Source organism: Vibrio sp. 1CM23M (assembly GCF_023161755.1).
Lineage (GTDB): Bacteria > Pseudomonadota > Gammaproteobacteria > Enterobacterales > Vibrionaceae > Vibrio > Vibrio coralliirubri.
The window spans coordinates 403,700-519,042 of sequence record NZ_JALNTR010000001.1 but is presented as its reverse complement, the minus strand read 5'-3'; the positions used below and the strand labels follow the sequence as shown (position 1 = coordinate 519,042).

Annotated in this window: 98 protein-coding genes and 1 pseudogene (2 of these 99 running past the window's edge); 44 read left to right on the top strand and 55 right to left on the bottom strand. The window is 44.8% G+C overall.

Features of this window, described 5'->3' with window-relative positions; all coding sequences use genetic code 11:
• The 5 genes from MSG35_RS02165 to MSG35_RS02145 form a co-directional block, all read left to right on the top strand.
• A protein-coding gene (locus MSG35_RS02165; RefSeq protein WP_048609800.1) for a phosphate ABC transporter substrate-binding protein crosses the window boundary here: on the top strand, positions 1–781 show its 3' portion. Its footprint begins 41 nt before the window's first position; only the last 781 of its 822 coding nucleotides appear in the window; the start codon falls outside the window, past its left edge; the stop codon is at positions 779–781.
• 110 nt (positions 782–891) lie between these two features.
• Positions 892–1,821, top strand: a complete 930-nt coding sequence (gene pstC / locus MSG35_RS02160) for a phosphate ABC transporter permease subunit PstC (protein ID WP_122081231.1) — start codon at positions 892–894, stop codon at positions 1,819–1,821.
• A gap of 15 nt (positions 1,822–1,836) precedes the next feature.
• Positions 1,837–2,700, top strand: a complete 864-nt coding sequence (gene pstA / locus MSG35_RS02155; protein ID WP_017064256.1) for a phosphate ABC transporter permease PstA — start codon at positions 1,837–1,839, stop codon at positions 2,698–2,700.
• Between the two features lie 90 nt (positions 2,701–2,790).
• Positions 2,791–3,540 (top strand): phosphate ABC transporter ATP-binding protein PstB, encoded by a 750-nt coding sequence (pstB, locus tag MSG35_RS02150; protein ID WP_248382655.1) that lies wholly within the window; start codon positions 2,791–2,793, stop codon positions 3,538–3,540.
• A 336-nt stretch (positions 3,541–3,876) separates the two neighbouring features.
• Complete coding sequence (locus MSG35_RS02145) at positions 3,877–6,021, top strand: GGDEF domain-containing protein (protein ID WP_248382654.1); 2,145 nt, start codon at positions 3,877–3,879, stop codon at positions 6,019–6,021.
• Between the two features lie 103 nt (positions 6,022–6,124).
• Here the strand turns inward: MSG35_RS02145 and MSG35_RS02140 are convergent, their stop codons facing one another.
• Genes MSG35_RS02140 through MSG35_RS02115 form a run of 6 tightly spaced genes read right to left on the bottom strand, consistent with a single transcriptional unit; the run spans position 6,125 to position 13,097 of the window.
• The gene (locus tag MSG35_RS02140; protein WP_248382653.1) at positions 6,125–7,804 is read right to left on the bottom strand and encodes a BatD family protein; all 1,680 of its coding nucleotides are present in this window, start codon (positions 7,802–7,804) and stop codon (positions 6,125–6,127) included.
• A gap of 2 nt (positions 7,805–7,806) precedes the next feature.
• Complete coding sequence (locus MSG35_RS02135; RefSeq protein WP_248382652.1) at positions 7,807–9,729, bottom strand: VWA domain-containing protein; 1,923 nt, start codon at positions 9,727–9,729, stop codon at positions 7,807–7,809.
• On the bottom strand, positions 9,722–10,729 hold the full coding sequence (locus MSG35_RS02130; protein ID WP_248382651.1) for a VWA domain-containing protein: 1,008 nt from the start codon (positions 10,727–10,729) through the stop codon (positions 9,722–9,724). Before MSG35_RS02130 ends, MSG35_RS02135 begins: the two co-directional genes overlap by 8 nt.
• On the bottom strand, positions 10,722–11,207 hold the full coding sequence (locus MSG35_RS02125; RefSeq protein ID WP_248382650.1) for a DUF4381 domain-containing protein: 486 nt from the start codon (positions 11,205–11,207) through the stop codon (positions 10,722–10,724). Before MSG35_RS02125 ends, MSG35_RS02130 begins: the two co-directional genes overlap by 8 nt.
• Positions 11,204–12,130 carry a DUF58 domain-containing protein gene (locus tag MSG35_RS02120; protein WP_248382649.1) on the bottom strand — a complete coding sequence of 309 codons (927 nt, stop codon included), beginning with the start codon at positions 12,128–12,130 and terminating at the stop codon, positions 11,204–11,206. Before MSG35_RS02120 ends, MSG35_RS02125 begins: the two co-directional genes overlap by 4 nt.
• A gap of 10 nt (positions 12,131–12,140) precedes the next feature.
• Positions 12,141–13,097: a MoxR family ATPase gene (locus tag MSG35_RS02115; RefSeq protein WP_248336140.1), complete on the bottom strand. Its 957-nt coding sequence runs from the start codon at positions 13,095–13,097 to the stop codon at positions 12,141–12,143.
• 454 nt (positions 13,098–13,551) lie between these two features.
• Between MSG35_RS02115 and MSG35_RS02110 the strand changes: the two genes are divergently transcribed.
• A complete protein-coding gene (locus MSG35_RS02110; protein WP_248382648.1) occupies positions 13,552–15,468 on the top strand; it encodes a methyl-accepting chemotaxis protein in 1,917 nt (638 codons plus the stop codon).
• A gap of 208 nt (positions 15,469–15,676) precedes the next feature.
• Positions 15,677–15,877, top strand: coding sequence for a hypothetical protein (locus MSG35_RS02105; RefSeq protein ID WP_010431457.1), 201 nt, complete (start codon positions 15,677–15,679; stop codon positions 15,875–15,877).
• A 240-nt stretch (positions 15,878–16,117) separates the two neighbouring features.
• Here the strand turns inward: MSG35_RS02105 and malK are convergent, their stop codons facing one another.
• A complete protein-coding gene (gene malK / locus MSG35_RS02100; protein ID WP_248382647.1) occupies positions 16,118–17,230 on the bottom strand; it encodes a maltose/maltodextrin ABC transporter ATP-binding protein MalK in 1,113 nt (370 codons plus the stop codon).
• Between the two features lie 665 nt (positions 17,231–17,895).
• On the opposite strand from malK, the gene malE reads away from it, so the two are divergent.
• From malE to malG, 3 genes are all read left to right on the top strand, one after another.
• On the top strand, positions 17,896–19,080 hold the full coding sequence (gene malE, locus MSG35_RS02095) for a maltose/maltodextrin ABC transporter substrate-binding protein MalE (protein ID WP_048614635.1): 1,185 nt from the start codon (positions 17,896–17,898) through the stop codon (positions 19,078–19,080).
• Between the two features lie 78 nt (positions 19,081–19,158).
• A complete protein-coding gene (malF, locus tag MSG35_RS02090) occupies positions 19,159–20,730 on the top strand; it encodes a maltose ABC transporter permease MalF (protein ID WP_048614637.1) in 1,572 nt (523 codons plus the stop codon).
• 11 nt (positions 20,731–20,741) lie between these two features.
• On the top strand, positions 20,742–21,632 hold the full coding sequence (gene malG, locus MSG35_RS02085) for a maltose ABC transporter permease MalG (protein WP_048610621.1): 891 nt from the start codon (positions 20,742–20,744) through the stop codon (positions 21,630–21,632).
• A 562-nt stretch (positions 21,633–22,194) separates the two neighbouring features.
• On the opposite strand, the gene MSG35_RS02080 is transcribed toward malG, so the two are convergent.
• The 4 genes from MSG35_RS02080 to MSG35_RS02065 form a co-directional block, all read right to left on the bottom strand.
• Positions 22,195–22,467 carry a hypothetical protein gene (locus MSG35_RS02080; protein ID WP_019822928.1) on the bottom strand — a complete coding sequence of 91 codons (273 nt, stop codon included), beginning with the start codon at positions 22,465–22,467 and terminating at the stop codon, positions 22,195–22,197.
• Between the two features lie 237 nt (positions 22,468–22,704).
• The gene (locus tag MSG35_RS02075; protein ID WP_019822926.1) at positions 22,705–23,208 is read right to left on the bottom strand and encodes an acyl-CoA thioesterase; all 504 of its coding nucleotides are present in this window, start codon (positions 23,206–23,208) and stop codon (positions 22,705–22,707) included.
• A 409-nt stretch (positions 23,209–23,617) separates the two neighbouring features.
• The gene (locus MSG35_RS02070) at positions 23,618–25,240 is read right to left on the bottom strand and encodes a peptide ABC transporter substrate-binding protein (RefSeq protein ID WP_248382646.1); all 1,623 of its coding nucleotides are present in this window, start codon (positions 25,238–25,240) and stop codon (positions 23,618–23,620) included.
• Positions 25,241–25,433: 193 nt separating this feature from the next.
• A complete protein-coding gene (locus tag MSG35_RS02065; protein ID WP_004732002.1) occupies positions 25,434–26,327 on the bottom strand; it encodes a DMT family transporter in 894 nt (297 codons plus the stop codon).
• A gap of 98 nt (positions 26,328–26,425) precedes the next feature.
• Here MSG35_RS02065 and MSG35_RS02060 point away from each other — a divergent pair, with 98 nt between their 5' ends.
• Entirely contained in the window at positions 26,426–27,214 is a 789-nt protein-coding gene (locus MSG35_RS02060; RefSeq protein ID WP_012600208.1) for a helix-turn-helix transcriptional regulator, read from the top strand.
• A gap of 279 nt (positions 27,215–27,493) precedes the next feature.
• Here MSG35_RS02060 and MSG35_RS02055 read toward each other — a convergent pair whose 3' ends face one another.
• Together MSG35_RS02055 and MSG35_RS02050 are read right to left on the bottom strand one after the other, a co-directional pair.
• Entirely contained in the window at positions 27,494–27,703 is a 210-nt protein-coding gene (locus MSG35_RS02055; RefSeq protein ID WP_050632835.1) for a hypothetical protein, read from the bottom strand.
• A 205-nt stretch (positions 27,704–27,908) separates the two neighbouring features.
• The gene (locus MSG35_RS02050) at positions 27,909–29,747 is read right to left on the bottom strand and encodes an alkyl sulfatase dimerization domain-containing protein (RefSeq protein ID WP_248382645.1); all 1,839 of its coding nucleotides are present in this window, start codon (positions 29,745–29,747) and stop codon (positions 27,909–27,911) included.
• A gap of 408 nt (positions 29,748–30,155) precedes the next feature.
• Here MSG35_RS02050 and MSG35_RS02045 point away from each other — a divergent pair, with 408 nt between their 5' ends.
• Together MSG35_RS02045 and MSG35_RS02040 are read left to right on the top strand one after the other, a co-directional pair.
• A complete protein-coding gene (locus tag MSG35_RS02045) occupies positions 30,156–31,196 on the top strand; it encodes an alpha/beta hydrolase (RefSeq protein ID WP_050643345.1) in 1,041 nt (346 codons plus the stop codon).
• Between the two features lie 367 nt (positions 31,197–31,563).
• On the top strand, positions 31,564–33,225 hold the full coding sequence (locus tag MSG35_RS02040; RefSeq protein ID WP_248382644.1) for a mechanosensitive ion channel domain-containing protein: 1,662 nt from the start codon (positions 31,564–31,566) through the stop codon (positions 33,223–33,225).
• 135 nt (positions 33,226–33,360) lie between these two features.
• Here the strand turns inward: MSG35_RS02040 and MSG35_RS02035 are convergent, their stop codons facing one another.
• The 9 genes from MSG35_RS02035 to secD all read right to left on the bottom strand — a co-directional run bounded on the left by MSG35_RS02035 (position 33,361) and on the right by secD (position 43,163).
• Positions 33,361–34,293, bottom strand: a complete 933-nt coding sequence (locus MSG35_RS02035; protein ID WP_012600214.1) for a LysR family transcriptional regulator — start codon at positions 34,291–34,293, stop codon at positions 33,361–33,363.
• Positions 34,294–34,589: 296 nt separating this feature from the next.
• Positions 34,590–35,291 carry a hypothetical protein gene (locus MSG35_RS02030; protein ID WP_248382643.1) on the bottom strand — a complete coding sequence of 234 codons (702 nt, stop codon included), beginning with the start codon at positions 35,289–35,291 and terminating at the stop codon, positions 34,590–34,592.
• Between the two features lie 75 nt (positions 35,292–35,366).
• Positions 35,367–36,044: a hypothetical protein gene (locus MSG35_RS02025; RefSeq protein ID WP_012600216.1), complete on the bottom strand. Its 678-nt coding sequence runs from the start codon at positions 36,042–36,044 to the stop codon at positions 35,367–35,369.
• A gap of 187 nt (positions 36,045–36,231) precedes the next feature.
• Positions 36,232–36,882 (bottom strand): MarC family NAAT transporter, encoded by a 651-nt coding sequence (locus MSG35_RS02020; protein ID WP_017091757.1) that lies wholly within the window; start codon positions 36,880–36,882, stop codon positions 36,232–36,234.
• Between the two features lie 36 nt (positions 36,883–36,918).
• Positions 36,919–38,310 carry a magnesium transporter gene (locus MSG35_RS02015; protein ID WP_248382642.1) on the bottom strand — a complete coding sequence of 464 codons (1,392 nt, stop codon included), beginning with the start codon at positions 38,308–38,310 and terminating at the stop codon, positions 36,919–36,921.
• 45 nt (positions 38,311–38,355) lie between these two features.
• Positions 38,356–39,012, bottom strand: coding sequence for a DedA family protein (locus MSG35_RS02010; RefSeq protein WP_012600220.1), 657 nt, complete (start codon positions 39,010–39,012; stop codon positions 38,356–38,358).
• A 57-nt stretch (positions 39,013–39,069) separates the two neighbouring features.
• Positions 39,070–40,161, bottom strand: a complete 1,092-nt coding sequence (locus MSG35_RS02005; RefSeq protein ID WP_050620454.1) for a calcium:proton antiporter — start codon at positions 40,159–40,161, stop codon at positions 39,070–39,072.
• A 312-nt stretch (positions 40,162–40,473) separates the two neighbouring features.
• Positions 40,474–41,376 carry a protein translocase subunit SecF gene (gene secF / locus MSG35_RS02000; RefSeq protein ID WP_248382641.1) on the bottom strand — a complete coding sequence of 301 codons (903 nt, stop codon included), beginning with the start codon at positions 41,374–41,376 and terminating at the stop codon, positions 40,474–40,476.
• Positions 41,376–43,163: a protein translocase subunit SecD gene (secD, locus tag MSG35_RS01995; protein WP_248382640.1), complete on the bottom strand. Its 1,788-nt coding sequence runs from the start codon at positions 43,161–43,163 to the stop codon at positions 41,376–41,378. Before secD ends, secF begins: the two co-directional genes overlap by 1 nt.
• 385 nt (positions 43,164–43,548) lie before the next feature.
• On the opposite strand from secD, the gene MSG35_RS01990 reads away from it, so the two are divergent.
• A complete protein-coding gene (locus tag MSG35_RS01990; RefSeq protein ID WP_017091753.1) occupies positions 43,549–43,812 on the top strand; it encodes a hypothetical protein in 264 nt (87 codons plus the stop codon).
• 263 nt (positions 43,813–44,075) lie between these two features.
• Positions 44,076–44,870: an endonuclease gene (locus MSG35_RS01985; RefSeq protein WP_248382639.1), complete on the top strand. Its 795-nt coding sequence runs from the start codon at positions 44,076–44,078 to the stop codon at positions 44,868–44,870.
• 149 nt (positions 44,871–45,019) lie between these two features.
• Here the strand turns inward: MSG35_RS01985 and MSG35_RS01980 are convergent, their stop codons facing one another.
• Genes MSG35_RS01980 through MSG35_RS01970 form a run of 3 tightly spaced genes read right to left on the bottom strand, consistent with a single transcriptional unit; the run spans position 45,020 to position 49,400 of the window.
• The gene (locus tag MSG35_RS01980) at positions 45,020–46,159 is read right to left on the bottom strand and encodes a lipocalin-like domain-containing protein (protein ID WP_248382638.1); all 1,140 of its coding nucleotides are present in this window, start codon (positions 46,157–46,159) and stop codon (positions 45,020–45,022) included.
• Positions 46,159–48,693, bottom strand: coding sequence for an FtsX-like permease family protein (locus MSG35_RS01975; protein ID WP_248383237.1), 2,535 nt, complete (start codon positions 48,691–48,693; stop codon positions 46,159–46,161). Before MSG35_RS01975 ends, MSG35_RS01980 begins: the two co-directional genes overlap by 1 nt.
• Positions 48,694–48,701: 8 nt before the next feature.
• Positions 48,702–49,400: an ABC transporter ATP-binding protein gene (locus tag MSG35_RS01970; RefSeq protein WP_248382637.1), complete on the bottom strand. Its 699-nt coding sequence runs from the start codon at positions 49,398–49,400 to the stop codon at positions 48,702–48,704.
• Positions 49,401–50,019: 619 nt separating this feature from the next.
• Between MSG35_RS01970 and MSG35_RS01965 the strand changes: the two genes are divergently transcribed.
• Positions 50,020–50,625 carry a hypothetical protein gene (locus tag MSG35_RS01965; protein WP_193841842.1) on the top strand — a complete coding sequence of 202 codons (606 nt, stop codon included), beginning with the start codon at positions 50,020–50,022 and terminating at the stop codon, positions 50,623–50,625.
• Positions 50,626–50,893: 268 nt separating this feature from the next.
• Here the strand turns inward: MSG35_RS01965 and MSG35_RS01960 are convergent, their stop codons facing one another.
• The 3 genes from MSG35_RS01960 to MSG35_RS01950 all read right to left on the bottom strand — a co-directional run bounded on the left by MSG35_RS01960 (position 50,894) and on the right by MSG35_RS01950 (position 54,898).
• Positions 50,894–52,798, bottom strand: coding sequence for a 5'-nucleotidase C-terminal domain-containing protein (locus MSG35_RS01960; protein WP_248382636.1), 1,905 nt, complete (start codon positions 52,796–52,798; stop codon positions 50,894–50,896).
• A 301-nt stretch (positions 52,799–53,099) separates the two neighbouring features.
• Positions 53,100–54,089, bottom strand: a complete 990-nt coding sequence (locus MSG35_RS01955) for a zinc-dependent alcohol dehydrogenase family protein (protein ID WP_248382635.1) — start codon at positions 54,087–54,089, stop codon at positions 53,100–53,102.
• 20 nt (positions 54,090–54,109) lie between these two features.
• Positions 54,110–54,898, bottom strand: a complete 789-nt coding sequence (locus MSG35_RS01950; RefSeq protein WP_017059991.1) for a phytanoyl-CoA dioxygenase family protein — start codon at positions 54,896–54,898, stop codon at positions 54,110–54,112.
• Between the two features lie 303 nt (positions 54,899–55,201).
• On the opposite strand from MSG35_RS01950, the gene MSG35_RS01945 reads away from it, so the two are divergent.
• On the top strand, positions 55,202–56,389 hold the full coding sequence (locus MSG35_RS01945) for a GGDEF domain-containing protein (RefSeq protein ID WP_248382634.1): 1,188 nt from the start codon (positions 55,202–55,204) through the stop codon (positions 56,387–56,389).
• Between the two features lie 53 nt (positions 56,390–56,442).
• Here the strand turns inward: MSG35_RS01945 and MSG35_RS01940 are convergent, their stop codons facing one another.
• From MSG35_RS01940 to MSG35_RS01930, 3 genes are all read right to left on the bottom strand, one after another.
• Positions 56,443–56,688 (bottom strand): hypothetical protein, encoded by a 246-nt coding sequence (locus MSG35_RS01940; RefSeq protein ID WP_050632849.1) that lies wholly within the window; start codon positions 56,686–56,688, stop codon positions 56,443–56,445.
• Positions 56,689–56,863: 175 nt separating this feature from the next.
• The gene (locus MSG35_RS01935; RefSeq protein ID WP_248382633.1) at positions 56,864–57,745 is read right to left on the bottom strand and encodes a DMT family transporter; all 882 of its coding nucleotides are present in this window, start codon (positions 57,743–57,745) and stop codon (positions 56,864–56,866) included.
• 143 nt (positions 57,746–57,888) lie between these two features.
• Positions 57,889–59,220: an MFS transporter gene (locus tag MSG35_RS01930; RefSeq protein WP_248382632.1), complete on the bottom strand. Its 1,332-nt coding sequence runs from the start codon at positions 59,218–59,220 to the stop codon at positions 57,889–57,891.
• A 319-nt stretch (positions 59,221–59,539) separates the two neighbouring features.
• Here MSG35_RS01930 and kduD point away from each other — a divergent pair, with 319 nt between their 5' ends.
• On the top strand, positions 59,540–60,301 hold the full coding sequence (gene kduD, locus MSG35_RS01925) for a 2-dehydro-3-deoxy-D-gluconate 5-dehydrogenase KduD (protein WP_108092975.1): 762 nt from the start codon (positions 59,540–59,542) through the stop codon (positions 60,299–60,301).
• Positions 60,302–60,354: 53 nt separating this feature from the next.
• A complete protein-coding gene (locus MSG35_RS01920; protein WP_059017466.1) occupies positions 60,355–60,993 on the top strand; it encodes an RpiB/LacA/LacB family sugar-phosphate isomerase in 639 nt (212 codons plus the stop codon).
• A 111-nt stretch (positions 60,994–61,104) separates the two neighbouring features.
• On the opposite strand, the gene MSG35_RS01915 is transcribed toward MSG35_RS01920, so the two are convergent.
• Together MSG35_RS01915 and MSG35_RS01910 are read right to left on the bottom strand one after the other, a co-directional pair.
• A complete protein-coding gene (locus MSG35_RS01915; RefSeq protein WP_086968655.1) occupies positions 61,105–62,616 on the bottom strand; it encodes a DUF1214 domain-containing protein in 1,512 nt (503 codons plus the stop codon).
• A 96-nt stretch (positions 62,617–62,712) separates the two neighbouring features.
• Complete coding sequence (locus MSG35_RS01910) at positions 62,713–63,501, bottom strand: hypothetical protein (protein ID WP_248382631.1); 789 nt, start codon at positions 63,499–63,501, stop codon at positions 62,713–62,715.
• 129 nt (positions 63,502–63,630) lie between these two features.
• On the opposite strand from MSG35_RS01910, the gene MSG35_RS01905 reads away from it, so the two are divergent.
• Positions 63,631–64,557, top strand: a complete 927-nt coding sequence (locus MSG35_RS01905) for a LysR family transcriptional regulator (RefSeq protein WP_248382630.1) — start codon at positions 63,631–63,633, stop codon at positions 64,555–64,557.
• Between the two features lie 38 nt (positions 64,558–64,595).
• On the opposite strand, the gene MSG35_RS01900 is transcribed toward MSG35_RS01905, so the two are convergent.
• The gene (locus MSG35_RS01900) at positions 64,596–65,513 is read right to left on the bottom strand and encodes a LysR family transcriptional regulator (RefSeq protein ID WP_248382629.1); all 918 of its coding nucleotides are present in this window, start codon (positions 65,511–65,513) and stop codon (positions 64,596–64,598) included.
• 128 nt (positions 65,514–65,641) lie between these two features.
• On the opposite strand from MSG35_RS01900, the pseudogene MSG35_RS01895 reads away from it, so the two are divergent.
• Positions 65,642–65,983: pseudogene (locus MSG35_RS01895) on the top strand (DUF1254 domain-containing protein); the annotation flags it as partial.
• 435 nt (positions 65,984–66,418) lie between these two features.
• Positions 66,419–66,694, top strand: a complete 276-nt coding sequence (locus MSG35_RS01890; protein ID WP_050633040.1) for a hypothetical protein — start codon at positions 66,419–66,421, stop codon at positions 66,692–66,694.
• A 126-nt stretch (positions 66,695–66,820) separates the two neighbouring features.
• Here the strand turns inward: MSG35_RS01890 and MSG35_RS01885 are convergent, their stop codons facing one another.
• A complete protein-coding gene (locus MSG35_RS01885) occupies positions 66,821–69,430 on the bottom strand; it encodes a hybrid sensor histidine kinase/response regulator (protein WP_248382628.1) in 2,610 nt (869 codons plus the stop codon).
• Entirely contained in the window at positions 69,423–70,652 is a 1,230-nt protein-coding gene (locus MSG35_RS01880; protein WP_248382627.1) for an acyl-homoserine-lactone synthase, read from the bottom strand. The genes MSG35_RS01885 and MSG35_RS01880 overlap by 8 nt, the downstream gene beginning before the upstream one ends.
• 667 nt (positions 70,653–71,319) lie before the next feature.
• On the opposite strand from MSG35_RS01880, the gene MSG35_RS01875 reads away from it, so the two are divergent.
• On the top strand, positions 71,320–71,694 hold the full coding sequence (locus MSG35_RS01875; RefSeq protein WP_050632865.1) for a cystatin domain-containing protein: 375 nt from the start codon (positions 71,320–71,322) through the stop codon (positions 71,692–71,694).
• Positions 71,695–71,797: 103 nt separating this feature from the next.
• On the opposite strand, the gene MSG35_RS01870 is transcribed toward MSG35_RS01875, so the two are convergent.
• Together MSG35_RS01870 and MSG35_RS01865 are read right to left on the bottom strand one after the other, a co-directional pair.
• The gene (locus MSG35_RS01870) at positions 71,798–72,376 is read right to left on the bottom strand and encodes a hypothetical protein (protein ID WP_048609756.1); all 579 of its coding nucleotides are present in this window, start codon (positions 72,374–72,376) and stop codon (positions 71,798–71,800) included.
• 236 nt (positions 72,377–72,612) lie between these two features.
• Positions 72,613–74,211: an isocitrate lyase gene (locus tag MSG35_RS01865; protein ID WP_248382626.1), complete on the bottom strand. Its 1,599-nt coding sequence runs from the start codon at positions 74,209–74,211 to the stop codon at positions 72,613–72,615.
• 141 nt (positions 74,212–74,352) lie between these two features.
• Between MSG35_RS01865 and MSG35_RS01860 the strand changes: the two genes are divergently transcribed.
• Both MSG35_RS01860 and MSG35_RS01855 read left to right on the top strand, forming a co-directional pair.
• Positions 74,353–75,306 carry a LysR family transcriptional regulator gene (locus MSG35_RS01860; RefSeq protein ID WP_012600244.1) on the top strand — a complete coding sequence of 318 codons (954 nt, stop codon included), beginning with the start codon at positions 74,353–74,355 and terminating at the stop codon, positions 75,304–75,306.
• A 155-nt stretch (positions 75,307–75,461) separates the two neighbouring features.
• Positions 75,462–77,645, top strand: coding sequence for a malate synthase G (locus tag MSG35_RS01855; RefSeq protein WP_050632869.1), 2,184 nt, complete (start codon positions 75,462–75,464; stop codon positions 77,643–77,645).
• A 210-nt stretch (positions 77,646–77,855) separates the two neighbouring features.
• On the opposite strand, the gene MSG35_RS01850 is transcribed toward MSG35_RS01855, so the two are convergent.
• Positions 77,856–79,283: an NAD-dependent succinate-semialdehyde dehydrogenase gene (locus MSG35_RS01850; protein WP_248382625.1), complete on the bottom strand. Its 1,428-nt coding sequence runs from the start codon at positions 79,281–79,283 to the stop codon at positions 77,856–77,858.
• A gap of 216 nt (positions 79,284–79,499) precedes the next feature.
• On the bottom strand, positions 79,500–80,288 hold the full coding sequence (locus tag MSG35_RS01845) for an IclR family transcriptional regulator (protein ID WP_017065657.1): 789 nt from the start codon (positions 80,286–80,288) through the stop codon (positions 79,500–79,502).
• Positions 80,289–80,442: 154 nt separating this feature from the next.
• On the opposite strand from MSG35_RS01845, the gene pta reads away from it, so the two are divergent.
• Together pta and MSG35_RS01835 are read left to right on the top strand one after the other, a co-directional pair.
• Positions 80,443–81,516 carry a phosphate acetyltransferase gene (gene pta, locus MSG35_RS01840; RefSeq protein ID WP_248382624.1) on the top strand — a complete coding sequence of 358 codons (1,074 nt, stop codon included), beginning with the start codon at positions 80,443–80,445 and terminating at the stop codon, positions 81,514–81,516.
• 69 nt (positions 81,517–81,585) lie between these two features.
• Positions 81,586–82,353 (top strand): sulfite exporter TauE/SafE family protein, encoded by a 768-nt coding sequence (locus tag MSG35_RS01835; RefSeq protein WP_248382623.1) that lies wholly within the window; start codon positions 81,586–81,588, stop codon positions 82,351–82,353.
• A 100-nt stretch (positions 82,354–82,453) separates the two neighbouring features.
• On the opposite strand, the gene MSG35_RS01830 is transcribed toward MSG35_RS01835, so the two are convergent.
• Positions 82,454–84,172 (bottom strand): cobalamin biosynthesis protein CobT, encoded by a 1,719-nt coding sequence (locus MSG35_RS01830; protein ID WP_248382622.1) that lies wholly within the window; start codon positions 84,170–84,172, stop codon positions 82,454–82,456.
• A 3-nt stretch (positions 84,173–84,175) separates the two neighbouring features.
• Positions 84,176–85,156, bottom strand: a complete 981-nt coding sequence (locus tag MSG35_RS01825; protein ID WP_248382621.1) for an AAA family ATPase — start codon at positions 85,154–85,156, stop codon at positions 84,176–84,178.
• 250 nt (positions 85,157–85,406) lie between these two features.
• Between MSG35_RS01825 and xsc the strand changes: the two genes are divergently transcribed.
• From xsc to MSG35_RS01775, 10 genes are all read left to right on the top strand, one after another.
• Entirely contained in the window at positions 85,407–87,218 is a 1,812-nt protein-coding gene (gene xsc / locus MSG35_RS01820; RefSeq protein WP_017057935.1) for a sulfoacetaldehyde acetyltransferase, read from the top strand.
• 429 nt (positions 87,219–87,647) lie between these two features.
• Entirely contained in the window at positions 87,648–88,454 is an 807-nt protein-coding gene (locus tag MSG35_RS01815) for an FRG domain-containing protein (RefSeq protein WP_248382620.1), read from the top strand.
• A 262-nt stretch (positions 88,455–88,716) separates the two neighbouring features.
• Positions 88,717–89,154, top strand: coding sequence for a nuclear transport factor 2 family protein (locus MSG35_RS01810; protein WP_017633372.1), 438 nt, complete (start codon positions 88,717–88,719; stop codon positions 89,152–89,154).
• A 48-nt stretch (positions 89,155–89,202) separates the two neighbouring features.
• A complete protein-coding gene (locus MSG35_RS01805; RefSeq protein WP_248382619.1) occupies positions 89,203–90,669 on the top strand; it encodes an FAD-binding oxidoreductase in 1,467 nt (488 codons plus the stop codon).
• 120 nt (positions 90,670–90,789) lie between these two features.
• Positions 90,790–91,791, top strand: a complete 1,002-nt coding sequence (locus tag MSG35_RS01800; RefSeq protein WP_048610683.1) for a TRAP transporter substrate-binding protein — start codon at positions 90,790–90,792, stop codon at positions 91,789–91,791.
• Between the two features lie 164 nt (positions 91,792–91,955).
• Positions 91,956–92,498 (top strand): TRAP transporter small permease, encoded by a 543-nt coding sequence (locus tag MSG35_RS01795; RefSeq protein ID WP_017097758.1) that lies wholly within the window; start codon positions 91,956–91,958, stop codon positions 92,496–92,498.
• A 36-nt stretch (positions 92,499–92,534) separates the two neighbouring features.
• Positions 92,535–93,875 carry a TRAP transporter large permease gene (locus MSG35_RS01790; protein ID WP_017064290.1) on the top strand — a complete coding sequence of 447 codons (1,341 nt, stop codon included), beginning with the start codon at positions 92,535–92,537 and terminating at the stop codon, positions 93,873–93,875.
• Between the two features lie 11 nt (positions 93,876–93,886).
• Positions 93,887–94,807, top strand: a complete 921-nt coding sequence (locus MSG35_RS01785) for a cache domain-containing protein (RefSeq protein ID WP_248382618.1) — start codon at positions 93,887–93,889, stop codon at positions 94,805–94,807.
• A 247-nt stretch (positions 94,808–95,054) separates the two neighbouring features.
• On the top strand, positions 95,055–95,627 hold the full coding sequence (locus tag MSG35_RS01780) for a malate synthase (protein WP_060980547.1): 573 nt from the start codon (positions 95,055–95,057) through the stop codon (positions 95,625–95,627).
• 456 nt (positions 95,628–96,083) lie between these two features.
• Positions 96,084–97,691 carry a BCCT family transporter gene (locus MSG35_RS01775; RefSeq protein ID WP_248382617.1) on the top strand — a complete coding sequence of 536 codons (1,608 nt, stop codon included), beginning with the start codon at positions 96,084–96,086 and terminating at the stop codon, positions 97,689–97,691.
• Positions 97,692–97,892: 201 nt separating this feature from the next.
• On the opposite strand, the gene MSG35_RS01770 is transcribed toward MSG35_RS01775, so the two are convergent.
• A complete protein-coding gene (locus tag MSG35_RS01770) occupies positions 97,893–98,819 on the bottom strand; it encodes a M14 family metallocarboxypeptidase (RefSeq protein WP_248382616.1) in 927 nt (308 codons plus the stop codon).
• A 174-nt stretch (positions 98,820–98,993) separates the two neighbouring features.
• Here MSG35_RS01770 and MSG35_RS01765 point away from each other — a divergent pair, with 174 nt between their 5' ends.
• Positions 98,994–99,899, top strand: a complete 906-nt coding sequence (locus MSG35_RS01765) for a DUF808 domain-containing protein (protein WP_248382615.1) — start codon at positions 98,994–98,996, stop codon at positions 99,897–99,899.
• A 153-nt stretch (positions 99,900–100,052) separates the two neighbouring features.
• Here MSG35_RS01765 and pyrC read toward each other — a convergent pair whose 3' ends face one another.
• Both pyrC and MSG35_RS01755 read right to left on the bottom strand, forming a co-directional pair.
• Complete coding sequence (pyrC, locus tag MSG35_RS01760) at positions 100,053–101,081, bottom strand: dihydroorotase (RefSeq protein WP_248382614.1); 1,029 nt, start codon at positions 101,079–101,081, stop codon at positions 100,053–100,055.
• Positions 101,082–101,273: 192 nt separating this feature from the next.
• Positions 101,274–101,432 carry a YqaE/Pmp3 family membrane protein gene (locus MSG35_RS01755; protein WP_008215717.1) on the bottom strand — a complete coding sequence of 53 codons (159 nt, stop codon included), beginning with the start codon at positions 101,430–101,432 and terminating at the stop codon, positions 101,274–101,276.
• 218 nt (positions 101,433–101,650) lie between these two features.
• Here MSG35_RS01755 and MSG35_RS01750 point away from each other — a divergent pair, with 218 nt between their 5' ends.
• Positions 101,651–103,507 (top strand): hybrid-cluster NAD(P)-dependent oxidoreductase, encoded by a 1,857-nt coding sequence (locus MSG35_RS01750; RefSeq protein ID WP_248382613.1) that lies wholly within the window; start codon positions 101,651–101,653, stop codon positions 103,505–103,507.
• 100 nt (positions 103,508–103,607) lie between these two features.
• Here the strand turns inward: MSG35_RS01750 and nadE are convergent, their stop codons facing one another.
• A complete protein-coding gene (nadE, locus tag MSG35_RS01745) occupies positions 103,608–104,438 on the bottom strand; it encodes an ammonia-dependent NAD(+) synthetase (protein WP_248382612.1) in 831 nt (276 codons plus the stop codon).
• Positions 104,439–104,547: 109 nt separating this feature from the next.
• Between nadE and MSG35_RS01740 the strand changes: the two genes are divergently transcribed.
• Both MSG35_RS01740 and MSG35_RS01735 read left to right on the top strand, forming a co-directional pair.
• A complete protein-coding gene (locus MSG35_RS01740; protein ID WP_248382611.1) occupies positions 104,548–105,069 on the top strand; it encodes a nicotinate-nicotinamide nucleotide adenylyltransferase in 522 nt (173 codons plus the stop codon).
• 27 nt (positions 105,070–105,096) lie between these two features.
• Positions 105,097–105,579, top strand: a complete 483-nt coding sequence (locus MSG35_RS01735; RefSeq protein ID WP_248382610.1) for a hypothetical protein — start codon at positions 105,097–105,099, stop codon at positions 105,577–105,579.
• Between the two features lie 133 nt (positions 105,580–105,712).
• Here the strand turns inward: MSG35_RS01735 and MSG35_RS01730 are convergent, their stop codons facing one another.
• Positions 105,713–106,339, bottom strand: a complete 627-nt coding sequence (locus tag MSG35_RS01730; RefSeq protein WP_048661092.1) for a hypothetical protein — start codon at positions 106,337–106,339, stop codon at positions 105,713–105,715.
• A 175-nt stretch (positions 106,340–106,514) separates the two neighbouring features.
• Between MSG35_RS01730 and MSG35_RS01725 the strand changes: the two genes are divergently transcribed.
• On the top strand, positions 106,515–107,621 hold the full coding sequence (locus MSG35_RS01725; protein WP_052878796.1) for a 1-acyl-sn-glycerol-3-phosphate acyltransferase: 1,107 nt from the start codon (positions 106,515–106,517) through the stop codon (positions 107,619–107,621).
• Positions 107,622–107,723: 102 nt separating this feature from the next.
• On the opposite strand, the gene MSG35_RS01720 is transcribed toward MSG35_RS01725, so the two are convergent.
• On the bottom strand, positions 107,724–108,323 hold the full coding sequence (locus MSG35_RS01720; RefSeq protein ID WP_052878734.1) for a hypothetical protein: 600 nt from the start codon (positions 108,321–108,323) through the stop codon (positions 107,724–107,726).
• A gap of 103 nt (positions 108,324–108,426) precedes the next feature.
• Here MSG35_RS01720 and MSG35_RS01715 point away from each other — a divergent pair, with 103 nt between their 5' ends.
• Positions 108,427–108,723 (top strand): YnjH family protein, encoded by a 297-nt coding sequence (locus tag MSG35_RS01715; protein ID WP_052878733.1) that lies wholly within the window; start codon positions 108,427–108,429, stop codon positions 108,721–108,723.
• Positions 108,724–108,759: 36 nt separating this feature from the next.
• Here MSG35_RS01715 and MSG35_RS01710 read toward each other — a convergent pair whose 3' ends face one another.
• On the bottom strand, positions 108,760–109,059 hold the full coding sequence (locus MSG35_RS01710; protein ID WP_017062761.1) for a YfcZ/YiiS family protein: 300 nt from the start codon (positions 109,057–109,059) through the stop codon (positions 108,760–108,762).
• A gap of 532 nt (positions 109,060–109,591) precedes the next feature.
• Between MSG35_RS01710 and MSG35_RS01705 the strand changes: the two genes are divergently transcribed.
• Complete coding sequence (locus tag MSG35_RS01705) at positions 109,592–110,053, top strand: TetR/AcrR family transcriptional regulator (RefSeq protein ID WP_004731875.1); 462 nt, start codon at positions 109,592–109,594, stop codon at positions 110,051–110,053.
• 401 nt (positions 110,054–110,454) lie between these two features.
• On the opposite strand, the gene MSG35_RS01700 is transcribed toward MSG35_RS01705, so the two are convergent.
• From MSG35_RS01700 to MSG35_RS01675, 6 genes are all read right to left on the bottom strand, one after another.
• Positions 110,455–111,237 carry a heme ABC transporter ATP-binding protein gene (locus MSG35_RS01700; RefSeq protein ID WP_017067953.1) on the bottom strand — a complete coding sequence of 261 codons (783 nt, stop codon included), beginning with the start codon at positions 111,235–111,237 and terminating at the stop codon, positions 110,455–110,457.
• Positions 111,237–112,274, bottom strand: a complete 1,038-nt coding sequence (locus MSG35_RS01695) for an iron ABC transporter permease (RefSeq protein WP_048609731.1) — start codon at positions 112,272–112,274, stop codon at positions 111,237–111,239. Before MSG35_RS01695 ends, MSG35_RS01700 begins: the two co-directional genes overlap by 1 nt.
• Before the next feature lie 125 nt (positions 112,275–112,399).
• On the bottom strand, positions 112,400–113,287 hold the full coding sequence (locus tag MSG35_RS01690) for an ABC transporter substrate-binding protein (RefSeq protein ID WP_248382609.1): 888 nt from the start codon (positions 113,285–113,287) through the stop codon (positions 112,400–112,402).
• Between the two features lie 165 nt (positions 113,288–113,452).
• Positions 113,453–113,866, bottom strand: coding sequence for a biopolymer transporter ExbD (locus tag MSG35_RS01685; protein WP_017062756.1), 414 nt, complete (start codon positions 113,864–113,866; stop codon positions 113,453–113,455).
• Positions 113,863–114,564 carry a MotA/TolQ/ExbB proton channel family protein gene (locus MSG35_RS01680; protein WP_048610699.1) on the bottom strand — a complete coding sequence of 234 codons (702 nt, stop codon included), beginning with the start codon at positions 114,562–114,564 and terminating at the stop codon, positions 113,863–113,865. Before MSG35_RS01680 ends, MSG35_RS01685 begins: the two co-directional genes overlap by 4 nt.
• Positions 114,565–114,566: 2 nt before the next feature.
• Positions 114,567–115,343, bottom strand: the 3' portion of a protein-coding gene (locus MSG35_RS01675) for an energy transducer TonB (protein ID WP_248336090.1). 27 nt of this gene lie beyond the right edge of the window; only the last 777 of its 804 coding nucleotides appear in the window; its start codon lies off the right edge, out of view; it ends in the stop codon at positions 114,567–114,569.

Here is a 115,343-nt window from a genome sequence, read left to right as displayed (position 1 = left end):
TCTAACAGTGAATACAGCTTCAGCTAAAGAAACTATCTCTGTAGTTGGCTCTAACAGTGCTTCTCCACTGGTTGAAGTTTTTGCAGAAACCTACATGAATAAAGGCGAACCAGTGTTCATCGAAATTCAAGCACCAGGTTCTTCTGCAGGCATCAAAGCAGCCAAAAATGGAAGTGCTGACCTTGGTATCTCTTCTCGTGACCTAAAAGAAGAAGAGAAAACAGCTGACCTGAAAGAGCTAGTTATCGCTCGTGACGGTATCGCAGTTGTTGTTAACCCGAACAACGAAGTATCTGCTCTGACTGCTGAGCAAATCACTTCAATCTACAAAGGCGACATCACTAACTGGAAAGATGTTGGCGGTGCTGACAAGCCAATCGTAGCAATCACTCGTGATACTGCATCTGGTACACGTGGTGCATTCGAAGACATCATGAAGCTTAAGAAGAAGATTGGCGATAAGAAAGTATCGGCTATCTCTCAACGTGCACAAGTTGCAAACGGTAACGGCGCACTTAAAGTTTCTGTAGCAAGCAACCCATACGCTATCGGCTTTATCTCTCTAGGTACAGTTGACGAATCTGTTCAAGCTCTAACTATCGACGGCGCTGCTGCGACTGTAGACAACGTTAAGAACGGTTCTTACAAAGTTGCTCGTCCTTTCCTAGTTCTTTACAAAGATGGCGCTCCATCAGCTGAAACTCAACAATTCCTAGACTGGATGGTTGCAGACGAAGCTCAAGCTATCTCAGCTAAAAAAGGCTACATCACAGTTAACTAATCTTAACTGACTCAATCTTATTATTGCTCAGCCTGCTTTAGGCTGAGCCTTTTCTTTCAACTTTGTTTATTTCGAGCTCTTATTGAGCCACAAAGTTTGAGATTTTATATATGACCATCGCAAATAGTGAAAAGCTTATGAATACTGAAGCGACTCAAATCAACAAGCCAAGTCTACGTGCTAAGAAGCGCATCGACTGGAGAGAAAGAATCTTCCACGGCTTGTTCTTATCGAGTGCTGTAATCGGCATCGTATCACTAGCCGTTATCGCTTACTTTATCGTTGCAGAGAGTATCCCTGCATTCCAAGAGGCCGGTGTTTCTGGCATCGTTCTGGGTGTTGACTGGTTACCTCCAGCTCTATTCGGTGTTGCAACTATGATTGTTGCATCGATTGTTTCGACACTTGGAGCTGTAGTTGTTGGTGTACCAGTTGGTGTATTAACCGCTATTTTTATTGCTGAGATTGCTCCAAAGCGTCTTGCAGATATTATTCGACCAGCAGTTGAGCTTCTAGCGGGTATCCCGTCGGTAGTTTACGGCTTCTTCGGTCTAGTAATTATCGTTCCAATGATTCAGAACGTTTTCCAAGTACCAGCGGGTAACACTATCCTAGCGGGTATCATTGTTCTGGGTATCATGATTCTTCCTACCGTTATCACGGTTTCTGAAACTTCGATTCGTGCTGTACCTCGCACATACAAAGAAGGTTCACTTGCACTGGGTGCTTCGAAAATCTACACGATTTTTAAGCTACTCGTTCCTGCTGCACGTTCAGGCATTATGACTGGTGTGATTTTGGGTATTGGTCGCGCACTTGGCGAAACCATGGCAATCATCATGGTTATGGGTAACGCGCCAGCAATGCCAGAAGGCATTTTGGACTCTGCTCGTACGCTAACAGCAAACATTGCAATTGAAATGTCTTACGCAAGTGGCGTTCACGCTAGCGCATTGTACGCAACGGGTGTTGTACTTCTAGTGTTCATCATGATGTTAAATGGTGCTCTACTTTACCTTAACCGTGAAAAAGCGAAGTAGGCGAGGATAAGTAATATGGATCGCGTAAAACTAAAACAAGCACGTCAAACCAAAGATAACATCCTGAAAGGCTTTATCTGGGCAGCTGCGGCTGTAACCGTTGGTTTCTTATTCTGGATTATTTGGTACATCCTATCGAACGGTCTGCAATACGTAGATTGGAACTTCATCACTGACGATTACACTCGTACTGGTGAAGAACGTGGTATTTTCCCAATGATCATTGCCACGATCTACATGGTAATCGCATCGATTGCGGTAGCCGCGCCACTGGGCATCATGACGGCGATATACTTAACTGAATATGCGAAAGTCGGTAGCCGATTGGTGAAAGTTATTCGATTCTGTACTGAGTCGTTAGCTGGTATCCCATCGATCATCTTTGGTCTGTTTGGTATGACCTTCTTTGTTTCGATTCTTGGTCTTGGCTTCTCGATTCTGTCGGGTGCACTAACGCTAAGTATCCTGATTCTTCCTGTAATCATTCGTACTACAGAAGAAGCATTGATGGCAGTGCCACAAACTTACCGCGAAGGCTCATATGGCCTTGGCGCTTCAAAAATCTACACTATCTGGCGTTTGATCTTACCAAGCGCAATGCCAGGTATCTTAACTTCGGTCATTCTTAGTATTGGTCGTGTAATTGGCGAATCAGCACCTGTATTTTTGACAGCAGGTATGGTGGCACGTGTTCCTGAGTCGGTATTCGATTCTGGCCGTACACTAACGGTTCACCTATATAAGCTGACAACAGAGCTATTTACTATCGATGAGTGGAACCAAGCCTACGGCACGGCGACAGTCCTAATCGTACTGGTTCTCTTGATCAACATGGTTACAAAACTGATTGCGAGACGCTTCAACACGGCAACTTACTAAGCTCATTAGCTGGCTCATCAATAAAGAGAGCCCCCGTGATAAAGAAAGCATCAAGTTAGACACGAATTTAAGAATTTAGAGATTACGAACATGAACAAATTTGATATTGAGAACCTAGACCTGTTTTACGGCGACAACCAAGCGCTTAAATCTATCAACCTGCCAATTCCTACTCGTCAGGTTACGGCACTGATTGGCCCATCAGGTTGTGGTAAGTCAACGCTACTACGTTGCTTGAACCGCATGAATGACCTAATTGAAGGCGTTACTATCAAAGGTAAGCTGGATATGGATGGTACAAACATCTACGGTAATATTGATGTGGCTGACCTACGTATTCGCGTAGGTATGGTATTCCAAAAGCCAAACCCATTCCCAATGAGCATCTACGAGAACGTGGCTTACGGCTTGCGTGCTCAAGGCATCAAAGACAAGAAGCACATTGATGAAGTAGTAGAAAGTTCACTGCGCAGTGCAGCACTTTGGGACGAAGTAAAAGATCGTCTTAAAGCACACGCATTTGGCTTGTCTGGTGGTCAGCAACAACGTCTATGTATCGCTCGTACAATTGCAATGGAACCGGATGTAATCCTGATGGATGAACCTACATCGGCTCTTGACCCAATCGCGACGCACAAGATTGAAGAATTGATGGAAGACCTGAAGAAAGACTTCACTATCGTTATCGTAACGCACTCAATGCAGCAAGCGCGTCGTATTTCAGACCGTACTGCTTTCTTCCTAATGGGAGAGCTTGTAGAGCACAACGAAACGAGTGTTATCTTCAGCGAACCAAGAGATGATCGTACTAAAGGTTACGTAAACGGTGACTTTGGTTAATTGATTATTTAAGTGCTGTGTTTGGCCTATTAGCAAAACCAGCACGCTAACTGATACGCAGGTTAGATAATCGAATAGATCGACAGAATTATCACTATAACTATAAGCGATGGAAGTTTTGCCCCACTTTATGTGGGGCTTTTTTATGCCTTTAAAAAATCCTCAATGTCGATGAAATTTTGGGCAGGAAATCCCATTTTTGTAGTCCTTCTCATGCTTGTGATAATGTAAAAAGTGAAATTGCGACCCGCTTAACATCTCATTTTTAGTTACATTGATTGCATATTAAGGCTTCTGTATTTTTGCTGTATTCTCAATAGCCAATGGACGGAAGCTGTGCCTGTAAAAGCCTTTGCAAAACAAATATCTGCTACGCGCGATCACCGTTTATTGGCAGAGTCTCTTTTTGAGTACTTGGCTAAAATGCTTGCTCCAAAAGGGATTGGGATATTTGCTGAGCCGATACCGGAAAGCGATTCGTTGCCGTTGTTTTGTTACGGTGAATTAACCTCTCTTGAGAATTACCCCTTTACATTTTGGCCTTGGGTTTCACAGTTCGATACCGCAGACGGTGTTTTACCTATGGCAATCAATACCTGTAACTGGGATCACATAAAAGTGCTCGGTGGGGAGTCGTTCATCATGATGCTCGACAATGCGCCTGCCTGCAGAACTTATTTAATTGTTCAAAATTGCGATGCCGAAAAGATCAATCAAACCTTCGACCAAGATCTAGATGTTCTTCAACTTGCCGCCGCTCGTTGGCAGTGTATTCGTGCTGAGAAGAACGCGGCACTTGAGATCAAACACAGAGACACACGTGAAGCTCAATACCTTGATGAGATTAAGCTTCGTGAACTGTTTGTCGAGAACATGAAGCTAGTTCATCAGGTGGCGTTAGAGCTTTCTAATCCCGAAACTTTAGATGCACTCTATAAAGCATCAGTAGAAGCCGTACGCGATCGCCTAGGCTTTGATCGTGCGATCTTCATGTTGCTTGATATGAAAAAGCGCTGCTTTAGTGGTACTTACGGCACTGATGAAACGGGTAAAACCAACAGCGAACATCATACTCAATATGATTTACACCAGCTTGAAGCCGAATACATTGAGGCGCTGTCTGACAACCACACCAACTTAGTCATTATTGAACAAGCGCCACTCTACACCGAAGGCAAGGTGGTGGGGCAGGGCTGGAATGGGATGCTTATCTTGCGTGAAGGGGATAAACCGGTCGGCTGGATTGCGATGGATAACTACATCCACCGTTCACCCATTACCAATTATCAAAAGCAGATGCTTGAGTCCTTCGGCTCGCTGCTCTCTCAGATATACATTCGTAAACGCCAAGAACAGAACATACGCATGCTGCACTCGAGCATGGTTGAGTTGTCTCGCTGCGACAGTGTTAGTGAGGTGTGTAAGTCTGCGGTTAGCTTTGCTATTCAACACTTAGGCATCGACCGATTGGCGGTTTTCCTGACGGATAAGAATTGCAGCTACATGCAAGGTACATGGGGCACCGACATAAAAGGCGATATTGTCGACGAGTCCTACTATCGTTCAGAGCTGGTGGAGCGCAACATTGTTTCAGCGGCTCGCGCTTGTCCTAATCAGGTCGCATTTGAAGAATCAGTGCCGATTTATCATGACTTTAATATTGTTGGGGTAGGTTGGACGGCCATGACCATGCTCACCACCAATACAGGTGAGCCGATTGCGTTTATTGCCGCTGATAACTTGTTAACACGCAGCCCTTTAACTTCCCAGCTTCGCGAAGTGATTCGTATCTTTGCCTCTAGCCTCGCAGAGGTGTTGCAAAGAACCATGGCGCAAGAGGAGCTTAAAAAGCTCAATGAAACGCTTGAGCAAGAGGTCAGTAAACGCACTCAAGAGCTTGAACGAGCCAATGAACAGTTGGATATCATTTCTAAATTAGACCCGCTGACGCGCCTTGGAAACCGCCGTATGTTGTCGCAAGTGTTAGAAGATTTGAACTGCGACGATCAAGGAGCGTTTGCCACACAACATGAAGTCACATTTGGATTGATCCTTGTCGACCTAGACCACTTTGGTTTGTACAACAGTGTTTATGGCCATACCGAAGGTGACGCTGCTTTACGCTCGATAGGTAAGATACTGAATAACCATGTTTATAGTGAACAAGAGACTTTCTGCCGTATTGGGGGAGAGGAGTTTATGTTGTTGATGATCGGCACCAACCATTCTGAGACCAAGCGGCGAGCAGAGTCGATCCGAAAATGTATTGAAGAGGCGAAGATCCTCCATTGTGAAAGCAGTACCAGCAAGTATCTAACCGCGTCTGTCGGGTATGCATCGATAACTTCTGATCAGCACCAGTTTGACTTCGACCTACTGTATGGCAAGGCAGACAAAGCCTTGTATCAAGCCAAAGACTCAGGGCGAAATCGGATCGTTTCTGCGTTGAAACGTAAAAAGGTCGCAGTTTCAATTTCCTAGTGTGGTATCTGTTTTTTCCTAGCGTAAAACGAATGAAGCCGTGATGATCACAAAGTGGTCATCACGGCTTCGTTCTTTTTTGCTTGCTTAGATTGCTGGTTAACTAAAGCTTTTCCAATGTGCTCTTGCGTGCTTTGCTTGTGACTCGCTTTGGTTTTTTAACTGCTTTGACTGCCTCAGAAGGACCCCATGACTGACTTGGTGAACCAGCTTCAGCATAGAGGCTTTGATAGAGCTTCGTTAACTCAGTTTCAATCACGTCTATTGTCTCGTCACTCAAGTCTGGATTTTCTGCTTTCCATTGCTCAAACAAGGTTCTGGTCATCACGCCATCTTTCGCCTTCAGCGCTTCAATAAGCGCTTCTGCTGTATCTGATTGATGTTCAACTATGTGTGTTGGTTTTGTTGTTACCCCACGTCGTGACCAGAAATAGAAAGCCATCGCTGAGCTGATTAACCATAAAACAGCAAACAGAGCGGTGAGATAAGGCCAGATCCCAGGGCTATCCACAGTAACAACCGTCGGGCTTACTTGTTGGGCGGGCGTAGCCGTAACTGGTGGAGTGCTTGACGCTGCGCGATCACTTGCTTTTACCGCTAACTCTAGCCCCTGCGCTTTACTGGTTTGTTCTGATTGCAAATCGGTGTTAAACCAAGTTTGAGACTCATCAGGAAGCGAGATATTTCCAGACTCTTTCGGAATCAATACTTGCTTGTAAACAACGACAGCATCACCTGACTGAGTTGTGCCAAATTGTGGCTTCTCTTCATAAACACGTACCGATTTAGGGTAGGTGATATTCAGCTTTGGCAGCTGGTGTTGCGTTAAGTTGCTAGCCGTCATGGTGATGGTACGGATTAACGAATCACCCGCTTCCATTTCAATGGATGGGTTGTCGCCTTCTAAACCATTACTATTTCCCAGTTGATTACCTTGGCTATCTGACCATTGTTGAATCAGTTTGAAGTTTGATGTTGGTAACCACTCACCTTGGTAGCCTTTTGGCACCTCTTTGACGGTGACATCTAAGGTTTCAACAGGTGTATTAAGCTGGAACAGACGCGTTTTACTTGAGTTGTTAGTTGAGTAAACAACGGCTCCAGTCAGCTTCGGTCCGTTAAGCTTAAACTGTCCGGCCTTTTGTGAGGAGATACGGAAAGACTGTTGAACTACCGTCACCTCTTGTCCATTGAGAACATCTTGAAATTGCTTCGATTCACCAATAGGTTCCACATCTAAGCCCGGCGAGCTCGGTGGCGCTATTTTAGGATCTTGCAGCCTTCTTGGGTCAGCTTTGATGATGAGTTTTACATCAAGCTCAGCCACTTCTTGTGGGTACAGCGAGTTCTTGCTGAGATTAAGCTGGAACTCTGCCATGTCATGTTGAGTTGGAGCGGCTTTGTTAATTTCAACATTAATGGTGATAGGCTGAGTTTTCGCCCCTTCAATATCGAAGCTAGGAATCTGGATCTTGCCTAAACGCAGAGGAGCAAGGCTGATGTTCCATTCACTTGACACCGAACGGCTGCCATTGACGATTCGCATCGACGACCCAAAGTTTGGTGTGCCGACATAGAAATCCTGCTGGAGCGCTGTTAGATCTAGAGCATCAGAGGAGACCTTTTCATCGGTTGCGACTCTAAGAAGGAACACTTCATCTTTGGTGACACTGTTATGTGAAACACTCGCCACGGCGTTTGCAGCCAATACTGAGAAGGACGAGAAAGCTCCCAACAACAATGTTAGGAGTACGGATAAAAATGGCTTGTTTAAAAATCGCATGGTTACCACTTTTTGTTCTGGTTGTTAGGAGCACTTTTTTGTCGTGCTTGTAAAATCATTTGCGCTTTAAGCAGCTGGCTCGGATCACGGGCGCTTTCTACTTGATCAAGTTTTCGCATGTCAGGGTCGCTCGACAGAGGTTGATCTGAGGTTTGTGCTACAGCTTGCTGACCATTTTGCTCACCATCTTCTTTTGAAGCTTGTTGTGCGCTAGCACTTTGAGGTGTCGCGCCTTCTTGGTCACTCTGTTTCGGCTGATCACTCTTACTTTGTTGACTGGCTTGCTTGTCGTCTTGTTTAGACTTTTTAGAGTCAGGTTGATTTTCAGGTTGGCCTTGAGCTGCGTTTTGATCTTGGCTACCACGTTGATCTTGGTTACTGCTTTGATCTTGTGACTTGCCGTTGTCAGCAGAGTTTTGTTGTTGATTCTGAGAGCTTTGCGAAGAATCATTTTGCTGACCTTGCTGACCTTGCTGACCTTGCTGACCTTGCTGACCTTGCTGACCTTGCTGGTTTTGGTCTTTCTGGTCTTTGGATTCAGAATCGCCTTGCTGTTGCTGTTGCTGTTGCTGTTGCTGTTGCTGTTGCTGTTGCTTCTGGGCTTGTTCGACGACCTCTAAGTTCTTCTTGGCATAAGCATGCTCAGGGTTGCTTTCAAGAATACGTTGATACTCTTGTATCGCTTGGTCGTACTTACCTTGTTGGGCTTGGGCGTTAGCAAGGTTGTAGCGAGCATCTTCACCAGAAAGGTCTTGCAGCGTCTGCTCTGCGGCTTCGAAATCACCGGCTTTGTATTGAGCAATGCCTTTCCACTCTTGTTGGGTGAACTGTTCAGCAGCTTGTTGAAAGTCCTCGTCCTGATACAGCTGATAGCCTACTTGATCATCGGTTTTCCATGGGTTCGCAAACGCAGTATTTGGTTGGCTAAAAGAGATCACTCCAGCTAAGGCACACCAAATAACCCCTTTCCTGAATAATCCAAGTGCGGGAAGTAATAGCAAAGGCAGTAACCAGAAGCCGTTGTTCACTCTGGTGTTGAGTGAGTTGTTGGTCTTGGTTACTTCCGATGTTGTTGCAACGCGGTCGAGGTAGCTCGCGATGTGTTCAACATCTGAGTTATCAAATTGAACTTCAGTGAACGTGCCACCATAGCTGCGTGTAAGCTCGCGCATGTTCTTCAAGTTGGTTCTTGCCACCACGGTTTGTCCTGAGTCGCTTTGCAGCATCGACCCCGTAGGTAACGAGATTGGCGCACCGTTTTCACTCCCTACAGCTAGAATCGACAATGTCCAATCGTTGCCAGAGAGTAGCGAGTCGATCTCTTTCTTCTCTTGAGCATCAATATCGTCAGCAATCAGAACTAGATCACCTTGGTAGATATGAGCGCGAGTCATCATATCAATCGCAAGCTTAACGGCTGATGCGGCATCACCGCCTTGATAAGGCATGATATCTGGCGATAGGTTAGGGACTAGGTTCTTGATGGTATTGATGTCTGAGGTTAGTGGGCTAATGGTGTAAGCATCTCCAGCATACGCCACCATGCCTGTTAGCCCCTCCTTCCATAATGAAAGCAGATCCAGAGCCTTGTATCGCGCTTGAGTTAAGCGATTCGGCTTAATGTCGGTGGCATACATAGACATCGACATATCCATGATCACAACTCGTGCCTGCGTTTTTTCAAAGCTCGGCTGTTCGTTTTTCTCGAAGCTTGGTCCAGCTAATGCAATAACGCCGACCAGCCACCAAATACTGAAGTAAGTACTGCGATTTTTCGATGGCTTACTCGATTCAGGCGCCAAGTATCGAGCGATGTGTGACGCGAGTAATCCTTGTTTGGATTGTCTCTTGCTCAGCCACCAAATAGCGGGCAATGCTGCAAGCGCCAAGAACCAATATGGGTAGATAAAAGTAAAGTTAGACATTGTTTCTCCTAATGGCTAACAGCATAAATGCGAAGAACATTGCCGCCGACAGTGGCCACACAAACCATTCTTGTTGTGGGCGCCAGATCTTAGTAGCGTTCGTCACGGGCTCTAACTGGTTGATGGTGTCGTAAATCGTCGCTAGCTCTTTGCTGTCACGCGCACGGAAGTACTGACCGCCAGTGCGTTTGGCAATTTCCATTAGTGTGCGTTCATCCAAATCTTGAGCCGTATTGACCTTGCGCGTCATGAAGAACTCTTTGACCATCATCTCGCCGGCACCGACACCCACGGTGTAAATCGTCGCGTCGTATTTCTTTGCAATATCCGCGGCTTCTAGCGGGTCTAATACCCCGGCGGTATTACTGCCGTCGCTGAGTAGAATCATTACACGCTGGGGCGCATCGCTATCGACAAAGGTTTTGGTGGCAAGGCCAATACCATCACCAATCGCGGTTTGAGTACCGATAAGCTTTAACACCGCTTGATTGAGCTGTTGTGAAAGCGTATCTCTATCTAGCGTAAGCGGAGTCTGCAAGTAGGCGTGATCAGCAAATAACACAAGTCCGACTCGGTCACCTTTACGACGCTCAATAAAGTCACTCAATACGAGTTTCACCGCCGACAAGCGGTCGATGTATTCGCCATTGAACTGCATGTCTTCTTGGCTCATCGAGTAGGAGAGGTCGACAACCAACATCAAATCACGATGCTTAGGCTGAAACTCCACCGGTTCGCCATACCATACAGGGCGTGCGCTCGCCGTAACCAGCAGAAGCCAGATAATCACGGACAACGCCTTTGGTAAGCGACTGCTCGGTGTTTTTGTGTTGCTGTCTTCTGGCAGAAATGGAAGCCTTAAGGCATTGCTTGATTCTGACTTTGGTGAGAACAAGTAAACGAGCAACGGCAGTGGCGCGATGAAGAACATCCACCACCAAACGAACTCGATGTTTAGCAAGTCCCTGCTTAGAAACATAGGGCTTAGAAAATCACTCATAACGACCTCGCTTTGGAGGAAGGGCTTTACGAAGCCATGTTTCGCAGTCATTAACCAATTGCTGTTGAGCCTTTTTCTGGTCGTCGTTCATTAGGGCTGCATCTTGATAGAGCGCTTGCTGCCACTGGGATTGTTTTGCTACAAATAACGGCTTCGCTAATTGTACATCTAAGAACTCCAACCAATCATTACCAGACAAGCCTGCAATTTTTTTACGAGGGAAATAGCTCAGTGCTGCCTGACGAACGATGTCTTGAGCTTTGCTCGGAGACAAGCCATCTTGGGACTGACTATTACTAAAGTAAGACAGCGCTTCTTGCTTCGTCTGTTGATTGTTTTTTCTACGTTTCAGAATGAAAAACGTCAAGGCAATCAGGGTAATGGCTGTGATAATCACTACCCACCAGCCCCACGCCAAAGGCCACCAAGTTGGTGCGTCTGGCGCAATAACCGGACTTAAATCTAAGGGCTGTTTCATGACTGAGCTCCTGATATCTGGCTCATGAGTGACTGCGCACTCGACAGCGAGCTATAAGGTATCGCGAGAGACAACCCCATCTGTTGCAGCTGCTGTTTCTTAAGCGAAAAAGCATGGTTAAGCTTTTGCTTTTCTTTATTAGAAGAGAAATTAAACCATTGAGTTTTGCTACCATCGGTGACCTGTTTAGAACCTTTATAGGCGGTTTCACCCTGCTCTAGCGGATCGTAGAAATGCACCAGACGTACTCTGTTGTGCCTCCGAATTTGACTGATAAGTGAGTAGTCACTTTCTTGGTAGCGCACAAAATCGCTGAGCATAATAATATCGCTTCCTTTAGGGCAAAGCTGGTGCAGAGATTTCAGCCCATGCTCTAAGGTCGTGTCATTATGATTGTCGTGATTAGACAGTGCCGCATTATTGATTTCTATGACTTTTTGCAAAATACGCAGTGGAGCATGGTTGCTTGCACTTGGCTTAATCTCAATGACCTCCTTGCCAGTATCGATCACCGCGCCAATACGGTCTTTTTGAGCGACGGTTAACCAACAAAGTTGGCTGGCAAAGTGCGCGAGTTGAACTGATTTCAGCAACAAGGTTGAGCCAAAAATCATACTGCTTGAAAGATCTAAGAACAGAATGACAGGTTGCTCCCTTTCTTCAGAGAACAATTTTGTATGCGCCTTGCCCGTTCTCGCCGTCACACGCCAATCTATGCTGCGGATATCGTCGCCCGCCTGATATTGACGAACCTCAGAGAAATTCATCCCGCGACCTTTGCGATTGCTCTCGTGTTGACCGTTAAGCTGCGACCAAAGGCTTTTGGCTGGAGGCAACCAGCGAACAGACTGCGTTTTGTATTGCAGCAGCTCATCTAGATTTAACGTGACACCGTCACTATGGTTGGGTAGTTGATTATTCATGCGCGTATCCCTATGCGCTGCCAACCAATGAAATAAGGTGTGCGATCACTTGGTTTGCGGTGACACCTTCAGCTTGTGCGTGGTAGCTGCGCAGTAGACGGTGGCGTAACACAGGGAATGCCATCGCTTGAACATCTTGGGGTGTAACATAGTCGCGTCCTGCAAGCCAAGCGTGAGCGCGGGCACAACGGTCTAACGCAATGGTTGCACGCGGGCTGACACCCATGTCTAACCATTGATCCAATTGGTCACTGTATTGCTTAGGTTGGCGAGTCGCCATTACCAGTCTGATGATGTACTGCTCAATGGTGTCTGCCATGTGAATATTGAGCACTTCTTGGCGCGCTTCAAAGATCGTTTGTTGAGATATCTGTTGTGGCTGAGCTGATTCGTTTCCTTGAGCCTCACCACGGTTGAGTCGTAAGATCTCCAGCTCGCTTTCCATATCTGGGTATTCAACTTCTAGGTGAAGCAAGAAACGATCTAACTGAGCTTCCGGCAGCGGGTAAGTCCCTTCTTGTTCAATCGGGTTCTGTGTTGCCATAACCAAGAACAACTCAGGCAGAGCATAGGTTTTTCGACCGGCAGTGACTTGCTTTTCCGCCATCGCTTCCAGCATTGCAGCTTGAACTTTCGCCGGAGCACGGTTGATCTCATCCGCTAGAATCAATGAGTTGAAAATCGGACCTGATTGGAAAGTGAACTCTCCAGTCTCAGGACGGAAGATGTCGGTACCCGTCAAATCAGCAGGCAACAGATCGGGAGTGAATTGAATACGGTGGAAGTCGCCCTCAACACAATCAGCCAATGATTTTACTGCGCGAGTTTTTGCTAAGCCGGGAGGTCCTTCAACGAGGATATGACCATCCGCTAAAAGGGCGATCATCAGTTGCTTAACGAGCTCTTTCTGACCAATGATTTGAGACTCTAGATAGTTTTGAAGGACTTCGAAATTTGATTTGTGCATTTTGGACTCTCTGGGTATCCATTTGATTTTTATTTTGTGTATTGGTCACTGATTTCGAGGAAAAAGTTCCAGTACATTTGCGTAATTTATTTTTTCAAAATTGGAAAGATTTACAAGTGGTTAGCTAAAAACATCGTTAGGTTGTGATTATTACCATATCAATTGGTTTTTATATACAAAAGCTCGGCGGTGGGGAGTGGTTTGAGTTCGGTCAGATCTAAGGGCTGAGAGCTAAAATCGACTCTCGACAGTACGGTCTTGGCTTAGTTAATTCATGCTCAAGATGAATGTTTCTAATCGTTACATCACGCTTGCAATTTTTTGAGAGAAAAGTCTCTAGTTTTATTGGTTGTGGCCGATACATCACTCAGATTGTGCATTGCTTGTTGGCGTGTACTAAAAAGTCCTGTTCAGGGTATACCGATAACGAGCGATTCTTTTTAAAGGTCCTAATATGTTTAAAACTAACTCTCTGAGTATCAAGCAAAAAGTTGTACTTGGAATTACCTTCGCGGTTCTTGCATCGACAGTGATTGTCGGCGCGATGGCGCAACAGCAAGCAAGAGATGTACTAAGTCATCGATTGATCGATATTGAACTTCCAGGAATGCTAGAGCGAATCAATGGTGAGATTGATCGTGAAGTGTCTCAGCTATTGTTAGCGGCGGAGCAAATTGCTTCAAATGAATTCATTTCTGATGCTATCGAATCGACCGATCGCGATCCGGCATTAGAAAACAAGCTGGTTAAACAACTGAACAATGTTCGTAACCAATATCAGTTGAACGATGCCTCAGTGGCGAACCGTCAAACGGCTCACTACTGGAACCAAAATGGTTTCCTACGTCAGTTAAATCAACAGCAAGATGGTTGGTTCTTTGGCTTTACGCAATCTGGACAGCCGACCATGGTGAGCATGTTCCAAGAAGCCAATGGCGAAGTGAAGATGTTTGCTAACTATCAGCAGCCTTCTGGTTTGGCGATGTCTGGTCTATCAAAGTCGATGGATGACATGGTTAACCTGCTGAACGGTTTCAAAATTGAAAATACAGGCTTCGTATTCTTAACCGATAGCCAAGGTGACGTACAAATTCACCGTGAGCGTTCACGTAGTGATTCTTCACTTCAACAACTTTACGGTCCTCAAGCAAGCCAACTACTGAACAAGTCGGGCTTTAACCTGATTACCACTGAAAGCCAAGGCCAAGAGCTGTTCGTGGCGAGCTTGTATGTGTCGTCAATGGATTGGTTTGTTATTGGTGTAGTTCCGACGGGTGAAGTATTTGCAGAGCTAGATGCGACCGCGCAAAAGATGTTGATCATGACTGCGGTTGTGGCACTAGTGTTTATCCTAATGGGCGTAGTACTTGCGAACAGCATTACTCAACCTATTAAACTTCTGGCTAAGCGTTTCGGCGACTTAGGTGAAGGCGACGGTGACCTTGCACAGCGTATCGAAGTGAAAGGCAACGATGAAATCGCACAGCTTTCAAAGGGCTTCAACGGATTCATTGAAAAGATTCACGAGTCGATGAAAGAGGTGTGTTCGACAAGCCAAGCTCTTCAAGTGGCGGCAGAGAGTGTTTCTAACAAAGCACACATCACCCACGACAACAGCCAAGAGCAACGTGACCAAACGCTTCAAGTGGTGGCTGCAATTAACCAAATGGGTATGACCATCAGCGAGATTGCATCGAACGCGGCAACCGCAGCAGAAACGGCAACTCAAGCTTCAGGCAATACGGAAGTAGGCCGCTCTGTGGTGAACAAAGCAAAAGACGCGATCAGTCGTTTGGCGCAAGATATTGAAAGCACAGGTCAGGTAGTAGAGCAACTGGCTTCTACAACTCAAGACATCGGTTCTATTCTGGGTGTTATTCGTGATATTTCAGAGCAAACTAACTTACTCGCATTGAACGCGGCGATTGAAGCAGCCCGTGCCGGTGAGCAAGGTCGTGGTTTTGCGGTTGTAGCGGATGAAGTTCGTAACCTAGCAAGTCGTACTGCAGATTCAACGGAAGAGATTCAGAAGATGATCAACCAACTGCAAAGCGATGCTAAAGACGCGGTAACGGCAATGAGTGCGGGTAAAGTGATTACTCTTGAAGGTGTATCAGCGTCGGATGAAGCGGTGGACGTGCTGGGTGGCATTTCAGACCGTATCGTTGATATCACAGACCGTAACACTCAAGTGGCAACGGCAACGGAAGAGCAATCAACCGTAGTTCACACCATCAACCAGAACATTGAAGAGATTAACGCAATCAACGAAGTGACAACGGGCACGGCTGAGCAACTTGCTGAAGCGAGCCAAGAGCTTCGTGATCTATCGTCTCGTCTAGATAAGATGGTTGGTTCATTTAAGCTTTAATTCTTTCAAGCTGTAAGACGGCTTAGAAAGGGATATAGACGAAGAGCTGGGGTCATTTCATCGTGAATCCGGCTCTTTTTATTAGTGCGCTAATTTGCCTCTAACTGCCTTTAGCTTGATCTGGTTTCGGGCTTTGCTTTCAATCACCCTAGCATCATAGGGCGTAAATGAGTAAAATCTCGTTAGGTTTAATATTTAGGTAAGTATCATGAGCGATTTTGAAAAAGAACTAGAGCAGATGACTCAAGAGATGGGCGATGAGCCTGAGGTGAAACTGCCATCACTTGAAGAGCAAAAAGCAATTGTTGCTGAGTTCAAGCGACTAGAGGCGGAAGGCAAACTGACTCCTGAAGTGTTAGAGAAGCATTTTGGCCAGTTCAACAAACAGAATGATACGCCAATTCACTAAGTTGATTTAGACAGGTTTCATGTCTGAAAGAAGTGATATTAGCGGTTGGGTTCATAGCCTAACTAACAGATAAAGGTCTAGCGCTTGCTAGACCTTTTTTGTTGCCGCTAGCGAAAGACCGAGTGGCTGACTCATGAACTATTCAATGTAAGTGAAGCCGTCTCCAGCACATAAAAAAATCCCCCTTACTGAGTAAGAGGGATTCTATATGGGCAAGTTATATCCTAAAAGGCTAAGCGATTAGTCTGTGCCGTATTCTTTGTACAAACGACGACATGCGCGGCCATCGCTGTGGAACAGGTGACAACGGTGCGCTGGAATACCAATCGCCAACTTGTCACCTGATTCGATTGTTAACGTGTCAGGCTGGCGATAGATAACATCAGCATCGGCACTTTCAAGGTTTAGGTAAACCTGAGTTTCGTTACCTAGCTTCTCTACCATCATCACGTCTGCTTCAATCGTCGCGTCACCTGCTTCAGCAGACATCAAGTGTTCAGGGCGAATACCTAGAGACATACGATCGCCAGCATTAACCGTCGTCCCGTCAACAGGAATCCAGAAAGTCATGCCATTAGAAAGTTGTACCAATACGCGTTCTGCTTCAGCTTGTTCAATGTGTACCGACATGAAGTTCATCTTCGGTGAGCCAATAAAGCCAGCAACGAAACGGTTTTGAGGGTAGTGGTAAAGGTCAAGCGGCTTACCGACTTGAGATACATAACCACCATCCAGAACAACGATCTTATCCGCCATTGTCATAGCTTCCACTTGGTCGTGGGTAACGTAGATCATGGTACAACCCAGTTGACGCTGTAGCTTGGTGATTTGCGAACGCATTTGAACACGTAGCGCGGCATCTAGGTTTGATAGAGGCTCATCAAGTAGGAATACGTTTGGTTGAGAAACCAGAGTACGACCAATCGCAACACGTTGACGTTGACCACCAGAAAGTGCTTTTGGTTGGCGCTCTAGTAGGTGACCAAGCTGAAGGATTTCAGCGGCATGCTCAACACGCTTATCAATCTCAGTTTTATCTGCGTTCGCTAGCTTAAGACCAAAAGACATGTTGTCGTAAAGGTTAAGGTGAGGGTAAAGCGCGTAAGATTGGAATACCATACCTACACCACGCTTTGATGGCTCAACGTCGTTCATGCGTTGGTCGCCAATGTACAAATCACCAGACGTAATGTCTTCTAGACCTGCGATACAACGTAATAGCGTCGATTTACCACAACCTGATGGTCCAACGAATACTACGAATTCACCTTCGTTGATGTCTAAGGTTACATCCTTAGAAATCTGTACATCACCATATGATTTATAAACGTTTTTTAACGTGACACTCGCCATCTAGCTTGTCCTCGATCGATCAAATTTTAAGTTTTACTGCTTATCATTATAAGAAATTTTTGGGTCAGCAGTAACTGTAGGAATTGGTAAGTATTGAGTGAGTAAGAAAAAAGTGGGTGAAACTTGGCCTCTTTAACCAAGCCCACCCGTCATAGCCAAACTGATGCCCATTTCCCCCGCATCCAGCTAAACCTCCCCCGTGATTCAATCACAGATTTAGCTCGATGCTAATATAAGACACCAGCGGGCAGTGAAGCCAACTAAATGAATAATGCGTCAACGCATAACACTTGCCGGTAAAGGGTTCTTACTATCCACTCTTGGATGAATGCAGTTTCGGTGAAATGGCGTAAGGGTACATCCTCCTAATGGAAAATTAACTAGGGGGAGTAGGAGGGGAGGAGTAGATAAATGGGGTTATCCTCAATTGGCGATCCAGTTCAAATAAATCCACCACGTAACGGTGATGTGGATCACGATGAGTATACACTTTGTGACTTCGCTCTCTAATCTGACCGGATGACGATCACGAAATTAAGCCATAATAGCTAGGGCGTAGTGGCTAGGATGATGAGCTGTCATCGATTTTCTCAGATCATAACCTCCGAAAACTGGCTCGTCTTAATTGAATGCGCCCTACGTATAAATATAAAAAGGATATTGACATGAAAAACGCTCTAAGCGCTGTAGCTCTAGGCACAATAGTAGCTCTGGGTTCATTTGGTGCAAACGCTGCTATCGAAGAAGGTCAACTAACTATTTGGGTTGGTGGCGATAAAGCTTATGAAGGAATGGCTGAAGTAGGTAAACGTTTCGAAGAAGATACTGGCGTTAAAGTAACAGTAGCTTTCCCAGATAAACTAGAAGAGAAATTCTCTCAAGTAGCAGCAGCTGGCGATGGCCCAGACATGATCTTCTACGCTCACGACCGTTTTGGTGGTTTTGCAGAAGCGGGTCTTCTTGCTGATATCAAACCTTCTAAAGAGACTAAAGAAGGTATCGTAGACTTCGCATGGGACGCTGTTTCATACGAAGGTAAAACAATCGCATACCCTGTTGCTGTTGAGTCAGTTTCTCTAATTTATAACAAAGCGCTTGTTCCTAACCCACCTAAGTCTTGGGAAGAAATTCCAGCACTTAACGCTGAACTTCAAAAAGACGGCAAAAAAGCAATCATGTGGCCTCTACGTGGCGGCGCTTACTTCACATGGCCTCTACTAGCAGCTGACGGCGGTTACGCATTCAAACAAACTGCTGAAGGTTACGATATTAAAGATGCGGGCGTAGCGACTGACGGTGTTCAGAAGTCTCTAGGTTTCATCGAGAAGATGGTACAAGACAAAGTTATCTCTGCCGACATGGATTACTCAGTAGCTGAGTCTGAGTTTGTTGCAGGTAACGTTGCAATGACAATCAACGGTCCTTGGGGCTGGGCAAACATTGAGAAAGCTGGCGTAGACTACGGTGTAGCAACACTGCCTAAGTTTAACGGTAAAGCGTCTAAGCCTTTCGTTGGTGTATGGGCAGGTGGTATCAGTACTGCTTCTCCAAACCGCGACCTAGCTGTTGAGTTCATGGAAAACTACCTACTAACAGATGAAGGTATGAAGACCTTGAACGACGACAAGCCACTTGGTGCTGTTGCTCTTAACTCTTTCCAACGTCAACTAGACAGCGACACACGTATTGCAGCAACGATGGACAACGCGATGAACGGCGAAATCATGCCTAACATCCCTCAGTTCACAACGTTCTGGTACAGCATGGAAGAAGCGATCGGTAACGTAGTTGACGGTCGTCAATCTGTTGATCAAGCACTCGACGCTGCTGAAGCTCGTATGACTAAGTAATAATAAAGCATTACCTTTTAAGGAGGGGGCAACCTCTCCTTACTTTTCTATTTTTATATCTCGTTAGCAGGTTCCTCTATGCAGTCAGTTCAAGGTTCAGATGCGATCCCGGCACCATCAAGCCTTCCAGGCAGTAAAAGCGTCTTCATCAAATGGGGGTTGCTTGGTAGTGTTGGTTTAATTAACGGCTACGCTACAATTTTAATGTATTCTCGCGGTGAGCTCGCATTTGCGCTGCTTACGGTGATCTTAACGGCTTTGGCACTTTACATTTTTGGCAGTAAGAAAACTTACGCCCACCGTTACATTTACCCAGGTATTGCCGGAATGATCTTATTCATTCTTTTCCCATTGGCATACACCGTAGGGCTTGCGTTTACTAACTACAGCGCAAAAAACCAGCTTTCTTTAGAGCGTACTCAAACCGTTCTTTTAGACCGTTCATTCCAAAGCGGTGAAAGTTACCCATTTACTTTGTACAAAACAGATGACGGTCACCAGATCGTAGTGAAAGATGGCGACCAGCTGTTGGCAACTGACGTATTTTCTCTAGAAGGTATGACAGCAACAGACATGGACCTATCAGCAATCGAGTCTGCGCAAGGTGAAAAAGAGAAGATCAAAGCGATCATCCAAAACCGTTCAGCGATCAGTGGTGTTGATTTCCATCTGCCAAACGGTGATGACATCCGCATGAGTGGCTTACGTAAGTTTGCTGCCGTTGCTCCGCTTTACACCCTTCAGGACGACGGTGAAACGCTATACAACAATGAATCTGGCGAAACCTTGAAGCCAAACATGGAAGTGGGTTTCTATCAACCAGTTGATGATAAAGGTGAGTTTACGGGTAACACCATCTCTCCAGGTTTTGTTGTAGAAATCGGAACAGCTAACTTCGAACGTGTTTGGAAAGATGACGGCATTAAAGAACCGTTTATTAGCATCTTTATATGGACGGTTGTATTCTCGATTTGTACTGTCGCCTTCACACTTGCGATTGGTTTGATTCTGGCGAACGTTGTGCAATGGGAAGAGCTGAAAGGCCGCGCAGTTTACCGTGTTCTGCTGATTCTGCCTTACGCCGTACCAGCGTTTATCTCGATTCTTATCTTTAAGGGTCTATTCAACCAAAGCTTTGGTGAGATCAACATGGTGCTTGAGAGTATCTTTGGTTTAAGTCCTAACTGGTTCTCAGACCCGATTCTTGCAAAAACCATGGTGTTGATTGTTAACACATGGCTAGGTTTCCCTTACATGATGATTCTGTGTATGGGTCTACTAAAAGCGATTCCTGAAGACTTGTACGAAGCATCAGCGATTGATGGTGCGAACTTCATTGATAACTTCAAGCGCATTACGTTCCCATTGATGATTAAACCGCTTACACCGCTATTGATTGCAGCGTTTGCCTTTAACTTCAACAACTTTGTAATGATTCAACTATTGACTAACGGTGGCCCGAACATGATTGGTACTTCTGAGCCAGCGGGTTACACAGACTTGCTTGTAAGTTACACGTACCGAATCGCATTCGAAGGCGGCGGCGGTCAAGACTTCGGTCTAGCAAGTGCTATCGCAACGCTTATCTTCCTACTGGTTGGTGCACTAGCGTTACTAAACCTTCGTTTCACTAAACTGACTCAAGATTAAGGAGCACGACAATGGCTATGGTACAAGGTAAAGGCCTTAAATACCGACTATGGGCAACGCATTTTGCGCTGTGGTGCTTCTTAGCGCTCATTATTTTCCCACTGTTAATGATTATTGCTATCTCATTCCGTGAAGGTAACTTTGCAACCGGTAGCTTGATTCCAGATAACCCATCTTTGGAACACTGGAAGCTAGCATTAGGTATGTCAGTGACGAATGCTGATGGCTCGGTAACGCCACCTCCGTTTCCAGTATTGACTTGGTTATGGAACTCAATAAAAGTAGCCGGTATTACCTCTATTTTAATTGTGGCACTGTCTACAACATCGGCTTACGCATTTGCTCGTATGCGCTTCAAAGGTAAAGAAACTATCCTGAAAGCGATGATGATTTTCCAAATGTTCCCAGCAGTACTGGCTCTAGTAGCAATCTACGCGCTGTTTGACAAACTTGGTCAATACATTCCGTTCTTAGGCTTGAATACGCACGGTGGTCTAATCTTCTCTTACCTAGGTGGTATTGCACTGCACGTATGGACGATTAAGGGTTACTTTGAAACGATTGATAACTCTCTGGAAGAGGCTGCAGCCCTTGATGGTGCAACACCTTGGCAAGCATTCAGACTGGTTCTACTACCACTGTCCGTGCCAATCCTAGCGGTTGTGTTTATTCTATCTTTCATTGGTGTTGTTGGTGAGGTGCCAGTTGCTTCAATCCTACTATCGGATGTGAACTCTTACACACTAGCGGTAGGTATGCAGCAGTACCTCTACCCTCAGAACTACCTATGGGGTGACTTTGCGGCAGCTGCTGTACTATCAGCACTTCCGATTACTATCGTGTTCTTACTTGCTCAACGTTGGTTAGTTGGCGGTTTGACGGCAGGTGGTGTAAAAGGATAAGCTGTACTCTATAAGAAAGAAAAAGAGCGACCGTTAGGTCGCTCTATATTGGCATTTTTATTACATCATTTGGTTTGGCCGCCGATCAGTAATAAAAATAACCCTCAGGTTACGCATAGCTGGCTACTAATCAGGTTCCTTACGCTATTAATGATTAGTGGTTTTTGTAACTCTAACCCAGGTATTTACTTGGGTTTTTTTATGCCTGCTACTTTTTATTTTTTTGTCTTAGCGTTATTCGTCAACTATCGCGCTCATATCTACTTTAAAACCCAAAGTTTCGAGTTACTTCTCTCCTAAATACCGACCACTTCATTTTGGTTACTTGTAGAAATGAACGAGTCTCACAAATCAGACACTCAGTATAAGTGGCCGTTGTACTATTGATATGTTGCTAATATTCCAATGCGTGATACTTCAATGATTTGTATGCAACAAAACCTGAAATTGCACTGAAAATGTATGGGTAAGCGAGAGACAGTTACAGAATATTTAAGTGATATTCATGAGGGTTATGGAGGTGGGCTTACTTATGCATCTGGTTTTTGGTGGGACTTAGAAGTCAGAACTCTTTGCTCGAGGGAGCACAGCCTAAGTGTTGCAATAGCACATAGATGCTTTCTTGATCGAGTGCCACGCGACGAAATAGATCGGCAAATGTCGGATCTCCACCGAAACACGTTTGGATATAGTGGTTGATTTCATTGCTGTCGTAGCCTTCGACGTACAAAGTTCTAACCCATTGGTACTCAACAGCCTTTAAATTGTTCAGTGTAGACTCGCTAAGAGTGGGGCGTATGACGCTCAAGAGTGGCTCCAAGAAATTCAAATGCATCTATTATGATTGGCGGTATTTAATCAGAGCAAAATGACGACTTTATTACAGTCAAAATAAATCAGTGAACAAGTGCCGATTCATTTCAACCTTTGGCTGGGTATCACGCTCTTGTCGTCTGTATTGGGTGTGCAGCGGATTTGGCGGTGTAGAGCACGAAGGTATCAAATAGATCAATGCCAAGCAGGCGCTTGGCATTGTAATAAGGTTTTGTAGGGGGAGGGCTGCTGGTGGACCTTATTTCAGGTACTTCACGTGAGCTTCCATCTCTTCACCAATCTGTTTTCGCATGTTCATTAGGCGAATAGCCGAATCTCGTAATTCGATGTCTTCTGGCGTCTCTGGTATCCACTCTGGTACTTTAGTCGGGTTACCATTCTCATCAACAGCGACCATAATAACGATACAGTGAGTTGTTAGGCGGTTATTGAGCTCTTTAGGGTCGCTTGCTTGCACGTCGATAGCGATATGCATTGAAGATGAACCTGTGTAGATGACCTTTGCACTTACCTCCACAAGGTTGCCTACATGAATTGGGGCAACGAATCGAATTCCGCCTGCATAGGCTGTTATACAGTATTTACCGCTCCAACCTGCAGAACAAGCGTAGGCTGCTAAATCGATCCACTTCATTGCTGCACCACCATGAACTTTACCACCAAAGTTCACATCCCCGGGTTCAGCTAAAAAACGCAGAGTAACGTCTCGTTTACCATCTTGTCGGCTATTGCTACTGCTCATCTATCTTCCTTCATTATTATTTTGCTGCATAACATGCTTGTTACTTACTAGTAACAATATACTTAAGATGACATAAGTTAAAGCGGATAATCTCACGGTTAAGACTATTTTTTTCAAACAGATGATCAGTTGATGAATATTGGTGCTTAAAGGCGTATCAGGCGAATGGCAAACATGGATGAAGTGATATCAAGCAAGAGAATAGAAATACTGATTAAGTCACTAGATAGGTCGATTGCAAAAAAAAAACACCTAGCGCAATGCTAGGTGTTTCTAAGCCGTGTGGTACTCATGTCGGTACCTTTTTTGTGTTAGCCAACTAACCGCTGTTGATTTGGTTTAGTTAAAGTGACTGTATCTCAGTTACCACTAAAGTGGTAGTGATTATTGTTTTCTTATCAGCTCACTTTTACTGTTTTAAAAAGTATAGATCCTTCGCGTAGATATTTCCTTTCGGATTATTGTTTGGGAAGCCTTTTAGTGTATTTCGCACTAATCGTGTGTGATTGTAGTGATACAGAGGTATAACTGCTGCAGAATCGTTGAGTAACGACTCAGCATGCTGATATAAAGTAAAGCGTTTAGACTGATCTTCCGTTTTACTCGCTTGCTGTAAGAGCTCATCATAATCGGGATTGCAGTAGCCACTTTCGTTTGCCGTGTGACCACAAGTGAATGCCTCTAACAGTGCAGAAGGCTCTGGGTAGTCACCAAAAGCCCATGAGCGTGCAACTTGATAGTCACCAGCGCCTTTTGCCGCAACATACGCTTTCCACTCCATGTTTTCCAATTCTACCTTCACACCCAGCGGCTTCCACATCGAGGCAATCGCAATAGCGATCTTTTTGTGATTTTCACTGGTGTTATAAGTCAGTGTGAATTTGAGTGGGTTGCTCTTGTTGTATCCAGCGTCAGCAAGTAGTGTTTTGGCTTTTGTTAAACGCTGCGTGCTGTCTAAAGAATTGAATTCGGATAAAGGCGCTGTGTAGTCAGGAATATTATTCGGCGTCACGCTGTATGCTTCTGGCTCACCTTGACCTGTAACTTTCTCGACCAGAATCTCACGATTGACGGCCATGCTCAGTGCTTGGCGTACTCTTACGTCATCAAAGGGTGCTTGACGTGTATTGAATGAATAAACGTAAGAGCCCAATAGAGCTTGCGCTTTGATCTGTTCAGGGCTTTCTTGGATTAATTTTTGGTAGTACTCAAGCTGGACACGATTGGTCATATCAATCTCACCCGCTTGGTAACGAATCAGCTCAGCATTTTGAGATGATAAGCCTAAATAGGTCACTTTATTGATGACTGTCGATGTGTCATCCCAATAGTTTGGGTTTCTCTCGACTTCAACGTATTCGTTGGGTACCCATTTGCTCAAAGTGTAAGCACCGTTGGTCGCGATATTTTCTGCGCGAGTCCATTGATCGCCTTTCTTCTTCACCAATTCAGCGGGTAGAGGGAAAAAGGTCTTGATGCTCATTAAACTCATAAAGTAGGGCGTAGGTTTTGAAAGTGAAATTTCAACCGTGCGCTCATCTAATGCTTTGATGCCAAGCTCAGAGGGAGCTTTGTCTCCTGATAGAATCTCGCTAGCGTTCACGATGTTAGCCGTCGAAAAAACAAAACCCGTGTTGTTACCTGTTTTAGGAGACACAGCGCGCTGCCAACCAAAGACAAAATCGGATGCTGTGACTGGCTCACCATTCGACCACTTGAGGTTATCTTTCAATACAAACGTCACGGTTTTGCCGTCTTTGCTGATAGACCACTCTTTGGCTTGCCCTGGGATGATCTGCCCGTCACTGTTCTCAATCACGAAGCCTTCAAACATATCATTGACGATAATGTCACCGGGCATGCCTGAATTTACGAAGCTAGGGTCTAGTGTATTGGGCTCTGCACCGTTGCCACGTACAAAATGTTGTTCCTCAGCTAATGGCGTATCAGCAGGAACAGTGGCAGCAAAACTTGAAGCAGATGACAAAGCAAGCAGGGACGAGATGATCACAGGGATCCTTGGTTGAGTCATTGTAATTCCTTTTACAACTTAAACAGTACTTAATACATTAAACCTGAGTCGGTAACATGTTGCAACCACAATGAACGCGTATTAAAAGCATTTGAAAGGCTTGTGAATAAAACAACAGTGCCTACTTCGGAAGTAGGCACTGTGAGAAAAGTGAGTTTGAATATTTACCCTAATGTGAGGTTGGGTAATGCGTTTAGCTTTGTTGAGGGAGAGGTGCCTCAAGCCTTGGTTTTCTTTTGATTTGTGCAAGGATGACACCTGAAATTACCATCACACCACCAATGATGTGGAACTGGTTAATTTCTTCGCCAAGCCATGTCGCGGCTAATACGATCGCAACAACCGGAAGCAAATTCATGAACATCGCGCTTGAGTCAGCACCAATGGTGTCAATCGCTTTCACCCACATCCAAGGCGCTAAAATTGAAGCGGCAACCGCGGCGTAAGCTATCAATGGGATCGCTTGTTGTGGTGGTAAAAGCTGTTCGCTGGTAAGCCAAAGTGGCGTAAGCATCGCGACAGCAAACAGACCCTGAATGTAAATCACCACCCAGCTACTGATGGGCATTTTCCAGCGTTTCAATAACACACAGTAAGAAGCATAAACAAAGGCCGCAATCAACATATAACCATCGCCTTGAGTCAATTCTTGATGCATGAAGAACAAAGGGTCGCCTTTGCCTAACATCAGGGCTAAGCCTGACAGTGACAACACACCGCCAACAATACTTAAACTAGAAATCGACTTGTGCAACAAAGGAACGCTTAGAAACACGCTGATCAATGGGACTAAAGACGTGATCAAGGCCATGTTGGAAGCGGTTGTGGTTAAGCCTGCGTAGTAACCTAGAGATTGGTTCAACACCATGCCCAAAAAGCCGAGGAACGCTAATTTAGATAAGTTTGGCTTAATGACAGCCCACTGTTTCATCACTGGGCGAATGCAGAAAGGCGTGAGAATTAACATCGCAAAAAACCAGCGGTAAAAACTCATTGCGCTCGGTTCTATGGTGCTTGCAGCAAGCTTGTTGACGATTGCATTGGCGCCCCAGATACAGACTGTAAAAAATGGTAAGAGATAATGCATGTGAATTCCGTCGCAAATGAGTTGATGCGGCTAGTTTGACAGGTCGTTATACTTACAAGTATCTTTAGAAAGACATCAGGCGCGATAGGAAGACAAGTTTGAAAAAACACTCCAGAAACCTTCATCCATCCTTATCAATTGATAAGGCACCATCCAACGTATTTATGAATTTTGAAGCGTTTCTTTCGAATACTGAAACCCGAGTTCATAGCCACTCATGGGGACAGGTTCAATTGATCAGTGGCGGTATATTAGAGATGGAAGCGGAAAGCACCCGATTTCTGGCGCCACCACATTTGGCGATTTGGGTACCGGCCGGGGTGATGCATTGCAGTTATAACCGTAAGCCTTTGGACTACTGTTCGCTAAATATCGCACCAGAACTCACGCAACACCTGCCAGATAAAACCAGCCTTATAAAGATCACGCCGATTGTGTCTTCTATCATCGATGATTTTCGCGATCGTGGGATAAATGTTGCGGAAACAGAGCAAGATCAAAGGCTCGTTCAGGTACTGCTTGACCAACTTGCGCAGCGTGAGGTTGAACACCACTTCTTGCCTTCAACCGACAATAAGTACCTAGCACCAATATTAGCTTCTGTTGAAGAAAACCCAACCGATGAAGTGACGCTGAAAGATTGGGCTGAACGTGTTCACACCACAGAAAGGACCCTTTCTCGTCATTGCCAGACGGAGCTTGGTATGAGCTTTACCGAGTGGCGACTGCGAGTGCGCTACCTATACTCTATGGACTTGTTGAGAAACGGCCAATCGGTTAAAGAGGTCGCCCTTACATTGGGTTATAACCAAGCAAGTCCATTTATCACCATGTTCAAACGTTACGCGAACCAAACGCCAGAACAGTATAAGAACCGTTTGTTGTAGTTCGTTGTTGTTCCTAACAGAACGGATGTTTTCGCTAATTAGTGAGTAGAGAGAACATAAATGAATAGATACACCATAAGTGAATACGTGCAGTAGGAGATTATGGAATCGGACCCAACAGCCTGTATATTTCGCTCTGTTGTTCGGTGACATCCTCATAGTCTTGATTCAATAGAGCACTGTTGCTGCCGACCTTGAACAGTATGTACGTTTCTCCATCGACCTCGAACCAATTAAACGTTCCATGCTGGTTATACGTGGTCATTATTTTGTTTATCCTCATGAAATATACATCAGCAGCGCAAAACATGCAGACGTACATAAGCCAAAGAAAGAAAAGAAAAACCACGAGCCTAATACTGTTTTTTCTTTTCCTACCTCTTCATTGCTTTGCTGCCAACCAAGTTCACGAACCTGAGCCTTGGTAAGGTTTAAGTCTAGTCTTTCTATGTATCTGTTGAGTTCGTCATTGTGTGCTGAGCTAATCATGTTCTATCTCCCCTAATCATTTGATTGGTATTTTAGGGGAGCTCAGTGTTTGGTTAAATTAGATATTTTGTAACAAGCGTTTAGATAAATAGAACATGATAAATAGCAAAAAGCCTCCGTCGTGGAGGCTTTGATTAAAAGTGGTTTAGTCCATGGCTATCGCTATGTTTAAGCCGAAAAACTAAGTCTATGTCGAAGCTCTAGTCTAAGACTGCGATGGGGATACAAACCGGGTTTTCGATTCGTCTAATTGGTCAAAGAGGCTAAAGAATCCTCTCACATCATCTTTGTGGTTAGTGCTCACGTCAGCGCTTTCTAGCATTTGATCTAAGCTCTTCTCCCCAACAAAGTACTCTGCCCAAGTGCGTTTAGATACGCTGATTTCAAGGTCAGCTTGGCGATTGTAGTCTTCGGTGTCTGAGATAAACTCAGCGACAGTGCTACGTACATGCAATCCCATTGTTGGGGCATCCGAGTCTTTTATCGTAATTGCCATCATTTGGTCTTCCCCATAGCTTGCGATTGGGTCTAGACGCACTCGAAATTGGCCCACCAACGTCTCGGCTGGAGATCCTATGATTGAATTAGCATCTGAAAACACCACGCTTGGTATTTGGACTTTTCCTTCTAATTCAAGAGCCTTGGTTAGATACCAAGATCGGGGGATTGATGCCTCTGTTTGGTAGCCCATTTGTCTTAATGTGTCTGCCAAAAGCTGTTTAGCTTCTTCATCGTTCGGGACAACACGGACTAAGTAGCCGCCGAGTTCTGCTGACCATGCGAGTTCATTGTTGGCAACAGTCTTGTTTAGCTCTTGTTTTACCGCGTCTACTCCCCCAAACCCTTCAATGATTTTCTTAGCTTGAAGGTTCGGCTCAATACGGTTCAAGGTTTCAGCTTCACCGTTAAACCAACCAAGCGCATGGTAATAGATGTTTTTCGGATAATAAGAAAACTCACCATAAGTCATCTGGTTATGGGGTAATTTGGCGAGATCTTGTGGTAACTGAACCGAGTAGGTTAACTCTTCAGGTGTTTTACCTTGTAGAATCCCTCGAATAGTTTGGTCATAGAGGTACATAATTCCATCATAGTAACCGTTCAATGTGGTTTGGATCTCATCATGGCCACTGAGTGGTTCAGTGTGCGTGTTGATAAGATGTTCTGGATTTAAGTCTCTGATAAGGCGGATACCTTCAGCCCAAACTGTCGGATCACGATACACTGAACCTCTTAATGTGTAGAAGTTCGGGTAAGTTGGCCATAGGTGGTTGTTGAGTACCGTTTTGGACTCAGGCAGATAGACGATCACTTGATCGTCGGTATCACTATCAAAGTCGGTGTAGAAAACCATCTCGACACCATCAACCGTCATTGTTTGGCCTTGTGTTACAGGAGTATTTACTGGCACAAACCCTTGTGTTTTACCTATCGGTGTTGGTGATTTTGCGTCAGGCCCCTCAGCAGGCAGAAGCACCGAAAATTGCTCATAGGCACGGGCTGTTAGCGTTGGTGATAATTCAGGAATCGACGCACCTAAGCCGCCGCTTTCTAGAACGTTTTTGTTGATCTCTGGATGACCAATCACTTTGAGCTCGCCATCAAAGGCTTGTTGAATCGCTTGTGCACCAAATACATAATGAGAATGGCTATAAATGACGGTGTGGATCGGCTTTTCACTAATGTGTTTGCGTACTAATTCCAAGATCTCCGTTGCTTCTTCAATGTCGTCACCAGAGTCATAAATGATAAGGCCAGTTTCGCCCTCAATAACTGTTTTGTAGCCGAAATGATAGCCAGTGATTGCCCAAACTCCATCTGTTACTTGTTTGATGTACGCCTCTTCAGGCTGAGTCTTTGCTACGTTTTCTATCACCGAAGCATTCACTACTCCGCCATTGTTATACTTAGTAAGCACTACTTCACTGTCGTTATATACGTTTTGTGGAGAGGTAAACATCGTGTCTTGAGCGATGGCAGTTGCGCTTAATGAAGCTGTCAGAATGAATAGCTTGATTGATTTTGTTGTTGAATTAAGTTTCATTGGTTTTCTCATGGTTTAATACTGTCCGAATTAATTCTGATGACCGATACTAAATTTAATGTTCCTCTTACTATTTTATTTATTAAACTAGTAAGAAGTTAAATAAGTGATTGAGTGTTGTCTTTTTATATTGTTTAGCTATTTAAACGCATAACCAATATAAAGAAGAAAACTAAATAGCCTGTTAATACCATACTTGCTGGTAAGTATTTCATGTAAGCTCCTTATCTTTTCTTCATTTAATATCGCATTTGATTTTTAGAATTAGTAGGAATTAGAGAAATTCATTATTGCTACTTAGCTATAATCAAATTTGAATTTCTCTAATTCATAGTGCTAATGGATTCGGACGTGAATAATAGCCTCAGTTCGCCAATCACGGCTTTTAGATTCATTACCGGAGTTACTATGAAAACCAAATCACTACGCACTGTTATTCCTGCATTGCTACTCACCTTATCAAGCACAGCGGCGTTTGCTGGAATGGAACTGCAAGAGCGAAAGGTTCCGACCCCAGCAGGAATATCGACAGAGTTTGCTCAGTTATTTGAGAACAGAGTTATCTCACCGGCAATTCCTGTTCCTAACAACACGGCAGAGTGGTTGGCGTTACAAGCCCAATTTGATGCGCCAGGTATTAAGATTGCTCAACAAGCTCTAGAGCGCTTGGACGTTACTTATGAAGCTAAGCAGTTTGCAGGAGTCGATACGTTCTTTGTTACGCCGAAGAATATCGCCCCTGAATACAAAGATAAGTGGCTAGTACATATCCATGGTGGCGCATTTGTTTTCGGTGGGGGTGAGTCAGCTTTACGAGAAGCTATTTGGGTTGCGAACGGGCTTGGTGCACAGGTGATCTCTGTTGACTATCGTCAACCGCCACTGCATCCATTCCCAGCGGCAATTGATGATGCAGTTGCAGTATGGAAAGAGCTAATAAAAACTCAATCACCAGAATCAACAGCGATTTTTGGCACATCCGCAGGCGGTAACTTAACGTTAGCAACGACACTTAAACTGCAAGAACTCGATCTTCCCGCACCTGGCGCATTGTTTGTTGGGACTCCTTCCGTCGACCTTAAAGAGACATCGGATTCATGGTTAACGATGCAAGGCTTAGACCCTCTAGGTCAGCGAGAAGGGCTGATTGAGGGCACTTTCGATGTCTATGCTGGTGGAGAAGCGCTTGATAATCCTCTTATTTCACCAATATACGCTGATATTGATGAATTCCCACCAACGATATTCATTTCAGGTACTCGAGATCTCTTGTTAAGTGATACGGTTCGTATGCATCGATTATTACGCAGTGCAGACGTAGAAACTGACCTGCATATATATGATGGCCAATCTCATGGTGATTATATGAGTGGTATCTTAATCGACATGCCAGAGTCTGAAGATGCTATTAATGAGTTAGGCCAGTTCTTTAATAAACATATCAACTAGTTTATTTCAGCAAGCTAATATTGAATCACATGGATGTGGATTTTTATTTGGAGGATATAATGACAACGTTATTCACTTCACTTTTAAAATGTATATCTACGTTACTACAAGCTAATTATCATTACTCTCAACATCAATCTGTCATGGATCATTCTTATTCGCTAGCCCCTATGTTTTCATTGGAACAAAGTGATGACGGGAGATCGTTGTGATAAGACGTTTTTATTCGATGTTAGTAGCCGTTTTTCTAACCATACCCTTATGTCTAACCATACCTAATGCGCTAGCCATGCCAAGTATTGCTTTGGAGCTCGCTGACACGTCGAGCCCCAAACATACTCTTTCGAGCTTCATCAGGGATTCGAGTGTGGTTATCGAGCATTGGAAAAATGAAACACTGCATCTTAAAGAAGCGCAGCATGCTTATTCACAAGTGATTAGAACCATGGATTTGTCTATGGTTCCGAATCGAAGCCGAACAGTTGTCGTGATGGAGAAAATAATTCTTCTTCGTGAGTTGTTGGATCGAATTGATCAAGGTACTCATCAGCTAGTGCCAAATGTCGAGCAAATAAGGGGAGAAGATATTGATCACTGGCGTTTAGGCAACACTGAGATCGTATTGTCTCGCCAAACTCTAGGCGATCGAACCGATCAGTTCCTATTTAGTTCTAACACCATTCAAAGCCTTTCTCGGTGGTATAGAACGATGTCAGTCCTTCCGTACTATGGCAAAGCACGTCCAGACTATTATCAGGAATTTCTGATTAGCCCCGGACCTATGTTCTCTAAGCAATTTGTTCTTTCTTTACCTTCATCTTTTAATCAACTTTATGGGCCGCTTCCTTTATGGCAATGGCTTGCACTCACTGGCGTTTTGTCACTATGTAAGATAATGATAAGAATTAGCTTTTTGCTTGGTGAACGCTGGAATCGTCGCTGGGAAGGAAAAGGCTTTAAATGGCGGGCAGGTCGACTGTTGTCGCTGGTGGGCGTGGTGAATTTGCTGTTTTTAGCAAGATGGGTGATTGATGATGGGATATGGATTACAGGTGGTGTTTATCAGCTGTTCACCACCTTCTTCCTACTGGCTCAGTTCTTCTTCGTCTCATGGCTTATTATGGCCATTTTCAACTATTTCGCTGATATTTATGTATTCAAAAAGCACAATGGAAAGCACGTAGATTCGTCACTGATTACCGTATTAGCACGTATATTTGGCGGGTTGACGATCGCGATTCTTGGCATTTATGTCATCGAATTTATGGGGTTCTCAATCTCCCCAATATTGGCAGGTTTGGGTGTGGGTGGCTTGGCGGTTGCACTGGCCATTCGCCCTATATTGGAGAACGTAATCAACGGATTAACGCTCTATGCTGACGGGGGCGTAAAGATTGGTGAGTTTTGTCGTTATGGAGACAAACTAGGAACCATTGAGAGTATTGGTTTGCGTTCGACTCGAGTCCGGACGCTAGAGCGCTCTTTAATCACCATTCCTAACTCGGAGTTTGCCAACATGGAAATTGATAACTTGGAGCGACGTGATAAGCGACGCATGGATCATGTGTTGAGATTGCGTTCTGAAACCACCCTTGAGCAATTACGCGTACTGATCGTTAATCTGCGCCGGTTGTTGCTGCAACATCCAATCATCGAAGAAGATCCAGTTCGAGTGAGGCTCATGGGTGTTGGGGAATACTCCATCAATATTAATCTGATGGCTTACATTAGCTGTCGTGACCATGAAGAGTTCATGGCTGTCCAAGAGGATATTTTGTTTTCTGTATTGACCCAAGTCGAGAGCATTGGTGCGAAGATAGCTCACTCTACGCAATATCAACTTGTGGATGTAAATGCCAATGACAATGACAATGAGGAACAGAAACGAAAAGCCGAACAGGTTGTTGCGCAGTGGCATGAAGAGCAAGCCTTCCCATTTCCTGATTTCAGCTTTGAATATAAGTACGAAATTAAAAATACCATCATGTATCCGGCGGCAACCTCTGCTGTGCGCCCACCTTCTGCTTAAAGCAGCCTCAGACACGATTAACCTAAAGACACCTTGCCCCTAAAGACACCGTACCCCTAAAGCGACCTATATATCGCTTTAGGGGCCAGAGCTTATCGTTAATAGTTTTTTAATTGAGGCCAGAAATCCCGCTCGCTATCGACCGTCAGGTTGAACAATACTATCAAAGTAGCTCTGCATGGTTTGATGCAATAGTTGGTGAAGTGGGAAGCCTCGCTTGGATTGCAGGTAGCCGCCCTCTACACCAATTTGGCGCATTTCTTTTGGTAAATTAGGTAATGGGTAACAGCGGAGTTCCGAATCATCTTCCGTCATAAAACTGCTGCCAAAAGAGAAGGCATCCGAATTTCTGAGCTTGCTTCGTAATACTGTGAGGCTATGCGTCGCTAGCACAATATTCGCGCTGTAGCCTTTTGATATATAGAGATCTTCAATCGGAGCACGCTTGGTGTTAATGCCATCAATTAAGATTCTTGTTATTGGTAGGTGATGAATATCTTCCCATTCACTGCTTTTACTTAACACAGGGTGATCTTTACGCGCAATTAGGCTCAATTTTACTTCGGTGAGCTTATGTTGGTAGATATCTTGAGGTAATGGAATGCCTGAAAGTTGTAGTAAATAATCGACTTGTCCATTCAGTACTTCTACCAAGCTTTTATCTTGCCAGTAGATCAATTTAAAGCTCGCTTGTGGTAAAGCTTCTTGCAGAACCTTAAAAACCCCATCGCCATACAGTTCAAGTAGAAATATATTTAATGCAATAGTGACTTCGCCGGTAAATATTTTAGGGTCAAAGTTGTGGTAGGACTCAACCACTTTTATCAAAGGGGAGTACATTTCATCGGCCGCTTCGGCGAGTTTCTCTGCCAATTCTGAAGGCTCGACGCCGTGTGCTTTACGAAGAAAAAGCTGGTCGCCAAAAGTTTCTCTTAACTTCGCCATCCCTCTGCTGACACTGGTTTGCGATATACCAAGCTTGTCTGCTGCTGCATGGGTATTACGAGTTTCAACAACCGCTTTAAGTAACTTGAGCAGATTTAGGTCTAAGTCTTGAAGTTCTTTCATGGGTTACCTTTTCGTAATGAAGTTCGAAAGCGTAACCTAAGAATAAGGGAAATTAGCCTTTGTTCAATAGTTTAAGAACGATATGTGTTAAAGAATGTTTGATACGGTTCGCAGCAATGCGCTGTGAGCAGAAGTTAGCTTTCAACGAAAGGCGTTCTAAATATCTTGAGTAAGTAAAAGGAGGGCTAGCAACATCCGTGTTACTAAAGGCGCTTAGGGCTTGATGTGATACAAGAGCTTCGAGTTAGAGTACTCGTTTTAGGTAGAGTCAAGGGCATTATAGTGAATGAGTGTAGCTACAGCGCATAGGTGTAGTGAATGCCCACCTTGTTGTCGGTTTCATCGTAGATACTATACTTAAATGAAATATTTTGGTTATCTGCGATTTGGTATGAAAAATTACCTTCCCAGTCTAACGTGTTGATTTTAAGTGTTTTGTCACTCAAAGACGTCGTGTAGATAGGTGCTATCATCATAGAGACTTGCTCTGTAATGGTAACGACACCGTACAATTGCGCCATAGCAATAGGTACGTCTTTATTAAGGTTATCGCTGGATATGACACCCGCGCCAAGAGTCGGTGCAATCAGTAGTCGTTCATGCAGTGGCAGGACTTGCATCGCGTTCAATACGAAAGTGTGTGTGTCATGTCGGTCATCATATAAATAGTCTCCCATAACGCCACTACCGAAATTGGTGCTCAGTGCCGCGGCTCTGACTCTGTATGTGTCAAAACTGTTTAGAGACTGAGCAAAAATCAATCCCGCCCAATCGTCATTGATTGCTCTAGCATATCCAAATCCCGCATCAAGGCCTTCAGTGCTGTACCCTAATTGAAGGGAGCTATAAGCGGCAGTCGGGTCGGTGAAATCAATGGGTGTTGTTTCAATGGTCGCTTCTGTAAACTCTTCTACCGCGGACTCAAAATCAATTGTGTTTTCATCAGCAATGGAATAAGCGCTGATAATACAGCTCAGTAATATTAGTTTAGTTTTCAAAGTGTCTCACTTATTTAAATATTTAAAAATTAGGTATTAAAAAATGAGCTGCCTATTACCGGCAGCTCTAATTATTTAGAATGAATGTTTAAAAGAGAATAATGAAAGGTTATTACCATCATCATATTGATAGCTATAGACGAACGCGCTTGTGCTATTTAATTGATAACCAAGTTCTGCCGTGTAATCCCAATCTCTAAGCGTCGATTGGTTGCCATTCTTTTCTTTCACTTTACCTAAGCTGTAAGTGTATTCCGGTGTGAATCCTACCCACATGCTTGGGTTCAGGTTGTAAGTCATATCAAGTGATGCACTGGTGTAGTAAACACTGCTGCTCATCTGTTGATGCTTCAGGTTGCCAAGCGTTACTTGAGGTACAACAGAAAACTGTTCGTTAACCGTATTGGCCTTGTAGAGACTGAAGCTATAGTCATTCGCGCGCAAATTATCGGATTGGAAGTTGGTATCATGTTCATACTCAAAAACAAGCCCTAAGCCATCGCTTCTTTGAAAATCAAATCCCAATTCGTGGTTATCAAAATTGTCGTCACTGCTATATGAACTTAGCAAACTCCAATCGTTATTTAGTGACTTGGCATATTGAAGGCCAATATCAAAATCGTTGCTGCCATAACCAATATCAAACCCCGAATAATGTTGTTTAGAGTCAGAGAAATCAACATTGTTATTTGCAAGGACTAAAGGTGAAGAAATAAGTGATGCAATTAATAGAGATGTTTTAGTTAGTTTCATAAATATAAATCCAAGTTGTGTTTGTTTATGCCGCTATTTTATTTACTGACCGGGGAATAGACTATGAATTACAGCGATTCATATTTGCTAAACGTATATACCCAAGCACCTTGAGGTTACTTGGGTATAGACATAAAAAAGCCCCAACCAAAAATGGCTGAGGCTCAAAATTGGGCTGTTTGTTTACTTATAAGAGTTCATTGATCTCAAGAACGATTTCTTGAATCCCGAGAGTGAAAAACTGTACTCCCATACAGATCAATAGGAAGCCCATAATTCGGGTAAATGCATTGATGCCATTTTGACCAAGCGCCTTGAGCAGAGGGTACGCCATGGTTAATGTGAAGGTCGCAATAAGTGCAACGAGAGCAAGCCCTGCGACTACACCACCATAGACGCTAGTCATACTTGTGTGGTTTTCATAAGTAGCAATTTGAGCGGCCAGGCTGATGATCATCGCCATAGAACCAGGGCCACACAGTGAAGGAATGGTTAAAGGTACTAGTGCTATTGAATCTTGCCCAGAGGGGGCGGCTCCATTGTCGGGACGAGGAAACAGCATATTGAAACCAATCGCGACAATGATGATGCCACCACCTAAACGCAAGCTCGGTATTGAAATACTGAAGAGTTCGAGTACCGATGCACCAATGAAGAAGGTGATGCACAAGGCAATGAAAAGATAGACTCCAGTCGTTTTGGCTTGTGACACAATATAGCTCTTATCTCGTCCTTTACTCAAACCGAGTAAAACCGTTGCTGCTGCGGGTGGGTTCATGATGGGTAATAGGCCAAGAACCGTGAGTGTCATATAGGTGAACAATGTTTCCAAATGCATAAGAATCCCCATTTTGTGGTGGAAGAAAAAGTTAGATCACAGTAAAAAAGCGTGTGCTAGATACAGAACACTGAAGAACGAAATTGCGTCGGTTAAGGTTGTCAGCATTGGGCTTGATAGCATGGCTGGGTCGAAGTTGAGCCGTTTTAGTAGCAAGGGCAATGTACCTCCAATAACGACGGCAAGAGTGGAAGAAAGTGTGTAAGCAATGGCGATAACCAATGGCAATCCAGAGTGATCCCCGCCAAGCGTGAACAGCGTAAGCAGAGCCAGAACACCACCAATTAGCATTCCATTGATCGCGCCGATTGGTATCTCTTTCGCGACCACATACAGCAGGTCTTTGGCTGAGATCTGCCCCATCGATAATTCACGTATCGACACTGCAACGGATTGATTCCCAGCCGCACCAGAAAGATTGGCGACAAGCGGCAACACGGCCGCTAAGACGGCAATTTGTTCAATGATGGGTTCGTAAATAGCAATGATTGAAATTGCGGCATAACTTAAGGCGACTGAAGGCAATAAAAAGGCGAGTCGACGTAGGTTACGTTTTAGTACTGGCATGGTGCGAGACTCATCACCTCCAAATACACCGGATTGCTCCAGCATTTGCTGCTTCGAACGTTGGTATAAGGCTTCATTGAGATGTTTAAAACCGACGATGCCTATTTGGAAACCTTGTTCATCAACGATGGGAACAACGGGGTGTAAAGTGGTGTCCAGCGTACTTTTAATCGTATTTAGATCCGTGTCAGGGCTGATAACGGGCACTGTGGTATCTATGTATTCCCTTAATGACGTACCACGTGGTAGCAGCAGTACATCACGGATCTTCAGCCCGCCTAAATAGCTGCCTTCAGTGTCATGCAAGTAAACGTAGCGCCACTCTAGTCGATCTAAGTTGTGTTCTTCTGCGCTTAATATTGCGCTCAAACTGTCGATGGTAGCGTCTGCTGCCAGTTTGAGGACTTCGCTTTTACAAATCCCTCCGGCAGAGTCTTGTGGGTAGATCAAGGCTGCACGCTCCTCGTCTTTCCATGTTGAAGGTAGGGCTTGCCTGAGCTGTTTTTGTAGGTCACTTGGCAGCTCATTGAGTAGCAGCCGGCGGTCTGCGGAATGCAAATATTGAAATAGTACTATGGTGCTACTTTCAGATAGCTGACTGATCAGCCATAGAAGCTCGGGATCAGATAAGTGATCAAGTAAGTTGGCAGCAAGGCTTGGGTTTACTTCGCTTAATAGAGTCCAAGTGGCGATACGTTGCTGGTCAGAGAGCTTCCTTAATACTGATGGCAGTTCGACGGGTTCTGCTTCTAGAAGCGTTTGATTCAGTCGTTTAGCCTTTCTTAGAGTTAGACACTCCAGTATTTTCAGGTACAGCTTTTCCGCCCCTTCTGATGAAAAAGCTAATGTAATTAATGTCATATGTTAGACCTTTGACAATAAGTGAGAATGCAATTGAAGCGATTTTTATTCTGATGTTTGTGGTTGTCGCTTCTTGGTCGCAAGCCGAATAAAGAGGGCGATAAATGCAGTAACCATCAGGATTAAACTGCCCATTAAGAACCACTTTGTAATCAACTCTTGATATTGAGAGACGAATGGGTGTCGCATGATCCACTTTCCTATCAGCAATAAACTAAAGACCCATGTAATCGAGCTAGTGAAGCTAACAATCAGCGTTCTTATTGCGCTGAGTTGTGCAACGCCCATCAACATTGGGGTCAGTACGCGAACAAATGGGACAAACCGCGAAACGAACAGGGACAAAAACCCGAATCGGTTTAATAGTTTTTTTGCCTTGGGTAACGATTCATCTGGCAGTGTTTGTTCAGCTTTACGCATGAACGGAGTATTGTGCAGCCAGCGCCCTTGAAGGTAGGCAATGATACTGCCCAAAAAAGAGGCACTGGTTAGAAGCATTAGAGCACTTGAAAAATCAATCGCGCCCAAACCAACCATGCCCCCGACAAACAGCACTAGGCCGTCACCGGGTAGTGGTAAGAAAACAAAACTCGACTCAAGGAAAAGCACGACACCAAGCAAAAGCAATAAAACGTGCAGTGAATTCAATTCAAGTAAGGCATCAAAGTCTTGCAGCCAAATCGCGGAAATAATCTCTTGCATGGAAACTCCAAGTTAACGTGGGCTCTGGCTGTTGATAGCCGGAGCCCACAATGCGTTTTAATCAAACATCAAGATGATGTAGGCAAAGAACAGGATGAGGTGGGTTGCACCATTGAGCGAGTTAGTTCTCCCGCTGCTAAAGCTCACGCTTGTCATTAATAGCGTTGCACCTAATAACACCATTTCTGCAGGGGCGAGGCCGAGTTGGATGGGTTCGTTCATTACCCCTGAAATCAACAGAACAGCAGGAACGGTTAGTGCAATAGTGGCGAGAACTGAGCCAAAGAAGAGGTTCATCGCACGCTGTAATTGATTGGTCACGGCGGCTTTAACGGCACCAACAGCTTCAGGTGCGAGAATAATCAAGGCAACAATCAAACCACCTAGAGCCGCAGGTGCGCCCATTTCCGTGATGCCATCGTTAATTGGAATCGCGAGGCTTTTCGCTAACAAAATCACCACCATCAAATAGCTCACCAGCATAATCGTGTGGAATATATTGCTGTGCAGAGGGCCGTGATGTTCGTGATGATCTTCATTATCACCATCAATGAAGTAGTCGGTATGGCTGCGTGTTTGGATGAACAGGAATACTGCATACAAAGCGATCGAAGCGAGCACTAATGTCCAAGTTAGGCTGGTCGACATGTTACCCAGCGAATCCATACTGGTGAAATTAGGCAGTACCAAGCACAGTAATGAGAGTGGAATAATGGCCACCAAGTACGCTTTTATTCCATCAAGGTTGTAGGTTTGGGTATGGTATTTCATCCCACCGATTAACAAGGTGATACCGACAAAGCCATTAAGCACCGCCATCACGACAGCAAACATGGTGTCACGCGCTAGGAAGGGATTCGATTCTCCAGTCAGCATAACGGACGAGACCATAATGACCTCGAGCAAGACAACAGACAGCGTTAATATAAGAGTACCGTATGGGTCGCCAAGCTTGATCGCCAGCGCATCTGAGTGGCGAACAACCGAAAAAATGGCGCTCATCACCGCGTAAAACAGCATCGCAGTAATCATTATGTAGGCGAACTGAGACAGCTCTCCTGTGAGTAAGTTGTCGCCGATCAGTTTGAAAAATAGAACGGCAACGATGCCTAGTGGCAGTTTGTATTCTTGTTTGAGTACGTTGAGCATGTTGAGCATGTTGAGCCTTTATTGAGTAACCGAAGGCTCGCTAATGTCCTTTAACGAGAGTAAATCGGGTGAATACTGCAATTTCCTGTGCAGCAAACGGTTCGTTTCAAGTTATGCGTTTAAGCTTTTGCATCTAAAACGATATCTACAAAGCTATGCGTCTAACCATGTTGCTAACTTAAGGTGAACCGATGATTCAGACTATGAATTAGAGAAATTCTTTGTTGCTATCAGACGACCGACATTCGCCTAATAGCGTGCTAAGTAAGCAGCAAGCAGTAAGCAGTAAGCAATGAGCGCAGTAAGTAAAAGCTAAGGCATGCTTTCAAGGGATTCAGTTTCTTCCTGTTTATAGTGGGTTGGTTTCAAGCCCACACGAGTTGGCAAGAGTGTGCCAATAGAGATAGAAGACCATGTCCCACTTAAAATCCCGACACACAGTGCAATGGCGAAACCTTCTAGTGCGCTCCCTCCTAACAACCACAATGCTGAGACTGTGACTAAGGTGGTGCCTGATGTGACAAGCGTTCGTGACAACGTTGACACTATGGACTGATCGAGAAGGGCATCGGTTTCACCGTCTGGCTTCGCACGAAATACCTCACGGATTCGATCTGAAATGATGATCGAGTCATTCAGGGAGTAGCCCATCACTGCCAGTAAAGCGGCCAACACGGTTAGGTTGAATTCAATTTGAGTCACCGCAAAGAGCCCTAGCACAATAACAATGTCGTAAATCAACGCCGCAATTGAACCTAGCGCTAATCGCCATTCAAATCGGTAGCTCAAGTACAGCAAGGTAAGAACGAAACAAGCCAAAATCGCTAAGCCGCCTTGTTCGACCATTTCTAACCCAACCTGAGGGCCAATTACGCTGCTGTTAGCAATGTGAAAATTGCTGTCTATTGGCAACAGTGCTTGGTTAAGTGCGTCTCGCAAATCGAGGTCTGTATCATTGAAACGCAGTTGCCAATTTCCCTCACTGCCTGCCGCCGTCACTTGAACATCTTGGCTCAGTGCTGAGTCGAGGTGAGATTTGAGCTGAACTTGAGTTACGTTTGGTTTTGTTTGAATATCGGCGACAACACCTCCCGTAAAGTCGAGTCCCCAATTGAACCCCCTTGCAACGATCGATGTAATGGAAAGCGTCAAAAGAATCAGAGATATCATCGTCATCAATTGACGTGTTTTGGTGACGTTAATTGATTTGGTCATTACAGTTTCACCTCATGTGAGGTGTCTCTTCCCCACAAATAATTGATAAGAATTCGAGACGCAAATACGCCGGTAAATAAGCTAGTCAGTAGGCCTAATCCGAGTGTGATAGCAAAGCCTTGAATTGGGCCGTTACCTATTGCATACAAAGCGATGGCAACGATCATAGTGGTGAGGTTGGCATCGAAAATTGAAGAGAATGCACTATCGAACCCTCGATCTATGGCTTGGGAAAAGTTTCTGCCTTCTCGCATTTTGTCTTTGATGCGTTCAAAGATAAGCACGTTGGTATCGACAGCCATCCCCACGGTTAGCACGAGCCCAGCAATGCCCGGAAGCGTTAGCACAACGCCAGGGATGAGCGCCAATAGGCCAAACAGACACACTAAGTTGATAGTCAGTGCAGCATTCGCAACCCAGCCAAGGCGTCGATACCAACAAGCGATAAATACCAATGTAAAACCAAGCCCCAAGGCGAGTGCAGCAAAGCCATTTTTGACGTTTTCAGCACCAAGAGTTGGCCCGATTGTGCGTTCTTCAACAATGGTGACAGGAGCGGTGAGTGAGCCAGCTCTCAATAGAAGAGCAAGGTTTTGAGCGTCTGCCATTGACCCCGCGCCAGTGATGCGAAAGCGGTTACCCAGCGTTGATTGAATTGTCGCTACGCTGATAACTTCGCTTTGCTCAATGGATTGTCCTGTCTCTGATTGACTGTATTCACTGTACAGAGTCGCCATCGGGTTTCCGATATTGCTGCGCGAGTGATTGGTCATCAGCCGCCCCCCCGTGCTATCAAGAGTGATGTTAACTTCGGGTGTTCCCAATTCTCCTAGGCTGGCGCGTGCATCGATAATATGCTCGCCCCCTAAGATACTGTTTCTATGCAGAATGACAGGTCTACCATCTTGGTCATTGATGGATTTTGTTCGTGCGCTGACATTAGGCTCCACATGGTAAAACGCTAACGATGCAGTGGCGCCGATAATGTTTTTTGCGGATGTCGGGTCTTGTACTCCTGGCAGTTCGATGCGAATTCGATTTTCACCTTGGCGTTGGACTGCGGCTTCTGTGATCCCTAGCTCTTCTATGCGGCCTCGCATTGTTTGAAGATTTTGTGTCACGGTCAGAGTTCGAATCGCGCGTTTCTCTTCCTCATCCATTGAGATCATTAAGCGCTCACCAGATTGGCTCAGAGTCCAATTTGGATACTGTGTTCTTAAGTGGGTTCGAATATCGCCAAGTAATGCTTCGTTATATCGAGCAATGACTACCTCACCGCTTTCTACACGACCGCGTACACGAAACTCCTGACGAAGGTCGTCGATCACTGATTGCGCGTGAGCATTAAAGACAGGGACTAGGTCAACGTCTAACAGAAATTGCACACCACCGCGCAGATCTAATCCAAACTTAATCGGCTGAAAGCCCAGCGAGGTTAGCCAAGAAGGAGCTGAAGGTTCGAGCGTGAGGGCAACGGTCTCCGATGATTGGATAAAATCGGACATCAAAGCTTGTGCGGGGGCTTGTTGCCCGCTTGAAGCAAACGTCACAACTAACCTATCGTTGTTTTCGCTAACACTGTGAACATCAATGCTATTGTCCACAAGATAACGATATACATCATCAGCGTGTGTCGAATGCGTTTGGTTTGAAATGTGCAAAGCTTCACGTTCACCAAATGCAGAGGGTAGGGCACTGAGAAGCATCAGTACTACAGACAACACGAGAACGATGACCTTCCATTTAGCTGAATAATTTATGGGTGCGATTGAGCGCTTTAACTTCATTTTGGTTGCATCTTATTGATTAACGCATACGTAAATAGCACCAAGCTTATTTATTAAATAAGCACCAGTATTAATCATGTATGAGTTGAAACTAAGGGATCCTAAAGGTTATCGATGGCGCTTTCGGTTTTATCGATAAACCTAACTGTTGGTTACCGAGCTATCTTAGTTTCTTGATTCAATAGAACTATGGGTTAGAGAAATTCATATTTGGTTTGCTCGACTTTGCATATATGAATTTCTCTAATTCCTCGCAGAGATTCGATTTATTTAAAACAATGTAATCTGAATTAATGATTGAGGATAAATCTACGTGGATTGCACAATATATTTAAACGATCGCAAATATAGAGTTTGCGATATTGGTGAAGGGAGATGCACTCTAGTGCTTAGTTACGCAGAAGGTATAGAGTCATTGCATGAGCATTTTAGCCATCAGTTTCTTGAGATAGAAAGAATGATAGTCATCGATATATCAACATGTTGGAGTGGAGAAATCGACACACTGTGCGAAAAGGATCGCTGTGAATTAATCGGAGATGTTCGGTTATTAACTGACATCTATTGGCTCGATGATTTTGAAATTAAAACAGATAAAGGACAAGAAATATTCCAAGGGATTTCTGCACTAGCACTATCGACTGAATAGAAAACCCATTGATATGTTTGTCTACGGCGTTGATTTTTAAGTTGCTCTAGTTTGTTGGGGAGTGACAAACTAGAGCAACTTGTCTTGGCATAAAATTAACTTCGAAAGCTGAATACTAGTCATCAATAATTAACGTGAGGTATTGAAAAGTATCGGAAGCCCCTTTTGTAAATAAACCGATTGCATATGGATATTGTTTTGTAGAGTATTAGGGCACTCATTAATGATGGGACATTAAAACAATAACAAGGATACTTAAAACAATGAAAATGCGTTTAAATCTAAGCCTTTTCCTAATTTCTACAGCTCTTAGTCCAGTTGCGCTTGCTGATATTACATACCCTGATGGCTACTACCTCGAAGCTGAAGGACTCAACGGAAATGCGTTAAAAGATATGCTCGGTGTGATTGCTGCTCGTGGGCAAAAGCAATTAACGTACACTCAAGTTTGGTCTGCATTGAAAGACACCAACGAAGACCCGAATAATCCGAATAACGTGATTCTGTACTACAGCGGCCGTTCACAATCCAAAGACTTTACCTCATCGGGTAACAACGACAAAAATGCTTGGAACCGTGAACACCTTTGGCCTAAATCTTTTGGCTTTAAGCGCAAAGATCAATGGGGCTATACCGATATCCACCACCTACAGCCAACAGATGCCGAGATTAACTCCATCCGTTCAAATAAAGACTTTGATTTTGGCGGTTCGCCATTGAAAAAGTCGCCACTGAACAAAACGGATTACGACAGCTTTGAACCTCGTGATGCAGTGAAAGGTGATACCGCACGCTCAATTTTCTACATGGCTGTGCGCTATGAGGGCAACAACGCAAACATGCCTGACTTGTATCTGGTTGATGACACTTCGAGTACGTCAGGTAAACCTAAAGTTGGAAAGCTATGTACGTTGCTTCAATGGCATAACGCTGACCCAGTAGACAACTGGGAAAGTCAACGCCACGAGAAAGCCGTGCAGTGGCAAGGTAACCGCAACCCGTTCATTGATAACCCAAGCTGGGTAAACGATATTTATGGCAGCCGATGTAACGGTTGATTTTATTCTTATTCGTCTGTTAAAAATCAATTAGTACATTTCTATCAGCGACTTATATTTGAAAAGTTAAAAGTTAAAAGTTAAAAGTTAAAAGTTAAAAGTTAAAAGTTAAAAGTTAAAGCTTCTCATTTCAGTAATATGCTGTTGGCTTAATACCCAGTCAACTCCATATAGCCAGAGCCGGAATGAGAACCTTTAATCACGATGGGCCCCTCCCAATAAGGAACCGACAGCGGCATTTTTGCTTCTGGATTGAGCGCCGAGACTTTTAGTTCTATTTTTTGAGTCGGAATAGAAATTTGCCATTCTGTCGGGTAATCGCGTCCTTCAATTTCTGTTTGATTAATAGCAGTTAAGCTGATGTCTTGCTGCTTAATCGTTATGCCGGAGCCATCTTGATTCATCAACCTCGCATGGGAATAACTGGCTTTGCCTGATGTTGAGTTTCGAAGCTGAAATACCACTAAGCTGGTTTCATCACTCAGCCTTAGCGCAAACCAATCCCAGCCTTGTTGTGAGTCGAGTAAGAACTGCGAGCTCCACTCTCTGTCTATCCAACCTTTACCAGACACCTGATGTGTGACTCCATCAATGGTTACCTCGCCCGATACATCGATGAATGGTTGGCTGTAGTAATAAGAAGCCACTTTACCATCGCTACTTTTAGTGCTGTAGCCTTGTTCGCCTTGCTTTTGATAAGGCGCGTTGTTGGTTAACTTAAGCGAATATCCAAATTGATCCGAGTTGGCGACCAATGTAGCTGGGAACAGGTCATCGGTCGTCGACGTCCATTGCCAATCATCAAGATAGACACGAAACGGCGAATCGCTTACACCCGCCAGTTCAGCTTGGTCACGTGACCATTTTTCATCGGCATAGTGTTTGTCTTCGGTGGTGACAGCGCTGTGTGCCATGTAGATTTGCTGACTTTGCCACGTAGTTTCCTTGGTGCCATTGCCATTGCCATTTTCCTGAGGTGCAGCCGCAAAGCGGAATTGTGTCCACTGCACGCCTAAAGTGTTGCCATCTTCATCAATTAAGTTTGCGGTTAAGTACCACCATTCATGATGAAAATTAGGGTGTGCTTGATGGTCGGCAGGGAAGGTGATCTCGATACCTTTTACTACCGGAGAAAATTGCGCTTGATCGATTGCCGTTTCATTCTCGGTTTGTGTTTCAGTACCGAGTATCGAACCCATATTTTGAGCTGATGGTTGAGTGGACTCGTCGCACCCTAAAAGGAGCAAGATGCCAAGTGCGAGAGCGAAAACTCTCATTGCTCGATTCATCACAACACCTCACTTTGCAAACTGGATACCACGGGTCTACTGACCAAACGCCACAGTGGAATCAAGGTCGCAAACACAGCCACTAAAATGGTGATGGCTGCGATGCTGAGTGCATCACTCCAATTCCATACGTAATTTAAGCTCCAACCAAAGGCGCGCAGGGTGACGATGTCCGTCAATACATAACCGACCATAGCGCCGAGTGGTAAAGCGATAACCAGAGTGAAGGCGACCAGAACTACGATTTGCCCGACCACCATCGCCATCAATTTTTTCTGACTAACACCGAGCGCATACAGCCTTGCAATGGCGGCTTTGCGTGCATCGAGCAACATGAAACAGGCGCAGAACAACCCTATCACCGCCACCATTAATGTGACGCCATTAAGCGCCCGAGTGATGGCAAAGGTTTGTGAGAAGATATCCAACGCGAGGGATTTGATCTGTGCTTGGTCGTAAAGCTGGCTTGGATGCAAATTCAGTTGTTGGCGAAGTTGCTCGTATACCACTTGTGGGTCGCCAGAGACTTTGACTCCCAAGCTAGTGGGCAAGTCAGTAAAGCCGTTTTCAAGCCAAAGGTTTGGAGCAAGCAACACTTCGCCATTCGGCGAGCCGTAATCGTGGAAGATCGCGCCAACCACCAGTGATTTGTCTGGGATAGAGTCGAGTTCAAGTTTGCTGTTCAATGATAATCCGAGTTTCACCGCCGTGGGTTCGCTGATCGCCACTAACTCACCTTGGTAAAAGCGTGACCAGAACTTATCAAGCTGCGATTGGAATACCATGGTTTGCTCAAGTGTGTCTTTGTCTTTGGTGCCGAGCAAAGTAGGTAAGCCCTGCAAGTTATCGTCGACATAATATTGCTTATAAACGGTTTCAACATTTTCAAACCGCTCTAACGCACGTTCCACATTCGCGATTTCACCTTGGGCAGGGCTAACGTAAATGTCTGCATGTAAGCGCTGTTCAAGCCATTGCTTTAACGTGGATTCAAAGCTGCCGACTAAGGTATTCATTCCCACATTTGCGGTGACAGCGAGAAGCAACGCCATCATGGCAAGGGAGAGAGGGGAGATAAGTTCACGCAGCTCAGCAAACAGGTATTGTATTAACCCCGATTGGGTGCGTTTTTCGCTCCAGTTCGCTAGCACGCTGAGTGTTTTGGGCAAATACAAAGGAATCGACACCACTAACACACCGAGCCATGCCATGGTGAAGCGATGATGTTCGCTCATCCATAACCCTGCTAACGCGACAATGGTTAGTACTGACCCGATAACAAACAGCTGATTTTCGTTAGACGTTTCCGGCGCTTGATAGAAACCACCATGAGAAGAGAGGGGTTGTCGCACTCGATGTTTAAAATGTTGCCAACATGCGACAAGCGTTGCGGCCAGCGTGAGCAGCAGTGCCTGCACTAACCATTGCCACTGCCATGTGCCGGGAAGCAGTGTTGCACCATAAAGTTGTTCAAGCGTTATCGCGACGGTTGGATGCAGCCAATGGCTGAGTTGAATGCCGAGAATGAAACCAAGCGACGCGCCTAGTGTGACTAAAACAGTCAGCTCGACTAACAGAGCCAAAAATACGATACTTGGCGCAATGCCGGCTTGTTGAATTTGCACCAACAGCCGATTACGTTTCAGCAAACTGTACTTCACACCATTGTAAGCGATGAATAGCCCAACCAAAAACGCCAACAAACTCATGGCGGTGAGATTGAGGTGAAAGCTATCGGTAATTGAACCGAGATCCGTGCTTTGGTTGTTGGATATCCATTGCCCTTGCTCGCCAATAAGGCCTTGCCATTTATCCTGTGTATTGTTGTTAGTGTCGCTCTTAGTGTCAAAAATAGCGATGTAGCTCAGTTGCCCTTGCTTGTTAAGCAGTTGCTGAGCGAATCCAATGTCCATCAACATTCGGCTACCGAGCTGCCATTCATCTGGCAATACCACGACTTTGGTGAGCACTTCATCCAAAGTGAGTGTGTCTACTCCTCCTAAGTTCTGGTGTTGCGACTGGCTCATCATCACAATGGGTTCACCCGCTAAGAGTTGCGGCAAGGGTAAGGCATTGTCGAACAGGGAAATGTTTGGTTCTTTGGTTTGAGTGTTGCTTTGTTCGTCGACGCGAGCGTGACGAGATCTTGAAGTGAGGGCGGCGATAAACTCACTGCCTTGAACTGACCAACGTCGACCTTGCTCGTCTCTTACTCGCCCTTCTATAACAGGCAGTGCTGCGCTTAATCCACTTTGTCTTAAGCTGAAGTAGAGCGATTCCGACAAATAGTTTTGCCCTGCTGGTGGAATGATAAGGTTCTGCGCTTGGGCGCTAAGTTGCTCGGTCGATTCTGCATAACTGCGCTTGGCATTGAGGTTAATGGCTTGCACTGCGACAAACAAGGTGACCGCAAGCACAATACCGATCAGAATCGCTGCGGCTTGCAATGGTGACTGACGATAGTGTGCCGCAAATAGATTCAGAGTCAGTTTTGTTTGGGTGAGCTGACTCTGTGTGAAGCCAGTTTGCTTCATTGGTTTACTCACAACGCTGCTGCTCTTGGGGTTAGATCTGCGTTCCTTAAACAACCATCATCTAATACCAATTTTGTCTGCATAAAGCTGGCGCATTCCGGGCTGTGCGTAACCAAAAGCACGGCAGTGTTGCCTTGTGTAGTGATTTCACTCAGCAGCTTCATTACCTCAATGCCTGCTTTGTGGTCGAGGTTGCCTGTGGGTTCGTCGGCAAGCAGTAGCTTAGGTTTATGGGCTAAAGCGCGCGCAATAGCGACTCGTTGTTGCTGACCGCCAGAGAGTGCGGATACGTGTCTTCCGAGTAGCTCGCTGATGCCCAATGCGTCAACTAAGTAATCGCACCAGTCGCTCCACTTCTGTTGATTTAAATGAAGAGGGAAGGCGATGTTTTGTTTTACGTTGAGTGGGGTCAATAAGTTGAACTGTTGAAAGATCACGCCCAATTTTTGATGGCGGAATCGGCTCCACTGAGGGTCTTTCCAAGCTGATGTGTCTTCACCATCGAGCCACAACTCGCCACCAGATAGAGGTTCGAAACCTGCGATGAGATTGAGTAGAGTACTTTTCCCGCTGCCACTTGCTCCTGTTAAAGCCACACTAGCACCCGTAGCTAAAGTGAAGTCGACACTGCCCAATACGCTATGGGTGTCTTTACCATCAATAAAGTTTTTGCTGGCATGTGTGAGTGTGACAATTGGGCTTTCCATTTCCTTTCCTTATAACCAAAACTAACCATCAAAAGGTGTCGTTACTTGTGGCAATTACCGAATCGACAAGCTCTATAAAACTGTAGACAATAATTTAAAACATTAGAGCGATTTATATCGAATTATTAATAACTTGTACTTCGAAAAGAGGGAAATAGATCAGTGTGGGGAGGGATAAGGATGTTAGTGGGAGTTTTGAGCCACCTCGGAGGCTTTTAGATTTTTCGTCAGATGGTTCGTGATCTCGTTTAAGTGAAATAAATCATGGCTCAAATTATTAAACGTTGTATTTATGAAAGTGGTGAGGGTTGGTGCTGTTTTGCTAGCTTGTTTCTGCCCCTTTTTGTGTTAATGAAAGTAAACCTCATCTGCAACACTTCGAAATTATTCGTTAGTTTTTCTAATGGAAACTCTGATGCGGGTAGGAGTAGTAACATGTCTTACCTCGTTTTCCCGAAATGGAGTTGAGTTCGCTTTAGTCAACATTTACACAAACAGATTATTATGTAGCTTGTTTATCAGCTAGTTATATGGATAATCACGAAAACTTAGCTCTCTAGTTCGAAAATCTTCGAAGCATATTATTTGAGGGTCAGATACGGAAAAGGGTTAAATAAATATGGAAATCACTATCGCATCTCTTGCTCTTCTGGTGTCTGCCATCACGTTTTTTTTGCAGAGACAACACAATCGCAAATCTCTTGAGCCGATACTAAACACCTTTTTACATCACGGAGAAGACAATAACAAAGGTGAACTAATTCTATATTTGGATAATCATGGCCTTGGCCCTTGCTTCATTACTAATACGAGGCTTTATCTTGGTGGGAATAGTTACGAGATTGTTGAGCTTAACGATTATGAAAATGCATTTTTCAAAGAGGATTTTTTCTGTCAGGTTAAAAGCAAAGCTACTGTAAGGGTCATTAGGCCATTGGAGCGTGTTGAATTAATCAGATTGGAAGTCGAAAATGTACAGCAAGCGGTTAGACAACTAGAAATCTTGGAGGCAGATTTTCGTGTCGATGGGTTAAGCCATTACCAACAACATACATGGTGTGATAAAGACGGTGCGCAAAGCGACGGAGATTACCCTGCTAAGATGAGGGGGCAAGCCTTTGCTAGAAAGTTCGTGACTCAATCAAAAGAAGTCTACAAGTTTGCAATAGGATTCTTCTCAATTATTTTTAATGAGTTCCAACGAGCAATATCTAAACGAGACTAGTTGAATTTGAGCCACTGAGTTTATGGTGTAAGTTAAATTCCTCATCCCAGAGTTTAACTTGCTCAAGAGCAAATACTTACGCGGTCATTCTGTGTGTCAGGACAATCGATTCTGACACTCTTATGTCCAACTATGAGTTAGCCTTTGCAGCTCATTCATCCAATATCAACCGTGTACTCGCTACAGATATAATGTTGGAAGATGGGAGCGACAACGACTTAACCACGCTCCAAGCATCGTTAAGTCGTTATTGGTTTGAGGTCAGGGGTTAATTGAGCGCTTCAATCAGAGTTATTTCGCGTTTGATTTGTTTACTCTCTTGCTCAGTTGCCTGCGCCAGTTTCTTTTCGCGTGTGGTTATGGCAGCTTGTTTCGCTTCGTTAGATTTGAACATCAGTTCTTTTACGTTGATAGAAGCGATGTTTGTGTAGCGGCCATCGTCACTGGTCGGGATTGATATGGTTTCATCATTGATCAATGACTTTACGATCTCTCGCTGTTCATTGTAACGGCTCTCTAAACCAGAAAGTGCCCATCGCTGCTGATTTTTACCTTCATACTTGCCGTTCTTTTCGTCCTTAAGATACTTGATGGTCATATTACGGATTGTGCCTGCTTCTTCTCCATACTCTGCTTCCGTATCAAAGAGTACAGGGAACGATTCACCTTCTAGCACGCCGCCTTTCTTGGTTAGATGACCCATTCGATAGCTATTCATACCAATACGGATTTCTGTTTGATCAGTAACCGGAGTGCCATCTGCAAACGCGAGGTTGGTAATGCGTGTACCTGCAGGCTGAGTAAGGTCGATGGTATAAGTCACGCCCGCGAAGAAGTCATTGGTTGAGTATTTTGATGCTCTGCGTTCAGGGTTAAAACTGTAGGTTACATCGCCAGGTTGTACTGAGTTGAAGTAGCCCGCAGACCATTCCATGTAGGTTCTTAATTCTTTGCCTGTCATCTGGTAGACAGTGATTTCGCCACCCGCGTATTGGTAGTTGTACGCGATGTCTTTGGCTTTGATTGGGCCAACATCAAGCTCTGCATTGTCGTTGTCTATTTGAAGTGCGATGACATTGGCTTTAGGTGCATAGAAGAAGCTCGCTTCTTGGTATAGCGCACTGATGCCTGTGTCTTGAACATGGACTTGAGGGATACCGCGGATTTCGTTTTCAGGGACTAAATCAACGCCGATAAGCTGAGCGACAGGTCGATTCGCCATTTCTCGGAGTTGTTTGTGATAAGGCTGGTATAGCTCGTCCATGTTCTCATCAGAGTCGATACCTTTAATTTTATAGGTGAAACTGTCTTTGTTGACGAGAGTGAATGTGCCATCGCGCTCTTCAAATTGAAGATCAATACGGGATAGGGCGCGCCCATATTTGTCGGGCTCAGTAATAATAACGCCATTCACAACGGCCTTATCGATGCGAGTGTGCATGTGACCAGCGACGATGGCATCAAGCTCTGGGTTCGCATTGGCAATGTCGGTGACACCAGTGTCGGCAATGTCATTCTCGTTCTCAATCCCCATATGGGCAACCAATACGATGGCATCCACTTTATCATCAATCTCTTTGACGATTTTCTTCACTTCCAAGGTTGGATTAGTGAAAGTGACGCCTTCTAAACGGTTTGTACCTTGCGCAAAGACCTCCGTCATTGGGGTATCCATTCCGATCACGCCGATCTTAATGCCACCGCGTTCTAGAATGGTGTAACCCGGTAAGAATGGATTTCCGTTTTTGTTCTTGATGTTGCCGCCGAGAGACTGCCCTTTAAATTGGGTAACGGCTCTGTTGAGGGTTTTAAGGCCAAAGTCGAATTCGTGGTTACCTAAAACCCACACATCGTATTTCATGTGATTAAAGCCAAGCATCATTGGATCAACAGGCTCATCTTTGAAAGTTTCTACGAAGTTGCCTTGGATGGTGTCGCCAGCGTCTACTAGGATAATGTTTGATTGCTCTTTGCGGATATCACCCACTTTCGTTGCTATTTGGCTTAAGCTGCCGCGAGTGTTGAGTTTATCTGACGCGTAATCCCATGCCATAAAATGACCGTGGATATCTGAAGTACCCAGTATCGTGACATCGTGTATATCGCCATCAGCTGCAAAGGTGGGAAAGGCTAGAGAGAGTAGGATGGCGCTTGATAGTATGTGTCTTTTCATAAGTATGTTCACATCGTGGTTTTAAGTATGACGCTACCATATAGAATCGAGGTTATCTTATGGGTGATCAGTATCATATTTCTAGTGATGCAACTTATTGATGTTTCAAATAAATGTGACTCATGACCATCTCGTAATCACTTAAGTTATGGAGAAACGCATTACAACTCTTTACTGCGTTCTCAATACTCAATTCCTTTAATCAAACTTTCTGAGCGTTGGGATATTAATAAGCATGTTTGTAAGCTGTTGAACGTCTTGTCTGTTGAAATAAACAAGGTATATATCGCCAAATTTTTACTTACTGTGGCAGTAAGACGATCTTGCCCTCTAGGCGTGTGGTTTTCGATTCAATGAGATCAATCGCGGTTTGCACTTCATCGAATGGCAGATAGCGGTCAACGTCGAGTTGAATGTCGTTTGTGATGAAGTGATCTAGCATGGTCGTGAACTTATCACGGCGAACACCTTTACCTTCCGCTTCCTCCCAATAACGTAAGAAGAAGGTGCTGAAATCAATGTCTTGGCTTTTCGCGTACTCAAAGAAGCGTGGTTCGTAAAAATCCAGAGACAGCGTCCCATAGTTGATAAAGCGCCCTTTGTTGCCAAGGGTGTGAATAAGGTCGGTTCCGGGTGAACCGCCAATCGCATCAAAGGCAACGGTTGGCATAGACAAGCCTAAGGCCTTAATTTGAGAAACTAAATCATCGTTTGCATCTAATACCCAACTGGAAGTGGCTAGGTATTGTGCCGGCTGTGATGTAACAACAATGATTTTGAAGCCTAGTGATGCTGATAACTGCGAGAAGATCTTACCGATGGCAGAGCTGCCTGCGTTGATGATCAACACTTCTTCTTGGGTCAGCTTGGCTATTTCTGTCGTCAACACCCATGCTGTTAGCGCATTAATGTACAACTGACAGGCGTAGCCATTATCTAGATGTTGAGGAATTTGGAACAGGTCATCTGGTGATACATCGACATAGTTCTGCCATGTCCCACTGGTTGCCACAAGCACGCGTTGATTTACTGCAAACTCAGCATGATTGGACTCTACAACCCTTCCTACCGCTTCAAATCCCGGTACTCTCGGCGGCTGGTGGCTATGTTTGTATTGGCCCACACCATAAATCGACAACAGATCACTAGGGTTGATGTTAGTCGCTTCAATTTGTACACGAACTTTATCTTTGTCTAGTGCCCCCAAAGCGACATGTTCTAACTTGAGAGATTCTTTTGGCTGACCGAAACGGAACTGGCTAATTCGGGCATTTTGCTTAGTGTCAGTCATAGTTCGGGCACCTTTATGGATTATGAGTACTGCATTGATTTTAAGTGTAGCGTGTTCATAAACAACCTTGGGTCGCTAATATTGCTCAACATAGCTGGTGTTGGTAAACAGTCGTCATCAACGTAGTCGACATAATCAGCCGCCGAATCAAAGATCAAAATATCCAAAGCCAAACGATCCAAGCCATAGCGGCCTCGGTGGATCATATCCGCTGAAAAAACCAATAAGTCACCGGCGGCTAATGGTATCTGCTTACCACCAGAGATGTCATCGCTGCTCACTTTGCCGTTTTCTTCTTGGCGAACATTGTATTCTTCTTCGTTGTCCCAGCGTTTGTGAGTGCCGGGGATAAGTTCCATACCTGGCTCATCAAAAAGGGGCACTCGCAGATGCAATACCTGGGTTTCCATGATGACTTTCATCTGGTCATCAATGTCGTAGTCGTATTGACAGTCACGATGCCAGAAGTCTTTTTGCTGCGGGTTTACTGGGTTGAAGAACAGCTGTGTATTCATGAATGCCGGTTTGTTCGGAATCACCGCATCAACCACGTCCATCACTTGTTTCGAGCTGATGAAGTCAAAAAGCACACTTCTATCGTCGGCAGGCAAATACTCGCTTCCCGTAATTAAAGACGAGTTAAATGCTTCTTCTTTATAGAATTCTTCGTTGTCTGCTTTCCATGATTCATGAAATTTCAGCACGACTTTTCTAAGCGATGCAATTTGAGCTTCATTGAAGTAATTTCTGATAACAAAGTAACCATGTTCGTCGTAACGGTCACTTAATTGTTGGCTGTTTTCTACCACTGACTACCTTCGTTCATTCTTTGCTGTGTAATAACCACAGATTTCTTGGGCGCATAATGCCAGACAGTTGTCATTCAACCAAGTAACGAGTGCAGAAGCCTGTAGATTCAGTGATGCGATAAAGCTCTATGGGGGCGAGTGTTACATGCCTATCCATATCATGGACTCATGCGATAAAAATCTCCGCATATGTGATCTATCCCTTATTTTATAAAATGAAAAGATTCATATGGTGAATGTTTTTGTGGTTTGCATGATTATTGACCATGTTGAAATTTGGTTGTGTATGGAAGATAGAAAATCATGGATGGTTTTTCGCTGGATATGAGAACGCTTAATTTTATTATTATTTTGTTCTCTTTCACTTACTGCATTGGCTTATTGCTGTTCCAATTTACGCAACAGCCAATTAAAGGGCTCTCTAGCTTTTCCCTTTCAATATTTGTTATTGGAACTGGGCCGTTGATGTTGAGCCTAAGAGGGGAGCTACCGGATTGGGTCACTGTTATTGGCGCCAATATGGTCATTGCGCTAGGCTTTCATCTCGCTTTGTATAGTTTATGCTTGTTCCGAGAATACTCTTTAAAATGTACCTACCTCAGCAGCTTGATGATGTTGGCTCTTCTGCTAGGTTTTATTCACTTCACGTACTATGAACCTTCCATCAAGGCTCGAATTATTCTCATTAGTTTCTATTTAGCCTTTGTCACTCTTTGCACTGCCTTTGTGGTGTTAAAGGGTCAACGTGATGACTTGAACTTAGCTACTAGGATGATGGCCTTATCATTTTTGATATATGGCGGGTTTATGGTTTTCCGAGTATTGGTGACGCTATTTTCAGCTGAGCTTCAGGATTTCATGGCAGCCGCACTCATTCATCAACTTGCCTTTTTAATGAGTATTGTTCTTATCGTGTCGATGAGCTTCACAATGCTCTGGCTGATTAATGCAAGGTTGCTTAGGTCTATTCATGACCTGTCTTACAGCGACCCTTTGACGGCACTTGGAAACCGCAGAGCATTAGATGAAATGGTTCCTGTCATCATGAAGCAGGCGGGGAGTGCACCTGTTAGTGCCATTATGATGGATATTGATAATTTTAAGTCGATCAATGACCAACACGGACATATTGTGGGTGATCTCGTCATCAAGTCTTTTGCTGAAATGGTTCAAAGTGCAATCAAAACATCGCCAACAGCCAGCGCGTTCCGTTTTGGCGGAGACGAGATAATGATTTTATTGCCCAATGTTAATTTCCTACAAGCACAGGCTATTGCTTGTAAGCTGCGATTGTCTATTTCAGAGATCTCAGCCGTGCAAGGGAATGAGATGTTTCTGACGTCGAGTTTCGGTGTCGCTCAGCTTCACCCACATGAGAATTGGGATGGGTTTATTAGTCGAGCCGACAAAGCGTTGTATCAAGCGAAAACAAACGGTCGCAATATGACTTCAATTTGTCCTAGCCATATTAACGAGCTCGTCACTGCCTGATGATGACAGGTCTTTATGCGTTAGTTTGACCCGCCACTATTTTGATAAAGCCATTATATTGTTGGCTGTGGCGCTGAGTCTGTTTTTTGGCTTTGCGTTAAAGTTTGTGAAGCAGTGGCTTCAGTTTCTTCTGCTGGCGTAAAATGCTTATCTGTTAGCGTTACGGTCATTCCTTCATGCTTCACTGTTGTGGTTGACGCTTCTAGTTGGGCTTGGTTTGTTGTCGCGGGTTCTGCGAATGCCATCATTGAGGTTGTAAAGAAGATCGTTGCTAGTGCGATTTGAGTAAGGGTTTTCATTGGGCTGTATCCTATTGGGTAATGATTAATAGCTGATACGTGCACTATAAAAATTATGTGGAGGCCGTTCTTATCATTTTACGCCACCGTAATATTTATACGGTGGATGAATATGTCACTTGGGTATGATTTTTTGTTCTCTTTGACCCAACCTCCAAGTATGGCGACGTTCAAATCACTGCCACATCACCAAGACCGCTGCGATAGAGAGCAAGATGAGTGCGACAATGTCTTTGCGTGCGATGCTTTGCCCTAACCAGAAGTAGGATATCAACACCATGAAGATCACTTCGACTTGCCCAAGCGTCTTTACGTACGGAACGGCTTGAAGTGACATTGCGCTAAACCAACCCAGAGAACCGATAACACTCGCTAGGCTTGTCATGACGACCAGTTTCGACTTCTTGAATATCAGGCGCAGCGTGTCTCGTTCCTTGAAGAAAAGATACGTGCAGATAACGCATGTCTGAAGAGTTATCACCAGAAATAACACCCAAGCAGCGCTATGAGGGAAGGGCAACCCGATACTCAAGCTCGCTTCCCGCACCCAAAGAGACGTTAAAGCAAAGGCGGTGCTACACGCCATACCTAGCAAGAACACTTTCGGGGACAAGCTTCGCCAGCCAGAAGCGCTACTCATGATTAGCACGCCTAAAGTACCAATAAGTACGCCGACCCAACCTGTCACTGTTAATGCGGTGCCAAAAAACAACACGGAGAGCACTGCAGAAACGGGAGCTTCACACTTGGCTAATCCTGCGCCTATCGCATAGTTTTCTAGCTTAAATAACATCACCATTAAGCCGGTCGCGAGGATCTGCATAATGGCTGCTGCAATAATGTAGAAAACAAACTCACCCGAAAAATCCGGTGCGGAGACTGGCTGCCATTGATAGAGGGCGTAGAGGTAAATAAGGGCGATTGGGCCAGCCCAAATAAATCGCGCTAACGTCACGCCAGCCACGCTCATGGTACCACTTAATTTGCTTTGAAAGGCATTGCGCCAAGATTGGCTAAAGGCAGCAAGGAGAGTAAAGGCGATCCAACTAAAAGACATGACGCTTCCATGAGTGATGTAATTTGGTGGTGATACTAACAAAAAATCACTTGATAAGAAGTGTCATTATCTGTTTATAGCCACAGGCTCACCTTTATTCTCTATTCGGCAGTAGAGATATCTTCAACAGTTCGATGCTTTCTTCAGAAGATCGGCTGTTTCTTATTTTTGAAATAGAACAGCGCGCTGATCGAAATGAACAGTAAGGTGAAGTAATAGAAAAACGAAGACAGTGAGGCCAAGAAGGCAAGGTTCTGTTCTATTTCTTGTTCGGTGTAGCCCTGAGACACCAACTTATAGTAGTAAGCGTATAAGATACCGATCAGCCCGTATCCGAGGTTAAACATCAAACCTTTGAAACTAAGAACGGTGGCTCGGTTATGTGACTCGGTCTTTTTGTTTAGGTGGTAGCTGATGAAAATGTTCATCGTCATTATGATAAAAATTAATACCAGTGCCGGAATGACCCCGTAAATCGACCAACCTAAACTGATCCAGTAATAAGTCGCCATGCTGGCCAATCCCATAACTACAATGAAGGTTTTAGGTTCAATGCTCTCTGCTAATCTTCGGCTTTGTCCTGCCAATATAATCTTAAGCAAACTTATACCCGCACCAATAAAACCAAAGTAGATAATTGGAATATCAATCGCCAGATAGTATTGGCTGTTCATGGTTAGGAACATGCGTGAGGTGTGTTCGAATAGGCTGTAGTAGAGCAAGATGAACAGCACGTAAGGCGTAGCAAATACCCATTTACCTGCATCGATCGTCAATTTAAGACTTGAGATGGTGGTTGCCAATTTGGTTTGGTCGCTTGGCATCAGCTTTTTCTCTTCGCGCATATTAATCGCGGCATAGATAGCGATCATCGCTACAAATAGGGTGGCGAACACAGGAATACGCATCAGATCTTTGGTGCTTTCTGGTTCGGCTAGTCCAAGGAAATGAAAGATGTTCGTCATAAAATTCACGTCGTACATCGCCGCACCAATTAGTGTGACAAAGATACCGACCGTTGAGGCGACACGAAGCTGGATTTGCAGCACTCGAGGCCACAACTCTTCATTGCCTTGTTCTTTTAAGGTGTCGTAAGCCAATGCCTCGTCAGCACCGCTGGCCAGAGCCATCGCTAAGCCACTGAGAATCCGGTTAATCAGAAAGACTATGAATACCAAGTCGGGGTTTCCGGTTGGTACTAGCGCTATCATGGCGATCTCAACAAACATCACAATCGAAGACAGCACCACCAGTTTCTTGCGGCCTAAGGTGTCGGCGAATGCCCCCGACGGTACTTCAGCAAGCACAATGGTGGCCGCCCAAACTACATTGAGCATCGCGAATTGAGACAGGGTTAACCCGTAATCTAAATAAAGTAGGGTGAATATAGGGTAGTAAAAACGCGCAAAGTAGCTGCTTCTAAACATTAAGAAGTAGCGGACATTGGGAATTTTAAGGATCTCTTTGAGCGTCATGATAATTTCAGTAATTTAGATAACACATCATTATGTATAACCCTTTTACTCTTTTAAATCATGGAATTGTTGTCAAATTCCTAAAATATCTGTTTTAGGTGATCTTCGAGAGCATGGTTCATAGTGGGTTATAGACTTGATGGTCTTCAAATCACTTTCCCCTATTCATTTAGTTTGTGGTGCTCGTTTCACTTGTTCGACTGATTTTGGTGCAAGATCGAACTTCTACAACGTCGCTCTCGTATTTACATCTTATTGTATGATTTAATTATTGGTAATAACGATACGCAATGAATCCAATGTAATTGAGGAAGCGAGCATGATCTTAGAGTCATTCAGTCTGGAAGGTAAAGTAGCGATAGTGACGGGCTGTAACACGGGGCTTGGGCAAGGTATTGCATTAGGTCTAGCGGAAGCCGGTTGTAAGGTTGTCGGTGTTAACCGAACAGAGCCTGAAGAGACTATTGAGAAAATGAGTGCAGCAGGTCATTCGTTCCTAAATGTGAGTGCAGATCTTCTCGATCAAGCGTGTATTCCTGGGGTTATAGAGCGCACTTTGGCTGAGTTTGGCCAAGTCGACATTCTCGTGAACAATGCAGGAATTATTCGTCGCCAAGATGCTATTGAGTTCTCAGAGCAAGATTGGGATGACGTAATGAACGTGAACACCAAGACTGTGTTCTTTATGTCTCAGGCTGTTGCAAAGCAGTTTAAGGCTCAAGGCACTGGCGGAAAGATCATTAACATTGCATCGATGCTCTCATTCCAAGGTGGTATTCGAGTTCCTTCCTATACGGCTTCAAAAAGTGCTGTGATGGGCGTGACACGTGCGATGGCGAACGAATGGGCGCGCGATAATATCAACGTGAATGCGATAGCCCCCGGTTATATGGAAACGAACAATACTCAAGCTCTGCGTGAAGATGCTGAGCGTAATCAAGCGATTCTTGAGCGTATTCCGGCTGAGCGTTGGGGTAAACCGCAAGATATCGCAGGTCCTTGTGTGTTCTTAGCCTCATCAGCATCGGATTACATTAACGGCTATACCATTGCTGTTGACGGTGGTTGGTTAGCACGCTAATTGGTTTTTTATTCTAATTTTTGAGTTTGCAGCAATCTTGCAGGAGAAGATAAATGAAAATCGCTTTAATGATGGAAAACAGTCAGGCAGGTAAAAATGCTATGGTTGCAGCTGAGCTAGAGTCAGTGGCAGGTGGCATTGGTCACGATGTTTTCAACTTAGGTATGACCGACGAGAATGATCACCACTTAACGTATATCCACTTAGGTATCATGGCGAGTATTCTCATCAACTCAAAGGCTGTGGACTTTGTTGTGACGGGATGTGGAACAGGGCAAGGTGCTTTGATGTCACTGAACCTGCATCCGGGGGTGGTTTGTGGTTACTGCCTAGAGCCATCAGATGCTTTCTTGTTTAACCAAATTAACAACGGTAATGCTCTCGCTCTCGCTTTTGCTAAAGGCTTTGGCTGGGCAGGTGAACTCAACATTCGTTATATCTTTGAAAAAGCGTTCACAGGCGAGCGTGGTAATGGGTATCCACTAGAACGTGCAGAACCACAGCAACGTAATGCGGCAATTTTGAATGAAGTGAAAGCGGCGGTGGTAAAAGATAACTTTATTGATTCTCTGAGAGCCATCGACCAAGAGCTCGTGAAAACAGCGGTTGGCAGCGAGCGTTTCCAACAATGCTTCTTTGAGCATTGCCAAAACCAAGAAATCGCTGATTATGTTCGTTCACTTTTAGATTAACTCTATCAAGGTCTTACTTGGTTGTTAGATGAAGTAAAAAAGAGGAGCATTGAGGCTCCTCTTTTATCGTAGGCCGTAGTGAACTTTATCGTTAGTACATAGACTTAACGGCTAGTCCACACGCTTAAAGTTAGGCAGTAAGGTTTCTGGCTGCTGCGCTACAAATGCTTTACTTGGTGAGTATGCGCGGAAGTAAACAAACCAGTTTTCGTCTTCTCGAGTTTGCACCCAGTTAGCCTCATTAACGCTCGCTGGCTTAGTTGGTGAAAAGTGGAAGGTGTAATTACCTTGTGCATCTTTAACTGTTCCTTCAATGTTAGAACCCACGTCGGCACGCTCAATATCGTTGTCGATGATGGCGCGGTTCTCTACGTTGTAGACTGTAATTGTCCAGAACAAATCGGCGAAATTTACATCCCCGTCTAGCGTCAAAGTATAGTGGTTACTGCCATTTAGCCCTTTGCCATTGTCGTCACGGTAGTTGTCTAGGTAGATCTGACCCCAGCCGCCATTTTCAAAACCGTGCATTGCTACGTCGTTAGTTACAGCTTCATAGAACCAAGCTGCGCGTCCATCGAGATCCATACCGTAGTAACGATCTTGGTTTGGTGTTGAAGCCGTCGCGACTTCCCAAAAGTTGCCTTCCTTACCGTAAGCTGCGTGTGGCAAGCGTTCTGTTTTGTTGAAGTCGATATTCTTAACCATAGCCTCCCCCATCACTACAGCTTGCTCTAAAATCTCACGCTGCTGACCTGATGGTTCAAACGTCTTACCTTTCTCAATACCCAGTGGGCGTAGCATGTCGTGCATCATGCGATCACGCTCTGCTACTGGCTCAGCTTGAATGGCTTCATTCAACGTATTCCAAAATGCCATACCTCTTGGGTGTTTGGCATCTTCACCACGCTCAGGGAAGTTTACGCCGTTATCACTCAGTGGCTTGCCGTTAAGGTCGGTGATTTTCAGGGCCTCTAAGTCTTTCATACGTTGCTGGTCTGAATCCGCCATTAAGCGAACGCCGAAGAAAACATAGTTGGTGCCTGACTCAAAAACCTTAGCGTCTTTTGGCAGGTTGCTCGGTGTTTCAGACCCTTTGGCTTTTACAACGTAGACGCCCGGCTCAGTCATCTGAGAAATACCGATTTGCCACATAGTGTGTACTGCGCCGCGCAGTTCATTTGTGGGGATTTCTATAATAACGGGCTCTTTTTCTACGTTAAACCAAGTAATCGCGTAAGGCGTAGAGGTGTTGTAAGTTAAGCCTCCTAGCTTAGATTCATGAGACTCAACATAAGTAATTTGACCATCCTCTGCACCCATGTCGGCATAGGCTTGTTTCCATGCGTAGTTTGACACCAAAGGCACGGACCAAATGTAAGCTTGTGACGCGCGTTGATAGTCCATCAGTTCGAACAGTTTTGCTGAGCTTTCTTGTGTTGGAATACCATGAAGAAAATCGGTTTCGAAAGTGAAGTCTCCCGCACGTGTTTGAAGGGTTTCTGTTGGGTTATCGTTTCCAGCAATCGCCGTTGCTGAAAACAAGGCTGTTACAGAAACGAGCATCGCTGTTGATCGCAGTGGATGTGTGAAAGTACCGGTAAGGGCTTTAGATAAAATGTTCATGTTGTGTCCTCAAAGATTCGAAACTTGTTTTTTAATTTGAAACTGTTCTTTGAAATTGAAACCGTTCGTTAAAAATGCTCAGTTAAAACGGCTTGGTTAAAACTGATAGTTAAATTCGATGCGGTGATCACCGTCTTCGATACTGGTGTTTTCAGTCCAGTTTGCGAAATAACGAACGTTGGCTCTTGGATTGATTTGATAGCTCGCTGCAAATTCATGTGCGAGTACTGAATCATTGCCCTCAAAGCCAAAATTTTTAAACGTTGAAGACCCTGACATTGTGCCTAAATACATAGGGTTGTAGTTCAACCAAACCTTGTCGGTAAGTTGCATTTTTGCGTACATACCCGCCACGTAGAAAGTACCGTGCATGTTGTAGCGGTCGCGAAGCTGATCGGCGTCGAGATCGCCTCCAGTGCCTTCAACCAACTCTTCACCAGCAGCAACACCGACACCTGCAAGCGGATAGAAATTAAACATGCCCATTTGTGGTAATGCCTGAATAAAGCTATAAGACGCGCTACCTTGGTTGCTATCGAAATCCCAAGACATATCAACTTGAGTACCTCGACCATTGGTTAGGTCGACCCCAAAGTTTCTAAAGCGGATCGAGTCAATACTGTCGTCGGCATCTCGGTTGTTCCAACCAACAGCTTCACCAGCGATGCCTTTGATTTCGAACACATTCATGCCCATGGTCGTGTCGCTGCCTGTGTCGTAGGTTTGTCCTATTTTGAGGTTTAAGCCTTTATCTGTGTAGCCGAAGCCAGCTTGTGTGTAGACCGCCAATGGGTCTGACATGTCTTGAACTTCTGTTTCTTCAGCGATAACACCGCTGGCCAACAAAAGAGGAGTTAGGGAAAGGATAGAACGTTGTAATAACATAGCTGCCTCATAGAGTTATCTCACTACATCCGTGTACATCGTGAAGGTGAGACAACTATACAAAGTGGACTTTGTTAAGTTAATTCATATAAACTTAACCATTCGTTAAGCAATGCTTTATGGTTAGCTATGAAACTGAACAACGTCGACCTGAATTTATTGAAAGTGTTTGTGGTGGTATATCAAGAGAAGAGCTTGCGAAAAGCCGCTGAGAAGCTGTTTGTTTCGACACCTGCTGTTAGCCAAAGCATCAAGAAGCTTAAGGAGTATCTAGGTGAAGAATTGTTTGTGTTGTCCCATAAGCAGTTTTTGCCAACCCCTTATTCAGACGACCTGTATCGACGAGTTTTTCCTTTATTGGAAGGGCTATTCACGGCGATAGAAGAAGGAAAGCAGTTTAATCCTGCGGATTTAAGCGAAGATTTCAAGATAGAGGCAAACCCTCATATCCTGCCTTGGTTGACGCCCGCTCTTTTTCATCAGCTATCAATAGAAAGTCCATTTTCAAGGCTGATCAGTCATACGAGTTCCCAAAATTCTTTAGAAAGGCTCAAAAGTGACGAGATTGATTTTGTCATTCACTTTGAAGCTGAGAATTTGCCTGCTGAGATCATTGCTGTACCGCTCGTGAACTTAAAGTTTGTATTGGCAGTGAGAGAAGATCATCCTTTCAAGGCGTCCATCGCAACGATTGATGATTTGTTGTCGTTTCCATTTGCTCACGTTGACCTTGCTTATTTCGACCAAAACAAACATTCACGGTTGGAAGAGGAAGTCTTGAGCCAAGGTAAGATAATTAATATGGCGTTGCGAACGACTTCTATTGTTGGGTTAATTGAAACGATCAAGCACTCCAATATTATCGCTCCTTGTATGCCTCCGGTGATTGAACAACATAAAGGCGTATTGCGCTCAATCGCGATTGAGGGGTTGGAAGAGGGCCCCGAGGAGATGGAGGTGTTCGCCTATCTTCATAAGAAAAACCAGCACTCAGCCAAATACAAATGGTTGCTGGATTTGATTGAAACGGCGATGGCAGAGGCTAATCACCAGTAAGAGCTAGCTTTGTTTTTCAACTTTTAGAGATGCGGTAACTAACCTCTGAATACCTCTTCGATACACGATTCCAACCAGCGCATTTTCGGTTGATTGCGATGTTTACGCCCGATAGTCATGCCAATATCGCCATTTGGTATATTGGGCATATGAGGAAACTGCACAAAGGAAAATTCATTTGAAAGCGAATTGGCCAGTAGTTTTGAGCATGGGAATAATACGTCGCTCTGTTTCACTATAGACAATAAGCTGTGTAAGTAAGTCGAACGTATTTTGACCTCAGTCTTGATGCCGACATCGGCTAACACGTTTGGTGCTAACGCAATATTGTCGTTCCAATCACTGACGACCAAGCTCGCTAATTGCAAAGGTTCTTGCTGGTCACTTTTCAATAATGTGTTGGCAAGTGGGTGGCCTGTGCGGCAAACCAATACAAAATCATCACTTGCGATACGTTTCTGGTATACCTGTTTAGATAGTTCTAATGGGTAATAATTGACCCCTAAATCAACCTCGCCAGAGGTGATCAAATCCAACGTATGGGCACCCCAATCCACAATGTTCACTTTCACCTTCGGCGTCTGTGTTAACAATATTTGAGTTAGCTTTGCTGAGATGCTGTTGGCAATAAATCCGTTAATCGCGATGTTCACAGTGCCATCAAACTGAGCAACGTCAAATTCGCATTGAGGTTCAAGCACTAGTTCTAAATGCGATAACACGGGTAATAAAGTCTGCTTAATTTCAAGCAACTTGGCGGTTGGTTCTAGGCCATGTTGTGAGCGTATAAACAACTCATCGTCAAAGTACTCACGTAGCTTTTGTAGTGAACGACTGATAGAGGGTTGGCTTGTAAACAACAGCTCTGAAGCCTTGCGTGTATTTTTTACCTCAACCAACACCTTCAATACTTTAAGTAAATTGAGGTCTAGTTTTTTAAAGCGGTTACTCATCATCACGGGACTCCATCATCGAAATTGTTTAGATATACCCAAATTGTATATCTTGATTTCATATAATCAATTGGAGTATATCACGGAGCGTCTACATACTGAGTTCATCGAAACAAACATGAGAAACCATTATGAAGAAAACGACGTTAGTGACGCTATTGGCGTTAACTGCATTTGGCGTAACGGCCGCAGAAAATAACAACTCAGCGGTTTATGACCACGCGGCTATCGGTGGTGTTAATTGGGATAACTATCCTGAAGCGGAGTCTGACTGGAACTTCCTTGGCCTGCAAAACAAAGTGGGTGTTAACCATTGGCTGCACGCTGACCCAGTATCCAAAGACGCGCAAACGGTGATTCGCTCAAATCGTGATGTCGTTTATTCAACTATGGTTGTGGATGTATCAGAAGGCGCAACATTCCATGTGCCAGACGAAGACAACGATTACTTCCAGATTATTCATATCATGGACGAAAATCATCTTGTGCATAAAGTGGTTCGCCGAGGTGAAACAGTTCACCTAACGGCAGATGATTTGACGACCGGAACTCATGTTCATGTGCTAGCAAGAACGCGTATAGCAGATTCTATTGAAGACACTAAGCGCCGCCAGAGTTTACTTTCTATTAAAGCAAACTCTAACAAGCCTTATCAAGGCAAAGGATATAACCCAAGTGACGTTGAAAACTACCGACTGAAACTGATCAATAACGTGATGCAGCACGGCGCGCCTATTGAAGGTTTAAAGGGGTTTGGTGCGACTTTGGATGACGTAGAAGACCATCACTTCAAATACGTGACGGCATTTGGTTATGCTGGGTTACCTGCAGACACTGCGCAGTATCTAGAGCGTGTTCCTGGCCAAGGTAAAACAACGTGCCAAGAGTGGACGATTCCAACGCCAAATTTGGACTTTGAGGGGCGCGGTGGTTACTACTCTCTAACCACTTATGGAGCGGATGGTTGGATCGACTCTGAGCACTTCTATGCTTCTGGTGAATCCATGCGTGATAACGGTGATGGCACAGTGTCTGTCACATTCAATTGTGGTACCGGTACAGCTTATGATTTTGAAGTGTCTGAAGGTTGGGCTGGTGTATTACGTTTGTACGAGCCAGTCGATGTGAATGAAACTTTGGAATACATGGAGACGCTGCGTCAGATTGAGATTAAAGAGCTTTAATATCTTTTCTAATGGCTGAAATGTTCCCAAATAAAAATCCCCTTAAGAACCTTTCTTGAGGGGATTTTTTATCAGTCGTTGATTAACTTGTTAGCCATTAGCCATTAGCCATTAGCCATTAGCCATCTACTCTTCATCTTCGGTTTCTTTGGAAGCATTCGAGGCCCAGCCTTTCTCTAGCCAGTTATCGAGCACGTGTTGCAGCGCGTTCAAAGAGGTTGGTTTCTCTAGGCGACCATCCATCAACTTGCTGATCATATCTAACTCGTGCTGTCCTGATTCGCCAGACAAAGCAATGATTGGCGTTTGAGGAGAGCGTGCCTTGATGATTTGGCTTGCGTCAAACCCATTCATTATCGGCATTTGTACGTCCATTAAGATCAAATCGACCTTGTGTGTTTTGAACAGCTCGACAGCATTCTCGCCGTTTTTAGCTTGTAAGCTATTTACGCCAAGTCGACTCAGGTACATCTGAACAAGCGTGCGTTGTACCTCTTTGTCATCGACGATAAGCACGGTTGGAGCCAAATGGTTCTCTGGGATTAGCGTACTTGTTGGCTCTGAACTTTGCGTTTCCGCTTGGTTATCTGGCTTAACTTCTACGTTGGATTTGTTTTCAGTTGTGGTTTGATTGCTTTTCCAATCATTGAAGTAAGGCGTACGAAGTGCGTCTGCTTTGGGTGCATTGGGCACCACCGGGAAGTACAGGTGGAACTCAGTAAACTCCCCAAGTTTAGAGTGGCACTCAACTCGGCCGCCAAATGAACGCATTACACGTTGGCAATAACCGAGCCCTAGGCCGCTACCACCGCTTTTTTGGTAAGAGAAGAAGTCATCAAAGATCTTATGTGCAATGGCTTCGTCAATGCCTGGGCCAGTATCTCGGAATATCAGAACGTTTTCGTAAGGCCCTGTGTTGGTGCTGATCTCAATTTGGCTTTCTGGGTAAGAATCAAAGTAATAGATTGCATTGCGTATCAGGTTGAAAATGACGAAGTTGAATAAGGTCTCATTCAGCTTTGCTACAAAATCAGCGTGTTGTGGTAAACGAATGCGTTCAATGATCTTTTCATTCTCAAAACCATAGTGGCTTACGGCTTGATCCACGGCTTTGTGGATAGAGGTCATGGTCACAGGGCCGTGTTCAGGCGTACTGTCACTGACTTCGCGCAGGATGATATCAATCAGTTGTCGCCCGCGTTGAATCGCCGCTTGGCCATTCTCAATATCCTTTAGGATTTGTTTCGCTGGGGCTTGGTTATCAATGTGCTGCTTTAACACCTCAAAATGCAATTGAACTTGAGCCAGCGGGTTGCGCATTTCGTGTGCGATAGAATTAGCTAGAGCGCGACTTTGGCGAATGCGTCTATCGGCTTCAATGGTGCTTTGTACACGAGTTAACAAGGTTTGCAGTGCAGAGATCTCTTCGTTAGAGAACATCTTATCGTTGCTCTTGTGTGACGAGACCAATAAGTGCGTGACCGATTTCCCCTGACCAAATAAAGGCATCACCAAAGCGGTGTCGTTTGAACTCATCTTGTCATACAGGGCTTTAATCGATCGCTTGGCTGGTGCGGTGTAATCAAGCTCCTGAGACAGCTCATCGAACACTAAAACGGACTTGTTGGTAGACAGATAATCTTCGTAGAAAGTTTCGTTGTAGTTGCTGTTCACCAGACGCAACTTGTCTTCTGGAATCTGCAGTAGGCTACCTAATCGACGCATTGCATCATCAATCGACAGCTTGAAATCTTCTTCTAGTGAGAGGATCTGTTGTACTGGTGTTTTCTTGTTTCCGTAGACAAAGAAGGAGGCGTAGTGGCTTACGCGTTTGTAGAGAACATGCCAAGTGATACCGATAATCGCACAGATTGGGATAGCAACAAGCCATTGACTGTCGTCTGTCAGCGGGATAAATATCGCGCCAAAAGGGATCACCAAAATAGCACAAACCAACATCGCATTTAGGCTCATGTACGCCAGGTATTTTACGCTGTAGAAGCGAGAGGTCAGCAGGGCATAGCCAACGAACAACATTTCACTTATCGACAAAGCTGGTGGCAGCCAAGTGAGCGAGAAATCACGCAAGAAGTAGGTCATGCCTAGGTGGATCGTCGCAGTAGACAGCATGAAGACTAAAATGCCGGCGATCATGTAGTTGGTTTTGGCTAAGGTCAGCTTGCTGCTGTTGGCGCGCATGGCCACAAGGTTGAGTAGTGTTAGCACTACAAAGCTAATCATCCCAATGAAGAAGTACGGCGTATGCGGGCCAAACTCAATCACGAACTGGCTTGGGCCTGAAATGGTGACGTGTTCAACGGTTAACCCCGGACTTAAATTGATAAAGAAGGAGTAGACGGTCAGGGTGACGAAAATGGCTTGTTGCCACACATGAACCTTACCATTACGTTGTTCTGCGGCGAGCTTACACGAGAAGTAATAGGCAAAGGCAAACGCAAAGAAAGAGGCGAGGTTGGCAAACTTTGCGGCGAACACAGCGGCCGAGGCCCCAAGTTCTGGTAATAAGTCGGTATGGAAATAAGCGTTACTACTGATCCACGCAACAATGCAGATCGAGTACGCGATGTAAGGGGCATGGTGTGTCCCTGCGATTACTTCGTTCTTCTGTTTTAGGCGATAGCAGTAATAGAACAACCACATGACAACCACTGCCACGGTTGCAAGCAGGGTGATTGCTTTTGCATAGATGATCGCCTCAAGGCCGAAATCAAACATGTTCATCCTTTTTTACCGAGCTAGTTTTTCCTGCCGAGCTCGATTTTTCTAATGACTTTCTACTCTCTCGCACTGCGCGTTTGTAGCTCCGGAAATCCACATTATTGAACGCTTTTACCATCATCTCGAAATTCCAGAACCCACGATAAATGGTTGTGCCATCATCATTTAATTCGCAATACCCAGAATGGAAGTATGCATTGGAATCAATGGTTTGATAAAACTGAAGCATGAAAGGTTGCTCGATAATAGTGAAGCCAATCTTATAGCCTATTTGGTGTAACACACTCATCAGCTCTTTTTGAGCAAGGTAGAGGAAATAGAGCTTTTGCTGGGTATTGCCACTGACTGTCAGACGTAACACCTCACACAGGGCATCTTTGTCGGACAATCGTAACTGGAATTGTTGGTCAAATTCTGGGAGAGAGTAACATTTTGACAGTGTAGGCGGTGTGAAAAGTTGTAACCCTGCGAGTTCATCGTAGCCGTAATTGGGTAAACAGTATTGCCATTGCTCATTGCTAAATGGGGGTGCGTAACTTAGCCAAGTGTCATTCTTAGACCAGTCTTGAATCAGCGCAGAGGAAACCAGTGTTGGAAAGGCTTCATCGACTGGATGTTTGAGCAAAATAAAATGCTTACCTGCCTGAGAAAGGTGCAATAAAGGCAGCATCTCAAACCATTTTTCACCCTTGATGAACACCTCGAGATTGCTTAAAGCAATGGCATCGCTGATTAGCATTCCTTGTGGGTGACTCGGTGTTTGTACCAAAAGTGGCTCATGTTCTATCTGTTCGATGATCGCACCGTAATAAGCACTGTCATTGATAGGGAGGTCGACATGAGAAATGGAGCTTGGATTTAATAGAGATTTTGCTTTGATCGCAGCAATTTCACACTCACACCAGAAATCTAGCCAATGCATATAGCATTGCCCTACGGCCTGCTCTAGAAGAGCAATCTCTGCAGATAGTGTATTTGGATAGCGCAGAATCAGATCGCGGTAGTCCATCACCTCAAACAGTACAGAGTAGCTTTTGTTTTGATGCTCTGGGAAAAGCAATTCTAACTGGCTTCTACGATATTCAGTCACGTTTTGAAAAAGCTCAGTGCGCTCATGTGGCTGATAAGTGCTGATGACGAGCTCTATCAGCGCTCGCTGTTTTATTTCGATAGACAAGCTGCTAGCCAACAGTGAGCCTAAAGACGACGTTAATTTCATGTTTAACCTAGCCTAGGTTTATATAATTATTTTTATTTGATCTGCACTATCTATAGGACACTGATTTTAGGTATGTGTTTGAAGTTACGTTACTTTGAGAGAGCTAATCGTAACTTTACTTGTGTCCATGGTGTGAGAAGTAAGTTGCATAATCGGGTGAGATTTTACTACTTGCACCCACCCTTAACAATAAAGATTTTCCATATTTGAATGAATTCACAGATGAACAAAATACATTATTATCAACAACTTGTAGGGCTGGATCACAGTTTTAAAATCAGACATGATTAAGCCGAGCATAAACTTTTGAATTTATAAAATAATCTCAAATATCTATTTTTTGAACCAATATCATAATCCAAATCAACATGAGCTCATCTTGTTAATTACAGTGTGAATATATTTAGTGTGAAATATGTAATTAACTGATGCGTTGTATCTGTCTTATACTCGCTTATTCCTTCGCTACCCATTCTATTGATTTAAATATCAGGTGGATAAAAGCAGTGCTCCAGTGCTCGGCTTTGTTTTCCTGACAATCTTCTGTGTTTATAGAGTAGTTACACCATAATCTCTGATGAAGTGATGACATTCGAGGCTTAAGCTTGTCTGCATATGAAACATCATTGCGAGTAACCTCTCGTGAGTGATAGAGGTAGAGATAACTATGAAGAAAGTAATATTGGTCACCGTATTTAGTGTCGCGGCGTTAGCTGGGTGTAGTCAGAAATCAGAGGTACCGACTCAACCACAAGAGAATGCGAACCCTATCTGCAGTACTAAAAACCTGACGGGTGGTTGGTCGCAAAGTGAGATTACACCAGAAGCTAAGCAAGCTTTAAACGCAGTTCTTGGTCAAATGAACACTTCAGCTGAGCTCAAGCAGATCCTGAGTGTGCGAACTCAGGTTGTCGCGGGTTTGAATTACGCTATTGAGTTTGAAATGGATAATGGTGAAGTGTGGAATACCATCGTTTACCGTTCTCTACAAGGTGACATCGAAATGACGCAACCTGCACAGAAAGGTCTTCTGTGCTCATAGTCTAGATGCGTCTGTATCTTGTGAGATAGGCTGATAGCAAATAAAAATGGCTCCGTATTGGGAGCCATTTTTGTTTTTAAGAAGACTGATCCACTGAACGATTTCAGTCGGCCAGCTCGGGCTCGGCTAACTCCTGAACACAAGCTCGGCTGATGTCTTCATCAATGTAGGCCATACCGAGTTTATTGAGGTAGTCCATGCGATCGGCAGTGCGAAGCTCGATGTCGGGGCCTGCAATGTTGTTGGCTTGATAAATTTCAGTGAGGTAAGACATGAATTGCTCACCCACACTCATCATCAATAGGCTCATTGCGCCTACGTCCGGTCTTACTTTAGCACGTTGCTTTTCCGATAGGTTTACCGCTAACACGATAGGCTGTTCTTCACCTTCGAAGCGAACACCTCGCTCACGAACGGTCTGTTGAGCCCAGTAATACGCCAGTTCTTTACTCTGAGTGAGAAACACTGGCTCAACCGATTCGGTATAGTTGTTGCCGATGGTCGCCATGGTTTTTGAAGCTGCTTCGTTGAGCGCTTTGTCACCAGAGCGTTTTAGACCTTGGCCTTGAATAGAAGCCAATAAAGCTGAAGATGTGCCGTGATACCAAGTATCACCCGTCGCGAAACCATTCTCTGATAACAGTGTTTTTGCATCTTGTAGGTGTGTAGGTATTGAAGTCATAGGCACTCTCAACAAATAAGAATCTCAAAAAATAACAATGTGGTTAGCTTAAACAGAAGTTGTTCGGTTAACCGTGGTGTGGAACACAAATCTGAGGCTTTGAGATAAAGCTGGCAGTACAAGCTTTATCTCAAAGCCTTCCCCCGGATCTTACCTAAGTAAGAGAGAAGGACGGGGGAGGCTTTAGCGTTAACGATTAATCAAGAGCGTTAGCGACTAATCAAAAGTGCTAGCGATTAATCAAATTGGTTCGATGTATTCGCTTCACCCGCTGCTTTTAGTGCATTTTCACCCGCAAAGTACTCTTTGTGGTCATCACCCATGTCTGAACCAGACATGTTTTGGTGTTTAACACATGCGATGCCTTGGCGGATTTCTTTACGTTGAACATTCGCAACATAACCCAGCATGCCTTGGTCGCCGAAGTACTCTTTCGCAAGGTTGTCAGTAGACAGCGCAGCAGTGTGGTAAGTCGGTAGAGTGATCAAGTGGTGGAAAATACCCGCTTCGCGTGATGCGTCTGCTTGGAATGTACGAATCTTCTCGTCAGCGCTTGCAGACAGTTCAGTTTCATCGTATTCCGCGCTCATTAGGCTTGCACGGTCGTAAGCTGAAACATCTTTACCTTCTGCTACCATCGCATCGTAAGCTTGCTGACGGAAGTTTAGCGTCCAGTTGAATGATGGAGAGTTGTTGTAAACCAGTTTCGCATTAGGGTGAACTTCACGTACGCCGTCCATCATCTCTTTGATTTGACCGATGTGTGGCTTCTCAGTCTCAATCCAAAGTAGGTCAGCACCTGCATTGATAGCTTCGATACAGTCAAATACACAACGGTCTTCACCAGTACCTTGGCGGAATTGGTATAAACCTGAAGGTAGACGCTTAGGTCGAACTAGCTTGCCGTCACGGTTGAAGCAAACATCGCCTTCAGCCATATCAGCAACATCAATCTCTTCAACATCTAGGTATGAATTGTAGATGTCACCTTGGTCGCCCGGCTCTTTCACTACCGCGATTTCTTTTGTTAGACCCGCACCTTGTGAATCGGTACGAGCAACGATGATGCCGTTGTCGATGCCTAGTTCAAGGAAAGCGTAACGAAGTGCACGAAGTTTCGCGTGGAAGTCAGCGTGTGGAACCGTTACTTTGCCGTCTTGGTGACCACATTGTTTTTCATCGGCTACTTGGTTTTCGATTTGTAGACAACAAGCTCCCGCTTCAATCATCTGCTTAGCCATTAGGTAAGTCGCTTCTGCGTTACCGAAACCAGCATCGATATCGGCAATGATTGGCACTACGTGTGTCACGTGGTTGTCGATTTTGTCTTGGATACGGTCTTGTAGGTTCACATCGCCCGCTTCACGCGCAGCGTCTAGCTCACGGAATAAACCACCCAGTTCACGAGCATCGGCTTGGCGTAGGAAGGTGTATAGTTCTTCTACTAGGCCAGCAACCGATGTTTTCTCATGCATAGATTGGTCTGGAAGTGGACCAAAATCAGAGCGAAGTGCAGCAACCATCCAACCAGAAAGGTATAGGTAACGACGGTCAGTCTTGCCATCAAAGTGCTTCTTAATAGAAATCAGCTTTTGTTGGCCGATGAAACCATGCCAGCAACCCAGAGACTGAGTGTATTGAGAGCTGTCTTCGTCGTAAGCCGCCATGTCTGCACGCATGATATCTGCCGTGTATTGCGCAATATCCAGACCTGTTTTGAATCTGTTTTGAGCTCGCATACGAGCAGCAGATTCAGGGTTAATTGCATCCCATGGAGCACCAGCAGCGCTTTTTGCAACTTCAATCATTTCGATATCTTGTGTAATTTGCGACATAACTATTCCTTAGTTTCACGTGGACATGTTGGCCAATTTGGCGAGGTCATTTGATTTGGATTAAATCTAACCATGGACAAATAATAATCATGTATGTGATAATTTTGTTAATTTATAGTTATTATATTCGGTATTTTTCTTATGAATATTGCTCGTATAGACCTTAATTTACTTGTGTATTTAGACATGTTGCTACGTGAAAGAAACGTTACACGAGCAGCAAATCAATTGGGTATTACTCAGCCAGCGATGAGTAATGGCCTTCGCCGATTGCGTGATCTGTTTGAAGACCCGCTATTAGTAAGAACTAGTGAAGGGATGATACCGACCGAACGCGCGCATAAGTTGCAGCCACTGATTCGAAACATCTTGGCGAATGTAGAGAAGACACTGCAACCGACCACAGAGTTTAATGCAGAAGACAGTGAACGCGTGTTTCGTATCATGGCGAGTGACTATGCAGAGTCGACCATTATTCAACCTCTTCTGAAAAGGCTAAGTGAGATCGCACCGAAAATACGACTGGATATCATGACGCCAAGTGACGTGAGTTATCAGGATGTAGAGCAAGGTACCGTTGATATAATTATCAACCGATTTGACGATATTCCTCAGTCGTTTCACCAGATGAGCCTTTGGCACGACGGGTTTTCTTGCTTATTTAGTTGTGACAACCCGATAGCCGACAACTTCGATATTTTGTCTTATCTAAAGGCGCAACATATTTGGGTCAGTAAGACAGGTATGGGAACGGGAGTGGGGATCAACCCAAGTGAAGCTCAAAAGCTCGGTTGGATAGATGAGGCATTAATGCGCATTGGTAAAACCCGTAACATCACGGTGTTTACTCGACACTATTTGTCGGCGATTCTCTTCGCTCAGCAGAAGAACCTTATCCTGACTATTCCTACCAAAGCCGCTCAACTGCAGCGCAATAATCCTAGATTGTTGATCAAGCCTGCGCCATTTGCTATTGAACCCTTTGAGGTGAAGATGGCGTGGAGTCCATTGTTACAAACCAATCCAGACCATCAGTGGATGCGTCGTTTGATTAAAAGTGTCGCTAACGAAATCGAGAGTGGAGTGACGGAATAACACAGTTTGTAGGGTATTTTTTATATGAATATCCAATATAACCGGCATAAATTAGCTAAATTCATGTCCGTTAAGTAAGTTTAAATCAGTAAAGTAAATTTGAGCTAGTCACGAAAATTTATTGAGTAGCCATCAATTAGTTTGAGAGAGATTTTATGAGCAGTCGTATTCAACAGGGAAGCTTGAACATTGATAGCACCCTCTACCAATTAATTAATGAGCAGGTGATTCCTGGAACAGGCATTGTCGCTGAAGACTTTTGGCAATCATTTGCAACCATCCTTGAAGATTTGGCGCCAAAAAATCGCGCATTGCTTATCAAGCGCGAAGATCTTCAACATCAAATTGACGTTTGGCACCAAGAGCGTGCCGGGCAAACGCTAGATCCTGTAGAGTACAAACAGTTCTTACAGCAGATCGGTTATTTGGTTCCTGAAGGCGATGACTTTCAAGTGACGACAGCCAGCGTAGAACCTGAGATCGCAACACAAGCAGGGCCGCAGCTTGTGGTGCCAATCATGAACGCACGCTTTGCACTTAACGCAGCCAACGCGCGTTGGGGCAGCCTATATGATGCGCTCTACGGAACGGACGTGATCAGTGAAAGTGATGGCGCGGAAAAGGGCGGAAGCTTTAACCCTGCTCGTGGCGCTAAAGTAGTGACTTATGCTCGTGAGTTCCTTGATGACGCAGCGCCATTAAACGGTGTATCTCATAAAGACGTCACCAAATATAGCATCAGTAACGCCAGCATCGGCAATAAACTAATAGCGACACTCGATAACGGCGAAGAAGTCACTCTCATTGATAGCGACCAGTTCATTGGCTATCAAGGTGATGCAAGTTCCCCTTCGTGCATTCTTCTTAAACACAATAATCTGCACATCGAAATTCAAATTGACCCAAGCGCGCCGATTGGTAGCGTTGATGTGGCAGGTATTAAAGACGTGTTGGTCGAAGCTGCCTTAACAACCATTATGGATTGTGAAGACTCGGTAGCAGCGGTTGATGGTGAAGACAAAGCATTGGCTTACCGTAACTGGTTAGGCTTGATGAAAGGTGATCTACAAGAATCATTAGAGAAAAACGGCAAAACCATTGTTCGTAACCTTAACCCAGATCGCCAATACACCAGTGTGACGGGTGGTGAGATTTCACTAAAAGGCCGCAGCATGTTGTTCATCCGTAATGTCGGCCACCTGATGACCAACCCTGCCATTATTGATGCCGAAGGTAATGAAGTGCCCGAAGGCATTATGGATGGCATGATCACTTCGTTAATTGCGATGCATGATTTAAAAGGCAACAGCGCGTACCAAAACTCGACTGCGAACAGTATCAACATCGTAAAACCTAAGATGCATGGCCCTGAAGAGGTGGCGTTCACCAATGAACTGTTTGGTCGCATTGAAGATGCATTAGGCCTAGATCGATTCACGATCAAAGTCGGCATCATGGACGAAGAGCGTCGTACTTCGGTTAACCTTAAAGAATGTATTCGTGCAGCTAAAGATCGTGTCGTGTTCATCAACACAGGTTTCTTAGACCGAACGGGTGATGAAATTCACACCAGTATGGAAGCGGGGCCTTTTGCTCCTAAAACACAACTGAAAACCATGACTTGGATTGGCGCATACGAAGATCAAAACGTTGATCTTGGCTTAGCTTGTGGCCTGCAAGGTAAAGCCCAGATAGGTAAAGGTATGTGGCCAGAGCCAGACAACATGGCGAAGATGATGGACGCGAAAATCGGACATCCACAAGCGGGTGCTAATACTGCTTGGGTTCCTTCGCCAACCGCTGCGACTTTGCACGCGCTGCACTATCACAAGGTAAGTGTACCAAGCCGTCAGAAAGAGCTTCGAGAGCGAGTGAGAGCCAATGTCGATGATATTCTTACTATCCCGCTACTTGGTAATCAAAAGCTGACTGCGCAAGATATTCAAAGCGAACTGGATAACAATACCCAAGGTATTCTGGGTTACGTAGTTCGTTGGATTGACCAAGGCGTTGGTTGTTCGAAGGTACCAGATATTAACGATGTCGGCTTGATGGAAGACCGCGCGACGTTGCGTATTTCAAGCCAACATATTGCGAACTGGTTACGTCACGGCATTTGCGAGGAAGCTCAGGTAATGAAAACCATGAAGCGTATGGCTGCAGTGGTGGACGAGCAAAACGCTGGCGACCCGAGCTACCGTAACATGGCGCCTGATTTTGAAAACAGCATTGCATTTTCAGCGGCGTGTCAGTTGGTATTCGAAGGCTGTGCTCAGCCTAGTGGTTACACCGAGCCAGTGCTGCACGCGATGCGTCTAAAACTGAAAGCGCAGGAATAGCGAAGCAACCGAATAACAAAAACAGAGAATGTAAAATACTAAAAAAAGAAACCCCCTTTAACCGAGCCCAAGGTGCCGCGCTTTTATAGCGCGGCTTTTTTTTGATTTATTTTTGTGGCGGGAAGGGGGGAGAATGGGGCAGGTTAGTGCTCACTAAGACTTAATTATTTCCGAGCCCTAATCACTGCCAGAACTTAGTTACTGCCAACCTTATTTTCTGCCAAAGCAAAGATACTTAATGTCCATGTACTCATCGATGCCTTCTTTCGCACCTTCACGGCCAATACCTGATTGTTTCACGCCACCGAAAGGCGCGACTTCGGTTGAGATCAGGCCATCATTAATACCGACCATACCGTACTCAAGCGCTTCTGCAATGTTCCACACTCGGTGGATGTTCTGACTGTAGAAGTAAGACGCCAAACCATAAATCGTATCGTTGGCCATCTCGATAAGCTCTTCGTCCGTGTCGAATTTCATCACAGGCGCGACTGGGCCAAAGATCTCTTGTTGAACGATGTCCATGCAGTGTTTTACATCTTTAAGAACAACTGGTTGAATGAAAAGCCCATTAAGCTCCTGAGTTGGCGTGATAGGCGCAGCACCTTGTTCAATCGCTCGGTTTATCAAAGCTTGGATGTTGTTCTTCGCGTTCAGGCTGACAACAGGTCCAATCGTGACACCCTCATCTAAACCGTTACCAATCTTAAGCTGTTGAACCGCTTGATCGAATTTAGCCACAAACTCATCGTACACTTTACTGTGAACGTAGAATCGGTTTGCACAGACACATGTTTGGCCTGCATTACGGAACTTCGACGCCATTGCGCCTTGCACGGCAGCATCGATGTCAGCATCGTCAAATACAATAAAAGGTGCATTGCCACCGAGCTCCATAGAGGTGCGCTTGATGCCTTTTGCTGCTTGAGCCATCAAAATACTGCCCACACGGGTCGACCCAGTGAAAGAGATTTTTTTGATAAGCGGATGCGAAGTGAATAGATTGCCCACTTGTTCCGGGCTTTCACCAAGAACGACTTGAAGTAGATCTTTAGGGATACCCGCTTGATAAGCCAATTCAACCACAGCAAACGCGGAAAGCGGTGTCTCATCCGAAGGTTTCACGACAAAGCTACAACCGGCTGCTAAGGCAGGAGCCGCTTTACGAGTGATCATTGCAATCGGGAAGTTCCATGGCGTAATCGCACATGCGACACCAATAGGCTGCTTGATGGTCACCAAGCGTTTGCCTGCAACTGTGCTCGGAATGGAATCACCATAAGTGCGCTTCGCTTCTTCTGCAAACCACTCAATGAAGCTCGCGCCATACACCACTTCGCCTGTCGCTTCGGCTAATGGCTTACCTTGTTCAATCGTCATGATTCGAGCAAGGTCATCTTTGTTTTCGAGGATCAACTGGTGCCAGCGATGAAGTAGTGCAGCACGAGATTTAGCAGGAATTTTTGCCCACTCTTTTTGCGCGACATGAGCTCGTTCAATCGCGCTCGATAACTCTGTTTCTGATGATATCGGTGCGTGCCCGATGAGTTCACCCGTTGCTGGGTTTGTGACTGCAACTGCGTTGTTCGCTTCTGTCACCATAAAAGAGAGTAAGTGCTGGTTATCAATGTTTAGCATCGTGATTCCTTTGTCGTGATTACTTTAGACGTGTTGCTGATGTGCGGGTTAGCGAGTGTTCAGATCACTTCGACCAAATGTTCATTAGTCGCAGATTGTGGTGTTTAATTCGATAGTTTTGAAGCCCTTGTTTACGCAAGCATTGTTTACCAAAGTAGGGCTTTCTAAATCCATGATCAGCTAAGTCATGGACTTCGAAATTCTCTAAGAAAGTGCTTACTGCTGACTCCAATTATCAGCTTCGATCTTCGCTAGCGCTTTTGCTGCTTTTTGAAGTGCGGGCAAGAATTTTATTGCTTCGTCCGGTTTCACTCGAATCACAGGTGCTTGTATCGCTAAGCCTAGGTTTGATTGACCTGTTGGGGAGGGTATCAACACAGCGATACAGACTAAGCCTGGCAAAAACTCTTCATCATCAATAGCAAAACCTTGGATTTTCGCTTCTTCGATGTCTTTCTCTAGAGTCGAATAGTCGGTAATCGTGTTTACGGTGTATTGAGTCAGCGGCACATTTTCAATTAATCGTCTGCGCTGCGACTTAGACATGTGTGCTAAAAACAGTTTGCCAGTAGCCGAGCAGTGCACGGGAACGCGAGAGCCGGGGTGCAGGTGAAAGCGGAGTGGGGCTTCAGTTTCTGCACGATCGAGATAGATGATTTCACCACTTGAAAGAGCTGTCAGGTTACAACTCTCACCGACTTCTGCTCTTAGATTTTCAAGGATGGTGCGTCGCGCGCTGTGCATGGTGCTATTCAAAAGCAGGTTTTCGGCAAGTTTTCTGAGTCGGATGCCTGAGCTGTAGTGCTTTTCGTCGCCGTCTCTTTGAATGATGCCTGCGGCTTCTAACTGCTGAAGCATTCGGTGCAGCGTGGGTTTTGGTAATCCGGTCTCTTCGACTAAACCTTGCAGAGAAATAAACTCGTCTTTTTGCGCTATCACCTCTAATAGTGCAAAAAGTCGGAGGGTCGGTGTATCCCCTTGAACTTGCGGTGTTTCTGTTTGCATACAGTGATTCATCCTTGCGATATGTCTATGCCTAAGAGTGTACATACCAAATCATTATTCTTCAATTATCTGAATAAAATTTGACCTTTTTTATTATTCCAATAATATAAATGTAAATTATGGAACAATTAATCTCAATAAATGGAACTTAAAGATGAAGGCGATTGAACGGATTATTGATAAAGCTCATTTAGATCGTAAGCGTGTTGTTTTGAGTGAAGCGGAGGACCCGCGAGTGCTAGCTGCTGCAAGAATGGCAATCGATAAACAGCTCGCTCACATCACACTCGTGGGCGATGAATCGGCGATCATCGCTGCTGCAGAACTGCATCACATTAACCTAGCTGGCATTCATATTGTTTCTCCACAGGCGTCGTCACTCAAAGAGGTGCTCGCTGAGCGGCTGTATACATTACGAAAAGTCAAAGGCATGACTTATGACGACGCCCTAGAGCTGGTTCAAGATCCACTTGTTTTTGCCAATTTGATGGTAAGGGAAGGGCTGGTCGACGGCACGGTCAATGGCGCGGTTTATACCACGTCTGATGTGGTGCGAGCGGCGCTGCAGATTATTGGGCCAGCGCCAGACAGCGAATTGGTGTCGAGTTTCTTCTTGATGATGTTGTGTGAGCCTTTCCATAATCTTAAAGGCGGCATGATTTTCAGCGATTGTGGTTTGGTGATTAACCCTAATGAAATCGAGTTGGCATCGATTGCTGTGGCCGCATCAAACAGTGCTCAGACGCTACTGATGGAAGAGCCTAAGGTAGCGATGCTGTCGTTTTCGACTAACGGCAGTGCCAAACACGAATCGGTCGATAAGGTTCGTAATGCCGCTCAACTCGTGAAACAACGTTGCCCTGGAATCGCGGTCGATCAAGATGTCCAACTTGATGCGGCGATTGTCACTGAAATAGCGGCGAAGAAATTACCTGATTCACAGGTGAAAGGTCAATCTAACGTGTTGATATTTCCTAACTTAGAAGCAGGTAATATCGGTTATAAGCTTGCGGAAAGGCTAGGTGGGGCAGTTGCGATTGGCCCGTTGCTGCAAGGGTTAAATCAACCAGCGAATGACTTGTCCAGAGGCTGCAGTGCCGAAGATATCTTTAATGTCATTGCCGTTACCGCGGTACAAGCGCAGCAAGGGAAAGCGTCTGATTCTAAGGCTGACTCTGAATCTGATGTTGAAGAAAGAGAAGAGTCAGAGTTTGAATTCCGGTATTAACACTCGTTGCTTAAACTAACGCTGATATGCGCTCATATTTACCCCCAAACAACCTAACTAGGATAGCTAATGGAGTTACCTGTTTTACTCGCCATTCTTGCCACCATTGCGGTAGGTACTTATTTCCAAACTGTTACTGGATTTGGTCTCGGTATCATCGTGATTGGGTTAACGGTCAGCCTTAATTTGGTATCGCTGCCAGTTATTGCTGCGGTGGTCAGTATTGTGACCTTGTTCAATTGCTTGGTGGCGTTGATGGGTAAGCCACTGCTTGGGGAACTCAAGATTCTGGTGGTGTTAGTCATCGGTATTATTCCCGGCGTATCGATGGGCGTGTACTTACTGGATGAGTTGAGCGAGTCTGCAACCCAAATCCTAAGAGGGTTATTGGGTGCCATGGTGTTGTTCGCAGGCTTGAGCTTTATGTTTAAACCTAAAACCAGAACGGTCCGTTCGGCAACCGTATCTTTCCTTGTCTCAGGATTTAGCTCTGGGTTAGCGGGTGGGTTATTTGGGATGGCAGGCCCACCGATTGTTTATCATCTCTATCGGCAACCTTTTACACTCGATCTGGTGCGAAGCACACTGCTGATGGTTTTCGCTTGTACGTCGATGTCCCGGACGGTCAATGTCTATGCGGCAGGCGACATGGAACAGAGCATACTGTGGTTATCGGCTATCGCTGTTCCTTTGGTGGCACTTGTCACAATGTTTGCTCGACGTTTTCCACCACCGTTGTCCAATGATCAACTCAGAAAGCTAGTGTTTACAGTGTTAATGCTGATAGGCGGATATTTGATGGCTGTCTCTGCATGGTCGTTGCTTGCTGTCTCTTAGCTACTTGTTATATATCAGTTTCTTGCTACCTATTAAGAACATTCCGATAAAAGGCTAGCGGCCTGCTAGCCGATACTTCACTGCTCACGACCTATATCTCCTAACGCTTTAGCATCTCAAAGATGTTCCTAGATAGCCCAAACAAGCAGCTCTCTTGTACGTCCAAGGTAATGTTGCTGCGATAGTACGGGCTCAAATCCACGCCCATTCCCACGCCATGAATCTCAATACCGTTTTTGGTCGACTCACGTTCAATCACTTGTTTGAGGTGGTTATCCAAATAGAACTGATCGTTGGCGGTGCTGGTGGCGGTATCCATCGGGCAGCCGTCTGAGAACACAATCAAAACCTTTCGCTGGGCGGTGTGTTGCTGCAATCGATGGCTAGCGAACTGCACCGCTTCGCCATCAATCCCTTCTTTAAAGATGTCGGCTTTACGAAGACTGGCAATACCAAGTCGAGCGCGTCTCCAATGTGTATCAAAATCCTTGAATACAATATGACGAACTTCGTTTAGGCGGCCTGGGTGTTTCGGTTGGCCCTGTTTAAGCCACTGCCGGTAAACCTTGCCACCGTTCCAGTTATTGGTAGTAAAGCCAATAATCTCGAAAGGGATGTTGGCTAGTCCAACGGATTTGAGAATTGTATCCATCAGTAGGCTTATCTTGTGGCTGTGCTTTTGCATTGAGCCTGAGCAGTCCATCAAAAATGTGATGGCACATTGATGAGATGTACCGATGTCAGGCTGATAAAAGACAGTTCGATCCAATGGCGATGTGACGAGCTTGGTGATGGTAGTGGCGTTAACAATGCCTTCTTCTAAATGGTCCTGACGTCGGTTCCTCTGTGGTGTGGCAACAAAGCTAGTAAGCATAGCGGCTAAACGGCGAGTGTTTACTTGTCTCGCCATGATGTCATCGGTGAGCTTTTGTCTCAGTTCGAGTAATAGGGCGCGCCTGACGAGTTTGTCTGCCGTGATGACTTGATCAAATTCTGAATTGAAGACCTGATAATTGGCGCCCGACAACTCGAATACCTTGCTACTGCCTGTGATGTCGGTATCGACGTCTTGATCTTGAATGTCACCATCAACGATAAGGGCAAGCTGCGCTAGGATCTTGATGTCTTCCTCAACCGTTGGTGTCGGCGAGTTATTACTCTCTTGCTCTTGGTTAATGAGCTCTTGTGCTAGAGACGCAAGCTCATTGGCGCAGTGTGCAAACTGTTGTTGGTCGGTTCTATGTTGTTTTAAGCGCTTCAGGCTATGCCCAAAAGTAGGCACGATGCCTGCGCGAGTCGATTCAATGGTCTCAGCGATAGGTTCCGAAACAGGAACGCCAGTTAAGCGGGTGTGGATCACTTGCATTAGAGTAAACAGCAACATGCCTATTCGTGATTCGGTAAAGCCATTTTGATGATATTGGTCGCTCCAATACGCAAAGTTAAATTGGATACTGGTGGTCACGCCTTTTAGATAAGGCGGGACTTGCGATTCAATTCGTACCTGTTCGCAGAAGTCGTAAAGCAAACGTTCGACTTCGTTTTTCGGTCGCAATGAGTAATGGAGGTCAGCGTCTGAAAGCAATAATCGCAGTGCCGATGAATCGATCTTGCCTTGCATCGATAGCTTGCTGATTTTCAGCTCATGACGAGATACAAAGGTGAGATCGTTGGTGTGAGCAGACTGGTAATAACAGGGCTTATTGCCTTTATAGAGTCGTTCTCCCCGATAGTTCAGATCGAGTTCACCACTGATTGCTCTGGCGACAGACACACCAATATCGAGGATCTTTTTCTGCTGGGAAGAAACATTGGCCATGGTTTACGACTCCGAGTGCGAATAGTTTTGATTATGCGCTTCCAAGGCTTCACCAAAGCAACGGAAATAGTATTCGCTAACCAGTTCTTTCTCTTCGTCTTCGCAGCGATTTAAGAATGAGAGCCTAAATGCCGTCGCTACATCGTCGAATATTTGGATGTTTTCAGCCCAAGTGAGCACTGTTCGCGGAGACATAACCGTCGATAAGTCGCCCGCCCTAAATCCATTTCGCGTTAAACCGGCGGTGGCGATCATTTTCTCTACTAACTGCTGACCGCTCTCATTGTTTAGCTCAGGGCGCTTTGACAACACGATCTTAGTTTCATGTTGTGGATCTAAATAGTTAAGCATGGCGATGATGTTCCATCGGTCAAGTTGGCTATGGTTAAGTACCTGAGTACCGGAATACAACCCCGAGAAATTGCCCAACCCCAACGTGTTACAGGTAGCAAACAGGCGGAAAGAGGGGTGAGGCGTGATCACTCGGTTTTGCTCTAAAGAAGTGTATTTACCGTCTTGTTCTAAGAGTTGTTGAATCACAAACATCACATCAGGTCGTCCTGCATCGTATTCGTCTAATACCAGAGCGATGGGTTGCTGGATGCTTTGTGGAAGAATGCCTTCTTTAAACTCTGTCACCTGCATTCCATCTTTAATGACGATGCTGTCCTTTCCTATGAAATCCAACCGACTTAAGTGCCCGTCTAGGTTGATCCTTAAACACGGCCAGTTCAATCTCGCAGCGATTTGCTCAATGTGGGAAGACTTGCCCGTTCCGTGTGTACCTTGTATCAACGTGCGGCGATTAGAGGTGAAACCCGCTAATATCGCTAGTGTTACTTCAGGATCAAAACAGTAGTTAGGATCGACCTTGGGTACATACTCTCCCGCATGTTCAAACGCCAGTACGGTTAGGTTGCTGTCGATGCCAAAACACTCTCTCACACTTACAGGTTGTGTTGGTATCAATTCCGCATCATTCATTTCTCTTCCCTCTTATGCCGCGATGGGCGATATGTCATCGATTATTAACAGCTCACTCTAAGTTAACGGCACTTTTTGTACGAAAAACTATCAATAATGTGATCCAGTTTTATTAATTAGAATGAATTGTTCCAATTTAATATAAAAAGTTGACGCACAAAAAATCTACTACTAAGGTGAAAATGAATTCAAAAAAGAGACAATTCATTCCGAAAAATGAAATTTTGGTTAACTCAAGGAGAATGGAAGAATGAGTGAGCAAGAAAAACGTACGGTTGTTTCCGGCACAGTAACAATGACACCATCAGAAGCGTTCGTTGAAACTATGGTTGCTAATGATGTTACCGACATGTTCGGCATCATGGGGTCAGCATTTATGGACGCAATGGATATCTTTGCTCCTGCTGGCATTCGATTGGTCCCAGTAGTGCACGAGCAAGGCGCTGCCCACATGGCAGATGGTTACTCTCGTGTATCTGGTCGCCACGGTGTAGTCATCGGGCAAAATGGCCCAGGTATCAGTAACTGTGTAACAGCAATTGCAGCTGCGTTCTGGGCACATAGCCCGGTCGTAATTGTGACGCCAGAGACAGGCACTAAAACAATGGGCTTAGGTGGTTTCCAAGAATGTAACCAGCTTCCAATGTTCCAAGAGTTTACTAAGTATCAAGGACACGTAACGCACCCAGACCGTATGGCGGAATACACAGGCCGATGCTTCGACCGTGCGATGAGTGAAATGGGGCCAACTCAACTGAATATTCCTCGTGACTACTTCTATGGTGAAACTCAAACCGAGATCCCTAAACCTGCGCGTTTAGACCGTGGTCCGGGTGGCGAGAAATCTCTGAATGAAGCGGCAGACCTGATTGCTGAAGCGAAATTTCCAGTCATCATCTCTGGTGGCGGCGTGGTTATGGCTGATGCCGTTCAAGAGTGTGCAGCATTAGCAGAAAGACTAGGTGCACCTGTAGTGAACAGCTACCTGCACAATGACTCTTTCCCTGCTAGTCACCCATTATGGTGTGGTCCTTTAGGCTACCAAGGTTCGAAAGCAGCAATGAAACTGATGGCTCAAGCAGATGTGGTTATCGCTTTGGGTACACGTCTTGGTCCATTTGGTACCTTGCCTCAACATGGCATGGACTACTGGCCGAAGAACGCGAAAATCATTCAGATTGATGCAGACAACAAGATGCTAGGTCTGGTTAAGAAGATCTCAGTTGGTATCTGTGGTGATGCAAAAGCAGCAGCGGTTGCTCTATCTGAAAGATTGGAAGGCCGTGCACTGTTGTGTGATGACAATAAAGGCGCTCGCCAAGACACCGTCGCAACAGAGAAAGCACTTTGGGAAAAAGAGCTTGATGAGTGGACTCACGAACGTGACTCTTTCAGCTTGGATATGATTGAAGAAAACTCTCACGAGACTCCGTTCTCTGGTGGTGAATACCTACACCCGCGCCAAGTATTGCGTGAGCTAGAAAAAGCGATGCCTGAAGACGTAATGGTCTCGACGGATATCGGTAACATCAACTCGGTGGCGAACAGCTACTTACGCTTTGAAAAACCACGTAGCTTCTTTGCTGCAATGAGTTTTGGTAACTGTGGTTACGCGTTCCCGACCATCATTGGTGCGAAAGCAGCGGCACCTCATCGTCCAGCTATCTCTTATGCAGGCGACGGTGCGTGGGGCATGAGCCTGATGGAAACCATGACATGTGTTCGTCATAACATTCCTGTGACAGCCGTGGTATTCCACAACCGTCAATGGGGTGCTGAGAAGAAGAACCAAGTCGACTTCTACAACCGACGCTTTGTTGCTGGCGAGCTGGATAACCAAAGCTTTGCAGAGATTGCACGAGCTATGGGCGCTGAAGGTATCACGGTTGATAAGCTAGAAGATGTAGGTCCAACTCTGCAAAAAGCAATCGACATGCAAATGAACGAAGGCAAAACAACCATCATTGAAATCATGTGCACTCAGGAACTGGGCGACCCGTTCCGCCGAGATGCACTATCAACGCCGGTTCGTTTCCTAGATAAGTACAAAGACTACGTATAAGTCATAGGAAGTTTGCTCGACCAAAGCAGTCTCGTGAATACTAGATAAAGAGTTATCGAGAATGTGGTCGGGCAAACAAATTAAGCTCTAACACTAGCCATTAATTTTAAATTAGATGATGAAACAGAATGGCTCAGCGACCGAGTGGTTTTCAAAGACTCTTAATAGTGCTGTTATCTAAGTATTGGGTCATATATTTTTATTATTTCGCTCTAAATATTAGAGCCCTAATGAAATAACCAAGATGAATAGGTGCTCGGTTTCAGTAATAGAGGCTTATCAATAATTATTATGAGCTACTTTTAAATAGTAATTACCGATAAGCCGATAGAGTTATTAGACTTTAGTCTGTGTATTTTATTATATGTCAGTTTTTAACGAATAAATTTCAATTTAGTTATTTATATTGTCGAGTGGTTGGAACCAAATATGAACAATAAATGTTATATAAGCACGCTCGAAGAACTGTATAAAATAATTGATTCATTAATGAATGAATGCAGTGACCAACGTGGTTTGATGTATAACGTGTGTGATTATGAAAATAATAATCTAATGCCAAGTTTAGGCCGTTCCAATCGTAAGAACATACGCCGTGTCGAACAAGAGTTGCTTTCAACAGTGAGAGTTTACGGTGGTCACTCGCTGAGTTCTAACGACATAAATGACTGGTTATTGATGTGTTTAGCCAAAAAGCAGGGCTTTCCCACCCGTTTACTGGAATGGACCGATAACCTGTTAAATGCACTTTGGTCGGTGTGTCACAGCCAAAGTAAAGACTGCATAAACATAATTAAAGCTATTGATTATCAGCGGGTTAGTGTTTTTAGTTCGCCGTGTGATCTCAACAAAACTCAGATATTTAATGTGGTGGATTGCGATCAGCAAGAGCCACGTAAGGACAAGTGGTATTCCATTCACCCATTTAAGGAAGGTGGCAATGATGCCATTCAGCCTTTGTACGATGAGAAAGAATATTCAAACGGTCTAGTGTCCGTTCATATTCTTCCATCAGTGAAAGTAAACCTGATAAAGGAGTTAATATCCATGAATGTTTTAAATGAACCGACAGAGTATGTCGAAGAGAAACTGACGGATTTAAAAAACGAAGCACATGCAAATAACAACCAAGTAATAAATAAAGGTGACGGCAATATCGAATTGCAAGTTAATACTCATGATCGTCAACTTGAACAGTATGGTCGAAAGTATCATCAAGACTTTGATTTCGACTAAAGGCTAACACGTTCTAATTTAATTACACCTCTTATATCGTGAGTGAAAAGTTGAGTAAATAAAATTAGAACACTAATTAATTTATAAAAAGATGAAATCTGTGAGCTTAGAGATTGTTTATAACCTAACTCGAAGTTAGAGTGATGAATCTTGTTATCAAGTTGTTAAATTTTCACAGATCTAGTTTAAACACTCTAATAAAAAAGTGGCGCAAAGCTACTGAAATTTAAACCAATAACGAAAACATAAAGGATTCTGGAATATGAATATGCAAACCAATGCAGCGACATTCGTGCTGGAAAACCAAGTCGATACCGCCTTTTTACAGTCTTTTAGTGATGCGTGGAATAACCATGATATTGAAGCGCTGATGTCTTTCATGACAGAAGACTGTGTATTCCACACGGTGGCAGGAGAAGGCTTGCTTGGAAACACTATCGAAGGGTACGAAGCGGTTCGAAATAGCTTTGAATTGGTTTGGCAGAACTTTCCAGATGCAGCTTGGAGCGACCCTGTCCACTTTGTTTGCGGTGACCGCGCGGTGAGTGAATCAACGTTTTCTGCGACGAACCCGGATGGCAGCGTCATCGAAGCACGCATGGTCGACGTGTTTACCTTGAAAGATGGAAAAATCAGCGTAAAAAATGCATTCCGTAAAACAAGACCTCTTTTGACTCCTAACAACACTCCCAAGAGCTAGACACGAAACCACAACCCGTTCACGTGTTATGACTAGGAGAGTCGAATTATGAGTTTAGTAATGGAACAACCGGCAGCCGATGTGCCGCCAAAGGTGAAAAGCACCCAAGCAAAAGAAAGTACCCAAGCAAAAGATAAATACGATCCAAAATACGATCCACTTAAAGACAAGAGCCCAGGTCACGGTAAGGAATACGCCCCGACTTATTGGGTAGATACCGCAGGCGCACCACCTGAAGATGATGGTCCAATTACATCGGATATGGATGTTGATGTGGCGATAATCGGTTCAGGCTACACGGGCCTAAGCACCGCGATACACCTTGCTGAAATGTACGGTATTAAAGCGACAGTGATTGAAGCCAACCGTTTGAGTTGGGGATGCAGCACCCGAAATGGTGGTCAGGCACAGTGTGCTTCAGGGCGTTTGAAGCGTTCTCAGTGGATTGAACGCTGGGGACTCGAAACCGCGCTAAAAATGCACCGCGAATGCGTCGATGGCATGAACACCTTTAAGTCTCTAATCAAAGACATTGATTGTGACCCACAACCGGGCGGCCACTTATACGTTGCTCACCGTCCAAAAGTGATGGCAACACTCGAGAAAGAAGCCAAGTTGCTGCGTGACACGTTCGATTACGATGCGCAGATCTTAGATGCGGAAACCGTAAAGCGTGATTACGTTGGTGACCAAGAAGCGGCAGGCGCAATGCATGAGCCAGAAGGTATTGGCATCCATGCAGGGAAACTGGCGTTTGGTTATCTAAGAAAGGCGAGAGCACTCGGCGTAAAAGTTCACCCAGCAAGCCCTGTGATGGGGTGGGAAACTCGTGGCGGTGTGCATTACCTGAAAACGCCAGGTGGTGTGGTAAAGGCGCGTTCTGTCGGTGTTTGCACGGGTGGCTACACCAGCCAAGGTCTACATTCCGAGCTTAAGAACCGCCTGTTGCCAGTGCTTTCTAACTCGATGGTGACACGTCCGCTAACTCAAGACGAAATCGCCGCGTGTAACTTCAAAACCAATCAGGTGATTACAGATACCCGAATCCTACGTCATTACTACCGTTTGTTACCCGATAACCGAGTCCAGATTGGGACGCGCAGTGCCATCAGTGGCAAGAACGCACCTGAAAAAAAATACGAAGACATGTTGAGAGCGGATTTAACTCGAAAATTTCCGTCTCTCGATCAGATAAAAATCGACTATTCATGGTGGGGCTGGGTGGATGTTAGCCACGACATGATGCCGAGAATCTATCAGCCGAATCCAAAGCAATCCATCTTCTACGCGCTGGGTTATGGCGGTAATGGCGTGATGTATTCCGCTCAAGCAGGTAAGCGTCTCGCTCAGTGGATCGCAGGTGAAGGCCACAAGTTGGACTTGCCAATATTTGAATCAAAACTTCCGTTCCCCAACGTGAGGGAAGTGGTGGAATCTGAGATGTTTGCACCGTTTCGCAGAATGGGGCAGCGGTTCCTTTATCAGTGGTATTCGTTAAAGGATGAAAAGCTGTAATCGCGACTCGAACATTGTTTCCAAAATAGGGAAATAGAACTACGACCGGGAAAGTTGTACCAGGTCACCTTGTGAGCAAAGTACAGGCAGGAAGTCTGTACGATAGGAAAGGTTAAGACTATGAAATTTATTAAAAATAAAATTATTGCTGGTGTCACCATTGTAGCAACAGCGGTGTTATCTCATACCGCGGCAGCAGCGAATTTTAAAATGGCTATCGGCGATGCTGCTGGTGGTACGCAGTGGGAATTGGCGACATCGTTTTCTGAACTGATGGAGCAAAAAACAGACGGTAAAGTAAAAATCGATCTGTTCCCGAATGGTCAATTAGGCAATGAGCAAGACACTGTCAACGATGCGGCAATCGGTCTTCTCGACTTCTCTGTACTGGCGATCAACAACGTAACCCCTTTCTCTCCAACTGTTGGTCTATTGACCATGCCTTACGTGATTCAAAGCGCAGAAGAAGCGGTTCTACTGACTCAAGGCCAAGTCGGCCAAGACCTCGTCGATAATACGATTCGTGATGCTGGTGTTCGCATCGTTGGTTGGGCTTATTCAGGCTTTAGGGTTTTGACTAATTCGAAAAAGCCAGTCGCTTCGCCAGAAGATCTTAAAGGGCTAGTGATTCGTGTTCCGCGTAACGAAATCATGATCGCATCTTATCAAGCATGGGGTGTAAACCCAACGCCGATGGCATGGTCAGAGACCTTTACTGGCCTGCAACAAGGCGTGGTTGATGGTCAAGACAACCCTTACATCACTGTGCATGCGATGAAGTTCAATGAAGTACAAAAGTACGTGACCAACATTCGCTACATCTTCTCGCTTGAGCCGCTAATCGTCAGTGAAACTGTCTTCCAACAACAGACTCCAGAGATGCAAAAGATCATTCTTGAAGCGGGTCAGGAAGCGACAGAGCACAGCTTTGCTTATCTAGAGAATACTGAAAACAAAATCCGTGAAGAACTACAAGCGAAAGGCATGGTCTTCACCGACCCAGCAGATAACGAGCAAGAGTGGATCAACAAGGTGACTAAGTCAGTTTGGCCTAAGTTCTACTCAAGCATTGGAGGCAAAGACAAGCTAGACGACGTTCTTGAGTTACTAGGTAGAAAGTAACGATTAGATTCGCCCTATCTGCTGTTCTCCGCTACTTAATCACCTAGCGATAGAACAGTGAGATAGGGCATTTACATGGCTTTACTTGTTGATCTGTTCTGTACCTGATCTTTTTAGGACCGTGAGCGACTGGTTGTCATGTGGAAATCAACATTGGAGGTTATATGTCAGTCGCTAAAACAATAAAAAAGCACCTTAACAACATTGAGGAATATACATGTTGTTTGCTGCTCGCAAGCTTTGTCCTATTGCTGTTCACACAAATCATTACTCGTCAGTTCTTTGATTACTCCATACCTTGGGGTGATGAAGTGGCCACTTACATGTTCGTTTGGTTTGCTTACTTGGGAGCGGTTGTAGCGGCCAAAATGTCGGCCCATAACCGAGTGAGCTTTCACTTCAAATTCTTTCCTCCAATCGTGCAAACCGTTAGCGAAACCATCGCTGACTTCTTATGGCTCTGCTTCAACGGTTACTTTGTTTACCTCAGTTACGACTTCGTGTTTAACAAAATGAATCTGTTTTGGAAATCTCAAACCACAGGCATCCCGATGAAGTATTTCTACATGATTTTACCTATCGCGTTTTCCCTAATGATGATTCGGATTATCTGGAACAACTACGAGCGTTTATTCAAAGGCGCAACCAACGAAGATCCAGAAGTCAAAGAGCTGCGAAAAATGACGGCACAAAAGTCAGCGCAGTAGTCATCACAGAGAAAGTCGTAATAGAGAGATGTAATAATGGAATCCTATTTAACTCTAATTTTATTTGGTGGCTTCTTAACCCTGTTAATTCTGGGTGCACCAATCACGGTATCACTGGCCGGCGCTTCAATGGCGGCCTATATGTTGCTCGACAAAAATCCCATCGCTTTGGTACAAATTGCGTTTACTTCGGTGGGTAACTTCCCATTAATGGCGCTGCCAGCCTTTGTTCTTGCTGGTGCACTAATGGAGGCGGCGGGGATCTCCAAACGTCTGGTGGATATCGCTGAAAGTTTAGCCGGCCCAGTAACGGGTGGCCTTGGCGCGGCAACGGTTATGGCGTGTCTTTTCTTTGGCGCTATCTCGGGTTCTGGCCCTGCAACAACCGCAGCGGTGGGCATGCTAATGGTGCCCGCGATGGTTAAGCGTGACTACGATAAGAGCTACGCATCGGCAGTAACGGCCGCATCCGGGGGCTTGGGAATCATCATTCCGCCATCTATTCCCTTAGTTATTTTTGGCATTTCTGCGATGGGCTTAATGGCACCGCCCGAAGCCATTGCTCAGCATGGGCAGTTTGCTTCTTTGTCTATTCCAAAACTGTTTGTTGCTGGGGTTGTGCCGGGTTTCATTATGGCGTCGACGCTAGTGGTCACTAACTATTTTATTGCTAAGCGTGAAGGCTATAAAGGGTTAACCGAAACATGGTCGTTTGGTGATGTAAGGCATTACTTGCGTCGCGGTTTATGGTCGATATTAGCGCCATTCCTGATTCTTGGTGGTATCTACAGCGGTATGTTCACACCTACAGAGTCTGCGGTTGTGGCGATTTTTTATTCGCTATTTGTGGGTGTGTTTATTCACCGAGAGTTGTCGTTCAAAAGCGTGATGAAATCTCTGTCGACCACCACATGGATCACCGGACGTGTATTGTTAATCCTTTTTGCTGCTACCGTGTTCGGACGTCTATTGATTGAGCAAAAAATCCCAGTTGTTGTGGCGGAATCATTACTCAGTTTCACCGACAACATGTACATGGTGTGGGCGTTAACGATTACCTTGCTGCTGTTCATCGGCATGTTCATGGAAACCTTGGCGGCGATCATGATCATTGTGCCTGTTCTGCTGCCAATCATGTACATGCTGGGCGCCGATCCTACCCACGTTGGTATCGTGGTGGTGTGTACGCTCTCGATAGGTTTTGCCACACCACCGCTCGGTGAAAATATCTTTGTCGCCTCGGGGATTGGTGGCTCTACGGTCGAGCAGATCACCGCGAAGATCCATCCCTTTGTACTTGCATCTGTCGTAGGCGTTTTCGTTATTGCTTTCTTCCCACAAATCACGCTTTGGCTACCGTCCTTAGTCGGCTATTAGGAGACACAACGATGAATCTATCCAGAATAATCCTTATTGGCTGTGCCTTGTTTGCTGTGGTCAGCGGCATTGGATTACGTGCAGAGCATTCAGAAGTCGAGAAAGAGGTTAAGCCAGTCAATGTGCTCGATATTTCTGAGCCACATGTGGTCAGTGACGCTGAAAGAAGAGCCAAAACCTTGCTTGCGAAAGCGGTGGTGCACGTTCAAAAAGAAGGTGACGACAGTGTGAAAGACTTCATGAGTGATGCCGACTATATAGACGGTGAGCTCTATGTGTTTGCTCTAGGTATTGATGGCCAATTCCTTGCCAGTGGCGGCTCTTCGATGGTGTTGGTGGGCGACAGTGTGTTGGATACCCAAGATGTTTACGGCAATCCTTTTTTCCGTGAAATGATCACTAAAGCGGTTCACAACGGCTTTGGTGAAGTTAAGTATCACTGGACCAACCCAACTGATCGCATGGGGGAGCCGAAAACCACTTTCTTTGAGCGTGTTGGAGATGTGATTGTTGCTGTGGGCTTTTACCCAGAGCGTTCCAGTGCGGCCGAGGCTAAGAACCTACTGGCGAGAGCGATGACCGCGATAGTGGAGTCTGAACAACAGAGCCTTGCTGAGTTTAATGACGCTGAAGGCAGTTTTGTCGAAGGGGATTTGTATGTGTTTGTGATGGATATGAGCTCTGGAAAACTGCTCGCACATGGTGTGTCTCCTGAGCTTGTGGGGCGATCACACAACGAAATCCTAAGTCCTGACGATAAGCCGATTCTTACTGAGATGTTGAACCTTGCCAAAGAAAATGGCCGAGGTGTTTACACCTATCGATGGTTAAACCCGCTGTCGAGCAAAGTGGAAACCAAGCACACTTACTATCGAGTGATCGACAATAAGTTGGTTGGGGTGGGTTATTACACAAATTCAAACAAGACGTAAAAGTGAGGGTGTGGTGAGTGTAAGTCTATTTAAATTAATAACTTAATACTCATTTTACCCCTAAAAATAGGAGTGTGTAAAAAAGCAATTTAGTAAAATTCACACTGTGTAATTTTTGTTGTGAAATTGTTTCAGAAATAACAGTAGTATGAAAAACATGGAAACCACGCAGTAAAGAACAAATCTGAAAAGGGTCAATTGGGATGTTTGACCTAAATGAAACTTAAAGCCGTACGAGGGATAGACTATGAATATGCTGACACTAGACAAAACAGAACTTCACAGAAACCATTCAACATTTATTGCTGAAGCTGTCTTTGCCGTCGAAATGGTGAAAGCAGACAAGCAAGTCGAAAAACAAATAATGGCGAAACAGTTGCTTGATACTCTATTTCCTCTAGAGACAGGTTCGCATGAAGATGTAGTGAGCTACGAGATTGACTACCGACATGTTCAGGTTTACTTCAAAAATGGCGAACATACAGGCCTGAAACGTGCTAAGCACTTTGTAGCTTACACAGGTGATAAATCTAAGCCTTCAGCAATCCTATTCCGTGATGAAAGTGGTACGCACGTTGAAGTGACGATTGGTGCTCGAAAAGGTACAGGTAATCTAGAGCTTGTTGATATTGAAGATATCCAACTAGAGACATGCACTACCTTCGGCCAAACAGACGCAAGCATTTCTTCTGGAATCCGACACTGGGTGAGTCTAGTAAAAGGCGACGAAAGCGGCCGACCAAACGCATCAAGTGAAGACAAAGAGTTCACCGCGAAAAATGGTGATGACTACAATCTTGGATTTTGTTTCGCACTCTAATATCGAGCGCTGCAGTACGCAGTGCTAATATCCATTTCTCTTTTACCTTTGGTAATTTCCCCGCCCCTATAGCGGGGCTTTTTTATTAGAGCTATAAATAAATTAGGCTGTTGTTAAATTTATCTTTAGAAAGTTTGAATGAGATTTTACGGTGTGATATTTTATTTTAAATTGTTGTATTTAAAGGTTTTTGCTCTTTTATTTTATTCTGTTTTTATTGGTTTAACTATCACTATCATCGGTGGTTTGGCTGACTATTGAGCTAAAACTCAGTCAAAATGCTTTGAGCTGTGCTATAATACGCGCCTTGGGATTGAGCCAGTAAGTCCATTTGTCACTAATTATTGTGATTTTTATTGCCTTTTATTTAGGCGGTTCGGCGAGCCAATCAAGTAGTAATTGGATACGGAGAGCGTCCTTATATTCGTTGATTCGGATATGCGAACATCATAATTTATGAGTTTTAAATCAAAAAAATACAGTATTGATTCTACTGACTATCAAGTTGGTCAAGATAACGTCAGTAAATGGGGCATGGATGTCCATAACACAGTCTTCGTAGCCTCAGTAGGCTTATCTCTTCTCTTCATCATCACTCTTCTTGCTCTTCCTCCTGCAGATGCCAAAGCTGCGATTGATTCTATCAAGGGTGCTGTTTTGTCAAAGTTTGACTTCCTCTTTATGTGGGGAGCCAACATCATGTTAGTTTTTGCCGTTATTCTTGCATTCTCACCTTTAGGTAAAGTTCGCTTAGGTGGCGAAGATGCAACTGCGGATTATTCAATGTCATCTTGGATTGCGATGTTATTCGCTGCGGGTATGGGTATTGGACTTATTTTCTGGGGTGTTGCAGAGCCAACCGCGTTCTTCACCAACTGGTTCGGAACGCCACTCGATGCAGAACCTTTTACGGCAGCCGGCCGTGAACTGGCACTCGGTGCGACCGTATTCCACTGGGGCTTCCATGCCTGGGCTATCTATGGCATGACGGCACTTTGCCTTGCATATTTTGTTTACAACAAAGGCTTACCGCTATCAATGCGTTCTGTGTTCTACCCAATTTTGGGTGAGCGAGTGTGGGGTAAAACCGGTGATGTGATCGACGTACTAACGGTACTGGTTACTCTGTTTGGCCTGGCGACTTCACTAGGCTTAGGTGGTACACAAGCAGCAAGTGGTATCAGCCACGTGTTTGGCTTGGATAACAACATCTTCCTTCAGCAATCTATCATCGTTCTGATCATGGGCTTAGCGATCATCTCTGTGCTACGTGGTATGGACGGTGGTGTTAAGTTCCTAAGTAACCTAAACATGGTTATTGCGTTCGTATTCCTCGGTCTTATCGCTGTATTGAACTTTACGACAGTGCTTGATTCTGTCGCGACTGCGGCAACGGGCTATGTGAAAAATATCGTAGCTTTGAGCCAAAGCTCTGGCCGTGAAGATACAACATGGCTGCATGGCTGGACAGTGTTCTACTGGGCATGGTGGGTTGCGTATGCACCATTCTTCGGTATGTTCGTAGCGCGCATTTCTAAGGGCCGTACGGTTCGCGAGTTCCTACTTTGCGTACTGATTATCCCAACATTGGTAACGTCGGCTTGGATGTCGATCTTCGGTGGCGTGGCTATCGAGCAAGTAATTAACCATGTGGGACAACTTGGCCTCGACCAAGGCATCACAGACGTATCTCTAAGCTTGTTCTACATGCTAGACGCTTACCCGTTTGGTAGCATTCTATCGGTTATCGCTGTAGCACTGATCATCGTGTTCTTCGTTACAACACTAGACTCAGGTTCTATCGTTATCGATGGCATGACGGCGGGCGGTAAGCTTGAAGTTCCTGTTAAACAGAAAGTGGTTTGGGCGGTTATCTCAGGTGCTATCGCAATGGTGATGTTGTGGATTGGTGGTACTCAATCTATCCAAGCACTGCAATCGATAACGATCATTGCTGCACTGCCGTTTACGATCATTCTTCTTATTGGCTGTTTTAGCTTGTTGAAAGGTCTACTGACTGAAGTAGATAAAGGACAAGAAAACGTTAGTGAAACCGCTAAATAAAGTAATCGAGTATGGGGAGTATATAGTTCGCTAATTACTCCTTTTTCAGTGTTATTTCAAAGCTCTCTTGTACTATGTGCAAGGGAGCTTTTTTATGCCCAAGAAGAAATCAAAGACAAGTAGAAAAGACAAAAAAAGAGCCACAAGTGAATCGTCACTTATGGCTCTTTTTAGTTTTAGGGAGCAGCTTTAGCTAATAGCTTACGCGTTCAGTTCGTGCTGAATAACGTAATCCAAAGCACCGACTACCGCTGCAACCTGAGCGTCATTACACTCTTCGTCTGTCACTTTATCGCTGTCCGGGTAAACCTCTGTGGTTGTACCGTACTTACAGTCAGTCACACCGCCACATAAGCCAAGCTTCTTCATTGGGTAGTTAATCACACCATGTTGGGTAACTTCAGAACCAATGATCTTGCCGTCTGCATCTGCTGGCGCAATGTGCGTTACTTTTTCTACTGAAGCAATCACCGCCGCTTGGAATTCTGGCTGTGGATTTTCAGTATCGCCAACTGTGTAGAAGCCGTCTGGAATCATACCTTCAATGTACTCAATACCATCACGTGCTGCGAGTGCTGGTCGAAATTCTGTTTCGTCAGAATCTGTCGTTTCGTGTAGATCAACGTGAACCAAGACTTCTGGTAAAGAAGCGACTAACGCACGTAGGTTTGCTGATTCTTCTGCTGGCGTACCGTCATAGAAAGAGCGGTTTGGATCAACAGCATTTGGGTTCCAACGGTTAATCACTTCGTAACCCCAAGGGCTTACACAAGGTGCTACTACAATGTTGAAGTGCGTTGAGTATTGTTCCGCTTGAGTTGCGGCGAATTTTATCGCGCCATGCACACCACTGGTTTCGTAACCGTGAACACCACCTGTTACAAGGATCGTCGGTTTTGATGCGTCCCAGTTTTTGCTTTTGATTGCAAAAAGCGGGAAACGAGCTTCATCGTAGCTCAGTGCGCCGTATTGCTCGATGTCAAAGCGGTCTGCCAATGTTTGGATTTTTGGCACGACTTCTTGCTGGTATTCACGCTTAACGGTTCTTTGAGCGAACCATGCTTGACGTTCTGCTTCTTGCCATTTTTGTCCTGGCTTACCAATTGGGTAGGAGTATTCACTTTTCATCTATACTTCTTCTTTTATGTTCGCGAAAGATGAAGACAGACTAGTCCTGTCTAGCAGAGACGGCAATAGAAAACACAACCTGTGACTCTATTTTTTACAGACTCATAACTTTGATGAGTGGATTGATGGTGTTACATTTTATCAATTGTTTAATCCCTTAAAAGAGACCATAAAATGGCTGGAGCAAGTTTATTAACGCTACTGGATGACATTGCAACCGTGTTGGATGATGTCGCACTGATGTCTAAGGTCGCAGCGAAAAAAACCGCTGGTGTGTTGGGGGATGATTTAGCGCTGAATGCTCAGCAGGTATCCGGTGTTTCTGCTGAACGAGAAATCCCAGTAGTGTGGGCGGTTGCAAAAGGCTCATTTAAAAACAAGCTGATTTTGGTACCCGCGGCATTGTTGATCAGTGCCTTCATTCCTTGGCTGATCATGCCTTTGCTTTTGATTGGTGGTCTGTTTCTTTGTTTTGAAGGTGCCGAGAAAATCTTAGAGAAGCTCTTTCCTCATGCTCATAAAGAGGCTGAAAAGGGAGAGGACACAAGTACTGGTGAATCCATAGAGGAATATGAGAAGAGAAAGGTCGCAGGCGCGATTCGTACCGATTTCATACTATCCGCGGAAATCATCGTGATAGCACTGGGCACCGTGACGGGTACAAGTATCCTTACTCAGATTCTTGTCGTGAGTTTAATTGCGGTTGTGATGACGATTGGTGTTTATGGCTTAGTGGCAGGGATCGTTAAGTTGGACGATTTAGGTTTCTATCTGCAGCGAACATCGAATGGCAGTGGCATTAAAACCCAATTGGGTAATGGGCTAGTCGCGTTTGCGCCCAAGTTAATGAAGACGCTTGCTGTGGTCGGCACCGCAGCGATGTTTTTGGTTGGCGGCGGCATTGTGGTGCACAATGTTCCTGCGATTCATCACTTAATTGAGCCGATTATTATGGATTTTCGTGGACATACGATAGCGACAGCGGTGGTTCCAACGCTATTGAACGGTGTTATCGGTGTCTTAGCTGGACTGATCGTCGTTGCAGTTTGGACGGTGATTGGAAAAATTCGCGGTAAGTAATCGCTCATTATTGGTCTTAATAAAACCATATCTCCACGAAACGAAAAAGGGGCACCATAATCATTATGGTGCCCCTTTTAATCTAATGGGTCGTGTTTAATTAACACCACGCTCTTATTTTGCAATATAAGCGCTTATTTACCGATTAAGCGTTTACTTTACAGACCAAGCAATCGTCTCACCGCCACGGATTGGTACAACGATGTCTGAACCGAAAGGCATGGTTTCAGCAACGTTCCACTCTTCTTTAACAAGAGTGATGGTGTCCGTGTTACGTGGAATACCGTAGAAGTCAGGGCCGTTGTGGCTTGCAAACGCTTCTAGGTTCTCAATCTTACCTTCTAAGTCGAACACTTCTGCGTACAGTTCAACGGCAGCGTGCGCTGTGTAAGAACCCGCACAACCACATGCTGACTCTTTTGCACCTTTTGCGTGTGGTGCTGAGTCTGTACCCAAGAAGAACTTCTTGCTACCGCTTGTTGCAGCTTCGATAAGCGCTAATTGGTGCGTGTTACGCTTCAGAATAGGAAGGCAGTAGAAGTGTGGCTTAATGCCGCCAACCAACATGTGGTTGCGGTTGTAAAGCAGGTGGTGAGCGGTGATGGTTGCTGCTACGTTGTCGTTCGCGTTTTTAACGAAGTTTGCTGCATCAGCGGTTGTGATGTGCTCAAGAACAATCTTTAGGTTAGGGAAGTCGTTCACAATCGGTGCTAGCACTGTGTCTAAGAACTGTTTCTCACGGTCGAAAATATCAACATCGTGACTGGTTACTTCACCATGAACCAGTAGCAACATATCCACTTCTTGCATTGCTTCTAACACGTGGTAAATCTTTTGTGCTGACGTTACACCTGAATCAGAGTTAGTCGTCGCACCCGCTGGGTAAAGCTTTGCTGCCACTACTGCACCAGACTCTTTCGCTTTGCGAATTTCTTCAGGTGTTGTGTTGTCTGTCAGGTAAAGTGCCATTAGAGGCTGGAATTGCTCGCTTGGCTGCTCTGCCATGATGCGTTCACGGTAAGCTAAAGCCATTTCGGTATCGGTTACCGGTGGGATGGTGTTTGGCATGATTAACGCTCGACCATTGTAGCGGCTGATATCGCGCACTGTATCTTTTAATACTTCGCCATCGCGTAGATGAACGTGCCAGTCGTCAGGACGAGTAATCGTAAGTTGTGTCATTGAAGGCTCCCACCATTTGAAGTGTTATGTAGTTGGAGCCTAAACTCGGCGAAATCTGTGAAAGCAATCGCTTACGTTTAGGCGACAGGATGATAGTGGAAAAGCACTTTCATTTCATCCTATTTTTAACTCTTCAGGGTTAGGAGCTTGTTTTTCTTCGTATTTTATTCGGTATTTAATTTTGAGGACGAGCTATCGAGTCGCCACCCAAAGCCCGTGGATCATTCCTGGTACCCAGAAGAAGAAGGTCAGGACGATGTTAATCAGCAAATCTTTACCTGCGCCACGAGCGAAGAACACACCAACAGGCGGAAGCAGTACACATAAAATGATAATGACGAGTTTGTTCATGATAAATCCTTTTTATTCAATGAAAGTTCAATGCGATAACCGTGTTCACATTATAGAACGTATGGAGAGTGTTAATGCATTGCTGTCTTAATGTATACAAGGCAGTGATTTAAACATCTCAAGATATTAGCTTAGTATCAAGTGTTTAATGCCTGCCAGTTTATCTATTTATAACCATTTGTTAGCATTGGGACAAACAACAAAACATTGGAATCGTTATGTCGCAGTCACCTATAGATCGAAAGGCTTCAGAGCAAGCTCCTTCCTTATCTCAAATCAACGTGTTTCCGGTTAAATCAGTAGGTGGGATTGCACTCTCTTCTGCTTGGGTCGAAAAACAGGGTCTTACCTTCGACAGACGTTTTATGTTGGCGTTGGCTGACGGCTCAATGGTGACGGCGCGTAAGTACCCTAAAATGGTCAAGGTGTCTTCAAGCTTGCAGCCAGACGGTTTGATTTTTGCTTACGAAGGTAAAGAGCCGCTGCGCCTGAAATATGCAAACTTCAAGATGCAAGAAGCGCCTGCAACAGTGTGGAAAGACAGCTTCACTGCGTATACCACCAACGACGAGGCGGATGATTGGTTCAGCGATGTACTTGGTGTTCGCGTAGAGCTGCTGTTCTGTGGTGAGCAATCAAATCGTGTTCGAGAAAAGCTTGGTCAGAATGTCAGTTTCGCTGACGGCTATCCAATGTTGGTGATCAGCCAAGCCTCTCTAGATGAGCTCAATCGCCGCAGCCCTGAAACCCATTCAATGGATCAGTTCCGCACCAACTTTGTTGTTTCAAATACAGAAGCCTTTGCCGAAGACGGCTGGAAGCGTATCCGAATTGGTGAGGTTGAATTCGAAGCGGTGAAGCCTTGTGAGCGCTGTATCCTGACGACAGTCGATGTTGAGAGTGGCGAATTTAGATCAACAAAAGAGCCGCTCAATACCTTTTCTACATTCAGAGCTAATGAACGTGGTGGTGTTTTCTTTGGTCAGAATCTAGTGGCGAAAAATGAAGGTCTGGTGAAAGCGGGTGATGTGGTTGAGGTACTTGAAACCAAAGAGAAAGAACACTACGAAGACACTTGGGTAGAGTCACTGCACTTAACTTGCGTCGAGCGTGAAGAGATCGCTCGCGACTTCACGACGTTCTGGTTAGAGCCAGCGAAAGAGAACCATTCATTACCAAGCTATCAGCCAGGGCAACATCTACCGATTGAAATGGTGATTAATGGCGAAAAAGTGTCTCGTCGTTACACGCTATCTTCTAGTCCTTCACGCGCAGGTCGTTTGGCGATTTCTGTAAAACGAGTGGACGATGGTCAAATCTCAAACTGGCTCAATGATCATTTCCAAGTCGGTGACACGCTTGTTGCTCAAAATCCAGATGGTGCTTTCTATTTAGAACAAAACCCTAAGCATCCACTACTGCTTTTGTCTGCGGGTAGCGGCATTACGCCAATGTTGTCGATGCTTCGTTATTTAGCCGACCATGGCCAGATTGATGATGTGGTTTTCTATCATCAATGTAGCAGCGAAGAAGATATCCCTTATCAAGCGGAGATCGATCAAATTGCCAATGAACATCCAGGCTTACATGTGATTTACTCATTAAGCCAACCAACAAAAGAGTGGGATGGTTTATCAGGACGTTTGAGCGTGTCTCATGTCGCTAAAATTGAAGAGTTACACAAGCGCCAAGCCTTCGTGTGTGGCCCTGATGGCTTTATGGATAATGCCAAGAAACTACTGATTCAAATGGGGCTTAATCCTCAGCATTATCATCAAGAAGCGTTTGGTGTTGCTCAGTCTACCGAAGAGGCGATGAAGCAACTGCAGTTAAGTGTTAATGGCTACTTGTTCGAAGGTAATAACCAATCAACCCTGCTAGAGCAAGCGGAGTCGGCCGGTGTGTCTATCGCTTCAAGTTGCCGTGCAGGTTTTTGTGGTGCTTGTAAAGTGACCCTTGAGTCAGGGCAAGTTCACCAACCGGATGTGCCTGCATTGCAAGAACATGAACGCAATATGGGTCAGATACTGGCGTGTTGCAGTGTGCCTCAAACCGATATCGAAGTTGTGGATTAACGACGCGTTCGGTCAAAAGGAAAAGCACTAAATAGAAAAGGCCGGAAGTTCGTGAATGAGCTTCCGGCCTTTTTGATTCTGAGACTAATTCAAAAACGAATTAATCGTAGATCGTTGGGATTGGTTGACGCTTGTGCTGTGTTGCTTTGTAGATGCTCACTAAGCGATCGGATACGTCTTGAGAAACGGCTTTGCCTTCAAGGAAATCATCGATCTGATCGTAAGAAAGGTTCAATGCTGCTTCATCGGCTTTCTGTGGGTCAAGCTCTTCTAGATCAGCGGTTGGTACTTTCTTAACCAGTAGCTCTGGAGCGCCCAGTGTTGCTGCTAGTTCACGAACTTGACGCTTGTTCAGGCCGAACAAAGGTGCTAAATCACATGCGCCGTCACCGTGCTTGGTGTAGAAGCCAGTAATGTTTTCCGCTGAGTGGTCAGTACCGATGACAAGGCCGCCAACGTAACCTGCAATTTCGTATTGTGCGATCATGCGAGCGCGAGCTTTCACATTGCCTTTCACAAAGTCGATTTTTGCTGTATCTGTTGGTAGCAGGCCAGTGCCTTCTAGAGCAACGTGAGATGCAGCGTGAAGCCCATCAACACCCGCTTTAATGTTTACAGAAACAGATTGAGAAGGCTGAATGAAAGACAGAGCAAGTTGCGCTTCGTCTTCATCTTTTTGTTCACCGTAAGGCAGGCGAACCGCGATGAATTGGTAGTCGTTGCTACCAGCGCTTTCATTTAGGCTATCAACGGCCATTTGTGCTAAGCGGCCACAAGTTGTCGAATCCACACCGCCACTGATACCAAGGATCAGAGACTTGCAGCCTGACTGCTGAAGTTTCGTTTTGATAAAGTCCACACGACGAGTCACTTCGAAGTGAGGGTCAATTGAAGGTAGTACGCGCATTTCGTCACGAATTAACTGTTCCATTCGTATTCCTTTCCTGCAAGCAAATTAAAAATCTAGTGTTATCATACCTAAATCATCCGATTTAAAAACCTCTTTGCACAAGCTTAGAAAGAGAAGGCAGTAATTAATAATGGAAAAAATAGCCATTTTCGGTAGTGCGTTTAATCCGCCGAGCTTAGGGCACAAAAGTGTGATTGATTCGTTGGCTCACTTTGACAGAATTCTACTCGTTCCAAGTATTGCCCATGCTTGGGGAAAAGAGATGCTAGACTTTGATACGAGATGTCAGTTAGTTAACGCATTTATTAGCGATCTTTCACTGGATCAAGTGGAGCTTTCTTTGATCGAAAAGAGCCTATTTACCCCAGGTGAAAGCGTCACGACTTATGCGGTGCTCAGTGAGCTTCAAAAGTTACATCGTGACGCTGAACTGACGTTTGTTATTGGCCCAGATAACTTCTTTAAGTTCTCATCTTTCTATAAATCAGATGAGATTACCGAGCAGTGGTCTGTAATGGCTTGCCCTGAAAAAGTGAAAATTCGCAGCACAGACATACGTAATGCACTGATAAGTGGAAGCGATGTTGCAAAACTGAGTACAAAGTCAGTTACAAAGATGTTGCAAGATAGTGGACTGTATAAGATAATGTAAGTTCACTAATCAAGAGGTCAGAGGACTATGCTAAAGAGCGCGATACCAGCGACGTTGTTGATAACAGCATGCAGTATGCCTGCATACGCTGAATGTGACTTTTTTAGCTTAGATTCGATCATGCTGACTTCTAGTGACGATAATTGCTTGGACTTTTCTTCGAGTATCGAGTCTTTTGGCCAACGTATGATGGAAATCAGTGGGCTGAGCGATGATGAACCAGAAAGTACACCTGATTATTGGTCTGATTGGGTTCTTCAAAGTAAAGACGCACCACTACTGACACAAAGCATTGAATCAAACTATGTAGGTTTGGGGATGTGGTTTCCCGAAGATCTGGAAGACGAGCAGTATGATATGTCGACGGAAGAGTGGTTGATGAATCATGGTCTTCAACTCAGCATCGGTTTTGGTGAGAAAGTAGAAGGGCAGCCGCGTATGCGCTTTGATTATCGTTGGCATGACTCACGTGACGCCGACCTAATGATGCAGGTTGAATTGCCATTTTAGACAGGTAGTGACATAGATAGATTGCTATCTATGTAAAAACACTAAGAATTAAAAAAGCCGCAAAAACTCAGTTTTTGCGGCTTTTTAGTATCTGGCTTATTAGTTTAAATACCAACTCTCACTTACCGCCAAGCTATAAATCTTCACCAAAAACAAGCATACACAGTTGCTCGAACTCTTCCTCTTTACCTGAGAACAGATCATCAATCACAAGTGAACGTTTTTGGCCTGACTGCATACGTTTCTTTGCTTCTCGCATCACCATCACCAGAGTGTGCTCTTGTGGTAGGTTTGAATCATCAATGTTCCATTGATTGAATCGCTGAGAAAGCGCACTTTCGCAAAGCAGTGGTTTAAACGACAGCACTTCTTGCTTCAATACAGAAAGCATATCTTTAAACGCTTGTTCCGTATTATTGGCATTGGAAGCGCGAGCTTTGGTCTGCTCTAGCTTTTCTAATAGTGCCGAAGAGAGGTTAGTTTGCGTAATGTACCCCGCTTGTCTTGGGAATGAATCCGTCAAACGTACAGAAAAGTCGACACGGCTAATTTGAGTGTTTGGGAAGTAAGTCAACGAAGTTAAGCAGTCAAAGGGAATCCAAACGCTTTGGCCAGGTTCAACAGCGTACTCTTGCTTACCCAGTTTGATCAAAACCAAGCCACTTTGAACCGATACAAGGCTATGTTTTAGTACTTTCTTGCGTGGTGTGATCACCAAGTGTGAAAAGTAAGCCGATGTATATTCAATAGCGAAGTTCATAGATAGTACCTTAATTTTGGGGCGTCAAGATTACCGTTAATCTTAAAGAATGCCAACAATAACAGGGGATTTTCACTGTTTCTGGTCTGACCTTGTCAAAAGTATGGGCTCTGTAGCTGCGAGAAGTCAAAACAACGCGTAGAATGAGCCAGCTTTTTATTATATGAATGAAAAAATGACCTCTCCAACCGATCCATATGTTGATATTCGTCCTTACGGCGATGATGAAATTCCAGCGGCACTAAACCGTCTTATTAATGATGAAGAATTTATCAGTGCAATCTTGCACTATCGTTTTTCAAACCATGCGTCTTGGTTCAAAGCATTAATGAGCCCTATTTTACGTGTGTACTTAAAAATGAAGTGGAGCAAGCTGACCAGCGTTGAATCCATTCAAATTGAAGTGAAAAAGTACTTACGCGACACGCTTGCTAAGACCACAAACGGCGTGACTTACACAGGTGTAGAGTCACTGGATGCGAATCAAGCTTACCTGTTTGTATCAAACCATCGTGACATTGCTATGGATCCGGCGTTAGTAAATTACGCTCTGCATCAAAATAACCATCAGACTTGTCGCATCGCGATTGGCGACAACCTGTTGAAGAAGCCATGTGCGACTGAATTGATGCGTCTGAACAAAAGTTTCATCGTTAAGCGCTCTTTGAAAGGGCCGCGTGAAATGATGAAAGCGCTAGGTCAACTGTCTTCTTACATTAAGCACTCTCTAGAGACAGGTAACTCTATCTGGATCGCTCAAAAAGAAGGCCGTGCTAAAGACGGTAACGATTTTACAGAGCCAGCTATCTTGAAGATGTTCCATGTTGAAGGACGTAAGCAAAAAATTGCTTTTCCTGAATACGTGAAGTCATTAAAGATTGTTCCTGTGGCTATTTCTTACGAGAACGACCCATGTGACACAGCTAAAGCGATAGAGCTTTTCGAAAAAGACGTAAACGGCAGTTACGAAAAGGGTGAGTTTGAAGATATCGAAAGTATCATTCAAGGCATCATCGGTAATAAAGGACGCGTTCACGTCGGCTTCGGTCAGGTTATCGACCAAGATTTTGATACGCCTGAAGCGCTTGCTGAAGAGATCGATCGTCAGATCCACGATAACTACAAGCTGTTCCCAGTTAACTTGCTAGCAGCGGAAAGAGAAGACGAGTCGATTACAGCTGCGGTTAAGCAAGAGTTTGAAGAGAAGTTATCGACTTTGCCACAAGGCGCTCGTCAATACTTGATCGATAGCTATGCGAACCCAGTGAAGAATATCGGCTAACGAGTGTTAGCAAACGAGTTCATTGATGGAACTGAAAAAGGAGCCTTAGGCTCCTTTTTTGTTGCTGACCATCTGCTTTTAAGACCTAAAGTTTGGGTTGAACTATCGAGCGACGGCGCCACCGAGTTCTAGGTTGGTTGGCCATGTGGTTACAGTGTTGCCGCCTAGATAGATGTTGCCTTTGACTGTCATGGTATCGGGAAACGTTGTGATCCCAGAACCACCTATATATAAGTCACCATCAATGATTATCCCGTTTGGTAGTTCTGTTAAAGGCGTACGAATCACGCTCAGATCGCCTTTCACTCTAAAGCCATTAGGTAGCCTCTGAAGTGGAGTATCAGTGAGGTTGATAAAACCACCCACTCTTACGCCTCTTGGCCAGCTGGTGATTTGGCTGCCAATCAAGTCGACGTAACCTTTTATCTTAACCCCGCTCGGGACTCGAGCGAGTTGGCTGTTAGAGCCTTTTAGGCTGCCGTTCACTTCTAACCCTTTGGGCAGGCGTGTGATCGCAGTATTCTCTATATTGAGATTACCATCTACCACCAAGCCCGTTGGAAGTGATGTATAAGGCTTATTTCGTAGATATAAGTTTCCGTAATTATCGAGATGGTTCAATATTTGATAGTGATCGAGTGGTTCAGCACTGACATTTGTTATGGTTAAGGAACCAATAATAAGTGCAATTATTCTGAGCATAACAGGCTTCTTATTACGATAGACGCTTACACTATAATGGAAAAATTAATCTCGCATAGTGTTTTACCCATTTGGCGGTAGATTAACGAGGAATGGAGCAAAGATGATAGGTAAATCGATGATTAGAGTAAATATACGAATTATTAAGGTCTTTCTGATAGCCGCTTCAATGTTTGGCTCAATGTCTGCGAGTGCCAACAAAGTAATTTCAACGCCCGGTAAAGCTGCGGTGGTGGTGACACAAGGCGGTCAACAGCAACGAGTTTGTTATTACGATGATAAGGCTTATAGCATTGGGGCTGTGTTAGAGGTGGGGGGGGTAGTGATTCAGTGCGCTGCAGAAAACGATTTTGAGCAAAATGGGTCACTGGCTTGGGTTCAATTAAAAAAAGACGAGTAATTCACTCGTCTTTTAATAAGAATATAAATGCTTATATTAACGCGCTAGAGAGCGAGTCTTAAGTTCAAAAATAATCTTCTCAGCGCTAACTTCAAATTTGAAGCGAGCGTGCAACTCTGTGCTTTCTTCAGTCATCTCTGATGCTTCAAATTCAACGTTGCTAGACACTTGTTTAGCAAGTTCAACGTACTTAGCAAACTCAGCTTCAATAAGTGCTTTTGAGTTTCCGTAAACCGTTACTTCAGCAACATCGTCGCCTTCTTTAATGATGAACCCGATTTCGCCTGCACAGCCGCAAGCCTCACATACATCGTTGTTACCAATATCTTGGCTCATAATAATAATCCTCTTACAAAGTCTGAGGTTATTCTAACGAGCAATTTGAACTGTATCTACAAAAATTAAAATCTTTGAACTAATTTGTACTGGTATGCTATGTTGTTTGTTGAAGGGGTTAAATGAATGTGTACATTCGCGTCGCCAAATATGTATGTGATCTATCTCATGTTTTGTTGATAAGCAGTGTCATTAATTTGTTAGAATATCATTCAGTTAGTTGCGTCGTAACTAATTTTATAAGACTATCTATTGCTTGATAGGTATTTATACAATGAATTTATTGTTGGGTATTTGATATTCTAAGTTGTTATTTTAGATTAACCACTTAGAGAGGTAAGGTGACTTTCGAAGAATAATTAGACAAAGTGCCCAAAGAGGCAGCACTGTAAAATTGTTCGTACAAAGTATTTGTTGGTATTTAATGGAAATACTTGCGAAAAAATACCTTGCTCACATAATGCTGATAACGATTTTCATTCTGACTTCATTTGATTGAGTTAGATGGATTTACAAAGAGAAGAGCCTGAATATGCCAAAGCGTAGTAAAGAAGATACAGAAATCACGATCCAGAAAATCATGGATGCCGTTGTAGACCAGCTACTAAGATTGGGTTACGACAAGATGTCATACACGACGTTGAGTCAGCAAACGGGTGTTTCTCGTACAGGTATAAGTCATCACTTTCCAAAGAAAACGGATTTTACTGCTGCTCTAGACGGTCGTATTTTCAAGATGTTCATGGAACACATTGACTTCGAAAATGGCCTTGACGCATTTTCAGCAAGCTGGGTTGCAGCACTTGAAGACGCTGAGTTCCTAGCAATCTTACGTTTACTTTTCCATCATATCGTTACTGCTGAGAGCGCACATGAGTTCGCTGCAAACGGTATTGATCGTCTATACAAGCTGACTGAAACTCAGTTTGGCGATACTAGCGGTAAAGAACTAGAGTGGTTGATTGGTAAATCATTGATTCGTATGAGCCAATAATTAGCACTCAATAAAAGAAGCTCCTGCGGGGGCTTTTTTTGTGCCTGCAGTTTCACTTCTTGTGCGTTTTTCTCTCAATCCCACACCGATGTTGCTGTTTGCTGTTTGCTGATTGATGCTGAATGATGTTATTTCTTTTCTTTTTATATGCTTACGCCCGCGGCTTGTTTTTCTCTTCAGTGTTAAAAGCTAAGTAACCCTAACAAGTAGAGTTCATTTCTAGAGCCTCAAATGCTCAAGGTGAGTCGTTTTGGTGCTTGCTTTTGTGGTTATTAATAAAATTGAGTTTAAGCCGAGAGAGTGGCTGTGAGCCAATAAAAAGCCCCGAACAAATCGAGGCTTAGAATTACGTCATTGTTATCAAGAACGAATACTCAAAACGAGTCGCTCCTTAATCTGACTTATTGTGCGGGGTGAACCTGAGGGAAACTCATGGTTGGGTGTTTTTCTACGATACTTTTGTAACCATACACATCTTCTATCATCGAAGGTTTCAGCGCATCCCAAGGCTTGCCATCACACACCAAATTGCCATCTTTCAATACCACCAATCGATCGGAATACTGCGCGGCTAAGTTGAGATCATGCAAAACTACGATAACCGCGGCATTGTGGTTGTCGGCCAATTCTCTCGCAATCTTTAAGGTGTTGTGCTGGTGGGCAAGATCCAGTGCAGACGTTGGTTCATCAAGCATCAAAATACATTGGTCACCAGAGTGGTGAAGCTGAGTTAACACTCGAGCCAAGTGCACTCGCTGCTTTTCACCGCCTGATAGTGAAGGATAAAGCCTTTCACTCAAGTGAGTCACATCAGCAACATCCATTTTTTGGCTAGCAATGCTGGTCAGCTTCTTGTTGGATTCTTGCAGAGGAATCCCACCAAGCTCGACAACTTCATGAGCCAAGAATGGGAAGGTCAATGTGCTGTGTTGAGGAAGCATAGCAAGGTGCTTAGCTAACTTTTGAGAAGGCCACTTGTCTTTGGTGTGTCCAAAATACTGGATATCGCCGTTGCTTGATATCTCTTGGCACAAAGCTTTAAGCAGCGTGCTTTTACCTGCGCCATTTGGCCCAAGCAGTGTGGTTACCTTTCCCGCTTCAATCTCAATAGAAACGCCATCTAATATCACTTTACTGCCGAACTTCACTTCGATATCGGTCGCTTTTAAAGCTGAAGGAAACATTAAAGGATTCTCCCTTTCTGTTGAAATAGTAGATACAAGAAGAATGGGGCGCCGATAATCGCAGTGACAATACCAACAGGAAGTTCAGCCGGAGCAAGTACCACGCGTGAGAACATGTCTGCGGCGGTTAGCAGCAGTGCGCCTAGTACCGCTGATAGTGGCAACAGAACTCGGTGGTCAGGGCCCGCTAACATGCGACCTAAATGTGGGATAACCAATCCAATAAAACCAATCATGCCAGATAGGCTAACCGTGATACCAACGCCTGCGGCAGTCAGTAGAATCAGCTTTCGTTTCAACTTCTGTACTGGGATACCAAGGTGTTGCGCTTCTGACTCGCCCAGTAATAGAGCATTTAGAGACATCGCTTGGCGGTAGAAAACAACAAACAAGCCAACGAGCGTGACAGCTGCCAGCAAAATCCCTGACCACTTAGCGCCTGCCAATGAACCCATCGACCACAATGAAAGATCGCGCAGCATTTGGTCATCAGCAATGAAATTCAAGAAGCCAATACCTGCGCCAGAGAGCGCACTGATCGCCACACCCGCCAACAACATGATGGTGACAGAGGTGCCGAATTTACCTGTACCCAGCTTATACACCAGCAGCGTGGTTAAAGCGCCGCCAAGAAAAGCGAACACAGGAACCGCAGCAAAGTTCATGAAAGCAGGGTATTGAAGCGATAGCTCAGAGAAAAGTACGATGGCCAGTGCTGCACCTAGCGCCGCCCCAGCAGACACACCGATGATCCCAGGCTCAGCAAGCGGGTTTCGAAATAGGCCCTGCATAACAGCACCACATAACGCGAGAATCGCACCAATCAACATGCACAAAATGGTTCGAGGTAAGCGAATCTCTTGAATCACTAAGTTGATGTGGGGAGCCAAGTCATTGTTTGGCTGGAGTAAGCTCGCTGCGCTGTCAGCCAAGCTAATGTTCATTGGCCCAACGGTGATTGAAAACAGTGCGACGAAGACTAGGGTAGCACCTAGGCCTAACATCGATGTTTTCAGCGGGACGGATCGTAACAACATAAAGGGCCTCAATGTCCGCTGCTAACTTCAATATCCATTACCAACATTAGCGAAAGTAGGCTGGTGACGGGCATTGAACTAGCAACAGTAAAAATAGGGTAGTCGCGTTATAGCGGGTAGATAAGTTATAGCGGATAGATAAGAGCGTTTAATCGCTTAGCTTCTGAAAGGCTCTCGAGACCAAGCCCGCCAACCAAAGCACTGCCATTTACGGTAATGATTTGCTTGTTCATACCTGCAGGAGTCGCCGCTAACATAGGTAGCGATTTCAGGATGGCATCAGCACCGCCCATTTTCTGGTAGCTACGACCACTGACTAAAATCACATCTGGCTGCATTTCTACCAGTGATTCCATCGACAGTGGCTTGTAAGACGTTAGGCTTTGAGCTGCAGGGTTGATACCGCCAGCTAACTCAATGATCGCGTTTGGTGAAGTCTCACCACCGGCAACGTTCGCAGGGCGACCTTCGTGCAGCAATAGGAAAAGTACTTTCTTCGCTTCGTTACTTGGTACTTGGTTCGCTTTCAGTGCAGCAATTTTCTGATTTACTTCGGCTTTAACTTGCTGTGAGTGTGCTTCGGTATGGGTTATCTTGGCGATTTGGTCGATACGCTTTAACAGCCCTTCAACGTTTGCTTCAGTGTTGACGATCTCTACATCGACACCCGCCGATTTCAATTGAGAAATCGCGTTGTCTGGTCCCATTTCATCTGAGCCAATCAACGTGGTCGGTTCTAGGGCAAGTAAGCCTTCCGCAGACAGATTTCGGTGATAACCAATCTTTGGCAGGTTTTCTGCTTGAGGAAAGTGGCTGGTTACATCAATCGCGACTAGCTGCTCTTCAGCACCTAATGCCAAAACCAATTCAGTAACGGCACTGCCAGCACTGATGATTCGAGGTTGTTCAGCATCGTTGGCCATTACGGGTGCGCTAAGTGCCAAGCTCATAGCGGCAACTGAAAGGAGATGTGTCTTAGTCTTTAATTTATTGAGCACGTTTAAGTTGTTCATAATAAGTTCTTTATATTTTCTTTTTGTATCGCGAAGATACTCAGTGAGCAGTCCGTTCGCATTGTGAGTTCGAATCGATAGAGAGGCTTAGTTCTGTCTATTTGGTCTTAGCTATCAGGAGCTAAATTTCATAAACGCTAGGCCTCATAGAAATTGAGTATTGTTCTAGCCATCGTCCGTGAGCAGCTGAGTCGCTGGTATTCCGTTCTCTTGAAGGAATGACAGCAACTTCACTAAGTTTTCAACGTTGGCGGCTTTGTCTGCACCAATGATGATCGGCTTTTTATCCGTTGAACCAGTCTCTTCTAACAGGGCAATTTTGAAGTTTTCCCAGTCGATGTATTCTTGGCCGTTAATTGCCCAGTAGGGTTCACGGTCTAAAATATTGACGCTAATCGAATCCTTGTGGACTTCAGAAACGTTTTTGACATCCGAACTTGGCAGCTCAACTTCTAGCGATTCCAGCTTTACCGATGCCGTAAGCAATAGAAAAACCATCACGATAAAAATGATGTCGAGCAGCGGTGTTAAGTCCGGCGCTAGGCTCTGTGTGTGAGATGAGTGGGGCGTTTTAATCATGCTTGGCTCACATCACCGATAGAAGATTTGTTGACAGGCTTGCCTTGAGTATCATCAGACTGATTGGTTTGAATCGACATGCCTTCTAGCCACACATTCACATAGTTCAATGTATGCTCCAATTGAGCCAGCACTCGATCGGCCCATAACCCTAGTAGCTGAGCACCTGAAATAGCTGGAAGTGCAATCATCAAACCCGCAGCTGTGGTTCGCATTGCTAATCCAAGACCGTCTGCCAAGTCATTAGGAGTAATGCTGCCTGTTGTCGCGGCAACGCCTTTAAACATCTCAATAAGACCAAGTACCGTACCAAGCAAGCCGATGAGTGGGCTGATCACGCCGATCAAACCAAGCAGTCTTAAACCTGCATGAAGCTGGTGGCGTTTTTCTTGTAGCCAGATCCCAGCGGCATCTTCTCGTAACCCTTTTGAGAAAGAGTGGTGAGCAAGCAACATTGACACGCCCTTGTACAGTAGCGGGCGTTTACCTGAAATCGACTGAGCAAGCGCTTCAATTTCTTTACTGTTGGTTGGTGAAATTTGGTTAAGCTCACGACGAATGGCACGTTTGCCCACACCAATGCTGAGCATGACTTGGAAGACACGTTCAGCGATGATCATTGCTGTTAATGCTGAACAGATAAGAAGAGGCCAAGTCATTAAGCCAAGTTGATCTTGTAAGTAACTGATTTGTTGCATGATTAATCCAACCTAAAACGAACAGGTATTTGTACTCGGTGAGCAATCGCTCGACCGTTGACAGTGTGAGGAGAGAATTTCCATTGTTTAATGGCATCTAATGCGGCGTTATCGAGCATTAGCGCGCCTGATGAATTTACTAATGCTTGTTTAATTTGTTTGCCTTCAGCGTCTAGCCAGATCTCATAAGTCGCGACACCTTCAACGCCACGGCGTCTTGCTTGGCGAGGGTAATTCGGTGGGGTAGGACGCGCAGAGAACGAAGGTTTAGTGACCAAAACTGGCTCTTGGTTTGATACGCCTTGGTTTACTTCCTGAGGCTGGTTGGCAGATTCGTCCATATTCTTATCGACTTTCTTGTCGGCTAGCTTCTCTGGTTGTGGTGCTGGTTCTGGGCGTTCTTTCTTCACCACCTTTTTCTCAGTCACAGGTTTCTTTTGAACCGGCTTCTTCTCAACTTTCTTTTCAACAACCTTTTTTTCTACTTTCTTTGGTTGAGGCTTATTGGCGATCGCTTTTTTCTTTGGAGTTGGCTTAGCTTGCTTTGGCTCAACTGTTTTTGGTTCGACTGGTTTAGGTTCAGCTTGTGAGACGGCTTCTTTTACTGGTTCTGGTTCAACTGGCTCTGTGATTGTTTTTTGCTGAGCTTGTGAAGGAACGCTCTTAGGAGTGAAGTTGATCGATACCGTGTTCGATTGGCTACCTGCAGGCATCGCAAATACTTTGGATTCTTGAGCGACAAACAACAACGCGGCATGAATCACTAACGATGCACCGCC

What these genes read in the sequence shown, in the direction of transcription:
- MSG35_RS02020 (WP_017091757.1), bottom strand. Translation starts at nt 36,882, where the DNA reads ATGCATTTGGAAACATTGTTCACCTATATGACACTCACGGTTCTTGGC.
- MSG35_RS02050 (WP_248382645.1), bottom strand. Translation starts at nt 29,747, where the DNA reads ATGAAACTTAATTCAACAACAAAATCAATCAAGCTATTCATTCTGACA.
- MSG35_RS02015 (WP_248382642.1), bottom strand. Translation starts at nt 38,310, where the DNA reads ATGACATTAATTACATTAGCTTTTTCATCAGAAGGGGCGGAAAAGCTG.
- malK (WP_248382647.1), bottom strand. Translation starts at nt 17,230, where the DNA reads ATGGCGAGTGTCACGTTAAAAAACGTTTATAAATCATATGGTGATGTA.
- MSG35_RS01935 (WP_248382633.1), bottom strand. Translation starts at nt 57,745, where the DNA reads ATGTCTTTTAGTTGGATCGCCTTTACTCTCCTTGCTGCCTTTAGCCAA.
- MSG35_RS02105 (WP_010431457.1), top strand. Translation starts at nt 15,677, where the DNA reads ATGAGCGATTTTGAAAAAGAACTAGAGCAGATGACTCAAGAGATGGGC.
- MSG35_RS01880 (WP_248382627.1), bottom strand. Translation starts at nt 70,652, where the DNA reads ATGAAATTAACGTCGTCTTTAGGCTCACTGTTGGCTAGCAGCTTGTCT.
- MSG35_RS01900 (WP_248382629.1), bottom strand. Translation starts at nt 65,513, where the DNA reads ATGATGAGTAACCGCTTTAAAAAACTAGACCTCAATTTACTTAAAGTA.
- MSG35_RS02070 (WP_248382646.1), bottom strand. Translation starts at nt 25,240, where the DNA reads ATGACTCAACCAAGGATCCCTGTGATCATCTCGTCCCTGCTTGCTTTG.
- secF (WP_248382641.1), bottom strand. Translation starts at nt 41,376, where the DNA reads ATGACCAAATCAATTAACGTCACCAAAACACGTCAATTGATGACGATG.
- MSG35_RS01695 (WP_048609731.1), bottom strand. Translation starts at nt 112,274, where the DNA reads ATGTTGTTACGATCCGTCCCGCTGAAAACATCGATGTTAGGCCTAGGT.
- kduD (WP_108092975.1), top strand. Translation starts at nt 59,540, where the DNA reads ATGATCTTAGAGTCATTCAGTCTGGAAGGTAAAGTAGCGATAGTGACG.
- MSG35_RS02140 (WP_248382653.1), bottom strand. Translation starts at nt 7,804, where the DNA reads ATGCGATTTTTAAACAAGCCATTTTTATCCGTACTCCTAACATTGTTG.
- malF (WP_048614637.1), top strand. Translation starts at nt 19,159, where the DNA reads ATGCAGTCAGTTCAAGGTTCAGATGCGATCCCGGCACCATCAAGCCTT.
- MSG35_RS01740 (WP_248382611.1), top strand. Translation starts at nt 104,548, where the DNA reads ATGGAAAAAATAGCCATTTTCGGTAGTGCGTTTAATCCGCCGAGCTTA.
- MSG35_RS01705 (WP_004731875.1), top strand. Translation starts at nt 109,592, where the DNA reads ATGCCAAAGCGTAGTAAAGAAGATACAGAAATCACGATCCAGAAAATC.
- pstB (WP_248382655.1), top strand. Translation starts at nt 2,791, where the DNA reads ATGAACAAATTTGATATTGAGAACCTAGACCTGTTTTACGGCGACAAC.
- MSG35_RS02125 (WP_248382650.1), bottom strand. Translation starts at nt 11,207, where the DNA reads ATGAAACAGCCCTTAGATTTAAGTCCGGTTATTGCGCCAGACGCACCA.
- MSG35_RS01885 (WP_248382628.1), bottom strand. Translation starts at nt 69,430, where the DNA reads ATGTTTGATTTCGGCCTTGAGGCGATCATCTATGCAAAAGCAATCACC.
- MSG35_RS01920 (WP_059017466.1), top strand. Translation starts at nt 60,355, where the DNA reads ATGAAAATCGCTTTAATGATGGAAAACAGTCAGGCAGGTAAAAATGCT.
- MSG35_RS01905 (WP_248382630.1), top strand. Translation starts at nt 63,631, where the DNA reads ATGAAACTGAACAACGTCGACCTGAATTTATTGAAAGTGTTTGTGGTG.
- MSG35_RS01790 (WP_017064290.1), top strand. Translation starts at nt 92,535, where the DNA reads ATGGAATCCTATTTAACTCTAATTTTATTTGGTGGCTTCTTAACCCTG.
- MSG35_RS02115 (WP_248336140.1), bottom strand. Translation starts at nt 13,097, where the DNA reads ATGCACAAATCAAATTTCGAAGTCCTTCAAAACTATCTAGAGTCTCAA.
- MSG35_RS01780 (WP_060980547.1), top strand. Translation starts at nt 95,055, where the DNA reads ATGAATATGCTGACACTAGACAAAACAGAACTTCACAGAAACCATTCA.
- MSG35_RS01765 (WP_248382615.1), top strand. Translation starts at nt 98,994, where the DNA reads ATGGCTGGAGCAAGTTTATTAACGCTACTGGATGACATTGCAACCGTG.
- MSG35_RS01735 (WP_248382610.1), top strand. Translation starts at nt 105,097, where the DNA reads ATGCTAAAGAGCGCGATACCAGCGACGTTGTTGATAACAGCATGCAGT.
- pstA (WP_017064256.1), top strand. Translation starts at nt 1,837, where the DNA reads ATGGATCGCGTAAAACTAAAACAAGCACGTCAAACCAAAGATAACATC.
- MSG35_RS01805 (WP_248382619.1), top strand. Translation starts at nt 89,203, where the DNA reads ATGAGTTTAGTAATGGAACAACCGGCAGCCGATGTGCCGCCAAAGGTG.
- MSG35_RS01685 (WP_017062756.1), bottom strand. Translation starts at nt 113,866, where the DNA reads ATGATTAAAACGCCCCACTCATCTCACACACAGAGCCTAGCGCCGGAC.
- MSG35_RS01945 (WP_248382634.1), top strand. Translation starts at nt 55,202, where the DNA reads ATGGATGGTTTTTCGCTGGATATGAGAACGCTTAATTTTATTATTATT.
- MSG35_RS02005 (WP_050620454.1), bottom strand. Translation starts at nt 40,161, where the DNA reads ATGCTCAACGTACTCAAACAAGAATACAAACTGCCACTAGGCATCGTT.
- MSG35_RS02075 (WP_019822926.1), bottom strand. Translation starts at nt 23,208, where the DNA reads ATGAGCAGTAGCAATAGCCGACAAGATGGTAAACGAGACGTTACTCTG.
- MSG35_RS01940 (WP_050632849.1), bottom strand. Translation starts at nt 56,688, where the DNA reads ATGAAAACCCTTACTCAAATCGCACTAGCAACGATCTTCTTTACAACC.
- MSG35_RS01690 (WP_248382609.1), bottom strand. Translation starts at nt 113,287, where the DNA reads ATGAACAACTTAAACGTGCTCAATAAATTAAAGACTAAGACACATCTC.
- MSG35_RS01785 (WP_248382618.1), top strand. Translation starts at nt 93,887, where the DNA reads ATGAATCTATCCAGAATAATCCTTATTGGCTGTGCCTTGTTTGCTGTG.
- MSG35_RS02080 (WP_019822928.1), bottom strand. Translation starts at nt 22,467, where the DNA reads ATGCATTTGAATTTCTTGGAGCCACTCTTGAGCGTCATACGCCCCACT.
- malE (WP_048614635.1), top strand. Translation starts at nt 17,896, where the DNA reads ATGAAAAACGCTCTAAGCGCTGTAGCTCTAGGCACAATAGTAGCTCTG.
- MSG35_RS01835 (WP_248382623.1), top strand. Translation starts at nt 81,586, where the DNA reads ATGGAGTTACCTGTTTTACTCGCCATTCTTGCCACCATTGCGGTAGGT.
- pta (WP_248382624.1), top strand. Translation starts at nt 80,443, where the DNA reads ATGAAGGCGATTGAACGGATTATTGATAAAGCTCATTTAGATCGTAAG.
- xsc (WP_017057935.1), top strand. Translation starts at nt 85,407, where the DNA reads ATGAGTGAGCAAGAAAAACGTACGGTTGTTTCCGGCACAGTAACAATG.
- MSG35_RS01700 (WP_017067953.1), bottom strand. Translation starts at nt 111,237, where the DNA reads ATGTTTCCTTCAGCTTTAAAAGCGACCGATATCGAAGTGAAGTTCGGC.
- MSG35_RS02135 (WP_248382652.1), bottom strand. Translation starts at nt 9,729, where the DNA reads ATGTCTAACTTTACTTTTATCTACCCATATTGGTTCTTGGCGCTTGCA.
- MSG35_RS01930 (WP_248382632.1), bottom strand. Translation starts at nt 59,220, where the DNA reads ATGACGCTCAAAGAGATCCTTAAAATTCCCAATGTCCGCTACTTCTTA.
- MSG35_RS01710 (WP_017062761.1), bottom strand. Translation starts at nt 109,059, where the DNA reads ATGAGCCAAGATATTGGTAACAACGATGTATGTGAGGCTTGCGGCTGT.
- MSG35_RS01875 (WP_050632865.1), top strand. Translation starts at nt 71,320, where the DNA reads ATGAAGAAAGTAATATTGGTCACCGTATTTAGTGTCGCGGCGTTAGCT.
- MSG35_RS01730 (WP_048661092.1), bottom strand. Translation starts at nt 106,339, where the DNA reads ATGAACTTCGCTATTGAATATACATCGGCTTACTTTTCACACTTGGTG.
- MSG35_RS01830 (WP_248382622.1), bottom strand. Translation starts at nt 84,172, where the DNA reads ATGGCCAATGTTTCTTCCCAGCAGAAAAAGATCCTCGATATTGGTGTG.
- MSG35_RS02110 (WP_248382648.1), top strand. Translation starts at nt 13,552, where the DNA reads ATGTTTAAAACTAACTCTCTGAGTATCAAGCAAAAAGTTGTACTTGGA.
- MSG35_RS01860 (WP_012600244.1), top strand. Translation starts at nt 74,353, where the DNA reads ATGAATATTGCTCGTATAGACCTTAATTTACTTGTGTATTTAGACATG.
- MSG35_RS01720 (WP_052878734.1), bottom strand. Translation starts at nt 108,323, where the DNA reads ATGCTCAGAATAATTGCACTTATTATTGGTTCCTTAACCATAACAAAT.
- MSG35_RS01795 (WP_017097758.1), top strand. Translation starts at nt 91,956, where the DNA reads ATGTCAGTCGCTAAAACAATAAAAAAGCACCTTAACAACATTGAGGAA.
- secD (WP_248382640.1), bottom strand. Translation starts at nt 43,163, where the DNA reads ATGAAGTTAAAGCGCTCAATCGCACCCATAAATTATTCAGCTAAATGG.
- nadE (WP_248382612.1), bottom strand. Translation starts at nt 104,438, where the DNA reads ATGGAACAGTTAATTCGTGACGAAATGCGCGTACTACCTTCAATTGAC.
- MSG35_RS01815 (WP_248382620.1), top strand. Translation starts at nt 87,648, where the DNA reads ATGAACAATAAATGTTATATAAGCACGCTCGAAGAACTGTATAAAATA.
- MSG35_RS01855 (WP_050632869.1), top strand. Translation starts at nt 75,462, where the DNA reads ATGAGCAGTCGTATTCAACAGGGAAGCTTGAACATTGATAGCACCCTC.
- pstC (WP_122081231.1), top strand. Translation starts at nt 892, where the DNA reads ATGACCATCGCAAATAGTGAAAAGCTTATGAATACTGAAGCGACTCAA.
- MSG35_RS02025 (WP_012600216.1), bottom strand. Translation starts at nt 36,044, where the DNA reads ATGAAACTAACTAAAACATCTCTATTAATTGCATCACTTATTTCTTCA.
- MSG35_RS01960 (WP_248382636.1), bottom strand. Translation starts at nt 52,798, where the DNA reads ATGAAAAGACACATACTATCAAGCGCCATCCTACTCTCTCTAGCCTTT.
- MSG35_RS01680 (WP_048610699.1), bottom strand. Translation starts at nt 114,564, where the DNA reads ATGCAACAAATCAGTTACTTACAAGATCAACTTGGCTTAATGACTTGG.
- MSG35_RS01810 (WP_017633372.1), top strand. Translation starts at nt 88,717, where the DNA reads ATGAATATGCAAACCAATGCAGCGACATTCGTGCTGGAAAACCAAGTC.
- MSG35_RS02035 (WP_012600214.1), bottom strand. Translation starts at nt 34,293, where the DNA reads ATGAAAGAACTTCAAGACTTAGACCTAAATCTGCTCAAGTTACTTAAA.
- MSG35_RS01850 (WP_248382625.1), bottom strand. Translation starts at nt 79,283, where the DNA reads ATGCTAAACATTGATAACCAGCACTTACTCTCTTTTATGGTGACAGAA.
- malG (WP_048610621.1), top strand. Translation starts at nt 20,742, where the DNA reads ATGGCTATGGTACAAGGTAAAGGCCTTAAATACCGACTATGGGCAACG.
- pyrC (WP_248382614.1), bottom strand. Translation starts at nt 101,081, where the DNA reads ATGACACAACTTACGATTACTCGTCCTGACGACTGGCACGTTCATCTA.
- MSG35_RS02055 (WP_050632835.1), bottom strand. Translation starts at nt 27,703, where the DNA reads ATGATTAGCTCAGCACACAATGACGAACTCAACAGATACATAGAAAGA.
- MSG35_RS01970 (WP_248382637.1), bottom strand. Translation starts at nt 49,400, where the DNA reads ATGGAAAGCCCAATTGTCACACTCACACATGCCAGCAAAAACTTTATT.
- MSG35_RS01980 (WP_248382638.1), bottom strand. Translation starts at nt 46,159, where the DNA reads ATGAATCGAGCAATGAGAGTTTTCGCTCTCGCACTTGGCATCTTGCTC.
- MSG35_RS01845 (WP_017065657.1), bottom strand. Translation starts at nt 80,288, where the DNA reads ATGCAAACAGAAACACCGCAAGTTCAAGGGGATACACCGACCCTCCGA.
- MSG35_RS02130 (WP_248382651.1), bottom strand. Translation starts at nt 10,729, where the DNA reads ATGAGTGATTTTCTAAGCCCTATGTTTCTAAGCAGGGACTTGCTAAAC.
- MSG35_RS01965 (WP_193841842.1), top strand. Translation starts at nt 50,020, where the DNA reads ATGGAAATCACTATCGCATCTCTTGCTCTTCTGGTGTCTGCCATCACG.
- MSG35_RS01825 (WP_248382621.1), bottom strand. Translation starts at nt 85,156, where the DNA reads ATGAATGATGCGGAATTGATACCAACACAACCTGTAAGTGTGAGAGAG.
- MSG35_RS01865 (WP_248382626.1), bottom strand. Translation starts at nt 74,211, where the DNA reads ATGTCGCAAATTACACAAGATATCGAAATGATTGAAGTTGCAAAAAGC.
- MSG35_RS02010 (WP_012600220.1), bottom strand. Translation starts at nt 39,012, where the DNA reads ATGCAAGAGATTATTTCCGCGATTTGGCTGCAAGACTTTGATGCCTTA.
- MSG35_RS01750 (WP_248382613.1), top strand. Translation starts at nt 101,651, where the DNA reads ATGTCGCAGTCACCTATAGATCGAAAGGCTTCAGAGCAAGCTCCTTCC.
- MSG35_RS01755 (WP_008215717.1), bottom strand. Translation starts at nt 101,432, where the DNA reads ATGAACAAACTCGTCATTATCATTTTATGTGTACTGCTTCCGCCTGTT.
- MSG35_RS01770 (WP_248382616.1), bottom strand. Translation starts at nt 98,819, where the DNA reads ATGAAAAGTGAATACTCCTACCCAATTGGTAAGCCAGGACAAAAATGG.
- MSG35_RS02065 (WP_004732002.1), bottom strand. Translation starts at nt 26,327, where the DNA reads ATGCATTATCTCTTACCATTTTTTACAGTCTGTATCTGGGGCGCCAAT.
- MSG35_RS01715 (WP_052878733.1), top strand. Translation starts at nt 108,427, where the DNA reads ATGATAGGTAAATCGATGATTAGAGTAAATATACGAATTATTAAGGTC.
- MSG35_RS01725 (WP_052878796.1), top strand. Translation starts at nt 106,515, where the DNA reads ATGACCTCTCCAACCGATCCATATGTTGATATTCGTCCTTACGGCGAT.
- MSG35_RS02045 (WP_050643345.1), top strand. Translation starts at nt 30,156, where the DNA reads ATGAAAACCAAATCACTACGCACTGTTATTCCTGCATTGCTACTCACC.
- MSG35_RS01975 (WP_248383237.1), bottom strand. Translation starts at nt 48,693, where the DNA reads ATGAAGCAAACTGGCTTCACACAGAGTCAGCTCACCCAAACAAAACTG.
- MSG35_RS01955 (WP_248382635.1), bottom strand. Translation starts at nt 54,089, where the DNA reads ATGACTGACACTAAGCAAAATGCCCGAATTAGCCAGTTCCGTTTCGGT.
- MSG35_RS01800 (WP_048610683.1), top strand. Translation starts at nt 90,790, where the DNA reads ATGAAATTTATTAAAAATAAAATTATTGCTGGTGTCACCATTGTAGCA.
- MSG35_RS01775 (WP_248382617.1), top strand. Translation starts at nt 96,084, where the DNA reads ATGAGTTTTAAATCAAAAAAATACAGTATTGATTCTACTGACTATCAA.
- MSG35_RS01915 (WP_086968655.1), bottom strand. Translation starts at nt 62,616, where the DNA reads ATGAACATTTTATCTAAAGCCCTTACCGGTACTTTCACACATCCACTG.
- MSG35_RS01910 (WP_248382631.1), bottom strand. Translation starts at nt 63,501, where the DNA reads ATGTTATTACAACGTTCTATCCTTTCCCTAACTCCTCTTTTGTTGGCC.
- MSG35_RS01985 (WP_248382639.1), top strand. Translation starts at nt 44,076, where the DNA reads ATGAAAATGCGTTTAAATCTAAGCCTTTTCCTAATTTCTACAGCTCTT.
- MSG35_RS01870 (WP_048609756.1), bottom strand. Translation starts at nt 72,376, where the DNA reads ATGACTTCAATACCTACACACCTACAAGATGCAAAAACACTGTTATCA.
- MSG35_RS02120 (WP_248382649.1), bottom strand. Translation starts at nt 12,130, where the DNA reads ATGAATAATCAACTACCCAACCATAGTGACGGTGTCACGTTAAATCTA.